Here is a 115,343-nt window from a genome sequence, read left to right on the forward strand (position 1 = left end):
GACCTCGGGCTGGCCGGACAGACCGATATGGCGGATCTTGCCCTGCTCGCGCAGCTCGGCGAGCATGCCGAGCTGGTCCTCGAGCGGTACCAGGGGGTCGATGCGGTGCAGTTGGTAGAGGTCGATGCGCTCCAGGCCGAGGCGGTGCAGGCTGAGCTCGACCTGCTGGCGCAGATACTCGGGTCTGCCCAGGGCGACGATGTAGGGGTTGCGGCCCTCGGCCCGCACCCAGTCGTCGGGGCCGGTGCGCAGCATGCCGCCCTTGGTGGCGATCACCAGATGGTCCGGGTAGGGGTGCAGGGCCTTCCGGATGAGTTCCTCGTTGTAGCCGGGGCCGTAGGAGTCGGCGGTGTCGATGAAGTCGACGCCGAGGTCGTCCACGGCGCGGCGCAGCAGGCGGACGGCCTCGTCCGGGTCCTCGGGCGGGCCCCAGACGCCGGGCCCGGTCAGGTGCATGGCACCGTAGCCGAGCCGGTTGACCGTCAGGTCACCGCCCAGGGAGAGGGTGGCCCCGGTCCTGGGCGCAGGCGGAACGGACGCGGTCACGCGGATCCTCGATTCTTGGGCTTGTGCGGGGATGGGGTTTCACTGTGCAGGTCGGGCTCGGGAGGGGCGGGAAGCTGCACCGGCAAGGCGTCGACGTTGCCCGTTCGGCGGCCGGACCGTACCCGGTCGGAGTGCACCCAGGTGCCGAGGGAGGATTCGGCGGTGATCCCGGGCCCGAACCCGGCGAGCAGGCCGCGGGCCCCCGGGGGCAGCCCCTCGGCGAACTGGCGGCGCAGTGCCTCGAAGACGACGGCCGAGGCGATGTTGCCGTACTCGGTGAGCGTGGCGCGGCTGTGCCTGAAGGCGTTCGGTGGCACCTTCAGATAGCCGCACAGATCGTCCAGGATGCGCGGTCCGCCGGCGTGGATGATGTAGAAGTCCAGGTCCGTGGCGTCCCATCCATGCGCTTCGGCGAGCGTGTCCAGTGCGGGCGCGATCACGTTCATGGTGCCCGGGACCCGTTTGTCCAGCCGGAAGTGGAATCCGGTGGCCTTCACCTCGTACGCGATCCAGTCCTCGGTGCCCGGCACCAGATGCGAGGCGTTGCCCACCAGCTCCATCCCCTCCCCGCCGCTGCCGCGCATGACCGCCGCGGCGATCGCGTCCCCGAACAACCCGTCGGACAGCAGCGAACCGACGTCGAGGTCGTCCGGCTGGTAGCACAGCGAGCAGAACTCACACGCCACGATCAGTACGTTGGATCCCGGGTAGGCGCGGCAGAAGTCATGCGCCCGGTTGACGGCCGCCCCGCCGGCCGCGCAGCCCAGCTGCGCGATGGGGATCTGCCGGGTGTTGGGGCGGAAACCCAGTTCGTTGATCATCCAGGAGGTCAGGGGTGGCATCGTGAAACCGGTGCACGAGACGAACACGATCGTGTCGATGTCCCGCGCCGTCACCTCCGCCGAGGACAGCGCCTCCCTGACCACGTCCGGGACGCGGGCACGGGCCTCGCGCACATAGAAGCGGTTACGGGCCTCGAATCCCGGATGCGTCAGAGTGACGGCCAGCGGCTGGACCAGATGCCGCTTCGCCACCCCGGTGTTCCTGATCATCCGCAGGACCAGCGGAAGCCTCTCGTGTCCGGCGTGCAGCCGGCGCGCCAGCGCCAGCGTCTCCTCCATCGAGATGGTGTTCTCCGGTACCCACACCGCCGGGCGGCACAGCACAGCCATGGCACACTCCCTTGCTCACGAAAGGCAACGACGAAGCGGAACCGACCGTGGACTTCGGGGTGGGCAAGACCGTGCCGCACACGGTGGTGGTTCACTCACACATCACTTCCTCCACTTGCGCCTCGATGCAGCCGGGGCGGGGCAGGAGTCTCCCTGACCCGTCATGTTGACCAGATACGACGCCTCCCGCAACGGCGCGCACACCTCGGTCTGGAGGTACGCCGGACGTACGAAGTGCGATCGTGCTCGGGGATGTGCGCTTCGGAAACACACTATTTCCGGTGGGCCACGGACGTCTCAGATGCTCTGGCGCGCCCTTGCCGATCGGGAGTGCGGCAAACGCGCATCCGAGATGAGGGCCACGTGCGTACCGACCGTGTAAGGTTTGGGACATTTCTCCACACATCGCCCGCTGGCATGCCCACGGCAGCGGCCGTTCCGTCGACCGCGCACGCGTTCCGCGGCAGCGGACCCGCCCGGGAGCCGGCGAATCACAGGGAGCGGCATGCAACTAGCGTGGGACCGGTACAAGGAGAACATGGAGCAGGCCCGCGAGACCCTGCTCCAGCAGCGCACCGAACCGCGGGCCCATCTGCGACAGCAGGAGGTGAACCCGTATACGCACGAGGTGTGCGCGCGCTTCCCCAAGTCCATCCGCCTGGGGCAGCAGGAGAAGCAGGTCCCGCTGCTGGCCGCGCTCTTCCCGGAGGACGAGGCGGAGAACCTCGACGAGAATCTGAAGAGGTACGCCGACGACGCGCGGTCGCGGCTGTACTTCTCGTACACCAACAAGAGCGCCTGCCGCTTCGCTCTGGTCCTGGCGGAGTTCGAGAAGGCCGGTAAGCACGACGTCCATGTGGTGCGGATCTGCCCGGAGTTCTGGAACCCCAAGTTCGCGCTGAACCGGACCTGGCTGGTGGAGGGGCTGACCGAGGAGCCGTTGCGCGGCTACCTCGCCGAGCGCGGGGTGGGCCGTGTGGAGCTGACGGAGTTCCCGGCCGAGAGCCCCATGGTCCGGTTCTCCTTCGAGACCGGTCTGGAGGGCGGTAAGCGGCTGCATCTCGTGTCACCGCCCGCACCGGCCACGCCGACCTGCTGAAGCTGGTCAGGGCCAGTGAGCCAGTGATGATGACGACCGGCAACCAGGGCACGTCGGAGGCGTTGGCGGCGGGCAAGACCATCCTGTACGAGAGCATCGGCATGGAGCAGAGCTGGGCGTTCTGCCGGTCGCTGTACCAGGGGGCCAGGGTCGATCCGCGCGAGATCGCCCGGATCGAGGCGGTCAGCCGCGACTACGACCGGATCAGGGCGGTGCCGCACAGCAAGGAGCTGCCAGGGCTGGAGGAGTTCGCCGAGGCCGGCCAGGCGCTGGCGGTGATCCTGGCCGATCAGTCGTTCCCGAGGTTCAGCGACGTGGCGGCCGCGGGCAAGGACCTCAGCCGCTGGATCGGCGGGCGCTACCTGCGCCGGACGCTGCTGAAGTGCCCGGATATCGAGCAGCAGCTGCGCAAGGCCGAGCAGCGGGTGATGACCGGCTACCAACGGGCGGAGACCTATGAGGAGTTCGTCCAGATGCTGCTGACGCTCCCGGCCGGCTGACCTCACGGGCCACGGCCCTCCGGTGCTCACCCCGCCCGGACAGTCATGAGCCTGGTGGCCTGGCGCCGCTGGGAGGTGCTGAGGATCCGGGCGGCACGGGGGCCAGAAGGCCCGAGTCGCGATACCCCTCGCAGAGGGATGCGGCGGGCTCGGACACATCATGGCTGGCCAGGCATACCCAGTGGCCGCTGGCAAGGTCCAGGGTGCAGGTCGGCGAGCCGTCCCCCTCCTGGCAGCCGTACCAGGCGGGCTCCCGCTCCGGCTCCCGGTTGACGACCCCGGAGGGTGTGCCGCTGAGCACACCTGTGAGCCGGACACTGTCACCGGCGGGCAGAGGCAGGGTGCACCAGGCATTCTCCGGGCTGGGCACCGCATCGAGTTCCTGCGAACACTGCTCCGCATTACGGTCGTTGGTCACGGACACTGCGAACTTGGTCGTCATCATCACTTGTATGTAAACGGTATCGGGGCGCTTCGGTTCCGTGCTGACCGTGGGCGGTGCGGAGGATGCCACCTTCGTGGGCGGTGCCGATGATGCGCCGGTGGGTGCGTCGGGACGCGAGGTCGTCGGGGTCGCGGCGGGAGATGAGCTGCCGCCTGACTTCGTCGCGGCCGCACGGGACGCGGAGCCGTCATTCGACTGCGGCGCGGTCGCGGTGGACGGGCCCGTCGACGACGCGGAGGTCGGTCCGCTGCCCGAGGCGGCGCATCGGGCAAGGATGAGGATCATCACGAAGACGACCACCAGAGCCAGGACGACGAGCAGTCCGCGACGTCCTTCAGGGTGCGGGGGCGGTGCCCCCGCACTGCTGTCTGCCATCTGTTCCTCCGGCTGAGTTGTGCGCCCGGGTACGCGACAGGCCTACGGTTGGCTCCCGGTGACGGCGGGCGGGGCCGGCGGGGCGGGAGGAGCCGGCGGATCGGCCGGGGCGGGTTGCGGCGGGCGGTAGCGGAAGTAGGCCCAAAAGGCCAGCGACAGCGCGCCGAAGCCGATGAACAGCGCGAGTGTGGACGCGAACGCGGGCGCGGTGCCCTGCCTCAGCACGTCCCGCCGGTTCAGTACCAGCAGGTGCACGAAGCAGATCACCGCTACCGCGTAGACGCCCAGCCAGGCGGGACGGCTCCAGGCCAGCAGGCGTCGCCCGTCCATCATGTGCAGCGGTATCAGCCCGAAGACGAGAGTCTGCACGCTCAGCAAGAAGACCGCGGACAGCACGGCGTCCAGCATCCGCACGGGCAGCCAGGTCCCGTCATGCGTACGCTCCAGGGCGACCCAGGCCAGCAGCGCGACAGCGAGCAGGCAGAGCGTTCCCGCGAGCACGCTGCGCCCTTCGTCCGCGTCCGACAGCTGACGCCTGGCCCCGTCGGCCGTGGCGTATCCGGCGATGAGGCCGAAGACATAGCCCGGCACGAATCCGGCCACCACCGACAGCAGTGTGCAGAACGCGGCCAGGGCGAGTCCCAACGGCAGGACGGACAAGGCGCCGGCCACACCGGCCGAGAAGCGCCGTGCGAAGGACTCCACCACCGCCGCGTAGACCAGGGTGGTCACCGGGAAGGCCACCAGGAGGCCGAAGAAGAGCATCATCGTGTCGCCGCGGATGCCGATAGCGGGATCGATCAGGGTGGTCAGCAGTGCGGCGGCCAGTGCGAACCAGCAGAACTGCCGCCTGGGTGACGCCCACAGAGCGCTGAGAGTCCGCCCGCCGATGCGCAGGGCGCCCATCCGCGCTCGTCGGCGGCGCATCCACGCCGTCCAAGGGCGGAACCAGCCTTCGATCTCCTGCCGGTTCTCCTCGATCGTCTTGTTCACGATGTCGGCCGGGAAGCCGATCAGCAGGATCAGTGCGGAGGCCACCACCAGCGTTGTGGCCACGCTGCGCAGCCCCCACGGCACCTCGGAGGGCTTGGGGATCGCCGAGAACACCGGCGACGTGTTGGCGGCGGGCGGTGGAGCATCGGCGGGGACTGCCGTCCTGCTGACGGCGATCGGGTAGCTGATCAACGTGCCCTGCGGGCAGTCGAGCGCGATCTGGTGTCGCCCCTGCCGGGTGTTCGCGGGGACGGTGAACTCGGCTGTGACGTACCCCAGCCCTCCCTCTGAGGTCAGCGTGGTCGCCAGTGCGCGGCCATCCAGCCGGACCTGACCGCCGGGGCATTCATGGGCGGCGTTCTCGACCCGGATCGTCCGACGTCTCTCGGCCTCCGACCCCGCTCCCTCGCTGATCTGGATTCCGGGCCCGCCGCCGAAGTGGTAACTGGGCGCGTCCTGGCCGAGCCTTTCGAGGTCGAGCGTGGTGGTCCCGGCCCTCGTCCAGGACTTGCCGTCGGCAGACCGGCATTCCACGACCACGGTGTGCGATCCGCCCCGGTCGCCGTCCGAGACGTTCGGATACTGAAAACCGACGAGGAACGAGTCGCCACTGACGCGGTACGACGGCCAGGCGTCCCGTGTGCCGCTGCTCCCGCTCGACACGCCCTCCCAGAGCAGGCGGACGGACGCCGGTGCCAGGAACCCGTCTCCGCCTCTCCCGCATGCCTCGGGTGCGTGCGACAGGCTCAGGACCCCGTATGATCCCTCGGCCGCCCGGCGCGGCGTCACGTCCAGCCGCGCGTTTTCGTCCGCTCTCGCCGGAGTGACCAGCAGAAACCCCAGCAGAAACCCCAGCAGAAAGACGAACGCTGACAGCCGTGCGGCCGATGGTCCAGCCCGCCCCATGACGCCCCCGATGACGTGCTCCCTGAACACGGTAGGCGTGACGAAGGGTCACCGGAAGTAGCTCTCCGTACGTCGAGTCGCTAAGTCAGATCATTGACGTAAAGCGCGGTCCGTCGTTCATCCCACGCCGCATCTCAAGACGGTGCGCGCCCCCTGCCGGCGCCCGCGCTCGCGGCATCCGTACCTGCCGCGACGGTGACGGGGCCGTGGCTGTTGCAGGCGCAGGCGAATGCCGTGTCGGCGAGCGCGAAGATGAAACCGCCGTGGGCTGTACCGTGGCCGTTGATCATGACCGCTGTCACGGTCATCCGGACAAGGGCCGAGCCGTCCCCCGTCTCAGCTTGGTCTCGGGATCGTCGCAGGAGTCCGCGATCTCCTGGAACGGGACGGCGGACATCAGTGGAACCTCGCTCACACGAGGCCCCACGACGGGGTCAGACGGTGAGGACGAGCTTGCCCTGGAGGTGACCGCCGTCGAGCAGCCGGTGCGCGTCGGCGACGCGCTCGAACGGGAACGTCTCCTGCACGTGGACCCGGAGCCTGCCCTGTTCGACGAGTTCGACGAGACCTCGAAGGGCGACCGGATCGGGGTCGACCGCGATGCGGCTGAAGTGCATGCCGGCCGCCTCGTACTTGGCGGTGAGCTCCGAATCCTCCTCCGCGACCGCCGTCACCAGGTGACCGCCCGGGCGGAGCACTTCGAGCGACCGCTCGACGGTGTCGCTGCCGATCGTGTCGAGCACGACGTCGATGTCGCGCACCGCCTCGGTGAAGTCGACCGCCGTGTAGTCGATCACCTCGTCGGCGCCGAGCCCCTCGACGAACTTCCGCTTGCTCCCGCCGGCGGTCGCGATCACATGCGCGCCGAGCGCTTTCGCGATCTGGATCGCGACGTGGCCGACCCCGCCACCACCGCCGTGGACCAGGACGCGGTCGCCCTCGGCCACACCGCCGAGGTCGACGAGGCCCTGCCACGCCGTCAGCCCGACGACCGGCAGCGCCGACGCCTCGACGTGCGAGAGCGACGCCGGCTTGCGTGCCAGGTGCAACGCCGGCGCCGACACGACCTCGGCGTACGCGCTCGCCGCCCGCGGGAACAGCGGCATCCCGAACACCTCGTCGCCGGGCCTGAACCGATATGTCAGCGCCCCCTCCTCGACCACGCCGCTGATGTCCCAGCCGAGGATGAACGGCGGCCGGCCGAGCAGCGGGGGAAACGCGCCGGCGCGCAGGAGCGCCTCCAACGGGTTCAGCCCGATCGCCTTGACCCGGACGAGAACCTCGGTCGGAAGGGGCTGGGGCTCGGGCGCGTCCACGATGGTGAGCACCTCGGGACCGCCGAGCGTCTGCTGGGTGATGACTCGCATGACTCTCCTGGTTTTGGAAGGGGAGAGAACCCAGGCTAGGTTTCCGATAGGAACCAGCAGGTACCTTTGGCGCCATGAGCGGTTTCGGTCCCGGTGATCCCTTCCTCTCCGACTGTCCGGCGCGTCTGACGGTCGAGCTCATCGCCGACAAATGGACGGCGGTCGTGCTCTACGGCCTCAGCAAGGGCCCGGTGCGCCATGGCGAGCTGATCGAGATCATCGGCGGCATCTCCCGCAAGGTGCTCACGCAGACGCTCCGACGGCTCCAGGCGCACGGACTCATCCGCCGCCACGCCTACGCCGAGGTGCCGCCCCGCGTCGAGTACGAGCTCACCCCGCTCGGGGCGACGCTGATCGATCCGATCCACATGCTGACCGAGTGGGCGAGGGCGAACGGCGACGCAGTGCTCGATGCGCTCGACGCCGCTCCCGAGCCGGTCACCCACAGCGACTGAGGCCCCCGCCAGGGCGCTGAGGGGACCGGCGGGAGCACCGGAGGTCGTGGTCTCCTTCGTGCGCGTCGGACTCATATCCTGTTGCCGCCTGATCCTGTTGGCACGGTGGAGTTCCGGTCATGTGGCGAGGTCCAGCCATTCCCCGACGGCCAGCACGTGCGCGCGCCGTCCGGCGTGCGCGCGGAACTCGTTCTCCGGGTCGGAGACCTCGACGTAGCCCGCGATCTTGTCCGGCTGTTCCGTCTCGTAGTGGATCGGCACTGCGTACCGGGCGTCGAGGATCTCCGCGGCCGCGGCGGCCTGCCTGGGGTCCATCGCGGCGGGCAGCGGGCTCGGCGGCTGTAGGTGCGGCGCGTCGACCACCGCGCCGTTGGCGGGCAGGAACACCGCGTCGAACGGGCTGAACCGGCGTGCCATGAGCCACCAGTAGCCGTGGAACATCGTGTCGCCGCCGTGGAAGACCCGCTGCCCGTCGGCCTGTACCACCCAGTTCAGCTGCGGGTCGCCCAGCCCGTCGACGGAGGGGACCGCGGTGACGCGGAACGGCCCGACTTCGCGGGTGGACCAGGCATCCACCATCTCGGGGGCCAGCCGGTGCAGGGTCAGCTCGCGCTCGGCCAGCAGCGTCGTCACGTTGTCGACGTCGTCGCCGTGACCGGGCGCCGGCCGCAGCACCGGCGCCCGGGGCGTCAGCGCGTCCGCGAGCGCGGACGCGTCGGTGTGGTCCCGGTGCAAGTGGGTGACGAGTGCGGCGGTGGCCTTCCCGCTCGGCGCCACCAGCCCCTCGCCGGGCTTCCACCCCGTGAACAGCGGTGAGAGGTCCCGCACGTAGTCGATCACCAGCCGCTCGCCGCCTGCCTCGATCTCCACTCCGGCCCAGCCCAGTCGTCGTACCCGCATCTCGCTCTCCTTCGTCCCGGTGGGTGCCTGGTTGCCACGGAATTTAGCGTACGGTCGTTCGCCAAAGCAATAGCGAACGTGCGTACGCTATCCTTGTCGCATGTCACCACGACGCTCAGCGGCCGAAGCGCAGGCCACCAGGGGCCGGATCCTCGGCCGTGCCGCCGAGATCGCCTCCGAGGAGGGGCTGGAGGGCATCACCATCGGCCGGCTCGCCGAGGAGCTGGAGATGAGCAAGTCCGGGGTGCACAAGCACTTCGGCACCAAGGAGACGCTTCAGATCTCCACGCTGGACAAGGCGTTCGTGGACTTCTGGCACCGGGTGGTCGAGCCCGCACTGGCCGAACCGCCGGGCCTGCGGCGGCTGCGCGCGGTGTGCGCCAACTCGGTGGGTTACCTGGAAGCGCCACTGCTGCCGGGCGGCTGCCTGATGACCGCGGCGCTCAGCGAGTACGACGGCCGCCCCGGCCGGGTCCGCGACGCGGTGGCCGAGGTGTGGTCGCGCTGGCGGGAACAGCTGCGGGCGGATTTGGTCGCGGCGGTGGAGAACGGCGAGCTACCCGTCGGGTTCGACATCGACCAGGCGCTGTTCGAGATCCTCGCCGCCGGGCTGGCGCTGAACGCGGCCATGCAGCTCCAGCGCGACCGGGCGGCCGCGGGCCGGGCCCGCCGCGCGATCGAACGGGCCCTGGACCAGTCCTGACCGCACGTCAGACCGGGTACTGGCCGAGCAGGGGCCGTTGACTCGACGTCGGGTGATTCGCCGGCCTTCGGTCGTGCGGGGGAGCCCGTCGTCGTACCTGGGTCCCGATAGCCCACCCCGCATGCGGGGTGGGCTCGCTGAGCTTCAGGGGCTCAGTGGTCGCGGGATTGTAGAAGTTTTCGTATTTCCTCTCTTCGGTCATCTCGGAGTTCCACCGTTAGTGCCTTGCGCCAGCATGCGCGGGCCCAGTTCGATCGCGCTGTCAACGCGACCTGTGGCAGCGTGTACACGGGAGAGGTTGGACAGGGCGCTGGCCGCTCCGGAGAGATTGTTGTCGGCGCGGAAACCCTTAAGTGCCTCACGGAAGTGTGCTTCGGCATCTTCGTGCCGTTTTTCAAAGCTCGCGATAATGTTGCTTATATTCGAGGCACGGCAGGTGGCGAGTGAGTCTTCTGCCGTGGCTGCGAGGACGCTGGCCTGGCGGGCATCGTCGTCGGCTTGTTGCTGTCCTCTGTCATGAGGAAACAAGCCTGCGAGGGCAAGGTACGCCCGGCCTTCCGCTCCGGGCACTCCGGCGATGTGAGCGGCTTTCTGTACCGATTGGCTCGGTGGCAGCCCGCTCTTCGCCGATGATGCAGGTGAACAGGGCCATGGCCTCTGATGGGTCCATGATGTTCAGGTCGACCGAGTGGACGCCGTCGAGGCCGACCATGGAGGTGCGGCTGGTGATCAGGGTGGCGCAACCGGGGGCACCGGGCAGCAGGGGCGTACCTGTGTCGTGTCATGGGCGTTGTCGAGCAGAACCAGGACGCGGCGGTCGGCGAGGACTGAGCGGTACAACGCCGCCCGCTCGTGCAATCCCTCCGGGAGGTCGGCGGAGGGGGTTCCCAGGGCGCGCAAGAACACGCCCAGTACGGCCGCGGGGTCGGCCGGGCGGGAACGTTGGCCGAGGAGATCCACGAACAGCTGCCCGTCGGGGAAGCTTTCCCGTACCGAATGAGCAACGTGTACGGCCAAAGCTGTTTTGCCCGCCCCTCCCAGTCCCCGTACCGCGGAGACTGCCATTGCCGCTGGAAGCTGGGCCGGGCGCGGTACGGAAATGTGCGGGGCTTCCGCATCGGACGGGCGTGCCTGGAGGGTGAGGGTGGGGTCGGCGCGCAGGATGCGCTGATGCATCTGGGCGAGTCCCGAGTCCGGGTCCACACCGAGTTCGTCGGCGAGCAGGCGGCGGGTGTCGGTGTAGACACCCAGCGCTTCGGCCTGCCGGCCGCTGCGACAGAGCGCCAGCATCAGCATGATGCGCAGCCGCTCCCGCAGTCGGCCGGGGACCCCGGCCAGCGCTTGCCCATCCCACAGCACCAGCGCCATGTGCAGCAGTCTCCGCGCTTCAGACGGATCCCCTTCCGCCCGGGCGCGCTTCGCTCGCGCCTCGTACCCCTCGCACACCTCGAGATCCAGCGCCTTCGATCCCGCTCGGAGCGCGTAACCCCCGGCTTCCGAAACCAGCACGCCAGGCCCCAGCTTCCGGCGCAGCCGGAAGGCGTAGGTGCGCAATCCGGCGATCACTTCGGGCGGTGGCACGTCACCCCACACCGCGTCGCTGAGGGCCGCGAGCTTCCGCTCACCACGCCAGATGCGGACTGGACCCAGCACGGCGAACCGCAGCCCTCCGCCCGCGGCGTCGTGCGGTTCGCGCGGGCTCCCGGCGACACCGGCCTGAGCTGACAGCAGCCGACCATCGGCGACGGAGACAGCGGAGACAGCGGAGACGTCGGACACGCGGGCAGGTCCGCCGTCGAGCGGCGGCGGTGCGGGGGAAGGGTGAAGCCGAGCCGTTCCAGTGGCATTCCGAACATCTCTTCCAGCACCCGCTGTCTCGACAGCCCTGGGCACGGTGGGTCAGGCTGCCGCCGCCGGTGAAACTGCCGCGCCGTCACCTGCGCGGACTCTCCGAGGCCGGCGGCGACCCTGGCGTACACCTTGAGAAACACCTCTGGACGAGCCCACTGACGCTCCTCGCACAGCCGTCTGAAGACCGTTTGCTTCACTCGCGCCTCGCCTCCGTGCTCCGTTTTCAACGGATACCCGACCAACCGTAGTCCCCGGGCAGAAGCGGCTTCAGCTCCTGAATTCACTGATCTTTTATACGTGAATGGTTTCCTGCTGTTCGCGCAGCGCATCTGACTAAACACTCTTCTGTTTGGTATTGAACGACTCCGGATGGTCCATGTTGGCCACCAAGCGCCTTGACCGAGCGCTGTGCTGTGGCAAGATTTCACCACTCAGGAGATCGATGCCCATTCGTTCGATGCGTACACTTTGCGCCGTCTCACCTTCGAGGCGACGCCTGCCTGCAGGATACGGGGGCTCCAGTGCAGGAATCCGCCCAGAAAGGCTCTGCGGCGCGCGGCGCGATGCGTTCCACCACCGCGGCACTTCATGACAGCCGGGTCCTTTCAGCCATACCGCATATCGTCACCGCGCTGCGCGACGCCTCTCCCGGTGTAGACGTCGACGTCATCGCACGTCAGGTGCACACGGCGCCGCACTACTTCCGCAAGATCTTCCGGGACACCACCGGGGAATCGGTCCAGCGATATGTGCGCCGGTACCGTCTTGAGATCGCTGTCTACCGGCTGGTGTTCACCGACTGGCCGGTGTACGAGGTGGCGGCGCGCTGCGGGTATTCGGCGCACGCCCCCTTCACGCGGGCCGTCCGGGAGGCGTTCGGCAGTACGCCCGCCGAGTTGCGGCGGCGCGAGCCGACCGGGCCGTGGCTGGAGTCCGGGCCCGGTTGCTCGGAGCTGATGGAGGTGGACAGCCCGGGCCGGCTGGTGGCGTTTCTGCGGCACTTCGGCACGCACGCGTCGTTGGCGGGCAGGTGGCAACAGCTGCGCGACTGGCTGGAGGTGCACGGCTACGAGCCGGACGAACAGCAGCCGCTGGAGATCACCCATGACGACCCGGAGTTCTACCGGGACGGTTCCATCCGCTTCGATGTCGGAACGGCCGTGCCCGAGGCGTTCGTGCCCTCGGACGGCATCGGGCTCCAGGTCATCCCCGCGCAACGGCGGCTGCGGATCACGCATTGCGGGCCGGTGCACCTGATTCCGTACACCTTCATGCACCTTGCCGTGAGTGCGGTGATGCTGGGGCTGTACGACGGGACCCACCCGCCGGTCCCGTATCTGGTGGAGTACGAGCGGATGCCGTGGTTCCTGCCCGAGGCCAGGACCACGGCATGGGTGAGCCTTCCCCTTCGGCCGGTGCCGCCGGGGTCAGGTCCGACGGGCTGAGTCGTCAGCCACCGGCCTCGGCGGCCATGCGCCGCTTCACCGACGGGATGCGGTCGATCATCCGGAAGGTTGCCCGGGTCACGGCCCGGCTCATCCGGTTCTCGGTGAGGGAACGGTCCAGGTTCTTCCTGGACTTCAGCACGGCATCCGCGGCGTAGGCGCGCATCGCCGTCTCGTACCTGCCGATGCCCTCAGCCACGGGGCGGATTCCGCGGGCCGCCTCCACGAGCGCGACGTACAGCAGCTCGGCGTCGCGCAACGCCATGTTGCCCCCCATTCCACCGAGGGGGGTCGCGCAGTGGGCGGCGTCTCCGATCAGGGTCACCCGGGAGGGGGCCCAGTCGGGCACGGCCACGGCGCTGCGGACGGGGAGCCCGGTGAGCGTCTCCGGATCGGCGTCGGCGACGGCGCGCCGGATCACCGGGTGCCAGCCGTCGACCAGGCGCAGCACCGCCTGACCGAGCTGGCGCGGGGTGCTCAGCGAGGTGTCGGCGGGCAGGGCGAAGCGCTCGGGACTGGCCGTGACGGCCCACATCAGGTAGTCGGTGTCCGTGTCGAAGAGCAGCCCGCCGGTACCGGCCGTTCCCAGGTCCAGGGCCTTGCTGGGCCGGTTGCGGTACTCGTGGGTGGCGGCGAACATGCGGGCGCCGTGCGGGCCCATGACGATGTGGGCCGAGGCCAGCAGCGGCGCGTGGATCCAGCTGCGCAGCTCCTCGTCGAGGGGGAGCTTTCCGGCCACGCCGATGGCCCCGGTCTCCATGACCCGCGCCTGCGGCAGGCGCTGGGTGCGCACCCGCGAGCGGCAGCCGTCCGCGCCGACGAGGACGTCGCCGCGGGCCGTGGAGCCGTCGGCGAAGTGGGCGACGACGGACCCGTTGCGGAGTTCCTCGTACCGCTCGTAGTGCCGGCCGAAGTGCACCACGTCGTCCAGACCGCGCAGCAGCAGGTGGCGCAGGGTGACCCGGCACACCGACTGGTGGTTGAGCAGCGGGTCCGCACTGTGCGGTCCGTCGAGGCTGAGCAGTGGGCGCAGCAGGTGGTCGGTGAAGCGCAGGCCTTGGCCACCGCTGCCACTGGTGTCCAGGAACAGCTCGAACAACTCGTCGCTCAGGCAGGCGCGCAGCGCCCTGGTTCCGGTCGGATTGATGTGGATGCGGTACCCCTGGGACCGGTCGGTAGGTGCGGTGTCGCGTTCGTGGACCTCCACGTCCACGCCCCGGGTGCGCAGGGCCTGTGCGAGGGTCAGCCCGGCCAGGCCCGCACCGATGACCACCACCTTGAACGTCTCTTTCGCCATGTCGGATCTCTCCTCGTCGTCGTCCGGTCCGCGAGCCGGTGTTCCAGGCAGCGTCGGCGGACGCGCGCGCGGGCGGCAAGCGTGGGCGGCTGGACTTCGCCGCCACGGTCAACGGGGACGGCGACGCGCGGCAGGTACTTGACCAGGCCCGCGTTCGGGCAGGGAGACAGGGCGGGCCGACGCGGCGCTGCGCTAGCGTCCGGGTGCATGACGACTTCCTCACTCGAACGGTTGAGGTCCGAGCTTCGGCAGCTGGCCGAACCGCAGGTGCGTGCCCAGCAGGAGCGGGTGCTCAGCCCCGCGGACGACGACGAGCTGCTGGGTGTGCGGGTTCCGGTCCTGCGCAAACTCGCGCGGGGATACCGCGAGTTGACGCTTGACGAGGTGGACGCGCTGCTGCGCAGCCGGGTGCACGACGAACGGTTCGCGGGGCTGCTGGTGCTGGCCGAGCAGGTGCGAATCACCCGGGGCGCGGAGCGTACGTCGCTGGTGGACTTCTATCTGGCGCGCACCGACTGCGTGGACAACTGGGATCTGGTGGACGGATCCGCACCGGTCGTGCTGGGGCCGTGGCTCCTGGACGAGTCGCTGGAGGTCCTGGACCGGCTGGCGGGGTCGGCTTCCCTGTGGGAGCGGCGGATCGCCGTGCTGGCCACGCTGGCGCTGATCCGTGCCGACCGTTACGAGCCGACGTTCACCTTGGTGCTCGCGCTCCGCCGGGATCCGGAGCCGCTCATTCACAAGGCGCTGGGATGGATGCTCCGGGAGATCGGCCGCCGTGACGAGCGGGCGATGGTGGGCTTCCTCGACCGGCACGCCCCCGAGTTGCCGCGGATCACCGTGCGCTACGCGACCGAGCGCCTGGAGCCCGATGAGCGGGCACGGTTCGTGCGTCGCCGCTAGACCGTGCCGCACGGCGGTCGTCGCGCCGCCCCATTCGTGGCGTGCGGGGTACGGACGTGCCGGCCCCGCTCCGCGGTGGGAGCGGGGCCGGGGCCGGTCGCTGCGCGGCGTCGGGGGAGCCGTCGCGTCAGTCGATCCCGGCCGGCCGCGGCTCCTGCTGCCCGGCAGGCTGTGCCTGCGGCGGGACGGCGGGCGCGGCGTTCCGCACCGCCAGTGCGCACAGGGCACCGGCGGCGAGGACGCACATCTGAATGGTCAGGCTCGTACGGATGGCGCCCGCGAGGGTGTCGTGAAAGGCGTCCAGTGCCGCCGGGGACCGCTCGCCGCCCTCGACGGGCCGGCCAGTGGCGATGTTCTGCCCCGAACCCAGGCGCAGCTGGAGCACCACGCCGATGGTGGCGCTGGCGAGCAGCCCGCCCAACTCCTGGACCGTGTTGACGGTGCCGGAGGCCACACCGCTGCGCTCGGGCGGCACATCGCGCAGTCCGACGCTGAACATGGGCGCGAAGGTGAAGCCGGTGCCGACGCCGGCCAGTGCCAGCGGTCCGGCGAGCTGCCACACCGAGGCGTCCGGCGTCGCCTGCCAGGCGACCAGTCCGAGGCCCGCCGAGAAGCAGACCATGCCGCAGATGAGGATCCGCTTGGGCCCGGTCGACTCGATGAGGCGTCCGCTCACCCCGGCCGCCAGGACCGACACCAGGGGCATGACGGCGATGACGAGACCCGCCTTCGAAGCGGACAGGCCCTGCACGGACTGAAGGTACAGCGTCAGTGGCAGGAAGGCACCCACCACTCCGAAGCCGACGGTGACGGCGATCAGGTTCATGAGGGTGAAGTTGCGGATGCGGAAGAGTGCGAAGGGCACCAGCGGCACGCCGGACTGACGGCGCCGCTGGTCCGCGAGGAAGACGGCGAACAAGGCCAGTCCGGCCGCCAGGACCGCCCACACCGTGCCCGACCACTTCAGCCGCTCGCCCTCGACGAGCGCGAACACCACACCACCGATGCCGCCGAGCATCAGCAGGACGGAACCGATGCCGAGGGGCTGACGGCGGGCGGGCCGCGGGTCGGGCAGATAGCGCATGACGAGCGCGAAGGTCAGCAGGCCGATGGGCAGGTTGACGTAGAAGATCCAGCGCCAGCCGGCGCCGGTGACCAGCACCCCGCCGACCAGGGGGCCGGCGAGTACCGCGAGCCCGGAGAGCGCTCCCGTGAAGCCGAACGCGGCACCCCACTTCTGCGGCGGGAACAGGGTCGTGATCATCGGCATGAGCTGAGGGACGACCAGCGCGCCGCCCACGCCCTGCACGGCCCGGAGGACGATGAGCTGCCAGGGGGCCTGGGACATGCCGCACAGCACCGAGGCGCCCACGAAGACGGTGAGGCCGATCAGGTAGGTCCGCCGCGGCCCGTACAGGTCACCGAGGCGGCCGGAGAGGATCAGCGTGCTGGCGAAGGCCATGATGTAGGCGCTGAAGACCCACACCGCCTGGTCGATCGAGGCGTCGAACGTCTCGATCAGGCTCGGCGTGGCCGAGCTGACGATCGTCACGTCGAGCAGGGTCATGAAGACACCGAGGCAGAGCATGCCGAGCGCGGCCCACGGGTTGATACCCGCGGCCCTGCTGTTGGTGTCGGTGGGTGAGGTCACGAGTCTTCTCCAGTCGGGGTTTCCGTCATGAACCCGAAGTGCAGTGGCCGGACGGTGCACTGCTCGACGCCGGGCCGGTCACCGCGCTCCTCGGCCAGCGCCGCGGCCTGTCCGTACAGTTCGGCGACGGCGGTGTCGGCGGTGGCCTTCGCCGGGCCCCTCGGGTCGCTCCAGGCGAGGTGCTCGGCGAGGAAGGGGCCGTGCGGGTTCTCTCCCGCGTACAGCCGGGGTTCGGCTCCGGGGGCGAGCAGGCCCGCCGCTCGCAGCGCCGCCCAGCAGCGGGTCAGCAGCTCGGCCAGCCGGCCGGTGTGGCCTTCCCGGACCTGGTAGGCGGTCAGGGTCTGCACGACCGTGCCCCCGGCGGCCGTGTGCGCCGGTCCGCCGGCCAGCTGGGTGACGGCGGGCCAGTCGACGGGAGGCCGGGCGCCGCGGCTCTCGGTGAGAGCGAACATCTCCTGCCAGATCGAGTTGACTTCGGGATCGAGATACGCCCGGTCGACGGCGTCGGGCACGCCCCAGGTGACCAGTTCGACGACGAACGGGCCGTCGTCGCCGCTTCCCTGGGCGATCCAGGAGGGCTCGCCGGTGACCAGGCCCTTGCGCCGCAGCGTCGGCCAGTGCCGTTCCAGCACGTCGGTGGCCTGGTCGAAACTGCCGGGCCGCAGGAGGTACGTGGTCAGCATCTTCTGCTCGTGGCCCCGGTCCTGGACGGTCATCGTGGTCCACTCCTTCGGTTCAGGTGCGGGGAACGGGTTCGGCATCCGGCGGTGACTCAGCGGGGTCGGTGACCCCAGACGCTGAGCACCGCGCTGGCGGGTTCGTCGAGATCGTGGCCGCCCAGCAGGGCCACCGCGGCGTCGAGGTGGTCCTCGGTGAGGTGACCCTGGCCCAGCAGCCGGGGCCGCAGCTGTTGCAGCGTCAGCCGGGAGAACTCGGACGCCGGGCTGCCGGCGTGGAAGGGGTAGACCCGCATCTGGGCTCCGCAGTCCACCAGTCCGTGGCGGATGAGCGGCTCCGGCGGGTCGGCCATGAGGTCGCGCACCCACTGCGGGTCCGCGCCCGCGTCGCGGAGCAGCACCGCGGAGACGGCGTCGAGGGCACCGCCGAGGACGGTGGTGGGGTCGTACGGCGGGAATCCGGCGAGCTCCTCCACGACGATGCAGCCACCGGGCGCGAGCCAGCCGACGAGGCGTTCCAGTACGGCGTGCGGATCGTCGAGGAAGATCATGACGGACCGGCAGTGGATGAGGTCGACGTCTGCCACAGGGGCGGGGTCACTGCCCGCGTCGTGGCGCACGGGGACCAGGTTGGGCAGCCCTTGGGTGTCCAGATGCCGCAGGTCGATGTCGGTCGCCCAGACCCGGGCCTCGGGATGACGGCGCGCCAGTGCGCGGGCGACCGATCCGGAGCCGGCGCCGATCTCCACGATCTCACGGGGGTTCTCCGGGGCGCGGGCCTCGAGGATCTCCCGCGTCGCCGGGTCCGTCATCACCGCCAGCCGGTCCAGCCGCAGGCTCTCGTACTCCCAGGCCGGGTCCAGTGCGGGCGGGCCGCTGTCGTGCCGCGGGGCTGTGTCCACCGTCTCACCTCTCGTCCGGGTGGGCGTGACGGGCCGTGGTGACCCGTGCGGCGGAGTCTTCCAGCGGGCGCGGTCGGGAAGGCCGGGCCGGCGGCAAGGGGATCCGTGGAGGTCACTTACTTCTGCCGGAACCCTGCGGTAGTTGACCGGGATGGTGAACCGGACGGGCGGGCCGTCGGGCGGACGTACGCCGGCGGGCTCCGGGCCGTGGACCCGGAGCCCGCCGTCGTGGTGGAGCCGTCGTCACGCGGGACGGGGCGGGTCAGCCCTCCGCCGCCGGGGACAGCAGGGCGGCCAGCCCGCCGGGGTCGGAGAGCATCGGCCAGTGCCCGGTCGGCAGGTCCCGGAAGGTCCAGTCACCCGCCAGTGGGCTGTGATCGCCGCGGAAGAACTCACGCTGCTGCGGGGGCATCGCGCAGCAGACCAGGGTCTGCGGCAGGCCCGGGTCGTTGCCGTGCTCCAGCACCACACCGCGGGTGTAGCAGGACCAGGGATGCGGGGTCTGGAGGAGCGTCATCAGCTCGCGTTGGGCGTCGCTGATGCCGACGGTGCCGAAGGTGCGGGTGAGCTCGTCCCAGTGCGGTACCGGCAGGGCCCAGCCGTCACCGTCCCGCGCCACGGAGTCGGCGAAGGTCTCGCGCAGGCCGGCGGGCAGGAGCTCCGCGGGCGCCATTCCCGAGGGCAGCGGTGCGGCATCCACGTACACCAGGCCGCGCAGCCGCTCACGGCAGCGGTCGGCGACGCCGGGCAGGACGGCCGCGGCGTAACTGTGCCCGACCAGCACCACGTCCTCCAGACCCTCATAGGTCAGGACACCCGCCACATCCTCGACATGGGTGCCGGGGCCGATGTGCGGGCCGCCGAGGTGAGAGCGTTCACCGAGGCCGGTGAGGGTCGGGGTGTACACGCGGTGCCCCGCGTCGCGCAGCCGGTCGCTCACCGAGCGCCAGATCCAGCCGCCTGCCCAGGCACCGGGGACCAGAACGAACGTTGCCATCTTCGCCTCCGTCAGGGGGGTGGTCACGGACCCGGGTGGGGCACGGGCAGGGCAAAGACTCATCGCGGGCCAGTCGGGAGGGAAGGCGTGCCGGGTCCCCTTCGCCGCGGAGGTCAAGGGCCGGACGTACGGGATCTGGTCCGTTGACCCGGGTGGTCAATGTGTCCGCCGTGTCCTTCGCGGCGCGGGGACGTTCTTCACAGCGTCAGATCTTCGAAGTCGCGAGGAAAAGTACGATGAGCAACCGCGGTCCCGGCCACCCGTTCACGAGGCTGTACGAAGCCACGCCGACACCGGCGCTGGTGGAGGTGCCACCGCTGCACTACCTGGCCGTGGACGGGGAGGGCGACCCGCAGGGGTCCGAGAGGTTCGCGGCGGCCGCCGCCACGCTCTCCATGGCGACGCAGGCCGTGGCCGTGGACACTTCCCCCGCCGACGGCACGGCTTTTGGGCCGTGCCCGCTCGAGGGCCTGTGGTGGAGCACCGACGAGCGGCTGCACCTCGAGAGCGGCGACCCCGAACTGTGGCAGGACCGCACCAGCTGGCGCTGGACCCTGCTGCTGCGGCAGCCGGAGCCGGTGGACGCCGCCCGGCTGGAGGCGGTCCGCGCGCAGCTGGGCACCAAGGCCGACACACCCGAGGCCGAGGCCGCCGCGGCCGGATTGCGCGAGCACGCGCTGGACGAGGGCCTGTGCGTCCAGCTGCTGCACGAGGGCGCGATCGAGAACGAGCCCGCCTCCATTCGGGCCCTTCACCGGCATCTCGACGCCCAGGGTCTGGCGCCGGCGGGCCGGCACCACGAGATCTACCTGGTGCCGGCCTCGACGGCGCCCCCCGGCGAACTGCGCACGATCCTGCGCCAGCCCGTCATCCGTGAGTGACGGCCTCGTCGTCGCGAACGCGTAGCAGCTCCGCCGCACGGGCCACCGCACGCGCCAGTTCGTCCACCCGCGCGGCCACCTCCACGTCCACCGGCTCGCCGTCGATCAGTGCCCGGCGCGCCTGGGGGACCGCCACCTGCTGGGGCACCATCCAGGCGCGCAGCCAGCGGGCGATCAGACGCAGATCGTTGAGGGCGTTGGAGTTGCTGCGCCCGCCGAGTGCGACCAGCGCGCCCAGGGCCTTGCCCTCGATGTGCTCGAAGTCCAGCAGGTCCATGGCGTTCTTCAGCGCCCCGCCGACCGTGCCGTGGTACTCGGGCCCCGCCAGGATCACCCCGTCCGCGGCCCGTACGGCCTCCCGGAGCCGCCGCACGCCGGGGAAGTGCGGCCACGGCTCCTTCTTGTCGCCGTTGCAGAAAGGGAGTTGCAGCGCGCGCAGGTCGAGCAGCTCCGTCTCGCATCCGTCGGCGGCGAGGGTGGCCAGGGCCCGGCGCAGCAGCACCTGGCTGGTCGAGCCGGGGCGCATGCTGCCGCCGATGCCCAGAATCCGGATCACGCTCACTCCTCCTCGCAGATGGCGTCCGCCGGGCAGCAGTCCATGGCTTCGTAGACGGCGTCCTCGTCGTCCTCGGTCAGCGGCTGCACCGCGAGGTAGGTGTATCCGGCGGCGTCGTTGCGGACGAAGAAGTCCGGGGCGATGCACCGGCAGGTGTCGCAGTCGGTGCACTCCTCGTTGACGTAGAACCTGCCCGCGGCGTTGTCGGGCAGTCGCGCGGGCGGCTGGACGGTCACGGCCGCTCACCTCCCCGGGGAGGAGCCGCCGGGGTGCACCAGTTCCAGCACCCGGTCCGTGTCACGGCGCAGCAGATGCCCGTAGGTGTGGCCGAGTTCGTCCTCGGGGGCGAACGCCAGCAGTTCCACGCCGTCGAAGGTCGCCAGGTAGTCGAGCAGCGGCCGGACGTGGTCGGGAGCGTCGACGGCCAGGCCGAAGTGTGACATCAGCGCGTTCTTCTGGCCGGCCGGCCGGTCGGCCCAGCCGCCGCGGGCCCGGCAGGTGAACAGCTCCAGCTCCTGGCCGTGCGCCCGGCAGTTGATCCAGTGGCCGGGGGTGCCGTACTCGCGCGGGGCGATGTGCGAGGGGCCGGTCCGCACGTCCTCGGTGTCGGGAGACTTCTCGACGAGGGCCAGCCACTGGTCGAAGTCCTCCTCCCGGTCGTAGTCACCGACGTAGACCGCCACATGGTGCAAACCGGTGATGCGCAGTGTGCGCAGGTCCACCGGGTGTCCGAGGAAGCCGGTCAGAGCGGTGTCGGGCGTGGTGCGGGCGGCGTCCTCGAACCAGCCGAGGACGGAGTTCAGATACCTCTCCTGCTCCGCCCCGGTGGGGAGGGCGGCGGGAGCCGGGTAGATCATGTGCGTCACCTCCTGGTGAGGTATTCGGTGAGCAGGGACTTCAGGTCCTGATGGCCGCTGTAGGGCTCGCGCAGCCGGCCGTACAACTCGGGGCGCCGCCCGTGCAGACAGAAGTAGAGGCTGCGCCGGAAGGACAGGTCGACCTCGCGAAGGCCGCGCAGATGGTCCATGTCCAGCTCGGCCCGCAGCACCGCCTCCTCCTCTTCGAGGGACCCGAGCAGTTCCTCCGGCGCGGCCACCGTGCTGTGGCCCGCGACCTCGATGGACACCTGACGTCCGGCCCGCTCCCCGGTCACCCCGCCCACGGCGCTGGCCAGCAGCGTGTAACAGACGTTGAAGGAGGAGTTGGCCTGGAGGCAGGGGCGGGTGATCTGGATGTTGCCGCGCAGGGCCGCGCCGGGAACGGCGATGATCTCGGCACCGCGCAGCGCGAGCATGCGCGGCACCTCGGGGATCCAGAAGTCCGAGCAGACGCAGATCCCGACCCGCCCGAAGGGCGTGTCCACCACGGCGAACTCGTCGGACGCGGTCACCGAGACCATCTCGGCCGCGAACCGGTGGGTCTTGCGGGCCTTGACGACCACCTCGCCCCGGTCGTCCAGGAGGACGGCCGTGTTGTAGTACCGGTCGCCCTCGCGCTCGACGACGGTGCCGCACAGGATGTACGCGCCGGTGCGGCGGGCGGCCTCCGCGAGCCGGTCGAAGACGGGTCCGGGCACGGGCTGGTCGATGACGCCCTTCAGGTGGGCCCGGCCGGGGAAGTAGAACGGCGGTCCCAGGAAGAACTCCGGCAGCACGATCAGTTCGGCCTCGTCGACGGTGTCCAGCAGGGCGAGGACCCGGCGCAGGTTCACCTCGGGGTCGAGGTCCCAGAGGGTCTGGAGCAGGGCCACTCGGGGCCGTGTCGTGGGCTTCACCGTGACTCTCCAACTGCCTGGGCGGGGTGGGGCGGGACGGTGTCCGTGACCGACGGATGAGGTGCGGACGTGGCGTCCGCCAGGGCCTCGCTCAGCCCGCAGCGTCGGAAATCGGCCAGGAAGGGGGCCGCGTCGCGCATCCGGCGCAGCTCGTGCAGGTCCAGGTCGGCCGCGACCACGCACTCCTCGCGGTCAGCCTCGGCGAGCACCGGGGTCTGCTTGCGGAAGTCACGCGAGTAGGCGCCGATCGCCATCGGGCTGCGGACGACGGCCGTGCGGCCCATGTAGGTGAGACCGGCCAGGGTGTTCTCGCCGGTCGCCGCGGCGAAGAGCACGTACGCGCAGTTCTCCGCGGCCCGTGCGAGGAGCATCTGCCGCACCGGCTCCGCGAAGGGCCGCAGCAGGATCGACGGGCAGAGGATGATCTCCGCGCCGTCGGCGAACAGCGTGCGCAGCACCTCCGGGAACTGGATGTCGTAGCCGACGACCAGGCCGACGCGGCCGAACGGTGTGTCCACGGCCCGGGCGCCCACCTCCCCGGTGAGGAAGTGGGCTTCCAGGTCGTAGACGACGCTGCGCCGGTAGACGTCCCGGATCCGGCCGGCAGCGTCCACGAGGACGGCGGAACTGTGCACGTGCTCACCCGCCCGCTCCAGTACTCCGGCGGCGAGCCAGACGCCGTGCCGGGCGGCCTGGGAGGCGAGCCACGAGGTGACCGGGCCGGGTACCGGCTCGGCGACCTCGTGGCTCTTGGGCAGGTTCAGCGCGGTGGCGAACGCCTCGGGCAGCACGACCAGTTCGCAGCCGTCGGCGGCCGCCGCGGCGACCAGCCCCTCGGCACGCGCCAGGTTCTCCGTCCGCCGGTTGGTGGCCACGGACAACTGCACCAGGCCGACGCGCACCCTCCTGCTCGGGGTACCGGGGATCATGCCGTGTCGTTGTTGTAGATGCCGGGCTCGCCGACGGTGTAGCCGACGTTCAGCGGACGGGAGGAGGTGATCAGGTTGATGTTCTCCTTGGCCACCGTCCAGCTCTCCAGTCCGCGTTCCGCCAGCAGCCGGCGCATCTCGGGCTCGCTGAACGAGGCACGCAGGGAGTCCATGAACTCGGCGGCGTCGCCGTCGGCGTACTGCAACACGAAGGAGACCATGCCCTCCTCCGCGTCCCGCGCCAGGTCGTACAGGACGACGATGCCTCCCGGCCGGCACACCCGGGCGCACTCGGCGACGATCCGCTCCGGCTTGTCCCAGCGGGCGACGGCGCAGAAGCTGAAGACGACGTCGAAGGAGTCGTCCTCGTAGGGCAGCCTGCTCAGCCTGGCCCACTCGCAGCCGAAGTCGCCGCCGTAGCCGACCAGGTTGGCGAAGATGGTGTTCTCCCGGGCCACCTCCAGGAAGGCGTCGTTGTTGTCGACCCCGGTGAACAGGGAGTCCGGGTGCTGGGCGGCGAGGCGGAGCGAGATCAGGCCGCTGGCGCAGCCCACCTCCAGGACGTCCTTGCCCCCGGTGCAGTAGGGGCCGATGAGCTTCATCATGTGCTGCATCGGGATGATCATCGAGGTGCGGATGTTCCGGTCGTAGGCACGGCACTCGTCGACATCGTCGAAGGTGTCCTTGCGCGGTACCCGCTCGGCGAGGTCGAAGATCTTCTGCCGACGGGCGCGCCGCCGTACGGGCGTCTCGGGTACCTCGGTGGCGGTGGCCGGTGCGGTGGCGGTGGTCTCAGGACTGGACAATGGGAAGTCCTTTCCGTCCGTCGGTGCGGTCGAGCTGCCAGTTGAGGATCTCGGTGCTCGCCGACGTGGGCTGCGGCAGCCGGTAGTTGCGGTCGGAGTAGAAGGTCTTGCAGATGTTGTCGATGTAGTACCAGCCCTTGGGGTAGGTGACCTGGAGCGCCTCGTCGGTGACGACCAGCAGCCCCTTCTCGACGAGCGAGTCGACCTTGTCCTTGAAGTACTCGTAGGGGTCGACGCCGTGCCGCTCGCGGTACACCGAGCGCTTGACCCGCAGCAGCTTCAGTCCGAGGACCAGGCTTCGGCAGCGCTGCTCGTGCTCGTCGGTGTAGGCGCCCATGACCACCGGCAGCCGGCCGGAGTTGCAGGTGTCGATGTAGGCGTTGATGTCGGGCTGGTTGAGGTACATGTGATTGTTGAGGTAGCCGTAGGCGCCGGAGCCGATGGCCACCATGTCTCCGCACCGGCCCCAGACCTGGGAGAGGTGGTCGGTGAGGCGGAAGGTGTCGGTCTCCATGCCCCGGTACGGCTTGGAGCCGTCGAGGAGGACCGGGTAGGTCGTCGCTCCCTCGGCCTCCCACTCGGGGCGCATCGGCTCCAGGAAGTCGTTGTACGTCAGGGCCAGGTAGCCGGCGTCCATGAGCGTGGTGTGCAGGTACTGGTACATCTCGTCCGCTTCCCGCGTGCTCGGGCACGGAGGCGTGGCGCCGGACTGCAGGGCGAAGAAGACCTCGGAACCCGGCAGCACCGCGTAGTTGTAGACGGAGAACGAGGTGACGGGCAGGTCCATCAGGGTGCGGATGTCCTGGGCCCACAGGTCGTGCGTCTGGCCCGGCATGCCGATCATGTAGTCGATGCAGAGGTTCTCCAGGCCGCTGCGGGCGATGAGTTCGATGGTGCGGGTGGCGGACTCACCGGTGTGGGCCCGGGCCCGGCCGAGGTAGCGCAGGATGGGGTCGTGGAAGGTCTGCACACCCAGGCTCATCCGGCTGACGCCGTGCTTGAGCAGCACGTCCAGCTTCTGCTGGTCGACGTCGACGGGGGTGGACTCGATGGTGACGGAGCAGTCGTCGCTGAAGTTCAGCCGCTGCTTCATGAAGCCCAGCAGGTCGTCGAGTTCCTCGGCGCGCAGCGTGGTCGGGGTGCCACCACCGAAGTAGCCGGAGGTGAAGACGACGTCGCGCAGGTACGGCGACTTCGAGTAGAGGTCGATCTCCGCCTTGAGGGCCTTGATGTAGCGCTGGACGAGGGTGTTGCGAGTGTTGAACTTGTTGTACGGGCACGATGTGCACACCTGGTTGCAGAACGGGATGTGCACGTAGAAGGAGGTGGTCCTGGGGAACTTCTCCTGCCTGGCGTACACCTGCTCGGGGCTGAGCGGCCCCACGTCGCACGGGTACCACCGGACGAACTCGATGTCGCGTTCGGGATACTCGCGCCAGAAACTCGGTGTGTCGAGGAAGTTGCGGGTGATCGTCTCCTGGGTCACGGGGACCTCCACGGGTCGGATGGGGCGGTGGAAGCGGTCGGGGCCGGACGCGTCCGTGCGACGGCGCGACGGAAGCGCAGGGTGAGGGCCATCGGGCCGTCGGGTTCGGCCGTCCAGGACGTGAGCCCCGCGTGGCGCAGCAGGTCGTACACCTCGGCGCGGGTGTAGGCGCCCTGGAGGGAGATGAGGTAGGTGCGCAGCCGGTAGCGGCCCTCCTCCGAGGTGTCGTCGGCCATCTCGCGCAGCGAGTACTCGAGGATGAAGGGGTCCGGGTCGCGCCGCAGATCGTTCACGAGCACCCGCCCGCCGGGTGCGGTGAGGGCGGCCAGCCGGCCCAGCGCGCCGGCCGGGTCCGGCCAGGTGTTGAACGCGTTGGCGCTGTAGACGGTCCCGAAGCGCCGCCCGCGCCAGGCGGCGTCGTCCGGGTCGGGGACACCGCCGGGTGCGATGCGGAGCCGCGCCGTGACACCCGCGTCGTGCAGCCGCCGCGCGTACAGCTCGCGCGCCGCCTCCGACTCGCAGACGGCGTGCAGCTCCAGTGGCGTGTCCCGCGCCGCGCGGCGCAGTAGTTCGACGCCGAGCCCCCCGTAGCCGGTGCCGACCTCCAGCACCGGACCGCCGGGGCTGTCACTCGCGGCGGCCACGACCTCGTCCAGCAGCTCCTCCTTGTAGTGGTTGCGGGCGGCCAGGTAGCGGTCGTAGGCGGTGCGCTCGGCGGCGGTGGCCCGCGGGTGGTCCGGCGGCATCCGGTCGGCGAAGAAGGGCGGAGCGGTCGCCGCCATGGCCGTCACACCTCCTTCAGCTCGTCGAACAGTGCCCGTTCGGACGCGACGAGCCGGCGCACGGCCGAGCACAGCGCCGCGCTCAGCTGCTCGCGCATCGGGTCGAGCCCGGCGGCCGCGTCGGCGCGCAGCTCCGGCAGCCGCGCCCCGAGCCGGGCGGCGCGGACCAGCGCCTCCTCGGTTCCGTCGAGCAGCCACTGCTCGCGCTCCCGGTAGGTGTCCCGCAGTTCCGTGAAGGCCGGGGTCCAGGCCGGGACGAGGAGTTCCAGGAAGGAGTCCCAGGCGTCGACGCAGGCCTGGGCGAGGGGTACGGCCCGCCGCAGGTGCGCGTCGTGGGTGCGGGCGGCGGCCTGGCACAGGAAGTCGCGGAACAGGACGCGGAAGGCGCTGCCGCCGGTGCCCGCGAGTTCGAAGTCGACGAAGGCGCCGACGAGTTCGGCCACCACGTCCTCGGCCGGGGCACGGCGCACCAGATGGTCCAGGCCCGCCCCGTAGGCGGTGAGCCCGCGCAGGCCGAAGGTGGGGACGGGGGGCCGGAGCATGGCCTGGCAGGAGGAGCGCACACCGCGCCGTATGTCGTCCTCGGCGGGTTCGCGGGCCGACGCCCAGTCGGCGCTGAGCCGGGCGTGGCGGGGCGGGAAGGGGTGGTGCGTGGAGCCGCGGGCGGCCGCCAGCTCGGCCAGGGTGAGGGTACGCGGCCGGGAGCAGCGGTCGGACACCGAGACCGTGCCGCGTCCTGGGCCGTGTCCGTGGACGATGAACGCGTGACCGCCGAAGTGCCGGGTGGCCTGGAAATACGGCAGGTGGAACAGATCGCCGTAGACGATGACCGGACGCCCCTGGTCGAGCTGTTCGCGCAGCTCCCGCCAGGCTCGATCCGCGTCCTCCGTGACCACGACGTCCAGCCGCAGTCCGACCCCCTCCGCCATGCGGCGGGTGAACTCGGGGAACGGGCCGTTGCGCCCTCCCGTGAACGACCGGCCGCCGCCGGGCGGCGGAGGCATGTGCATGAAGTTGATGCCCCCGGCGACCCCGAACAGCAGTGGTTCGGCGACCTCCACCCCGTGGAAGGCGAGCATCTTGTGGAACGCGGAGGTCTCGCAGTTGGCCCCGCCGTACCGGGTGAACGGCGGCGCCGTGCCGGCGGTCGTCACGCGGCACCCCCGATCGGCTCCGCGTGGCGCTCGGCGGCCAGTTCGTCGAGGATCGAGCGGGTGTATGGATTCCCGGGCTGGGGCGGGTGGTCGAGAGCGGTTCCGGCGAGGACGTTGCGGATCGCGGAGCGGACGAGCACCGGTTCCGTCCCGGCGGTGGACAGGGCGCGGGCCAGGTTCTCGCAGGCGGCCAGCGCGGCCTTGGTGGCCGCGCGGTTGACGGCGCCGACCGAGTCCTCGTCCCCGGCCACCACGGTGCCCAGGTCCCTGGTGATCGCCCGCAGCAGGTCCAGGCGGTGACGGTCGGCGGTGACGAACACCGCCGGTACGCCGTGGGCGAGCGCCGTGTACTGGCAGACCGGCTTCAGTCCGAGCACGTCGGTCCCGGCCGCGGGGCCGGCGGCGACCAGGGCGCGCAGCTCCGCGGTCGCCACCCCCGTGACGAGGCTGATGAAGGTCGGGCGGGTGCCGTGCCCGGCAGCGAGCCGGGCCAGGTGCAGCAGCGCATCCGGTGCGGCGTGTGGTGGCACGCACAGCAGTACGGCGCCGGCGGCACGCACCAGTTCCGGCGCTTGGACGGCCCGGGCCCCGGTGCGCTCGGCCGCTTGGCGGAGGGCGGACGCGTCGCTGTCGTACAGGACCGTACGGAAGCGGTCCCGCAGCCGGGCGGCCAGTACCTCTCCCAGACGTCCCGTCCCGACGATTCCCAGGGTATGCGGGCTGTGCTGACCGGTCATGACACCGCCGCCAGATCGTCCAGGCTGAGACTGCCGGGCTTGAGCATCCGGTCCATGGCCTGCCGGACCTGGGCGCGGTCGATGGGCGAGACGGCGGGCCGCAGTCCGAAGGCGTCCTCCACGCGCCGGGTGACGGCCGCGCACAGTCCGCCCGGATCGCCGTTCTCCGTTTCCACCTTGACCACGAGTCCGTCGTCGGTGATGCCCGCGGCCCAGTACAGCCCCGTTCCCTCGGTCGACAGGACGACCTCCTCCAGGGCCAGCTTGTTGATCCGCCGTCCGCCGTGGACGAGCTGCTCGCCGACCCGGCCGTGGTGGGCGAGCACCCGGTTCGGGCTGCCGCAGACGCAGGGCTCGCCCGATACGGTCACGTAGTCGCCGGTGCGGTAGCGCAGCAACGGCATCGCGCGGCTGACCAGTGTGGTCAGCACCAGTTCGCCGGCGGTACCGTCGGGTACCGGTTCCGTGGTCTCGGGGTCCAGCACCTCGAACAGGTGCCGGTCCTCGGTGAGATGCAGGCTCCCCGCGGCGCAGACCAGGCCCAGGGAGTTGGTCTCGGTGGAGCCGTACGCGTTGGAGAGCCGAACCCCCCACAGGTCAGCGATCTTGGCGAGCTTGGCGGGCGAGCAGGTCTCGCCGACGTACAGGAAGGTGCGCAGGCCCACCTCCGCCGGGTCCCGGCCGCTGTCCGCCAGCATGTCGTACAGCCGCAGTGCGCGGCTCGGGGTGCAGACCAGGCCGGTCGGGCCGACCCGCCACATCATCTCGACCATGCGCTCGAAGGGGCAGACCCGGCTCAGGGTGCCGACGGCGACCACCCCCGCGCCGGCCTGCTCCAGGGCCCGGTCGAGGTCGTACGAGGCGAAGGCGAGCTCATAGGGGATGGCGACGAAGACCAGGTCGCCGGGGCCGAAGACGTGCCCGACCGAGCGCTCCACGGCGACGTTGCCGCGGATCCAGTCCTCGTAGGTGATCACCGAGGAGGTGGGGCTGCCGGTGGTGCCGGTGGACTCCCCGTACCGCACGATCTCCCGCCGGTCGACGGCGACCAGTCCGAAGGGGTAGGCCTCACGGAGGTCCCGCTTGGTGGTGAACGGCAGCTTGCGGATGTCGTCGAGGTGGTCGATCACAGTGCCCCGGTGGGCGGCCCAGCGCTCGCTGTAGTACGGCGATGCGGACAGCGCGTAGGCGACGTGGTCGCGCAGCCGGCCCAGCCGGAGTCGCGCCGCCTGGTCCCGGGTGAGCTTCTCGTAGGCGTCGAGGTCGGCGAGTGCCGAACGGCGGATCTCCTCGTACCTGAGGTACGGCGGTGCGGCGGTCACTGGGTCTCCTCCCCGAAGAGGATCTGCGTCTTGATGCGAGGGGTGGTGCCGTGCGGTGCGGGCGCGAAGGCCTCGCCGGCCCGGCCGGCCGGGAGGCGGTGGGTCACGAGCCGAGCGGCCTCCTCGCGGTGGTCGGCCAGGAACGCCTGGACGCCGCGGAAACTGCCGGTGCCGCCGATTGATCCGCTGAGCGTGAGGCTCTTGGCGACGAGCAGATCGGTCCGCAGGTTCGCGGAGGAGCGCAGGCCGAAGCAGAGGACCCGGCCCAGGGGGAGGGCCAGGGCCAAGGCGGTGTTCATCCCGTGCTCGCTGCCGGAGCACTCGACGACCACCGGATAGCGGGCGTCCTTGGTGAGGGCGGCGTAGTCGGCGGCGCCGTGTCCGCCGACGGGCGGCGGTGTGCGGAGTACGGCGTCCGGGAACAGGCCGGCGACCAGGGCCGCCTTGGCGGGGTCGGCCTCCATGACGCGCACCGAGCGCACCTTGTACTCGTGGGTCAGCAGCAGATGGCTCGCGAGTCCCAGCGCGCCGGCGCCGATGACCAGCACGTCGTCGTCCTCGTGCAGCGGGATGCGGCACAGCCCGTGGTGGGCGACGGCGAAGAACTCGCTGAGGGCCAGCAGCCCCGCGCCGAGGTCGAAGTCGTCCGCGTAGAGGTAGCGGCTGTCGACCGTTCTGTGACGGGTGGAGAATCCGTCCACGGTGATTCCGAACTTCTGGATGTGGTGGCAGACGTTGCGGTCGGCCGCGCACCGCGGGCAGCGCCCGCACCAGCGGGAGCAGTCCCCGGTCACCAGGTGGCCGAGCAGCGGCCTCGCCCCGGCGCCGGCGTCCACGACGCGTCCGGACCACTCGTGGCCGAAGCGGATGGGGTAGCTGCGCGGGCCGCCGTAGGTGCCCTCGTAGAGCCGGTGGTCGCTGCCGCAGAGCGTGACCCGGTCGACCTCGACGACCACGTCGTCGGGGCGCAGCGCGGGCAGCGGGGGAGAGGTGTCGGACGACCGGAGCTCGCCGGGGCCGGTCAGCAGCAGATCGCGTACATGGGTCACGGCCGGTCCTCCCGACGTGGGGTCGCGACGAGAGGGGCCGGCGCGGGACCGCGCCGGGGCAGGTGCGTCATCAGCTCGGCCTCGATGCGACGGCTCTCCTCCCGCGCCATCCGGATGCGTGTTCGAAGGCCGATGGTGCGCAGGCCCCACCACAGGTACCAGTTGTCGTTGGCCAGCACCCGCTCCTCGATCTCGTCGAGGAGGGCGTCGTCGCCGATGACGCCCTTCGAGACGTAGTACTTGGGCACGATGAACCGCTCGTCGCCGGTGAGCTGTCCCTCCGCCACGGCGGTGGTGTGCAGCGCTGTGCCGCGGCACACCCGCAGCCCCAGCGTCCAGTAGGCATGGGCGTCGGGCGCGCCGGAGGGGACCAGTTCGTCCATGACGTCGAAGGTCTCCCGCACCGAGTCGCGGTCGTCGCCGGGGCTGCCGATGAAGAGGCAGTGCTCGACCCTGACGCCGGCCTGTTCGAAGAGCCGGTGGGACTGGACGATCTGGCGTTGGCGGAAGTTCTTCTTCAGCCCGCGCAGGATGCGGTCGCAGCCCGAGTCGGTGCCGAACTCGACGTAGTAGCAGCCGGTCCGGACCATCAGGTCGACCAGTTCGGGCGTGACATTGCCCGGGTTGATCATGCAGGACCAGGGCATCTCGATGCCGCGCCGCACGAACTCCTTGAGGATCTCCAGGGAGTAGTTGAGCGGCAGGTTGAACACCCCGTCGACGATCTCCAGGACCTCCAGGCCCTCGTCGCGCAGCCGCTCGACCTCATCGGCGACCCGGGAGACCTCGTCGAACTTCACCCCGGTGCCGTCCACCAGGAAGTTGCTGCAGAAGACGCACTCCAGCACGCAGCCCTTCTTGGTCTGGATGGTGGCCGGGACCTTCTCACTGCGGTCGTGGGTCTCGTAGGAGTAGGTGAAGTAGCGCCGGTCGTACAGGTCGGGATCGGGGCGGACGGCCTTGCGGTAGTCGATCCGGAAGACGGGCTCCCTGCGGTGGTACGAGCCGTCCGGCCGGCGGTAGATGACGCCGGGGACGTCCTCGGGCTCCGCACCGCGGGCGAGATGGACGAGGAAGGGGACCATGGACTCCTCGGCGAAGCCGGTGATGCCGTACTCGGCCCGGACGAAGCCCATGAGGTCCTCGGGGACGGTGGAGAAGCCGGGACCGCCGAGGACGATGGTCACCCCCGGGTGCTCCGCGCGCGCCCAGTCGGCCACTTCGCGGGCGAGCGGGGTGTAGATGACCGGTTCCAGCATGTTCTGCGAGTCGACGTTGCGGATGGAGATGCCGACGACGTGGGGGCGCAGCCGGGCGACGGCGGCCCGGACGGCCTCCTCGTCCTCCTCCTCCCACATCAGGTCCAGCACCTCGGCCTCGTGTCCGGCGGTACGCACCTGGGTGGCCACGGTGACCATGCCGATGGGCAGCACCGGCCGGAAGGACTTGAGCTTGTTGACGGAGACGAACAGCACTTTCACGCCCTTCCCCCCTCCCACGGGTCGTCCGCGGCGGTCATGGCGTCGACGAGGCCGCGCAGCTGCTCCGCGGTCTGGTGCCAGTGCACGACCAGCCGCAGCAGGCCGTAGCGGCGGGCCACGGAGGCGATGAAACCCCGTCGCTCGAGGGCGTCCACCAGCCGGGCGGGCTCGGGGTGGCGCACCGTCACGACGGTCAGCTGGGGCTCCATCGCGGTCGTGAACCCGGCGTCGCGCAGCATGCCGATGAGCAGGTCGCGGCGGGTGAACACCTCCTTGACCAGCTCCCGGTATCCGGAGCGGCCGAGGGTGCGCAGTACCGCCCACGCCGCGAGCACGGCGGCGCCGGGCCGGGTGCCGAGCAGACCGTGGTGGTCGAAGGTGCCGCGGTAGTGGGAGGCGGTGCGCAGGAGTTCGGCGTCGGCACGGTCGCGCAGCAGCAGATGCCCGGACGGGATGGGCACACCGCCGTACTTGTGCGGGTCGAGGGCCACCGAGGTGACGCCCGGCACGTCGAAGGCGAACGGCGGCAGGTCGTAGCCGAGTTCGCGGGCGAACGGGATCAGGAAGCCGCCGGTCGCGGCGTCCACGTGCAGCGGCACGCCCAGGGCCGCGGTGTGCTCGGCGACCGCGGGGACGTCGTCCACGGCGCCGGCCTCGGAGGTTCCGGCGGTGGTGACGACGAGCGCGGTGTCGGCGGTGACCAGGCGGGTCAGCTCCTCGGGCCGCACCCGCAGCCGGTCGTCCAGCGGCGCGTACACCGGTTCGACCGGCAGCATTCCCACGATCTTGTCGAACGAGAAGTGGGCGCTCTCGGGCAACACGATCCGCGCGGGACCGCTCCCGCCGGCACGGTCGTGGTATCGGCGTACGGCCGCGAGGACCACCAGCAGATTGGCCTCGGTGCCACCGGAGGTGGTCACGCCCACCGCGCCCGGGTGGCCGAGCAGTTCGCCGAGCATGGCGCTCAGGTCGGCCTCGGCGCGGCGCAGCGAGGGGAAGATGCGGTTGTCGCCCATGTTCGCGTCGAGGTGCTGGGCGAAGACCCGGCGCGCGATGTCCAGCGGTGCGGAGCAGATGGAGTTGAAGACGGTACCGCCGGCGTAGTCGTGGTCGTCGCGGCAGAGCTCGCGCAGCTCCTCCAGCACGGTGTCGGGGGCGCGGCCGTGCTCGGGCAGGGACCCGGTCTCAGCCGGGGATGTCGAAGAACCTAGCAGCGTTTCCATGAGCCAGAGCCCTCACGGTCGGTTCCGGGACGCCTCCGAGACGGAGGCGGTGGACGGTCTTGGCCAGCCCGAGCGGGTCGGCGGACCCGAAGTGGAAGCCGGTGTTCAGCATCAGCCGGTCCGGTCCCCAGCGGTCGAGGATCTCCGTCACCTCACGGTGCGTGATCTTCTCCCGCACGGCGAACAGGGCGTCCTGGCGCGGCGAGACCGCCAGTCCGTATCGGCCGCACTCCGCCAGCGGCCCGGCTGCCCTGACCTGACCGAGCTTGTGCTCGTCCAGGTCCATGACCGCGACGAGCGCGGGGTCGACGCCGGAGCGCTCGACGGCCCGGGCCAGTACCGGGAGCATGTCGGTGAACGCCGCGGCCGGCGGCGGGGTCTCCACCATCACCGGGGTGCCGGTCCGCGCGGCCAGCCGGAGCTGGGCCTCCAGCACGGCCGTCTCCTCCCGGGTGAGCCGGCGCAGCGACACCTCGCCGATCGCCTTCACCCGGGGGTGGTCCAGCCGCTTCTCCAGCTCGTCGACTCCTGCCAGGGCACTGTCCAGGTCGGTCATGTCGGCGGCGTGCACGGACAGTCCCACGTACAGGTCCACCCCGTAGGCGGCCGCCCGGCCCGTCTCCGCGTCCAGCAGCCGGTCGAAGCGGGCCGCGAAGGCCTGACCGGTGGTACGGGCCTCGTGCGAGCTGGAGCAGGGGGCCAGCGCGGTGAGCACACCGCTGATCGCCATCAGCTCGTAGTCGTCGGCGTTCCGCATGTCGCTGTGGATGTGGTGGTCGAACAGCGGCAACGGCCGGGCGGACGCGGCGGCGGGGGCGGGCGGCACGGCCTCAGTCCTGCCCGGACGAGGCGGCGGCCGCGGCGGTGAGCACCTCGCGGCTGCGGCGCAGTGCGTGCCGGTAGGTGTCCACATGGTTGTACAGCTCGACGCTGACGTGCCCGTCGAAGCCGCCGCGCCGCAGGATGCGGAAGAATTCCGTGAAGTCGAGGTCTCCGTCGCCGGGGATCTCGTGATAGTGGACCCGGTTCTTGATGTCCTCGACCTGGATCACCCGGGTGAGGGGCAGATGCCGTTCGACGGAGGCGAGGTAGTCGCCCTCGACGACGTTGCAGTGGCCGAGGTCCTGGGCGAGGGCGAACCGTTCGCTGCCCAGCTCCGCGGCGAGCGCCGCCACGCCCGCGTTGGTGTCGATGAAGAACTCCGGCTCCGGTTCCATGCACAGCACGACGTCGCTGTCGGTGCCGTCCAGGACCTGGTGGATGCCGTCGACGAGCAGCCTGTGCGCCTCCTCCGCGGCGACTTCCGGCTTGCGCTTGCCGGTCGCGAAGTTGATCAGGGGCACGCCGAGCTCGTCGGCGATGCGCACGGCGCGCTTGAGGAGGTCGACGCGGCGGGCGCGGCCCTCGCTGGTGGGGTGCACCAGGGACGGCTCGAACCGCTCCTCGCTCAGCAGGTTGTCCGCGCCGGCGGCGAGGCAGCAGGCCTCCAGGCCGGCCCGCTCCAACGCCTTGCGGACGACGGTGGCGTGGTCGCCGGTGAAGTCGAAGGGGTCGATGTGCCGGGGGTGCAGCGAGAGTTCGATCCCGTCGTATCCGGCCTCGGCGACCTCCTCGATCGCCCTCTCGATGGTGAGGTTGCGCAGTCCGTTGGCGTTGTAGCTGAGTCGGAACACGGGAAGCCCCCTTCTGCGCGGCCGTATCACCGCGCGGCTATGGCGTGGGTGTGGAAGTCGTGCCAGGTGCTCAGGTGCGTCTGCTGGAAGCCGGCGGCGCGCAGCATCTCCTCCATGTCGGCGAGGGTGAACCGCAGATGGCGCTCCTCGGGGCCCGCACCGTCCGGCTGTCTGGCGTACCAGGCCTCGATCTCCCGGTTGCGGACGGGGTCGGAGGTCTTGCGGTAGTCGGCGATGACGAGCCGGCCGCCGGGCCGCAGTGCCCGGTACATCTCGGCCACGGCGGCCGGGGCCTGCTCGGCCAGCTCGTGGAGCACGTAGGTGCAGATCACGAGGTCGTAGCCGCGGTCGGCGACGGGCAGCGGGACCAGCGCGCCCACCTGGGTGGTGACCCGGCCGGCAAGCCCTTCTCTGCGCACCCGTTCCTGGAGCACCTCCAGCAGCGGGGCGCTGCCGTCGACACAGTGCACGCCGCCCTCGGCACCGACCGTCCGCGCCGCGGGCACGGTGGCGTACCCGGTGCCCGCACCGACGTCCAGTACCCGCTGCCCGGGGTCCGCCCCCGCCGCTCGCAGCAGGTCCTGCACCTCACCCAGCGCCCAGCGCAGCGGCCCGTCCAGCCGGTAGACGGTCTCGTCGACCTCGGGGGTGCGGGGCGTGCGCGTCGTGGTGTCCATGGTGTTCACCCCTCGCTCAGTACGCTCTTGAGCAGCGTCTCGGGCACCGGCGTCTCCCAGTCCCCGTCCACCACGTGGACGGAGCCGACGGCCGGTACGAGGACGAAGCGGATCGCGGCGCCGGAGCGGCGCTTGTTGTCCCTGCGGATGACCTCGACGATCTGCTCGGACGTCAGCTCGTCCGGCAGCCGCACCGTGCTGCCGAGGCGGTCGCGCAGGACGTACTGCTGACGCTCCAGCACTTCGGGGCCGGCGATGCCGAGCTTCATGGCCACCCGAGCCGCGGCACACATACCGATCCCCACGGCCTCGCCGTGCAGCAGCCGGCCGCCGGTCAGGAACTCCACGGCGTGGCCGACGGTGTGGCCGTACTCGAGGATGATCCCGGCCTGCCGCTCACCGGGGTCGAGGGCGAGGATCCCGAGCTTGCTGCGCACCACCTCGTGGCAGAAGCCGAGCAGGTCCTCCCTGACCGCCTCCAGACCGGGGGTGAGCAGCCTCTCCAGCCGCTCGAACCACGCGGCGTCGTGGACGAGTCCGTTCTTGACGGCCTCGGCGATGGCGCTGCGGTGCTGACGGGGCGGCTCACCGCGCAGGTAGGCCACGTCCGCCCAGATGAACAGCGGGGCGTGGTACATGCCGAACTGGTTCTTTCCCAGCGCCCCGTTGATGGCCTGCTTGTTGCTGAGAGTGCCGTCGGTGAGGTTCAGCATGGTGGTGGGGATCTCGACGAAGCGCACCCCGCGGTAGATGAGTCCGGCGGCCAGGCCCACGACGTTGCTGACCATGCCGCCGCCCAGTGCCGCGATCACCGAGTCCTTGGTGACGCCCGCGGCCACCAGGCGCTCGCACAGGTCGGTGAGCTGGGGCCAGCCCTTGGCCCGCTCACCCTCCGGCACGGTGAGCACGTTGACCGGGATGCCATCGCCGCCCAGGCCGCGGGCGAGATCCTTGCCGTACCGTGTGTACAGCGCGTCGCTGGTGACGAGGTAGAGCTCGTCGAAGTCGTGCCGGCGCAGATGCTCCGGCAGCCAGCCGGCGATGCCGTCCCCCAGGTAGTACGGACAGCTCGGACTGACTCCGCTCGTCAGCTCGATGATGGTGCCACTGGCCACGTTCGTCCTCCGGTGGGTCCGGTGGGTCAAATGGGTTTCCGGCCCAAGCCGGATGGCTGTGCCGCTCAGGCGTGGGCGGCACGACCGCCGAAGCGGGCGGTGTACCCGTCGAGATCGAGTGCGCCGTTGCCGCTGACGCAGGCGACGATGGTCTTCGCCACGCCGGTCTCCCGGGCCTGCACGGCCTGTTCGATGGCGGCCCGCACGGCATGGCAGGACTCGGGGGCGATGAGCATGCCCTCGGTGCGCAGCACCACCCGGCCGGTGTCGAACGCCTCGCCCTCCTCGTAGGCCACCGCGTCCAGCAGGCCTTGCTGCCGCAGTACGCCGACCACGGACGAGCCGCTGTGCTGGCGCAGGCCTCCGACATGCGTATCGGGCAGCTCGTAGTCCCGGCCGAGGGTGTAGGACTTGGTCAGCGGGGTGACGCCCTCGGGGTCGGCGTGGTCGTAGCGCCACTCGCCCCGGGTCAGCCGGGGAGCCGCCGCCGACTCCGCTCCGAGCAGCAGCAGCCCGTCGCCGCGCTCGGCCTTGTCGGCGAGGAAGGGTCCCATGAGACCGCCGAGGTTGCTGCCTCCGCCGACGCAGGCGATCAGGGTGTCGGGTGTCTCGCCCAGCGCGTCGAGCTGGGTCTTGACCTCCTGGCCGATGACGGTCTGGTGGGCGAGTACATGCGGCAGGTTGCTGCCCGAGATGTAGCGGGTCTCGGGGTGGTCGGCGGCGTAGCTGATGGCCTCGCCGATCGCCGTGCCCAGCGACCCGAGCACATGCCGGCCGTCGCGCAGCAGCGCCTTGCCGGGCGCGGTCAGCTCGCTGGGCGACTGGTGCACCTGGGCGCCGAGCATCTCGATCACCGTGTGGCGACCGGGCTTCTGCCGCGCCGAGACACCGGCCCAGAAGACGATCGCGTGCAGCCCGAAGCGCCGGGCGGCCCATGCCACGGCGTGCCCCCACTGGCCGGCACCGGTCTCCGTCACCAGCGTCCCCACCCCCTGTTGCGCCGCGAAGTACGCCTGGGTGACGGCCGAGTTGAGCTTGAAGCTTCCGGTGGGCAGCACGTCCTCGCGCTTGAGGTAGATGCGTGCCGGAGTGTCCAGGTACTCCTCCAGCGCACGGGCGCGCAGCAGCGGGGTGGGGCGGCCGAGCCCGGCGAGCTCCTGGCGGACCCGTTCGGGGATGGGCAGGAACGAGTCCGTGGCAGCGTCCTGTGCGCGCATCGCGTCGAGCCGGATGCGCTGCTGCACCTCCAGCCGCGAGCCCTTGGCGTCCTCCGGATCGCGGGCCGGGGGCAGCGGAGCGGGCAGGTTCGGGACGATGTTGAACCAGGACATCGGCACGTCGTGCAGGTCGGGCCCCGGCGCGACGGGCTCCGGTGACCAGCCAGGTTGCTCCCTGGACTGCATTGCGGTCTCCTCTCGATTGCCCATGGGCACGAACGGAAGCGTCGCCCGCCGGGCGCCGGACGAAAAGGACGATTGGAGAGGTTCACCGCGAGGGTCAAGCGGGGCGAAGGAACGTTCTGTTCAGTTGACCGCCGTACGCTCGCGAGGGTGCGTCGGCCACTCGGCGTTGCCGTACGTGTCCGCGCGATTGACGCTGAGTAGCCCCGAGCCCTTGCGGCCAGGCCTGGTGTGGGCGTCCCCGCGATCCGTTCACCACGCGGCCCACGACGGTGCCGCCCCGGCGGACTCCGTGCCGACAAGGCGCACTGCGGCCTCGCAGCCGCCCTCACCTGCTACAAGTAGCTCGCGAAAAGCACCACCTGGGACATCCTCGGAAACAACGAGCTGGGATATCGTTTCGACTCTTCCGGCAGGGCGGACACGGCCCACGGGTCGCCGAAAGCGAGAGGGACATGGCCGCACACCACAGAACCGGGCAAGTGACGGCCCCCGCCCGGGACACCGTCGTCACATCGGGCCAGCAGCTCTACACCTTCGTCCAGTTCGGCCCGCTCTCCGTCGTCTGCCTCCGGCACTCAGGCTCCTTCCGGACCCTGAACCACACCTGGAACCGCCTCCTGGGCTACACCCACAGCCATGGCCTGGCCGACAGCGCCCAGCTCATCGGCGTCGTCTACGACGACCCGGCCCACGTGCCGCCCGAGCGGCTGCGCTACGACGCCTGCGTCGCCGCCCCGGCCGCCGCCCTCCAGCCGCACACGCAGGACCTCCTCGAAGCCGGCGATCTGCCGCTGCGCTACGAGACACTCGGCGGGCTGTGGGCCTGGCGCACCACCCACCACGGCACGTTCGACACCCTGTCCACCACCTACCGGCGGGCCCTGGACACCACCGCCTTCCGGCAGCGCGGCGTTGTCGCCCCCTGCCCGCGGCCCCCCTTCTACGAGGTCTACCGCTCCGGACCGGGCGCCGCCCCCGACGCCGAGGCGGAGATCGACATCTACCTCCCGGTGCCCCTGAACCGCCCCGCGTGACCATCCCGGTCAACACCGGCCCCCGTCCGGTCCGGCCGAGGTGACCGTTACGCAGACCCGCCCCCCGCTCGTATAGGTCCGCCGCCACCCGCTCTGGAAGACTCCCGGCCGTCAGCGCGGCGACAGGCCACCGGCGGCCGCACGCACGCCGGGAAGGGAGCAGGCATGGCGACGGCCTCGAGCACCGGCAACGCACAGGAACCCGCGCCCGGCACGGACGGCACGGTTCGTCTGTACGGCGGCGACCACTGCGAGACCTCCGCATTCCGCAAGGCCCTGCACGCCCACGGTCTCGGCCTGAGCGAGGAGATGCTGCTCGGGCTCGGCGGCGGCATCGGCTTCATGTACGTCCCCAAGGCCCCCGGCTCACCCCCCTTCCTGGCCACCCGGAACGACCCGTTCCCGGTCTTCACCCGCCGCATGGCCGCGGGCGTCGGCCTGGAGCTGACCATCATGACGACCGCCAGCCCCCAGGAGGGCCGGGACCAGCTCGACCGCGAACTCGCCGAGCACGGGCTCGCCGTCGTCTACGCCGACATGTACTACCTCTCCTACTTCCAGGCCCAGCACCACTTCGGCGGCCACTGCCTGGTGGTCACCGGCACCGACGCGGACACCGGCTGGCTGCGGATCTCCGACCGGCCCGCCGGGCCCCGCACCCTGGCCCCCGAGGAACTGGCCGCCGCTCGCGCCTCCCGGCACCAGCCCTTCCCACCCCGCCACTCCCTGCTGCACGCGCCGTGGCCCACGGCCCGCCCACCCGCCGAGGAGCGGCTGCGTGCCGCGCTCGGCGCCGCCTGCCGCGCGGGTCTTGAGCCGCCGAACGCCTCCCTGGGCATCCAGGGGCTGCGTCTGCTGAACGAACGGCTGGTGGCCACCGTCCGGGACGAGGCGGCACCCGAAGCAGTGGTGGACACCCTCGTCCAGGCCTTCATCGACCTGCGTCTCGCCGGGACCGGAGGGGACGGATTCCGCTCCATGTTCCACACCTTCCTCGACGAGACCGCCCGCCTCCTCGACGACAGCGTGGTCGCGGACGCCGTACCGCTCGCCGCGGCCGACGCCGCCGCCTGGCAGCACCTCGTCGCCGCCCTGCTGCCCGAGGGCACCGCCCTGGGCCGGCTGGGCGAGGCGCACCGCACACGGGAGGAGCACATCCTGGCGGGGACCCCGGAACGCCAGGTCGAGGCGTCCGCCGTAGCCGTGGGCCTGCCGGGCCTGCGCGACGAGGCCGTCGCCGAGATCAAGAACTTGCGCCACGATCTGGCCGCCGCCCTGCACGACGCCGTGGATGACGTCATCCGCCGCGAGAGCGAACTGCTGCGTCATCTGCGGCCCGCGGCCCACGGGAACTGAACGCACGGAACCGGAGACGGCGTCCAACCGCAAAGGAGCACGCTGTGAGCGCAACTCCCGCCGGGACCACCCCGGACATCGACGAGAAGATCGGCGTCCTCACCGACCTCGTGACCCCCTGGGCCGTGCGTGTGGCGGCCACCCTCATGCTCGCCGACCACATCGGCGACGGCACCGCAGCGGTCGAGGACCTCGCCAAGCAGTGCGGCGCCGACCCCGACGCCGTCGGCCGGCTGCTCGAACACCTCGCCTCCCAAGGCATGTTCGCCCCGGACGGCCCCGGAAGGTACCGCAACACCCAGCTCTCCGACCGGCTCCGCCGCGACCACCCGATGACCATGTACCCCTGGCTGGACATCGAAGGCGGCATGGGCCAGTACGACCGCGGGCTGAGCGCCCTCCTCCTCGCCGTCCGCACCGGCAAGGAGGCCTACAGTTCCACCTTCGGCCGGCCCTTCTTCGAAGACCTCAACACCGATGCCCGCCGCGGCGCCGCCTACGACGAGCTGATGGCCACCGTGACCGCCTGGACCCTCCCCGAGATCCTCCAGGCCTACGACTGGAGCCGCGTCCAGCACGTCACCGACGTCGCCGGCGGCAGCGGAGCCCTGCTCACCGGCCTTCTCCAGGCCCATCCGCAGCTGCGCGGCACCCTCGTGGACGACCCCCGCGCCGTCCGCACGGCCACCGGCCGGTTCACCGCCGCCGGTGTCGCCGACCGGGCCACCGTCCACCCCGGCTCCATGTTCGACCCGCTGCCCGGGGGCGCCGACCTCTACATCGTCAAGTCCACCGTCATGGGCTGGGGCGACGGGGGAGGAGCGGCGATCCTGCGCCGCTGCGCGGAGGCCGCGGGCCCCCAAGGGCGCGTCATGGTGGCCGAATTCCTGCGCGGCACACCCCGTCTCGTCCCGTCACTGGACCTCTACATGACCTTGCTGGGAGGCAAGGAACGCACCGAGGAGGAGTTCCGGACGCTCGGCGCGGCCGCCGGTCTCACCCTGCTGGCCACCCACCCGACACCGTCCGGATACTGCCTCCTGGAGTTCACGGTCGACGCATAAGGTGGGTCGGATCGGTCCGACTCACCGGATCTGCCGGTCACACCACCGACGGGACCCCCACGTGCGACACGCGACCACCCCGACAAGCGACAGCCACTTAGCCGCCCGGACCCCGGGCCAGGCAGCCGGCCCCCGCCCGCAGGACTGGACGGCGGCCCGGGCCCGGCCCCTGCCGGTCCTCAGCCTGAGGCACCGCGGCGACCCGGAGACCCGGACGGAGACCTGGCGCAGCCTGACCGCTCTGGTCTTCGAGTGGGGGCTGGCCACCCGTCAGACCCGCGCGATCGAGGTGCACTATGACCCCCCGGGCGGCGACCCGGCCCTGCGCCGCTTCGACGCCTGTCTGTCGCTGCCGCACCTGGAAACCGCGGCACTGGTGACCGCTCAGGACCTGGCCCACGTACCGGGAGTCCGTCTGGAGACCATCATGGGACACGGGCCCTTCCTGCACCGCAGGCCCGCTCCCGCCGAGACCTGGGCGGGGTCGTCGCCGTCCACCGAGGGCGCGCAGCCCTCGGGCAGTGCGCACATGGCGACCCACAGGCCCGTCTGGCCCTGCTACTACGTGTACGAGTGCAGCCCCGCCCTGGCCGCCGGAGTCCCGGTGGTCACCGACGTCTACATGACCCTGAAGCCGGCCGGGTCCTCGGGCCGGCCCCGCTGCTAGCGGACCGGGAACACGGGCGGGAAGACCGAGGAGGCCACCGGCACAGCCGTGCCCGGACCAAGGACGGAAGCCGCCATGACCACCACCACGCTCGACTGGAACCGCACCTACCGCGCGGGTGACCATCACAAGTACTGGGAGCTGAGCCAGCCCTCCGCCGAACTCGTGGGCTTCCTCGCCGCACTCGGGCCCGGCGCGGGGCGGCCGGCCCTGGACATCGGATGCGGTACCGGCTGGGACACCCTGGCCCTGGCCGGCGCCGGATACCGGGTCACGGGCGTGGACATCAGCGAGGAGGCGTTGCACCTCGCCCGCGCACGGGCGGCGGAGAACGCCCCCGAGGAGAGCGGCGACGGCAGCTCGCGCCCCGCCTTCGAGCAGGCCGACGTCCGGCGGCTGCCCTTCGAGGACGCGTCCTTCGACCTGCTGATCGACCGCGGGTGCCTGCACCACCTCGGCGAGGAGGACCGCGAGAGGTACGCCCGGGAGACCGCCCGCGTCCTGCGCCCGCGGGGCATCCTCTACCTCAGGGGAAGCCGCGTGAACACCTTTCCCTTCAAGCCCCTCACCGCCGAGCTGCTGCGTCGCCACTTCGCCCCGAACGGCTTCGAGGCCGGCCCGCTGCTGCCCTTCCAGCTCCAGACGGACGCGATGTCCCTCCCGGCCCACGCCTGCGTCCTCACCCGGACCGACGCCGAACGGTCCGCGACACCATGAGCGCCATCCGTCCCGCCGAGTTCCACGCGCAAGCCCTCCGCACGGCCCTGGACCGGCACGCCGTGCCCGGCCGGGCCGCCGGGGAGAAGCGGTACCTGCGCAGCGACCTCGACCACATCGGCGTACCACTGCCCGCCCTGCGCAAGCTCGCCCGGTCCTTCGTCCGCAGCCACCGGGAGCTCACCCATGACGAACTTATGGCCCTCGTCGTCGAGTTGTGGAAGCGGCCGGTTCACGAAGCCCGGTCCGTCGCTCTGATCCTCCTCGACCACCGCGTGGACCTGCTGCGCACGGAGGACACCGCCTTCCTGGAGAGGCTCCTGCGTGACTGCGGCACGTGGGCGCACGTCGATCTCCTGGCGCCTTTCGTGGTGGGTCGGCTGCTGCTGCGGGAGCCGGGGATGTCGGGGGCTGTGCGCCGCTGGGCGGCCGACGAGCAGCAGTGGGTACGGCGCGGCGGTGTCCTGTCCTTCCTGCCGGCTCTCCGTCAGGAGGCCGAACACCCCCGCTGGTTCCCGGTGTTCGGTGAGGTCGCCGACCCGCTCCTGACCGACGACCGGTTCTTCGTGCGCAAGGCCATCGGCTGGGTGCTGCGCGAGGGCACCGGACACCACCCCCGCCAGGTCGCCGACTGGCTCGAACCCCGGCTCCACCGCGTGTCCGGGCTCACCCTGCGCGAGGCCGTCCGCCGCCTGGACGAGCAGGAACGGCGGCGGCTGCTGGCCGCACACCACGCATGAGCGAAAGGCTGTGACATGCCGTACGCCACCACTGTCGAGGACGGCCGTTACCGCACCGTCTGCCGGATGTGCCACGGTGGCTGTGGCGCGCTCGTGGACGTGGCCGACGGGCGGCTGACCGCCGTCCAGGGCGACCCCGACAACCCCAACAACCGAGGCTTCCTGTGCGCCAAGGGCCGCGCCTCGCTCGCCCAGCTCGACCACCCCGACCGGCTGACCCGGCCCCTGCTGCGCACGGGTGCGCGCGGCAGCGGCTCCTACCGGCCCATCGGCTGGGAGGAGGCTCTGGACCGGGTGGCCGAAGCCCTCGACACCACCCGCCGGGAGCACGGGCCCCAGTCACTGGTCGTCGCCCAGGGCACCGACCGCAACTACCAGGAATGGCTCTTCCGGTTCGCCAACAGCTACGGCACCCCCAACGTGCTCGGCCCGGCGCACGTCTGCTTCTATCCGCGCGTCATGGCCGGCATCCTCACCATGGGCGCCTTCACCTTCTGCGACTACGAGGGTTCCCCCGATCTCGTGCTGCTGTGGGGCTGCAACAAGTCCATGACGCACGGCGACGGGGTCATCGGCACCCGCCTTCTGGACGCCGTACGGTCCGGCACCCGGATGCTGGTGGTCGACCCGCGCCGCACCGCCCTGGCAAGCCGCGCGGAGCACCACCTCCAGGTGCGGCCCGGCGGCGACGCCGCGCTCGCTCTTTCCATGATCCACACCATCATCGAAGCGAACGCCCACGACCACGACTTCGTGGCCCGGCACACCGAAGGCTTCGACGACCTGGCCGAACACGTCACCGCCTACGCGCCGGAGGCCGTGGAACACATCACCGGCGTACCGGCGGGGCAGGTACGCGAGGCGGCCCTCGCCTACGCCGCGGCACCCGCGGCAGCCATCGAACTGGGCACCGGAGCCCAGCAGAACCGCAATTCCTTCCAGCTCTGCCGGGCAGCGCTGATCCTCTCCGCCCTCTGCGGCAACATCGACCGGCCCGGCGGCGATGTCATCTGGGAGCCGCCCGGAATCATCGGCCGCCGCGCCCTCCCCCTGACCGAGGCACTGCCCGAGGAGCAGAACCGCCTCAGGCTCGGCGCCGACCGTCACCGCATCCTGTCCATGGCGGGCTGGGCGCACCCCCGCTCCGTCTGGGACGCGGTCCTCGACCACCGCCCGTACCCCGTGACGAGCATGCTGGTGCACGGCAGCAACCTGCTGGTCAACTACGCCGACTCCGATCGCGTCCACGCCGCCCTCGAACGGCTGGGCTTCCTCGCCGTCGCCGACCTCCACCTGACCCCCACCGCCGCCATGGCCGACATCGTCCTGCCCGTCGGTGGCTGGCTGGAACGCGACCAGATCGTCGAACACGCCCACTACGTCGCCGCGCGCCGCAAGCTGGCACAGGTCGGCGACTGCCGCTCGGACGAGTACATCCTCACCGAGCTGTCCCGGCGGCTCGGCCTGCGGCACCACTTCTGGCCCCACGCCGACGCGTCCCTGGACGCCCGCCTCGCGCCGATCGGATGGGACTGGAAGACCCTGGCCGACCGCTCCTACCGCCCGACCGAGCTGCGTTACCACAAGTACCGCACCGACGGCTTCGCCACCCGCAGCGGCCGCCTGGCGCTGCGCAGCGACGCCCTGCGCGCCTTCGGCTACGATCCGCTGCCCGCCCACAAGCCACCGGCCGACAGCCCCGGCGACGGGCCCTACCTGCTCACCTCCGCCCATTCCCCGTTCTTCTTCAACTCTGAATTCCGCAACATCCCCGCGCTGCGCGGCAAGGAACCGGACCCCGTCGTCGAACTGCACCCGCAGGCCGCGGCCCGCGAGGGCATCGCCGATGGCGAGTGGGCCCTGGTATCCGCCCGTGGCCGCAGTATCCGTCTGCGAGCCCGGGTCACCGACCGCGTCGCTCCCGACGTGATCGTGGCCGCCGCGTGCTGGTGGTATCCGGAGCGCGGGCCGGACGGCGGCTGGCGCGAGAGCAACGTCAACCGTCTCACCGTGAACGACGACGAGAACGAGGAGATGGGCTCGTCCAACTTCCGCGGCATCCGCTGCTCCATCCGTCCCGTGGGGGCGGGAGGGGGCGGCTGACCCGGCAAGCGGTGTGAACTGGCCCCTGGGATGCGGTTGTTGTCGCGGCTGGGCCTGGGCATGATGGATGCCGCATGCCGTGAATCGACGCTGACCATCGCCTCTCCGTGGCGGGGCCCGGCCGGGATGCATATCGCGATATCAGCGTTGGTCTTCAACGCGCGCCGCTGCCTGCGTCGTGCGGAGAGGTCCGACAGGACCAGGACGGAAGCATGTCGGGAGAGATGTCGCCCACCGGGAAGCGCTCCGGCTCCGGCTCGTCGCCGGAGCTGCGGGCCTCTCATGCGGACCGGGACCGGGTGGTGGATGTGCTGCGTATCGCGGCGGGGGACGGTCTGCTGACCGCGGACGAGCTGGACGAGCGCCTGGAAGCCGCCCTGTCGGCGCGGACCGTCAGCGCGCTGACCGCGCTGACCGCTGATCTGCCGACCGTGTCCGCTTCGACCGGGGCGGCCGTGGCGGAGGTCAAGGACGTGCTCCGGATCGAGGGGATTCACAGTGGCGCGGTCGAACGCGTGGGGCGCTGGGTGGTGCCGCGGAGGCTGGAGCTGACCACGGCGTGGTGTGAGGTGACGCTCGACTTCACTCAGGCAGTAATCACGCAGGACACCTTGCGGATCGACATGAACACGGCGGGCAAGAAGCTGACGCTGATCACCAAGCCGGGCATCGTGGTCGATACCGGTGCCTTGAGCCTGGTACACAGCAAGGTCAAGAGTCGTCAGGCTCCGGACCACGGGACGCCGATCACGCTGCGCGTGGAGCTGGCCGGCACGGCGATGCACGGCCGCGTCGTGGTGCGGCCCCCACGTCGGACGTTCGGGCAGTGGTTGCTGCGCAGGCCCACGTCCCTTTCCGCAGGCGTTGCTCGTTGCTCGGGCGATTTCAGTGGGCGGGTGTGCCGAACCAGCGGGAGAGGTGGTCGTCCAGGTCCTGCTGATCGTCGCCGATCCAGGCGACGTGGCCGTCGGGGCGTAGCAGGAGGCAGGGAACATCCAGTGCCGCGGTGGGGTCCGCGAGGTAGTCGACCCGGTCTGTCCAGCCGCCGGTGGTCAGGCGTTGGGTGCGGTCCAGCAGCAGGCCGCGGCCGCGGTGCAGCAGATCGTAGAGGCGGCCGTGCAGCACGTCGATGTCGGGCAGGCGGCGGCCGAGCAGGTCGGGGCCTTCGCCGAAGTCGTAGCGGATGCCGATCCCGGTGATCTTCTCGATGAGACACCGGTTGACCTCGTCGAAGTCCATCAGTTCGGTGAGGAGTCTGCGCAGGGCCTGTGGGCCGGGTTCGGTGGAGTGCAGTTCCATCTGGGCGCGGGTGTTGTCCAGTACGTCCTGGGCGACCGGATGGCGTTCGGTGTGGTAGGTGTCCAGCAGTGTTTCCGGGGCCCAGCCGCGGATGTGTGCGGCCAGTTTCCAGCCGAGGTTGAATGCGTCCTGAACGCCCAGGTTGAGGCCCTGTCCGCCGGTGGGTGGATGGATGTGTGCCGCGTCGCCGGCCAGCAGCACCCGCCCGACCCGGTAGCGTTCGGCCAGCCGGGTGGCGTCCCCGAAGCGGGACAGCCAGCGTGGGGAGTGCACGCCGAAGTCGGTTCCGGCGATGGTGCGCAGCTGTCGTCTGAAATCCTCGAGGGTGGGGGGTTCCGCCGCATCGGTGACTGCCGCGGCGGGGACTACGACGCTGTATGTCCCGTCGCCGGAGGGCCTGAGCCGGAATCGCTGGTGGGTCCCGCTGATGTCGGTCACCTTGGCGGCGATCTCCTCCTGCGGCACACCCACTTCCATCTCGCCCATCAGTGTCTCGGTCCGTGAGGGCTCGCCGGGGAAGCCGACGCCGAGCAGTTTGCGCACCGTACTGCGCCCGCCGTCACAGCCGACGAGATAGCGCGAACGCAGCTGCTCGCCGTCTGCCAGCTTGACGGTCACGCCTTCGTCGTCCTGCTCGAGATCGGCGACCGCGCAACCGCGCCGGACCTGCGCACCCAGTTGGATCGCGTGTTCTTCGAGCAGGTGGACGATGACGGGCTGTGGGATGCCCAGCAGATAGGCGTGTGCGGTATCCAGGCGCTTGGGCGCGGGTTTGTTGATGGCGGCGAAGAATCCGCCGGCCGGACGCTGTCTTCCGTGTTCGCGGATGCGTTCCAGCAGTCCGCGCATGGCCATCAGCTCGATACTGCGAATGTGCAGGCCGACGATGCGGACGGTGGAGACGGGCTCGGTTTCCTTCTCCAGAACGAGTACCCGCACCTCGTGCAGCCGCAGTTCGGCGGCCAGCATGGCGCCGGTCGGCCCGCACCCGGCAATGATCACGTCGAACATCAGGGGCGCGCGGTCGCGGTCGGGCGGAGAGTCCATAGGTGTTGCCTTTCAGGAGTGCCTTGTTCTCGAGGCGCTCCCGGCGACACCTACATCAATCGCCGGCCGTGACGGGAAGGGGGAGCACCCACATCGATACAGCGTTCATGGGTCTCACCTCCTTGGGCGGTGTCACAGTCCACCGCAAGCTACAAGCCCGGGCATCACCCTGTCCAACCCTTTCCCCGGTCACGGTCGGCGCCTGCCTCGACGGCACATGGAAGGCCCGGGGTTTCCCTGTCTCCTGCGGACGACTGCCATAGTGAGCCCATGACCGATGCGTACGAGCGGATGATGCGGGCCAACCAGTCGAACTGGGACGCCCGGACCCCCGTCCATCTCGCCAGCCGGTTCTACGGGATCGATCAGGAGTCCGACCCGTCCCGCTGGTTCGCCTCGTGGGAGTGGGACGACCTCGGCGAGCTGGCCGGTCGCGATGTGCTGCACCTGCAGTGCCACCTCGGTACGGAGACGATCGCCTTCGCGCAGCGCGGGGCGCGGACCGTCGGCCTCGATTTCTCCGCGGCCTCTGTGACGGCGGCGACCGGCATCGCGGCGCATGCCGGCGTCGACGTGACGTACGTACAGGCCAATGTGTACGACGCGGTGGAGGCCCTCGGCGGGCGGCGGTTCGACGTCGTCTACACCGGCAAGGGTGCCCTGTGCTACCTCCCCGACCTGGACCGGTGGGCCGGTGTCGTCGCCGGACTGCTGCGCCCCGGCGGCCGGGTGTACGTCGTGGAGTTCCACCCGCTCCTGAACTCGCTGGGCCCCAAGCCCGCCCCGGGAGAGGGCCCCGAACTTCTGCTGCGGCATGACTACTTGGGTGGCGGCGGCCCCGTACACCGCGACGCGACACACACCTACACCGACGGCCCGGCCGTCGAGGGTGCCACCGACAGCTATGAGTGGATGCACGGGCTGGGCGAGGTCGTCAACGCCCTGATCGGAGCCGGTCTGGACATCCGACGGCTGCGCGAGAGTCCTGAACTGCCCTGGCCGCGCTGGCCCCGTATGGTGCATGGCTCATCCGGCTGGTGGCGGCTGCCGGAGCCGGGGATCCCTCTGCTGTACGGGCTGTTGGCATCCCGCTGAGCGGAGGGCCACGGTGGTGACCGGCTCCGGGCGTCCTCGGCAGCTGTGCCTGTCGGTGAGGAGGCCTGCCCCTGCTCGCCCGGGATAGGTGGTGGGTCTTGTCGGTGCCCTGGCGGTTCACGGCCCTGGCGGCGGCTGACGAGCTACCTTTGGCGGGAGGCTGCCCGTGCCCCGTCGGGCAGCCCGGTTCCGGTCAGTGTTTTCCGGCGCGGTTGAGTGCGTGTTCGGCCTGTGCGGCCAGGGTGGCTACGAGCTCGGCTGCGGATGGCAGGTCGGTGATCAGATCGATGGCTTCGCCGGCCCATGGCGGCAGTGGGGGGATGTTTCCCTGTGCCACGTCGTGCTGGTAGTCCTCTCTGGCCGTGGGGTGTGCGGCGAGTTCGGCTTCTCTGCCCCGCCACTGGTCGAGGTAGGGGTGGCCGAGGGTGCGAGCGGTGTATTTCGGTGGCCACCGGGAGCCTCGGGCGATGTCGAGGACCCTGCTGCGTTCGGCGTTCTCGCCGCGTCCCTGGAGGATCGCCTGGGCGGTCGGGGGATCGACCAGGGCCTCGGCGGTGGCGTGGAAGCGGGTGCCGACGAGTGCTCCCGCGGCGCCGAGTGCCAGGGCTGCCGCGAGACCGCGGCCGTCGGCGATGCCGCCGGCCGCCAGGACCGGCACCGGTGCCGCCAGGTCCACCACGGCGGGCGGGTCCGCTCAGGTGAGGAGTTTCGCCAGCTGGGCCATCTCGGTGGGCGGGTCGATCACCGGCTGGATGAGGAGTTCGTCGATTCCGGCCTGTTCCAGGGCGGTGATGCGGGTGAGGAGGTCGTCGCGGGTGCCGACCAGGGCCAGGGTGTTCATCAGCGAGGGCAGGATCAGGTCGCGGTCCTGCGGTGCGATGCGTCCGAGGTAGTTGGGGTAGAGCTTGGTGTGCCGGTCCGGTGCGGTGGAGGTGGTGCCGCGCCGGTCGAGGAGCCGCCGCACCGCCTCGCCTTCCTCAGGGCCTAGTTGCTCGGCGAAGGCGGGTGTGTCGGCGGCGAAGGCCAGTAGCGACATGACGAGGTGGCCTGTGGCGTCCCGGGCCGGGTCGCCGTGGGGGTCCTCGCCCTCCTCGAGGAGGTGGAGCGAGGTGATCACGTAGGAGTCCGCCCGGGAGTCGGCGTGGGATTCGGGGTCATGGGGTGTGTCTTGGGCGGCGTGGCGGCGGGCGTCGTGCAGCGCGTGCCAGGCGGTGGGGTCCAGCAGGCCGAAGGAGATGAGGCCGGTGCCGCGGCGGCCGGCGACGGCGGCGGCCTTCGGTCCGAGCAGAGCGGCCACGACGAACTCGATCGGGTCGGCGGTGTTCACGTGCGCCCCGGTGTGCAGGAACCGGATGTCGCGGACCCGGTCACCTTCGCGGTACTCGGTCGAGCGTCCGGCGCACAGGTCCTGCAGTGCGGTGGTGAAGTTCTCCAGCCTGGCCGCCGTGGCCGGCCGCATGCCCAGGGTGCGCCGGGCGGTGTTTCCGGTGCCGACACCGCAGATGATCCGGCCCGGTGCCAGGGCGTTGAGGCTGGCCAGCCCGCTCGCGGCGGCCGGGGCCGAGCGCAGCGCCGGTGAGGTCACGCCGATGCCGAGCCTGATGCGGCGGGTGGCCTTCGCACACAGGCTCAAGGCGACGAAGGGGTCACCGTGGACCATCGGGGTGTCGTAGACCCAGAAGCTGTGCAAGCCCAACTCCTCGGCCCGCACCGCGAGGTCCTCCACACCGGGGTGCGCGGCGACAATGACGCCCGTACGCATCAGGACCTCCAAGGTGTGCGGATGGAATGGAACGTGCTCAGCATGGCCATTTCCGGCGCGGGGCCGTTGCGGAGTCGCGTGATCTCCTCCCCTCTCAAGCTGGACGGCCGTGCCTGACGCAACGAAGCTCCGCTGATGCCGATGACCTTCCCAAGTCCTCTGCCTGCGCCGGAGCTTCGATGTGCCGTCAGTCTGCCACGCCGTATCTCGTCAAGACCCCGCCGCCGCACCGGTTGGCGGGCATGTCGCTGACGGAACCGCTGGTCAGGTTGCCGGACGGACCCGCGTCGTAGGCGGGGAGTACGTCATCCGTTCGTGAGTGTGGTGCTGATCGCGGCGTCCTCGGTGGTGGCCGGCGCCCGCTCGTACACGGCGATCGGGCAATGGGCCGCTGCGGCCCCGCGGACCACCCTGGCCCGGCCGGGTACACGGGTCGTCGGCGCCTTCGCGGTGGGTATCGCGCCCAGCGCCGCGACCATACGCCGAGTGCTGGAGCGGGTCTGCCCAGGTGGGCCGGTCGGCGTGGCCGGTGGCGATCCGGCCGGGGCCACCACACTCGCGGCGGGCGGCAAGAGTGCCCGCGGCTCCCGCAACGGCCACGTCCGCACATCCGCCGGCCGCGATGGCCGGCGACGGGCAGACGACCAGTCAGCTACGGGTGCCGGACTGTGCCGGGGTCAGTCGCCCGTCGTGAGGTGGCCGTTGACGAGCGCGAGGCTGCGGACCCGCAGGGCCGCTCTGGCCTGTTCGTCGTAGGCCTGGCCGGTCGCGTGGGCGGGCCGGAGGCGGTCGAAGAACTGGCCGGTGGTGCCTTCCAGGGCAGGATCGAGGGCGAGTCGGCGGGTGGCTTCGGCCCCGGACTCCAGGGTGTCGGCGGTGACGCCGATTTCGGACAGGACGATCTTGGTCGGCATGTAGGTGCCGGGGTGCAGGCAGGTGGCGGTCAGTTCGGTGGGCGCGAACCGTCCGGCGAGGTCGAGGCAGTGCATGATCTGCGCGAGTTTGCTCTGGCCGTAGGCGCGTGTGCCCGAGTATGCGTGCTCGAGCATGAGGTCGTCGAAGTCGAGCGGGTGCTGGCCCAGGGACGAGACGTGGACGACGCGGGCGGCGTGCTGGGTGGTCGCGGAGGCCCGCAGGAGTGGGAGCAGGTTCTCGGTGAGGACGAAGGCGGCGAGGTAGTTCACCGCGAAGCGCAGCTCATGGCCGTCGTGGCTGGTACGGCGCTCGCGTCCGTCGGGCTCGCCGGAGCCGATGCCCGCGTTGTTCACCAGTACGTCGAGACGGTCGACGCTGCCGGCGATGGTGTCGGCCAGCCGGGCCGCCTGGGCGAGGTCGGACAGGTCGGCGGTCGCGGTGAGGGGTGGGGCGGCGCCGGTGCTTTCGATCTCGGTGGCGACCCGTTCGAGTTTGGCGGGGTCGCGGCCGTGCAGGACGAGGCGGACGTCGCGGTCGGCCGCGAGGCGCATGGCGAGGGCGCGGCCGAGGCCGTCGGTGGCGCCGGTGATCGCGATGGTCGTGGTGGTCGTGGTGGTCATGCCGGTTCCTCCGGAGCGGGACTGCGGGTGAGGAGGTCCATGAGGGCGTCGGCGAGGGCCTGGGGGGCCGTGTCGGCGGAGCCGGAATCGAGAGGCGGAGGTGCGGCGAGCACCTCGTACCACAGGAGGCCGAAGACGATGCGGGCGTCGAGTGCTGGTGAACGGCCTGCCGGGAAGTCGCCGCGCTCGACGGCGCGGCCCGCCAGGACCTCGAAGGCGGCACGGCGGCGGGCGAGGAACTGTTCACGGAAGCAGGCGCCGAACTCCGGGTCGATCTGCGCCTGGGCCATCAGCGTGCGCATCACGCGCATCACCGAGGGGTCCAGGCCCAGCGTGAAGGACCGGTCGAGGAACTGGCGCAGGTCTGCCGCGTAGCTGCCGTGGTCGTCGAGCCCGATCTGGACGTCGGCCTTGAGTACCAGCGCGTCGAGCAGTACGTCGGCCTTGGACGGCCACCAGCGATAGACCGTCTGCTTGCCGGTGCCTGCCCGCGCGGCGATCCCCTCCACCGTCAGGCCCTGATAGCCGGACTCGACCGTGAGCTCCCAGGCAGCGGTGAGGATCGCGGTGCGGCTGCTCTGGCTGCGCTTGCGGCCGGGTCGGACCGGCTCGGGTGCGGACGGCATGGTTCCGAGGCTACATGAATCGAACCGAGACGTAACGGTTCGCAATCGAGGCCGTGGGCGGCCGCGTCCCCGATCCGTGCCGCACCAGCCCCTGCCGACGCCTCCGCGCCGCCCATCGCCCGCGCGGTCAGCTCGGTGACGTGTGTGCTGGCGTTGCGCAGGCTGGCCACTTCGGCAAGGGCTGGGTCACCAACGGCGAACTCACCTACCCGGGTGGCGTCAAGGGCCCGCTGCCCATCGTGGTGATGCTGCACGGCAGCGGGCTCAATGACATGAACCAAACCGTGGTGGATCAGTAGCCGTAGATCATCTTGTAGGCGGCCTCGGGGAGGAACTGTCCGGCCGAGGAGCCGGCTCCGACGCCGCAATTGCCGTCGGACTCGCCCGGGACCTTGATCCACAAGAGCATCTCGGCGCCTCCGCCCAGCTGGGTGGGGGCGCCGATACGGCGGCCCGAGGGATTGCACCACTGGCCGTTGGAGCCGTTGCCGTTGCGGCTGGTGTCCACGACGAACGGCTTGGTGTAGCCGTAGCGGGCGTTGAGTTCACTGTTGACGGCGTTGCCGTAGGCGGTGTTCTCGGCCGTGGTGAAGTAGTTGGAGACGTTGAGGGAGAAGCCGTGGGCCTGTCGGAGGCCGGCTTCGTGGAGTCGCCGGGCCATGGTCGCCGGGTCCGCCCAGCCCGGGTTGCCGGCGTCGAGGTAGACCCAGGTGTTGGGGGCCTGACGGTTGAACTGGGCGAGGGCACCGGTGAGCATGCCCTCGCGTTCGTCGATCTGAGCCTGGGTCATGCAACCGTAGTCCCCGAGAGAGTCGGGTTCGAGGATGACGACAGCCGGGCGGTTGGCGATCCCGCCGGCGAACTGGGCGATCCAGGTCGCGTAGGCGGACGGCGAAGCGGCCCCGCCCGCGGAGTGCCCGCCGCAGTAGTCGCGGTTGTATATGTTGTAGGCGACGAGAATGGGTAGTTTGTCACCATTATCCGCGGCGCCCACGTATGCGCCGGTGGCGGTGCCGATGGTGCCGCTCCAGGAGCCGAACCAGCGGGCCGTCGGGGTATTGGCGATGGAGGCGTTGATCGCGGGCGTCCGGCCGTCGCCGGGGTTGGCGGCGACCCACCTCTTCGCGCTGGAGTCGGGGTCCACGTAGAACCCGTTGGTCATGGTGGTCGGGTCGGCCGCGTGGGCGGACGGTGCGATGGCGAGCGCCAGCGGTAGAGCGAAGAGCGCTGCCACCAGGGCGCGGAGCCTGTGGCGCATGACTGTACCTCGGTTTCCTGGCAGGGGTGCGTCGCACGCTCTCGGTCATGAGTGAGCGACGCGCTGAGGAAGTGCGGTGGTACGAGGCCCCGTTGTGCCTGACGACTCTCCGGCTGGGACGACCGGGCGAAGGTCGCTGCGAATATGGGAGCGCTCCCATTTGAAGCGCTCCCCATCGCGCTGAGAGCAATTGGGGTGTGGGGGTATCGTGTTGCGGGCTGGTGAAGCTGTCAAGGGTCGACGTACAACTCGCCCTTCACAGGGCGAGCACGCGGTGCGCCGGCAGCCGACGCTCGACGAGGTGACCGGTCTCCCGCTCCGTGGCTTTGCGCGCGATCAACAACGCACCGCACGTCAGCCGCGCCAAACGCGAGGCGGTCGAGCGGGCCGTCCGGCAACTCGGTTGGGTACCCAACCGCGATCTGCGGGCGTCTGGACACCGAGGCCGGACGCGCCCGGTACCGCGGCTACCGGGACGCCATGCTGGCGGGCGGCCTCGATCCGTCCCGCCGCAGGAGGGGGACTTCGCCGAGCCCAGCGGAGCCGCCGCCGTGGCCGCACTGCTGGCGAACACCCCGACGTGGGCGGGGCGTTCGCCGCCAACGACAACATGGGCGCCGCGTCCCCCGAGCGCCGGCTGCGGCGGGAGCGCCGCGCGAGGCCGGCCGACTGGTGCCCGCCGACATTGCGACGACCAGCGGCGGACCTCACCGTGGTCGTAATGCCGCCCGCCCGGAAGAGCATGCGGCGAATGGAAGACAGTGGGCCGGCAGACCGCCGCTGGCCGAGGTGGATGACCCCGGGCCGCAGCGGCGGTCTGGAACCGCAGGGCGGGCGACGTCGTCTGCTTGACGTGCCGGGGTGTGGGCGTTGGTCAAGTGAGGGGGCGAGAGTGCAGCCTCCGTCGGCGATCTCGGGCCGTGACATGGGATGTGTTCATTCGAGCGCAGTCGAACGACCACACTATGGTTCGGGTGGCAGGACCGCACTTTCGCAGATGAAGGCCGAAGAGCATGGCCATCGAACGAGTGAGGGTTCCCATGAAGGGCTTCCCGTCCCTTTTGGAACATGGGAGGTCCTGTTAGCGTGGCATGGGCGAGCAGGGAGTGTGGAGTCTGCCTATGTCATTGACCGACAAGGCAATCGCCCGCATCAGGGAGCTGATCCAGTCCGGTGAACTGCCGCCGGGCGCCAAGTTGCCGCCCGAGCAGCAGCTGGCCACGGAGCTCGGTCTGTCCAGGAACCTGATGCGTGAGGCGGTCAGAGCGCTTGTTGTCGCGCGGGTCCTGGATGTCAGGCGGGGCGACGGGACCTATGTGACGAGTCTGGAGCCCGCGCTGCTGCTCGAGGGGCTGAGTTCGGCGGTGGAACTGCTCCACGGCGACACCCTGCTGGAACTGACCGAAGTGCGCAGACTCTTCGAGCCCATCGCCACGAGGCTTGCCGCCACCCGGATCTCCGACGACGACCTCGTCGGGGTCAGACACCACCTTGACGCGATGAGGGCCGCCCGCGACGATGTCGAGCTGCTCAACGAGCACGACGCCGCCTTCCACAGCGCGGTTGTCGCAGCCGCCGGGAACAGGACCCTGGCCACGCTGCTGGAGGGCATCTCCAGCCGCACCCTGCGCGGCCGGGTCTGGCGCGGCATGGTCGACGACCATGCCGGTGACCGGACCATCGCCGAGCACGAGGCGATCTACGCCGCCCTGCTGCGCAGGGACTCGGCACTGGCCGAGGCCGCGGCGCTGATGCATGTGAGCACGACGGAGCAGTGGCTGCGTCAGCACCTGGACCACGGCGAGAGTTCAAGCCGACCGGGTCCGGCCGGCGACAAGACGTCGTGGCGGAGTGACGCCGTACGAGAATGACCGGCAGTGCAAAGACGCGCATCACCCGGCTCGTCGATGGTGCTGCGCATCCAGCCGGACGGGATTCAGGAGGTCCGCTGCCTCTTTGCGGCGCCGTTCGACACCGATGCGACATGCCCGGCTTCGGCGCGCAGTCCGGGTTCGATGCCGGCCTGTTCCATGACCTGGCGCGCTGCCGTCGGCCAGTTTGCGCCGCTCACCTTGACGTTACCGCTCAGGACGTTGTTGTGCGGTGCGCCGGTCGCCACCTGGGTCGCGCCGGTGTTGTACCAGTTCTCCGAGAACGTGCTGTCATTGGTGTTATTGGTTCCGCTGGCGTTGGTGAAGGCCCACACGCCGGCGTCCTGGATCACGTTGTGCCGGAGTGCGAGGTAGCGGGAGCCCTCGTCCAGGTAGAGACCGACGGTGTTGTGGTTGTCGTAGATGTAGTTGCCCTCCATGACGGTTCCGGGGCTTGCCGACAGGTTGTACAGGCTCCCGCCGTCGTGGAAGACCTTCTTGGTGCCGTGGATCAGGTTGTAGCGGATGACGTTGTCCGAGAGCGTCGTCGGCGAGGTGTAGACCGGCTGGTAGTCGTACAGGCCGCGGTTCTTGTAGTCCGTGCTGCCGCCGGGGTCGTTGGCGCCCCAGCCCCAGCCGACGTCGATGCCGTCGTAGGCGAGGTCGGAGACCTCGTTGTGCTCGATCGCCGCGTGGGTGACGTAGGTGGACAGGATGCCGGACATGTCCTTGTAGTCCTGGGCGACCTTAGTCACCAGGTTGTCCGTGATGGTGATGTCCTTGTTGGTCATCGCGGGGTTCGAGGGGTGGTGGGCGTCGGGCTGCACGCCGCCGGCCACGATGCCCGCGCCGGAGTCTTCGATGAAGGTGTTGCCGTGGACGGTGATTCCGGATGTGCCGAGGCCGACGCCGGAGGCATGGGCGTTCGCGTCGTTGCCGATGCCCAGGGCCACCTGGCCCAGGTGGGTGAAGGTGTCCCCGGTGAAGGTGATCTCGGTTGCCGCCGAGACCTGCACGGCCGCCGGTATCTGGTGCCAGCCGTTGCGGGCGCCTTCGAACAGCCGGCAGCCGGACTGACAGGACGTGAGAAAGTCGGTGGGCTGGGGGTACGCGGACGGGATGAAGGCGCCGTTCTGCTGGTTGGCGTAGCCGGTCGAGGTGCCCGGCTGGAGCCAGGTGGAGTGCTCGAAGCGGACACCCTCGATGGTCATGTTCCGGACCGGGTTGTCGTAGGTGCCTCCGATCTGGAGCAGCGAGGTGAGCTGCGGCAGTTCGATGTCGCTGTCGTCCGGGTCCTGGCCGGCGGGTGCTTTGTAGTAGAGGAGGCCCGCGTCCGGGTCGAGGTACCACTGGCCCGCGGTCTTGAGGAAGGAGGAGGAGTTCTCCAGCAGGAGGGTGCCACCGGCGAAGGGTTTGGCGATGGTGTCGTAGCCCCAGTTGTTGTTGTTCCAGGCCGGCTGCTGCATGGTGATGGTGGTGCCGCTGATGCTCTGCACGGGCGCGTACCGGTCGGTGAAGGAGTTCTGGCTCTCCACTTCGATGCGGTTCTGCCGGGGCAGTGAGGCGAGGTAGTTCAGGGCGGGGTTGACGATGGTCAGCCCGGCCTGCGTCACCCTGACGTCGTTGCGCGAGATGGTGATCGAGGCGCGGGGTGCGAGGGTGCCGTCCACATAGAGCTGCCGTGAATCCTTGCCTTTCGGCACCTGTGCGACGTAGATGTTCGACGCCGCGTTCTGGAGTTGCCAGCCGGTCACCCGCCGGCCGCCGGACACGACGGGTGCTTCGCCGGGCTGCGCCCTCCAGGTGACGGTGTGGCCGTTGCGGCCCGAGTCGGCGCTGCTGAGCTTCCAGGGTTGTGTCAGGCGGTAGGTGCCGCCGGACAACTCCACGACCACGTCGGACGTGTCCGACAGGCCACGCGCGAGGCGCTGGGCCCGGGCGAGGGTGGCCAGGGGGTGCTCTGCTGTGCCCTGGTTGCGGTCGCTTCCCTCGGGGGCTACGACGATCGTGGCGACGCGGGCGACCGAGGCGTTCGCGGGAGTCGGGGTGAGGGCGGTGAGGGCGGTAGCGGCCGCGGCGAGGGCCGCGAGGGCCATTCCTGGATTTCGACGCATGTCTGGTCCCGGGGTTGAAGTGGTGGAGTCGGTCAGCGACGGCCGGTCCGTGCCGTGTGGTGGGGCAAGTGGATCAGGCGCGTTCATGACGTCACACCGTGGTCGCGCCCGCCGAACGGCGTCCGGTAGGACGGCGGCCGGGTGCGCAGGTCGAGCTGGAGTGTCAGACGGATCCGGGTGGAAGGGGGCAGGTCCACCTGTAGCCAGGGGGCGTCGGCCCGGGTGGTGGCGGACGTGACGGCGGGTCGGCCGTGGCCGTAGTCGTACAGGCCGCCGATCCAGGCAGGGTCCTCGCAGACGGTGTGGTGGACAGCTCGGATGGTGTGTTCGGCGAAGGCTCCGGCCTGCACGATCACCGATCGCGGGGCTCGGGGATCGAGGTTGACCACGTCGACGACGGTGGCCTCCGGATCGATGCGCGAGACCAGGGCCGCCACCGAAGGGGGCAGGCCCGGGCGTACGGCGGTGGCGTCGTAGTACCGCACTCGTGCCTGCTGGAGGCCGCCGTTGTAGACGACTTGTGGCGCGCCCCAGGTCAGCTGTACCAGGGCCTCGGTGACGACCGGGTTCGACTGCTGCCACAGGTGGATGTCGGCTTCGGGCACGTCGGTGCCGCGGAAGCGTTCCATACGGGCCAGCCGGTGGCGGACCTGGGCCTGCGCGGCGGCCAGAATCCGCTCCGGGTAGGAGGGGTCGTCGCCGCTGAGGAAGGCGAACCAGGGCTCCTCGTGTCCGGCCTCCTCCTTGCTCCGGAAGGGGCGTACCGTGCGCCAGTCGTAGCCGCTGGCGGAACGGAGCCGTTCGAGGCGTTCTCTGTCCGCGGCCGAGGCGGAGTGGTGCCACAGGGCCATCGGGACAGCCATCAGCATCGGGTTGTAGTCGAACCAGCCCCGGTCCGCGTGCCGGAACGGCACATGCAGCGTGGGGGTGACCACGTCCTCGCCCAGTTGGACGGTCCATTTGGACCGTAGGCTGGAGTCCGAGTCCATGAAGGCCATGACCTTGCCCTGGGCGATGATCTCGTCCAGGGCGGGACGCACGAGGTCCAGGCAGGAGTCGTCGCCCGTGGCTGCTGCCCCGGCCAGGGCGGCGATGATCGCGGCATGCCCGACGCTGTACCACCCGTGTGGCCAGGACCAGCCGTAGTGACCGCCGTACCAGCGGCCCTCCAGCAGGCCGCCCACCGTGCCGTCCGGGGCGACGTTGTCCGGCAGGACGCCGCCGCGGGCAGCCGCCCGCTCCCGCCAGGCACCCACGTACGTGGCGATCCAATCGCGGTAGCGGTCCTCCCCGGTGAGGATCCAGGCGTTGAGGACCAGTCCGGTCACGGCCAGATTGACCGCGGTGTCCCCCGCGCCCATCCTGCGGCGCATCTCCTCGCCCAGCCGCGGGTCACAGGCCGGTGGTGGGGTGTCGGACCCCGCCTCCGGCGTCCACTCCAGGGGGAAGCCGTACATCCGGGCTTCCTGGGGAAGCCAGGGATACGCGTCGCCGTCGAACAGCCCCTCGCGCCGCGGGTCGCTGCCGTTGTGCGGCCGGCGGATCATGCGGTGTGCGGGGTCGTAATTGCCGTACCCGGGGTCCACGTACAGCTCCGCGAAGCGGCGCGCCCGCCGGGCGAAGCGCTCGGGGGCGGCCATGCACAGGAAGTAGAACAGCAGCATGCTCTCGCCCTGGTGGAACCAGTCGTAGCCCCGTTCGAACTCGTCCTGGAGCATGCCCAGCTCGGTCAGCTGCCGGGTGACTCCTTCCCAGTGCCGTTCGGAGGCCGTGAGGAGATCGCTGTGCCCGCCGAGCAGGTAGAGCTGCGGCCAGTTGAAGAAGGCCTCGTAGAAGTCGTCCGCGCCGTCGCGGGAAGTCAGCCGGCCGCGGTACCTCAGCCGCCCGTCGCCCTCCGTGAAGTCCGTCGCGAACCGGCGCCAGGCGTCGTCGAGCAGGTCGAAGAGCGCCCGCTGCGCGGTGGCCCAGCCCGGTGGCTCCAGCAATGGCACCGAGGCTGTGATGACGGGGCGCATCGGATCTCCATTCAGGCGAGGCGGCACCCGGACACGGCGTGCGCGCGGGCGACGGCGCCAACGCGCTGTTTCCTCCTTCGAGCTGTGCTCCGCCTGCGGCACCCTGCGAGGGAAGATGCCGCTCGGCGTCCGCACCTACGGCGCGAGCCGTAGGAATCCCCCTCGTTCACGAGGGGACCCGCCTGGCCGCCCCGGCAGGGCAGTGGGGGCGCCGGCGGTGAACCGCCACCAGTCCGCGTTGACCAGGTAGCCGCTGCCGCCCGCAAACCGCAGGTACAGGTCCTGGGTGCCCGTGGCACCGCCGACCGGGCAGGACACCGTCGTCCAGGTCTGCCAGCCGCCGGTGTTCGGCACGCCGCACCGGCCCACGACCGTTCCATTGGGGCCGCCCAGACGCAGTTCGATGGCGCTGCCGCCGGTCGCCGAGGCCACGCGTGCGGTGAAGGAGGACGGGCCCGCGCCGAAAGCGACACCCTTGACCTTGATGTAGTCGCCGTTCTCGGTGTACCCGACGTTCATGCCTCCCTCGCTGGACGGCTCGGTCTCGATCCCGGATTCCCAGGCGATCGTTTCGGCCTCCTGACGGATGTACGGGTCGAGCGTGCCGACCTGGGGCGCCCCCGTACTGGTCATGTTGATCGTCGGGATCGTGCCGTCGGGGTTATAGGAGAACTTCTCCACGCCGACCGAGCGGGTGTAGCCGCTCCCGCCCGGAAGCGCGCCGTTGTGGTAGAAGAAATATGAAGTGCCTTTGAAGTCGACGATGCCCGGGTGGTTGGTGAAGCTGGAGCCCTGCGTGGGCATGATCGTTCCGCGGTAGGTCCACGGTCCGGTCGGGCCGGGGGCGGTGGAGTAGGCGATGAACTCCGAGCAGCACTTGGCGGCATACACGATGTAGTACAGGCCGCCTCGTTTGTAGACCCAGGGTCCTTCCTCGAACAGCGTGGGCCGGTTGGGATCACCGGTGCGAGTGCCGAAGCCCGCCGTGGTGAGCGGGATCTTCGCCGGGCTGCCGGAGTAGGAAATCATGTCGGCGTTCAACCTGACGTACCACAGGTTCGGGTTGCCCCAGTACAGATACGCCTGTCCGTCATCGTCGATGAAGACGGTCGGGTCGATCTCGCCGTTTCCCACCAGCGGGTGGCCGAGGGCGTCGCGGAACGGTCCGGTGGGGCTGTCCGACACCGCCACGCCGATGGCCATGCGGCCGGTCGCGCGCTCCGTTGTCGGCACGTACCAGTAGAACTTTCCGTTGCGGTTGACGACCTGGCCCGCCCATGCGTTGGCGGACGCCCAGCTGAAGGAGGCCACGCTGAGCGGAGAGCCGTGGTCGGTCCAGTTGACCATGTCGGCGGAGGACCACACCCGCCACTCTTTCATGGTGTAGTTGGTCGAGTTGTCCTCGTCGTGTCCGGTGTAGAGGTAGACGCGGCCGTCATGGACCAAAGGCGCGGGGTCGGCCGTGTAGACGTGCTGCACGATCGGGTTGTCCGCCCTGGCCTCCGTGGGATACACCGCTGCGGGTGCGAGGACGAAGGCCAGCAGGAGACTCGCCGCCCAGGCGACCGCTCGCGTGAGTCCCGTACGAGTGGGTTGTGGTCGTCTCCTCATGTGCGGGTCCACTTCTGGTTGCCCTGACCGTTGCAGGTCCACAGGATCAGCGGGGTTCCGTTGGCGGTGCCGGCGTTGTCGACGTCCAGGCACAGGTCGGCGTGGACGTTGCGGATGGAACCGTTCGCGTCGAGTGTCCATTTCTGGTTGTCCTGTCCGTTGCAGGGCCAGGTGATGATGCGTGTGCCGTTGGCGGTGCCCTGGTCGTAGGCGTCCAGGCACTTGTCACCGAAGACGCGTATCTCGCCGCCGGCCCAGGTGGTCCACAGCTGGCCGGCGGCCGTGTGGCAGTCCCGGATCAGCACCTTCGCCCCGGCCGCGGTCGAGGCGTTCTCCACGTCCAGGCAACGGCCGGACCCGTCACCACGCAGCCGGGATGTGGTGGCGGCCAGGGGAGTGCCGCCGGTCACCCGGAAGGCGGCGACACCGTGTGCGGGTACACTCGCCGAGACCTGACCGGTCGTGTTCGATGTGCCGCCGGTCCACAGGTCGGTGAGGGTGAACGACCCGCCGGACAGACCGATCTGTGCCGCCGTGGCGGTGACGGTCGCACTACTGTTCCCCCGGTTGAACAGACCCACGGCGACCGAGCCGTCGGACAGGGGCTTGGCGAACACTTCGGTGTCTCCGTCGTCGCGCACCCTGCGTCCGCCCGCGCCCAGCGGGTCCTGGTTCACCGCCAGCAGGCGCGGGTTGCGCAGGACCGCGCTCACATCGGTCGACATGGTGCGGATGTCGTTGCCCGCCATGAGCGGCGCGGCCATCAGCGCCCACAGGGCGAAGTGGGAGCGGGACTCGGTCAGCGACAGCCCGGGGCGGCCGACGACGAGCATGTCGGGGTCGTTCCAGTGGCCCGGACCCGACTGCGCGGCCAGCGGCGCGGTGACGTCCACGACGTTGCCCACGCCCATCGGATAGCTGTTGGTGTTGCCGTTCTGCCAGATGTCGAGCAGGTCCTCGGTCGTCCGCCACAGGTCGGCGACCTCGCCCCAGTTGTAGGTGTCGCCGGTGATGGCGTGGTAGCTGTTCGGGTTGATGCTGTAGACGATCGGGCGCCCGGTCGCGCGCAGTGCGTCGCGCATGAGCGTGAACCGCGCGACCTGCTCGTCCCGGGTGCCGGCGGAGGAGCACCAGTCGTATTTGAGGTAGTCCACACCCCATGAGGCGAACGTGCGAGCGTCCTGGGTCTCATGCCCCTTGCTGCCGGTGGACCCCGGGTAACTGCCCCCGCCCTGCGCACACGTGCGCTCGTTGGGCACCTGGTAGATGCCGAACTTCAGGCCTTTCCCGTGGATGTAGTCCCCGAGCGCCTTCATGCCGCTCGGGAATTTTGTCGGGTTGGCCCGCAAGTTGCCCGTGGTGTCGCGTTGCGGGTCGAACCAGCAGTCGTCGACCACCACGTATCGGTAACCGGCGTCCCGCATCCCCGAGGAGACCATCGCGTCGGCGGCCTGACGGACCTGTGCCTCGGTGACCCCGCACCCGAAGCTGTTCCAGCTGTTCCAGCCCAGCGGCGGGGTGAGCGCCGGACTGCCCGGGGCCGCCTGGGCGGCCGAGTGGGCCGAGGCCGTGGTGAAGACGGTGCCGATCAGCGCGGCAGCCGTGAGGAAGCGGAGTAATCGTCCGCCCGGTTTCAACACGAGATGGTTCCTTCCCGGTCAGCGGTAGCCGGCCGCGGTGATATTGGCCTGCACGGCATCCTCCGTCTGGTCGGAGGGGTAGCCGGAGACCATGGCTCCCTCGTAGAACGTTCCGGCGCTGAGGTTGGTGTTGCCGTTGCAGCAGTCACCGCCGCTGCCCAGGATGATGGCCCCCTGCTTCTTCATGGGGTTGTAGCCACCGGGGAGGGATCCGGCGTACAGCGTGGTCAGGCTCCCGGACTGCGCGTTGCTGCCCTTGATCGCGAACCGGGTCGTCCCGTTGTTCTTCAGCGTGGCGGTGACGAACTTGCTGGTGAAGGCCCTCTGGTTCGGGTTCCAGGACTGGCTGCCCCCGGAGTACAGGCCCCATTCGAGGTCTGCCTGGACCCATGGGCCCCTCCCGGCGCAGCCGCCGAACCAGCACTGCGTGCTGAAGTTGATCGCGTCCATGGCTCCGGGGCCGTCGGCCTTGCGGGTGGTCTCGCTGTTGCCGTAGTCGAAGCAGCAGCCGCTGTTGACGTGCGTGCCGCTGGTCACCATGTACATGCCCTCGGGCGCGCTGCCGGTGGGGACGCCCGTCGTGTGGCCGTCACGCCAGTAGCTGTTCCTGGGGTTGATGTACAGCGAGTAGGCCCTGTTGCCCCCGACCGTCAGCGATTCACTCGTCGCGTTCGCGGCGGTGTCGGAGCCACCGACTCCGCCCGGCCCCTGGTAGCCCAGGTTGTTGCCGTGCCCGGACTGGTCGTAGACCCAGGTGATGACGCATGAGGTACCCGCGCAGAACGAGTCCTGGGCGGCGGCGTCGGCGACCCCGCCTGCCGTCAGGGCGCCGATGTCCCGGGTCGCGTTGTCGGACGAGCGCCTGACTTGGTACAGCTTGCCGGTGTACGAGCCGTAGAGCGCCCGCACCGTGCTGTGCGCGGCCACACAAGGCGTGCCGCCCGACGCGTAGATGTCACAGGGGCCGGTGTCGGCGGCGGACGCCGGTGCCGGTCGGCCGAACACCGCCACCAGTACCGCAATCAACATCAGCGCCGAGCCCGTGGCCAAGGTGGCGGGCGAACGCCGTCTGCGGGACAGGCCGCCCGGCACGGAAACCCATGAAGACTGCACCGTCTCCTCCTGGAGGTCATCGTGGACATGACATATCGCACGGCGTCGTATGTCCACCGGATGTCGCAGGGGCGGAAATTCATGTTCGATATTTCGAATCACTGTCGAAGCATCGGACAGAGATGGATGATAGGGAAGCGCCGAAAACTGTCAATACCCCGCACCGGACCGGCTCAATGATCGCGACGAAACCGCAGTCCGGAGGTGGTCCCGCGAGGCGAAATCGTCGGCGACATGTGATGTTTGACCTCTGCCCGCCGCCATGTCGCAGAGCCGTCGTTCCGAATGTCGCCGCAGGCCCCTGAATCGTTCGACGTCAGGCCTCTTGACAGCCCCCAAGATCCCATGGGACCCCTAGAGAGACATGGGATGTATCGGCGCCCCCTGCTGCCCGTCCCGTATGTGCACTCCCCGCCTCCGCACCGGGTGGCTGGACCCGCTCGCGATCCCGCTTGCGACGCTCCTCCTCCAGATCGACCACGGCAGTACTGGCACCATCCGTACCGGTTAGGCCCCTCATGCGTTGCCGCCGTGCTGTATACCGAGGACACAGGCGACATCCGGTGGCGGACCTCCGGCCGACCACATGGAGCCTTCCATGCATCCAGGATGCCGACCGCGTTCGCGATACGTTCGCGTCGCGGTAACTCTCCTGCTCGGCTTGACAATGGCGCTGTCAGCCGCTCCTGCCGAGGCCGGTCCCACCAGCAGCGACCCGGGCGGCCCGCGCAGCTGGTCCGCACCCAAGGACTACCAGACCAGCACCTTCGGTGGTGCTCACTCAGACCAACAACAGCCGTTGAGCGCCCCGGCCCCTCTCCCGTGGGAGCAGGGACCACACAGAGGGCCCGGCCCCCTGAGCAACTTCCGCGGGATTCCCCTCTCACGCTGGCGCACGGCGCCTGTGTGACCCGCTCGCCCCTACAACAACAAGGAGTCACCCATGTCGATGCGACGGCGTACCTTACTGGGCTTCGGCGCGGCCGCGGCCACGGGTGTGGGCATGTCCCTGCTCGGGAGCAGCGCGGCCGCCGGCACCCTGTCACCACGAATGGCCTCACCGCGGCAGGCACCCACCGCGCAGTTCGCCATCGGCGTACGCCAGTTCTTCTGGTCGCGTGGCAACCGCCAACTGACCACGAAGATCTTCTACCCGGCCGCCGGCACCCCGGGCGGCAACCCCATCCCGAACGCGCCCATCGCGAACGGCGTCTTCCCCATCGCCGAATGGAGCCACGGCATGGGGTGCAACTCCGACTGCTACTCCTCCCAGACCCACGATCTGGCCTCCGCGGGCTTCATCTGCCCCGCCCCCTCGTTCTCCGACAACACCAACATTGGCAGCGTCTACAACGGCAACTGGTCGAAGGACGTCTCCGAAGTCCTCACCCGGACACTGGCGCTCAACAGCACCGCGGGCGACCCGTTCGCCGGGCACATGGACACCCGGGTCGGTGTCGGTGTGTCAGGTCACTCGATGGGCGGGATGACCACCCACGGCCTGCTCACCGCCTGGCCGGACAACCGCATCGTCGCCGCTGTCCCGGTCGCCACCGTGGACATGGGCAACCCCGCCGGCCTCCACGCCAATGTGCTGTTCATCCACGGTGACCATGACCCGACCTGCGACTACAACTCGGCACGCGCCGCGTACGCGGAGCTCCCGTCACCCAAGGCGTTCCTCACTCACGTCGGGGCGGACCACGGCCAGTACCTGACCCCGGACTACCGGTACTACGCCCAGACCAAGAACACCTTCCTGGACTGGTTCCGCTGGAGCCTGTACGGCGACACCGCTGCCCGCGACCGCCTGCGGAGCGACGCCACCAGCAACGGCACTTCCTATCAAGCGGCCCTCTCCTGATGAGTCGGTCTTGAGTTCGCTCGTCGCCATGTGAGTCGTGTTCCGTTTCAGATCATGGCTCTCAGCAACACCGCGGTCGCCGCCCGGCTGGGCGTCGCCGAGCCCGTCCGGCCGGCTGGTCACCGCACCGGCGTCTGCCGCGCCCCGCCGAACAGCCTCAGCGTGCCGGATGTCATGGGGCTCGGACAGTGAACGTCCAGGTCCCGGAGCCGACTCGGTACGAGACCGCTTGGTCGGTGACCTGTGTCCTCCTCGCTCCGGTGGGGGCTTGGACGCGGTGGTCCTTGTCGGTCAGAGGTACCCGTACCACCGCGCGGCTGTTGGCCGGGATGGTGATGGTCAGCCGCAAGGTGCCCCCTGCCTTCTTCCAGCTGCTGGCGACGCGGCCACGCACCGTCTCCTGCGCGGCGGACACCTGGTCGAGGGAGCCGGGGATCCGCGGCTCGACCGCGATGTCGCGGTAGCCGGGCTCGGTGGGCCTGATGCCCGCGAGGACGGTGTAGAACGAGGTGTTGATACCGGCGAACATCGCGTGGTCGTGGGTTTCCATCGAGGAGCGGTAGAGCCACTGCTCCCAGGTGGTAGTGGCCCCGTTGGCGAGCTGGAAGCCGAAGCCGGGATAGGTGCGTTGATGGAGCATGGTCATCGCCAGGTCGATCCTCCCGGTGCGGGCCAGCGCGTCGACCAGGTAGCGGGTGCCGAAGATGCCGGTGTCCAGGTGGCCGTCGTCGTGCTCGACGATGGTTCGGGCGAGTTGGTCGCCGACGTCGTCGACCTTGTCGGCGGGCACCAGCCCGAACGCCAGCGGGAGGACGCTGGTCACCTGGCGTCCGCTGCCGTACGTATCACCGGCTTCGTTGAGGAAGTGCGCGTTGAACGCGTTCTTGATGCGGCTTGCCAGGGACGCGAAGTGGCGCGCGTCCTGCCGGTGCCCGAGCACGTCCGCGGCCTTCGCCGTGGCCCGGGCCTGCTGGTAGGAGAGGGCGGTGTTGACCAGGGAGACTTCACTGAAGCAGTCCCCGGCCGTCGGGCTGCCCATGCCGTCGTTGGCCTGTGGCCCGTGATCGGGCGGGCACCAGTCGCCGAAGCCCTTGTCCGCGGGCCAGATGAGCCCGGGGACCTCGGCGGCGTTGCGGTCCACGAACCGCTTCATGTCCGGATAGGCCGTCTCCAGTGCGTTCCGATCGCGGTACTGCTCGTACAGGGTCCAGGCCAGGGTGACCTGACCGCCGGCCATGTCGGGGTACTGTGCCTTGACGTCGTCGGAGGGCAGCGCCGTGCCCGGCGGCAGGTCGCGCAGATACTTCGCGTAGAAACCCCCCATGCCGAACTCGCGCGTCGCGGCGTCCCGATAGGCCTGGACGTCCATGGCCGGAGGGGTGCGCTCGTCGCGGACCGGGGTATCGGTGGGCGTGCTCATGGAGTTGTTGAGGACGCTCCAGCGGTTGTTGTGCCAGATGCGGTTGAGAACCTCGCTGGAGGAGCTGAAGGTGCCGATCGACGGCACATCCGCGTGGACGACGCGTGCGCGCACGTCCCCGAGGCCCGCTGTCCCGGGGAAGCCGGCGACCTCCAGATAGCGGAAGCCGTGGTAGGTGAAGCGCGGTTCATAGGTCTCGCGACGGCCCGTCCCCGCCAGGGTGAAGGTGTCGGTCGCAGCGGCATCCCGATTGGTGGCGGCGTCCAGCGTGCCGTCGGCGTTGAGCTCCTCGGCCGTACGCAGGGTGATGCGGGTGCCGGCCGCACCCTTGGCGCTCAGGCGCGCCCAGCCGGCGATGTTCTGGCCGAAGTCGTAGACATAGGTGCCAGGTCGGAGCTCGGTCACCTTCCTCGCCCTCAGGGTGTCCGTCACCCGGACCGGCGGCATGGTATTCGACCGCAGAGCACCCTGCGGTGCGTCGACCCTTGACACGGCGTCCCAGGAACGGTCGTCGAAGCCGGACTCGTCCCAGCCGTCCTGCTCCTTCCGGGCGTCGTAGGACTCGCCGTGGTACAGATCATCCGCGGTGATCGGCCCGATGGACCACTTCCAGGACGGGTCGGTGGTGAGGCGACGCCGGCTACCGTCGGTGAAGGTGATGTCCAGCAGAGCGATCGCCTGCCGCTGGCCATTCCAACGGAAGCCGTACCGGCTGAAGTTGTCCCCGTAGCCGTGGCCCAGCCAGAGTCCCATGGTGTTGCCACCCTTGCGCAGCGCCTTCGTCACGTCGTACGTGTCGTACAGCACCCGCCGGTCGTAGGGCGTGTTCGCCGGTGCGAGGACACGGTCGCCGACCTTCGCGCCGTTGAGGCGCAGCTCGTGGAAGCCGAGACCGGCCACGTAGGCCCGCGCTCCGGCCACCTCCTTGTCGAGCGAGAACTCCTTGCGCAGCAGGGGAGCTCCGGCCTGTGGATCAGATGGGCCGATCCACTGCGCACCCTCCCAGTCCTCGGGCGCGCGCAGCGCCGTCTCCCAGGAGGACGGGGCGCTCCACGCCGACGCTCTGCCGTGCTCGTCCCAGACGCGCACCTTCCAGTGGTAGCGCGTGCGTGGGCTGAGCCGCTGACCGCCGTACGGCACCCCTACGGACTCGTCGGAGCGTCGTTTGCCGCTGTCCCAGACGGTGCCCTGGTTGTGCGCCAATCGCTCGGCGGACGTGGAGACCAGGACCTGGTGGGCCGTCTGCATGGCGTTGCGCGACTCGGTGTTCAGCTTCCAACTCAGCAGAGGGCGAGCAGCGTCGACTCCGAGCGGTTCGGCCCGGCCATCGACGGTGGCGCCACTGACGTGGAGTCCGCTGTCGGCGACGGCGGTCGGGCTGCCGCTGACCAGCGCCGTGGCCAGGAGTGCGGCGGCACCAAGAGGCGCGAGCACACGTCGGGCAGATGCGAGTCTGCTGCGTCCGCACACGTTGAGGACCTTTCGCAGGGGGATCGGCCAAGTGGCGCCGGCAGGGCGGCTAAAACGATTCAACCAGTGTGCTGGTTATAGCAGTGCCGGCCCGGCGCGGCTAGTGCTCCCGCTACGGCTCGCCATTGCCGCGTTCGGGGGCGCGTTGGTGCGCTGAACGGTAGGCATGGTGGGCGGCTCATCGAGCGCGTCAATGGCCGGCGCCGTCGGATGCTTCCGGAAATTACCGGCCGCTGTTCGTTCCTGTGTGGATGGCTGGTACTGCATCGCATAGCTGACCTGAGAGCTGTTGGGCCGTGGTGGAAATGGGTATCGACTCGCCGGGGGAGTCGCGGCCAGTGAAAAGGATCTAGGAAGGTTCCGAAAGTTTTCACAAGGTGTTCGGCGCCCCCGGTGGCCAGCGCGTTCGGGTGGCGGGCGGACGGACCTGTGGGGGCCGCCCATCCTCGTGACGTGGGGAATCGCGATGGGCGAGCAGGGGCGAATTTCGGACGCCGAGCGGGATGTGTGCCGGTCTCGGAAGTGCCTGGGAGCGCCTTCGGCCAACATTGGGCGGAATGTTGTCGAGTGTCATGGCCATGCCTAATCTCGTGAGCGAATCTCGTGATCACCAGGAGGTGGTTGCACCATGACCGCAATCAGAACCGTGCTGGCGGCTGTCGCCGGCGTCTTGACACTCCTCGTCTCTGGTCTCGTTTTCGCGCCGCAGGCAACGGCGGCTTCGCTCGTGGAGGTGACCAGCTTCGGCAGCAACCCGGGCAACCTGCGCATGCACGTGTACGTGCCGGACTCCCGCCCGGCCAAGCCGGCGATCGTGGTCGCCATGCACGGCTGTGGCGGCTCGGGGCCGGGGTTCTACCAGAGCAGCGAGTTCGCGTCGCTGGCCGACCAGCGCGGCTTCGTCGTCATCTACCCGACCGCCACGAAGCAGACGGCGATGAGCAACTGCTTCGACGTGTGGTCCGATGCCTCCAAACACCACAACGGTGGCAGCGACCCGGCCTCGGTCATCTCCATGGTGTCTTATGTGGAACAGCACTACAACGGCGACCCGCAGCGGATCTTCGTCACCGGCAGCTCGTCCGGCGGCATGGAGACCACCGCGCTGCTGGCCGACTACCCGGACGTCTTCAAGGCCGGCTCGGCGTTCATGGGTGTCCCCTTTGGCTGCTTCGCGAACGAGGCCGACTTCCCGCCGTGGACGAGCAAGTGCGTGGGTGGGAACATGCACAAGACGGCACAGGAATGGGGCAACCTGGTCCGGCAGGCGTTCCCGGGCTACTCCGGCACCCGTCCTCGCGTGCAGCTGTGGCACGGCACCAACGACACACTCGTGCCTTTCCAGCTCATGCAGGAAGAGACCAAGCAGTGGACGGACGTCTTCGGGCTGAGCCAGACGCCGACCTCGACGGACCAGCCGCAGCCGAGCTGGACGCGACAGCGTTTCGCCGGCGCCGACGGCGCTGTGCGGCTGGAGGCCATCAGCGTCTCCGGGGCCGGGCATCAACTGCCGATGGGTGGCATGGCCGCGGCAGCCGTGCAGTTCTTCGGCCTCTGAGCCTGGTGCGCGACCTCGGCGGTTCGTCTGACCCGCTGTTTTCGAGTCCTTCCTGAGGCAGCCGGGTGACGGCTCCCCGCGCTTCGAGGCGTCGATCGACGTGGTGCGGAGGAACGGCCGCCGGCCGAACCGTCCGACCGCCGCGTCCACGTCCGGGTCCATGGCTTCGGGCACACTTCCGGGCGGCGCGGACCGTCCACACGATCCCGTTGAGGACCGTGCGGTCGTCCAGATCCTCATGGTCCCGCAACGACCGTGGGTGTGGCCCAACGCGCGGATCGGCCGCACCCACGGGCGCCCGGGGCTCCCCGCGCCTGCCGCATCGCCGCGACGAGGCGGAGCACGCGGTGCGGAGGGTCTTAAGCTCCGGTCCGTGATGTGGTGGCGAGATGGCGGAGTTCGTGGGCCTCGATCCGGGGGGCAGGGTCTTGCCGATGTGTCCGGGGAGGTGCTCGCCCAGTGCTATGGGCATCGCGGCCTGGGCCGTGCCGGCGGTCCGGCTCCAGTGGCGGGCCTCATCGGGAAGGTCCAACTCCGCAGCGGTCGCGGCGAGTTCACGGAGCTCCAGCGTTCCAGCCGACGGCAGACCTCGGTGAGTTCCGCGCGGTCCGGCGGTTCGGGCGGCCGTCGGCGCAGCCGGGCCGGAGCCTGACGGCCCAAGACCTCGGCGCCGGACAGCGCGGTGATCCGGTACCGGCGCCCGGTCTGCGGGCCGGGCGTCGTCTCGACACGGGTGACGGCCCGGTTGCCCGTTGCCGGGTCGAAGGGGAGGAGCCGCAGGACGGCCCGCATGCCGTTCGAGCGGCGGTCATGAGGAGGTCACTCGTTTCTTCAGCGGGGATCACGGGCGATCGGCGCGAGGTCAGTCCTTCATCGCGCCGGCGGTCACGCCGGCGGCGATGTAACGCTGGGCGAGGACGAGGATGACCGTCGCCGGCAGCGAAGCCACGACGGCGGTGGCCATGATGGCGTTCCACTCCTGATTGTTGTTCCCGATGTAGTGGTAGATGCCGAGGGTGATCGGCTCGTGGGCGCCGCCGCCTGCGAGGGTGCTGGCGAAGACGAAGTCGGACCAGGACCACAGGAAGGCGAACAGCGACACGGTGACGACGGCGTTGCGGCTCATGGGCAGCACGATCGACCGGAAGGTGCGCAGCGGGCCGGCTCCGTCGGTCTTCGCGGCCTGGAGCAGCTCCTCGGGGATGCCGGACATGAACGCGGTGAGGATCAGGACCGCGAACGGGACGGCCAGGGTCGAGTCCGCGACGATCAGGCCGGGCACCGACTGGAGCAAGCCGAGGCTGAGGTAGATGGCGTAGAAGCCCATCGCCATGACGATGCCGGGGATCATCTGGGCGACCAGGAAGAGGAAGCTGAGCACGCTGCCGCCGCGCGGGCGTAGTTTGGCGAGCGCGTAGCCCGCGGGTGCGGCCAGCGCCACGGTGAGGACGACGGTGCCCAGGCCGATGGCCAGACTGGTGCCGAGGTAGGGCAGCTGCTGGTCCAGGACGGCCCGGTAACCCCTCAGCGTGCCGTGCACGGGGAACAGGTCCGGCGGTCTTTTGCGCATGTCCTGGTCGCGGGTGAAGGACACATTCAGCATCCAGTAGACCGGGAAGAGCATGACGCCGGTGAGGAGGAGGCCCGTGGCCGTCTTCCACCAAGTGGTGCGTATCCGGCGCGGGCGGGGTGGGGTCGTGGTGGTTGTCATGAGGCGTACTGCTTTCGCTGGACCCTCAGGTGCACCAGGCCGAACACGAGAGCGGCGGCGACGAGCAGGTTACCGACGGCCGCGCCGGGACCGAACGTCGGCACCAGGTTGCCGAAGCCGAGTCGGTAGGACCAGGTGGCGAAGGTGGTGGACGAGTCCGCCGGGCCGCCCTTGGACATGATCCAGATGATGTCGAAGACCTTGAGCGTGTAGATCAGGCCCAGCAGGAGGGTGACGGCGGACACCGGGCGCAGTAGCGGGAGGGTGATGCTCCAGAAGCGTCGCCAGGCGCCGGCGCCGTCGAGGGCGGCGGCCTCGTACAGGCTGGAGGGGATCGACTGCAGCCCGCTGTGGAGCACGACGAGGTTGAACGGGACGCCGATCCAGATGTTCGCGATGATCACCGAGGTGAGCGACCAGGACGGAGAGGTCAGCCAGTTCACCGAGTCGACGCCGACGGCGTTCAGGACGGCGTTGACGATGCCCGAGTCGCTGTTGAGCATCCACGACCAGGTGGAGGCCGACACGATCAGCGGCAGCAGCCACGGCACGAGGAACAGGGCACGCAGGGTCGTGGAGAGCCGGAAGTGCTGGTTGAAGAAGACCGCGAGGGCCAGACCGATGGCGTACTGGAAGAACAGGCAGACAGCGGTGAACATCACGGTGTGGGTGAGCGCCGGTGCGAACGTCGGGTCGTCGAATACGGTCTGGTAGTTGGCGAGACCGGTGAAGGGCGCGCCGCCTTGGACGAAGGAACGGACGGTGTAGTCGCGCAGGCTCAGGTCGAGGTTCCGGTAGAGCGGATAGGCGTAGAAGAGGATGAGGTAGAGGGTCACCGGGGCGAGGAAGCCCCAGGCGGTCCAGTGTCGCGAGTGGGCGCGGCGCCGTGGTGTCGTACGGTCCGGCGCGGTGGTGGCCGCCTCGTCCCGGTCGGGCACAGCCCGACGGTCCGGCAGGTGTGTCGTACGGTTCATCAACAACCCCCGGAATTATGGCTGGTTGACCGCGCTCTGCGCGGCGGCGAGCGCGTCCTTCGGGGACTTGGCTCCGCTGAGGGCGGACTGGATCGCCTTCCACATCTGCTCGGAGATCTTGGGGTACTTGGTGCCGAGGTCGCCACTGGTGCGGCCCTTGGCCGCCTTGACCGCCTCCGCCCAGGGCTTGAGCTTGGCGTCGGCCGCCACCTGCTTGTCCTGGATTTCGCTGGTGGGTGCCATGTAGGACAGGGTGGTGTCGGTGGTGTAGAGGTTTTCTGCGCCGGTCAGGCAGGAGGCCAGCTTCCGCGTTGTGGTGTAGCGGCCTGTGTGGCTCTGGACGGGGATGGTGACGAATTCGCCGCCGGTCGGCGCCGCGGCGGTGCCGCCCTCGGCCCCGGGGACGGGCAGGACGCCGTAGTCGAAGCCGGCCTTCTCGGCGTTGGCCAGCTGCCAGGTGCCGTTCTCGGCGAACGCGTAGTCGCCGCTCGCGAACTCTTGCCAGCTGGTGGTCTGGGTGTTGTTGATCACCGAGTTCGGGGCGTGGCCCTTCTCCAGCCAGTCGGTCCACAGGGACAGCGCCGACACGCCCTGGGGAGAGTCGAGGCGGGTCAGCTTCGCGCCCGACCCCCAGAACCAGGGCAAGAACTGGAAGCTGCCCTCCTCGGTGCCGATCGCGGAGAAGGTGATGCCCTTCTTTCCCGCCTTCTTCACCTTCTCGAGCGCCGCCGTCAGCGACGTCCAGTCCTTGACCGAGGTGATGTCCACGCCCGCGACCTTGAGGACGTCCTTGTTGTAGTAGAGGGCGAGGGTGTTGGCACCGACTGGTGTTCCGTAGGTCCTTCCGCCCGACTGGCCGGCCCCGAGCAGGTTCGGGTCGACCTTGGAGGTGTCCAGCTTGTTGTCGTCGGTGGTGGTGAGAACTCCGGCCTCCGCCAAGGTCGGAACCACAGGATTGTCCACGATGAGCACGTCCGGAGAGTTGTCCTGCTGGGCCGCCAGGAGCACCTTGTTCGACAGGTCACTGGTGTCGAAAGCGGTCCGCTTGATCTTCACGCCGGCCTTGTCGCCGCAGCGGTTCAGCAGCTTCGCCCATGCCGAGTCCTTGGCGAATTGTGGGTACGGGTCCCAGATGGTGTAGGTGCCGCTGTCCGCGGTCTTCGTCCCGGTGCCGCCCAAGCCGGAGCCGCAGGCGGTGGCACCGGCGGCGAGAACCAGGGAGGTCAGGGCTGCGACGGTCAGACGGCGCCGTCCGGAGAAGCTGTTCATCGCGGGTTCCTTCGTTTCTGGCATGCGGATACCGAGGGCAAGGCGTGGCCGGCGCGGCCCGAGCGGCGTGGCAGAGCAGGGCGAGGGCCGATCCGGCCTGACCGCCGGCACGGTGGTGCGGCACTCAAGAGACACGATCCCCGGTCCGCCGGGTACGACGACGGCCGCCGCGGCGCGGGCCGCACCGCCTGTGGGGGATGGTTCAGACGCCGGTGATGGTCCATTCGTTGTTGGGGCTGGAGTTCGGAGTCCACATCACCGTGGTCGAGCCGGCCGTGGTGCTGCCATTGCCGTCAAGGGCGGTACCGGTGCCCCGATTGATGATCTGGTAGCGGTTGCCGCCGAGGCTGCCCAGCGACCACTGCTGGTTGTTGCCGCCGTTCCAGGCCTCCTGGCGAGCGGGAGCGCCGTTGGTCGAATCGCCCCAGCTGTCGGCGGCCATGCCGTTGGTGCGGTTCATGATGCGGTAGTAGCCGTTGCCGAGGTCGATCAGCTGCCACTGCAGGTTGGTGCTGCCGTCGTAGTTCCACTGCTTGAGGTTGGAGCCGGAGCCGACGTTGCCCCCGCTGTCGAGCACCAGTCCGCTGGTCACGTTGGCGATCTTCACCCAGGTCGTCGAGCCGCCCGGCGCGCCCAGGACGGGGATCTCACCCGAGAAGGTGAGCTTGACCGTGTACGCCAGCGCGCTGAACGGCGGGGTGGACGAGGGCATGGTGAGGTGCAGGCCCGACGCGTCCTGGGTCGGTGCGGGCAGGTCGATGTAGGTGCCGGCGGTGTTGTTGAGCAGTTGGGCGCCCGTCAGGCTGCTGAGGTTGATCTGGTTCGAGTTCAGTGTCGTGATGGTCATGGTGCCGCCCTGCCAGCCCAGCGCGGTGGCGTAGAGGACCTTGTTGTCCCGGCTGCGGGTGAACCGGACGTCCTGCGGTTTGCCGGCCACCGGTCCGCTGAACGAGCCTCCGCCCATCTTGGTGGGGCCCTCGCCGTAACTGGCCCAGGAGCGGGTGGAGTAGACCGCCTCTCCGAAGCGGCCGAGCCAGTCGCCCATGGCGAGCAGGATGGACCGCTGCCCGGAGGGGACGGTGCCGTCGGCCATCGGGGCGATGTTCAGCAGCATGCTGCCGCCCTTGCTGACCCGGTCGATCAGCGAGTGCAGCAGTGCCTGCGTCGAGTAGTAGCCGATGCCCTCCGTGTAGCACCAGCTGGAGGAGGAGATGCTGTCGTCGGTCAGCCAGTAGGGGGTGAGCAGCCCTGCCGGGCCGCCGCGCTCGAAGTCGAAGACCTCACCCTTGTTGTTGAGGCCGTCCTTGTAGGTCGCGACCACGTCCCTGTTCCACGAGACGGCCTGGTTGTAGTAGTGCGCGAGGAACTCGAGCCGGTAGGACTCCTGCACCAGGTTCAGGTCGAAGTCCTGCCAGACCAGATCCGGCTGGTAGCCGTCGATGATCTCGATCAGCTTGTCGTACCAGAGCTTGTTCTCCGCTGCCGAGCCCTGCTGGGCATAGAGGACGCGGAGTGTCGGGTCCGACTGGGACGGCACGTGGTCGTAGTAGCCGTTGAAGTGGTAGGCGTGGTGCAGCGAAGCCATGAACTTCAGCCCCTGCCCGCGGATGGCCTGCGCCTGAAGACCCACCAAGTCGAGTCTGGGACCGTGCTGGACCGAGTTCCACGGGTTGGAGCGGCTGTTCCACATGGAGAAGCCGTCGTGGTGCTCGGCGACCGGCCCGGCGAACCTGGCGCCCGCGGCCTTGAACAGCTGCGCCCAGGCGTCCGGATCCCACTTGCCGCCCTGGGAGACCGGTTTGGGGGCGAACTGCACGTAGTTGCCGGCCTTGTCGCGGGCGCCGTCGATGAAGTTGTTGTACGGCCAGGCCGAGGGGTCGCCGTAGGTGGCGATGTGGTGTCTGTTCTCGGCCGAGCCGCCGATGTACATGTTGCGCGGGTACCACTCGTTCCCGAACGCGGGAACACTGAAGACGCCCCAGTGGTAGTAGATGCCGAACTTGGCGTCCTGGAACCAGGCCGGGGCCGGGGGGTGCTGGTCCACGGAGGACCAGCTCGCGGTGTAGCTTCCGGGACCGTCGGTCGCGGCGGCCTCGGGGGCGAACCGCAGCAGGCCGAAGGCCGTGGCCGCGCCGGCCGCCGCCAGCAGTCGGCGCCGGCTGAGCGGCAGGGAAGTGGAAGACATGTGGGGCCTCTCGGGGGAATCGACGGAGGTGGTGCGGGAGTCGGTGATCGTCAGCCGGTCACCGGATCACTCGCGCGTCCACTTCTGGTTGCTGCTGCCGTTGCAGGTCCATAGTTGGAGCAAGGTGCCGTTGGCCGTTCCCGCGCCGGTGGCGTCCAGACACAGGCCGGACTGGACACCGGTGATCGTGCCGTCGGCATGGATCGTCCACTTCTGATTGCTTCCGCCGGTGCAATCCCAGATGTCCACCTTGGTGCCGGGGCTGGTGCCTTGGCCCGAGGCATCCAGGCAGTCGCTGCCGTAGACCCGCAGCTCGCCGGCCGGGGTGTCCGTCCACTGCTGGTTGCTGCCGCCGTTGCAGTCCCACAGCTCCACCTGGGTTCCGGGTGTCTGCGACTGGTTCGGCACGTCCACGCAGCGCCCGGAGCCGACCCCGACGATCGCGCCGGTCGTGCCGTCGTTTCCGCCGCTGCCGGGGGTGATGGACAGGTTGTCGAACTGCGCCGTCTCGCCCTGGCTGGTCGCATAGCCGACCTGCCCGCCGGCCCAGGTGCGATCGTTCACGGCACCGACCGTGGCACCGTCGATGACGGCGGTGATGGTGGTGCCGGAGAAGGTGAGGGCCAGGGTGTGCCACCGGTTGGTGCCCAGCGCCGCGGTCGTGCCGCGGGCCAGGGCGGAGACGTTGCCGCCTGTGTTGGAGTTCAGGATCGACCAGGCCCCGGTGTCGCTCACCCGCAGGTGGTAGGCGTTGAGCCCTCCGGTGCTGTTGTAGTCCTGTGCGTTGGCACGGCCGATCAGCTCGGTGTATCCGGGCTGTTCGAGCAGCACGTCGGACGAGACGGTGTAGTTGCTCCAGCCCACGTCACCGAGCAAGGCGTGTGGATCGGACAGTGCGTCCCAGGTGATCGGTTTCTGCGGGCTCATCTGGCGCACGCACTTGCCGCCGCGGCCGCCGCCGCAGCCCACCTCCTCGAAGGCGCCCTGCCAGTCCATGAGGTACTTGGCCTCGGTGCCGGTCGCGTAGCTGTCGAAGGAGTCGCCGTACGGCAGACCCATCGTGGCCTGGGCAGGGCCGGTGGCGGTGCCCTTGCCCTGACCAGTCGTGGTGGTCAGGGTGTAGACGCGACCGGGTTGCACGGTCAGGCTGAAGCCGCCGCCGGACGGTGTGATGTCTGTGGCGTGCACGAGGTAGTCGGCCGGGTTATTGGAGTTGACGTCGGTCGACCAGACGTGGACGGTTCCGGTGGACAGCCCTCCGGTGACGGTGAAGTTCAGCGTCTGGGCACCGCCGGCGTCCATCGTCTCGATGACCGTGGAGTAGTCGGAGTTGTTCTTGGACTTCAGCGAGACGTAGCTGCCGTTGTTCCGGTTGCCGCCGATGTAGCCGCTGGAAGCGTCGAGGTACTTCCACCCCGGGCTGGTGAACTGGCTGGTCTGAGCCATCACCCAGGCGTTCTTGCCGATCCTGTAGTGCCCGGACCACGGCTGCGCGGCCAGGGCGAGCCCCATGGTGGGGTACGGCAGGTTGGGTGTGATCGCGGCGACCACCGGCCAGTTGAGATACGCGGTCATCCGGCCGTCGATGTATCCGCGGTTGATGCCGCGGGCCACGGCTGGGGCGCCCGCGTTGTAGTCGTCCGAGCCGTTCTCGCTGGCCCACAGCGGCTTGCCGGACGATGTGGCGGCCGACGGCACCGAACAGTTGGACTGGGACGAGCGGTAGCCGCAGGGGTAGTGCGTGCCGATGATGTTCACCGCGGCGGCGAACGCGGGGTTGGAGTTGACGTCGTTCGCCACGGCCCAGTCGGAGTCCGCCGCGACGATCTTGATGTTGCCGTATCCGTTGCTGTCGAGCGCGCTGCGCAACTGCTCGTACCAGGAGACGTTGTAGCCTCGCTCGTTCCACCCCCCGAGGTAGTCGATGGTCAGCCCGTGCTGCTTGGCGCAGCCCAGCCACGAGAGCAGGTAGTTGATCATGTCGGTGGACCAGAAGTTCCCGCCGCCGATCCAGCCGGGCGCGCCCCAGGCGAGCCCGTACAGCTTGATGTCGGGGTTGCGCGCTTTGGCCTGCTCCATCAGCCACCATTCGTAGCCCCGGTCGCAGTTCAGGTCGGACCGGGTGTGCTGGTGACTCGGCTCGGCCCCCGAGGTGGAGTTGGTGTCGCCGCCGATCTCCGCTTTGAGGATCTGCAGGGAGGCACCGTAGCCGGGCCGGAACAGGTAGTCGAGGATCTGGCCGCGTTCGGGCTCGGGATAGTCGATCAGGAGTCTGCTGTTGCCGCCCCCGCCGCTGATCGCGCCGACGCCGTCGAAGGTCCGGCCGCCGGATGCGCCGTTGATCGTGATGGAGGTGGCTGCCTGGGCCGGCACGGCAGCCGTGCCGACGAGGCCGCCGGCGGCCAGGACGAGGCCCGTGAGCACGGCAGTCGAGGCGCGCAGACGCCGGAACAGCCGTGTGAATGCTGACACGATGGGTTCCTTTCGCCGGTCTGAGGCGTCCCGTGGCCGCCGGGTCCGGCCACGGGGTGCGGTGACTGTGCTGTGCTCGTGCTGCTCGTGGTGGCCGTGGCTCCACGGTTGCCGGAGGTCGCTCACGGGTCGGCGTCCGTTCAGCCGCGGTCAGCGGAGGATGAAGTCCTGGTTCGTGCCGGGCATGTTCTTGCACTGCCACTGGTCCAGTTGCTGACCCGGGTTGCCGGCCGCGCCGTAGACGTCCAGGCACAGACCGCTGTTTTTGTTCTGGAACTCGTAGGCGCCGTCGGACTGCCGTACGGGCAGCCAGAGGCTGTTGGCCGCCGCTCCGGGTGCCTGCTGGACGATGTCCGGGATGCCCGGAGCCGTGGAGCTGTCGGCCACCGCCACGTCCAGGCCGGAGTTCTGTGCCCGCAGCTCGCCGTAGCCGCCCGAGGCGGCGACGAACCGGAACTGCTGGTTGCCCTGCCCGTTGCAGGTCCACTGGTCGATCGCGGCGCCGGTGCTGCGGGAGTCGCCGTATACGTCCATGCACAAGTTGTTGTCGGCGACGACGAGTTGGTGGTAGCCGTCCGGGAAGCCGCCGCCACTGGACGAGGCGGGTGTCAGATAGACGGCGAACGCATCGTGCGCGCCCTGGAACGTGAACGGCACGGTGATCGAGCCGCCCGAGGTGCTCATATTCTGGTCGTATACGGTCTGTGGCGCACTGAGCGGCGCCTGGTCGGGGATGCGGTGCACGGTGACGTGCACGCCGCCGTCGTTCGCGAGCCAGGGTAGGGACGCCAGCCCGTTGAAGGTCACGGACGCGGCGCCGGTGTACCCGTTGGAGTCGCCGATGACCGCCACCGCTCGCTTGGCGGAGGAGTCCTCGGCGGCCGAGATCGCCGTCGAGCCGACCTGGCCGGAGGTGTCCACGAGGGTGCCGGTCATGTCGGCGTAGTCCCGAAGTGCCCACCAGTTGCCGGTCGGCTGCCAGCTGCCCCCGCTCTGGGTGAGGACTCCGGTCAGGTTCGGGGTGACGCAGCACACCCAGTTGCCGCGCATCGCGTTGGTGTACCCGGACTGCGCGAACCGCGCCAGGTACCAGGCCGTCACCCCGGCGGTCTGCCGGTCGGCCGGCTGGTACTCGTTCGAGGACAGCGGCAGCGGACCGATGCCCGCCGCGGTCAGGGCGCTGTTCAGGGCCCGCGCGACGGTGACCGGGTCGTCGACATCGCCCTCGTTGTGGTTGGCGATCATGTCCGGCACCGTCCCGGCCGCCTTCACGTGCGCGAGCCAGGTCCGCCACTCAGCCGGGTTGCGCTCCGGGGTGAACGCGAAGGACGGCCCTACGATCTGCGCCCCGGGGGCGGTGCGCCGGATCTCCCGGTAGGCGGTGTCCCACATCTGGAAGTACTGGGCGCTGTTGACCCCCCGCGTCCAGAACGCGGAGATGTCCGGCTCGTTCCAGATGTCGTAGGAGAACGTGAGCCCCGAAGCCCGCAGCGCTCCCACCGTGGAGTCGATGAAGCCAACCCAGTTGGAGCAGTCGCCGTTGTCGCACGGGTACCTCGTGTTCGACGGCTGGCCGCCGTTCGCGCCGTAGATGTCGCTCACCAGCACCTGGTACTGCGCGTGGTAGGGCGGCCGGGTGAGCCGTTTCGCCTGCGCGACGATCGAGTCGACGTCGGCCCGGGTGGCCGAGCCGTACTGGTAGCCGTCCCTGATCCAGCCGCCGGAGAACCATCCGCCGCCGCGGAAGGCGTTGATCCCCAGCGGCTGGATGAACTGGTCCGCCGGTCGGCTGCCGTCTTCGCTGAAGCCGTAGAGGAACCCTTCCCCCACGCCGGTCGACGGCCCGCGGGTCGACGCCAGGTTCACGCTCAGCGATGTGGCCGAGGCGGCCTGGCTCGTGTCCGTCGCCAGCAGCGGCAGCACGAGTGCCAGCACGATGCCGGCCACCAGCCCCAGACGGGCCGGTCTCGCTCTCGTCCTCATCCGATCCTCCTGCGGTTCGGCGCCGCTGGGCTGCGGCGCGTGTGCTGGACGGGGGCCGCCTCCCGTGGGTGCGGGGTGCGGAGTGCGGAGTGCGGCGCGGCGACGTGCCGGGGCAGCGGTCGGATGCCGCACCGGAGTCGAGCGCGGGTCGCTCACCGGGTCAGCTCAGCGTCCACTGCTGGTCGCTCTGGCCTATCCGGTGGCGGTGATGCCGGCCTGGACGGCGTTCTCGGTGGCGTAGGAGAGATGCCCGCCGTCGATCAGCGGAGCGGCCGTCTCCGCCCACGTACTGAACTCGCTACGACTCTCGGTGGGGTCATCGCTCGCGCGGTGGACACGGGCATGGTTCATCAACTCCTGGGTCGGTCGCGGGAGGAGGCGCCCACTCCTGGGGCACATCCGCCGCCGAGGGATCCAGCGACGGCCACGGACTGTGCGGTCGCTGCGGGAGCGGGGCATGCCTGGCAGCGGGGCAGGTATTTCGTGGCCGTTCTTCGGGCGTGCCGGGGGCCGCCACCTCCCGCGGAAGTGAAAGGAGTTCAGCGGTAGCCGGCCGCCGTGACATTGGCCTGTACCGCGTTGTCGGTCGCATCGGAGGGGTAGCCGGATACGATGGCTCCTTCGTAGAAGGTGCCGGCGCTCAGGTTGGCCCCGCCGCCGGGCTTGCAGCAGTCGCCGCCGCTGCCCAGGACGATGGCTCCTTGTTTCTTCATTGGGCTGTAACCGCTGGGAAGCCCGCCGTTCCACAAGGTGGTCAGGCCGCCGGATTGCGCGTTGCCGCCCTTGAGGGCGAACCTCGACGTCCCGTTGTCCTTGAGCATCGCGGTGACGAACTTGCTGGTAAAGGCCCGCTGGTTGGTTTCCAGGACTGGCTGCCGCCGGAGTACAGGCCCCATTCGAGATCGGCCTGCACCCAGGGACCGCTGCCGGCACAGCCGCCGAACCAGCACTGGGTGCCGAAGTTGATCGCGTCCATCGCCCCGGCGGCGTCGGCCTTTCTGGTCGTCTCGCTGTTGCCGTAGTCGAAGCAGCAGCCACTGTTGACGTGGGTGCCGCTGGTCACCATGTACGCCCCTTCGGGCGCGGCACCGGTCGGCACGCCCGTCAGGTGACCGTCCCGCCAGTAGCTGTTCCCGGGGTTGATGTACAGCGAGTACGCCTTGGTGCCCCCGGCGGTCAGCGACTCGGAGGTCGCCTTCGCGGGGCTGCTCTGACTCGATCCCGGGACCTGGGCCGATCCCTGGTACCACAGGTCGTTGCCGCGTCCCGACTGGTCGTAAACTGCCGTGATCACGCACGAGGTACCCGCGCAGAACGAGTCCTGTGCCGCCGCGTTGGCGAAGCCGCCGGGCGCCAGCACGCCGATGTCCCTGGTCGCGTTGTCCGAGGAGCGCCTGACCTGGTACAGGGTGCCGTTGTAGGAACCGTAGAGCGCCCGCACCGTGCTGTGCGCGGCCACGCACGGCGTACCACCCTCGGAGTAGATGTCACACGGGCCGGACCCGCCGGACCCAGGCGGAGGTATCGGCTTGCTCCACATCTGGTTGCTTTGGCCATTGCAGGTCCACAGGATGACCGCCGTACCGTTGGTGGTGCCCGCCCCGTTGACGTCCAGGCATAAGCCGGACTGGGCACTGGTGACGGACCCGTCGGAATTCTGTCGCCACATCTGGGTCGACCGCCCGTCGCACGACCAAATGATCACCGGGATCCCCGGAGCCGTCTGGCTGTCGCGGGTGTCCACGCACCGGGTGCCGCTCATCGTCCTCAGCTCACCCGCCGACGTGAACTCGAACGCCTGATTCACCTGGTCGTTGCAGTCCCAGATGTCCAATGCCGTTCCCGGCGTATCGACGTTGCCCTTGACGTCCAGACACCGCCCGGATGCCGGGCTCACCAGGGGGAGCGCCACCGCCGGCGCCGGTGCCGACCATGTCGGCGCGGTCGCCGACAACATGGCCAGCAGCGCCATCACGCATACGGCGGCCACCGCCGGTAAGCGTGGTCCACGAGCCACGGGGCTCCGGAGCGAAACAGATGAAAGCCGCATTCCGTTCCTTGAATATGTGAGGAAGGGGACAGAGAGTGCCGGATCCGTCCCGAGGGAAACGCTCAAGGCCGTTGCCGCCGGTATGGATGCGGGGCCCGGGCGTTCCTGTTGGCGTTGCCGCCAGTGCGTTCGGCTTGCCCTTCCATTCGGCTCCCAGGAAGGCCGGCCGCGCGTAGCCGTCGGCCACTCCCGTCAGGGGCCGGTCGGCGGTGGAGCGCGCGGGCGAGGGTGCGATCCGAATGAGGTCATGGGTGACTCTCCCTTGGAGGCAAGGGCGCCCGAGAGCATCCACAGAGAACCCTCAGACATCCCATGTCCCATAGTGATTCCACCGGTCCCTCACACTGTCAATAGGCATGTCTCCTTCAATCGGAACCCAATCCATCCCATGTTTCTTTTGCGCTGGTCAGCTCGCCATGACCCACGTTGGTGGTGAACGCGGTTTTCTCAGGCGTCGTTTGCGGTGCTGTTCACATGACGGACCAGCCACGTGAGCATGGCGTCGAGGTCGTCGGCGGCCGCGAGGACTTTGCCGACAGCCTCAGGAGTGTGGAGCCACTCGTCGCAGCCGAGGGGTTGGGCAGCGATCAGTGAGCGGTGGCGCAGCAGGTCCGTGCGGGAGTGGTCGGACGGATAACCCCGCGGGGGGCGCTTCATCACGTCCCCGGAGATGTCGTAGCCCTTCGCCTTCAAGTCCTCGACGATGGCAGAGAGTTCGTGGCCGCTTCCCTCGGCGGCGACGGCCTTGCGGAACATGGTGACCTGGCCAGGGTCGGGATACCACCAAGCGCCTTGGACCCGCAGGCCCTCCAGGTCGAACCGCAGACCGATCTCGATCTTGCGGCCGAGCCGGATCACCGCGCCCTGGTGCTGCCACCACCAGGAGTTTGTGCGGTAGTGCCAGACAGAGAAGTCCTCGTACCGGGGATCGACGTCCGCCACATCATTCAGCAGCGCGATCATCGGCTGCCGGACGAGACGTTCGCGATCCGCACGGCACTGCTCGCGCACCGCGCGTGACGGCTCGCCCTCCAGGTGCAGCAACACGTCCATGGCGTGCTCCGGCCAGCCGGTGAACCGTCCGCTCATGCGGGCACCATAACCACCGGGCCACCGGGTATCGAAACCGGCCGGTGCGCGGGTGGCCACGACCTGCCGTGGGAAGCGGCCATCCCGGTCTCACGGATCACCGGGTGATCTCACAACACGGGCCCACGCCGACGGGGCGGGCGGGTCGCAGATGCTGTGCGACCCACTCGGCGACCATCCACAGAAAGTCACGCTGGGCGTCCAGGCGTGGGTGCCGTACCGCAGGCAGGACACGGGGGCCGCGCTGTCCTCCTCCGTGAGAGTCTCCCACCTCGCGGCCAGGGACTCGGGGAGTCCGATACTGGCCACCAGACGGAGCCCGCCGTGGCGTGTGTCGCACAGATGGATCATGCCGCCCAGGGCGCTGAGTTCGGCGACCACATGCCCGAGGACGAGCGTCAGCGGCCCGGTGCCACTCAGATCGTCACCCGCGGAGCCCAGTAGCCGAAGCCGCGTCCACGCTGACCGAGTGATCCGGGTTCCTACGGGTTCTGGTGTTGCCCGTCCACACCCATGTCGTCACCTGTCGTCTCCTTGGGAGTTCGGTGCCGTACGAATAGCAGGCCGCTGACACCGGTTGTGCGGAGTCAGCTCATGCCGTACCTGGTCTTGATCAGGTCTGCCGCCCGTTCGCCGATGACGACACAGGGCGCCATGGTGTTGCCGCTGGTGATCCGGGGCATGACCGAGCCGTCCGCGATGCGCAGGCCCTCGACGCCGTAGACGCGCAGGGAGCCGTCGACCACGGACATCCTGTCGCGTCCCATCCTCGCGGCGCAGGTCTTGTGGTAGTACGAGCCGGCCGCGTTGCGGACGAAATGCCTGAGTTCGTCGCCGCTCAGCGGACCGGGCATGACCTCGCGCTTGACAAACGGTTTCACCTCGGCCGAGTTGCCGATTTCCCGGCAGAGCTCCACGCAGTACTCAAGTGCCTGCACGTCCTCCTCGGCACTCAGGAAATTGGCGTCGATCACCGGGGCCGCCATAGGATCCGCGCTGGTCAGCCGCACGGATCCACGGCTGACGGGCCGGGCGAGCCCGGGGGCAAGTGTCCAGGCGGAATCGACTCCGACGGGAACGTCGTACTGGGTGGCGGTCACCTCGCTCGCGCACGGGAACTCATCCAGGGTCGGCATCAGGTCGGGGCCGGGCAGTGACGGGTCGCTCTTGGCGAAGAGGGCGAATTCGGCGGCGTTGCTCCGGGGGGCCTCGGGGACCTGGTACTCCCAGATGCAGCCGGCGAGCAGGACGTGGTCCTGGAGGTTCTTCCCGACGCCGGGCAGATGCACGACGCCGGGGATGCCGAGCGTGGCGAGTTCTGCCTGGTCGCCGATGCCGGAGAGCATCAGCAGCTTCGGCGTGTTGATGGCTCCGAGAGAGACGATCACCTCCTCGCCCGCCGAGACGCCGTGTGTGCGGCCCCATTGGACGAACTCCACTCCGGTCACCCGGTTCCCGGACAGCTTCAGCCGGGTCACCTCGGCGCACAGCACCATGTGAAGGTTGGGGCGGCCCATGGCCGGATGGAGGTAGGCGGCGGCCATCGACACCCTGACATTGTCCTGGCCGACCAGGAGGTTGGGGCAGCCGCAGCCGCCGTCGGACTCCATGGGGTCGCCGTTGAGGTCGGCGACGGGTGGGATGCCGAGCGCGGATGCCGCCCCGACCAGTGCCGGCGCGAGTGGAACCGGGTTCTCGGGGAGGGTGACCCGCAGGGGGCCGCCGGTGCCGCGGCGGGGGTCGGCCGGGCCGGTCCAGTCCTCGACGCGGCGGTAGATGTCGAGAACGGACGCGTAGGACCAGCCGGGATCGCCGGTCTCCTCGGCCCAGGCGTCGAAGTCGTTGCGGTGGCCCCGGGCCCGGACTGAGGCGTTGATGCTGGAGCCGCCGCCCAGCACCTTGCCCATCGGCAGCGGAGGCGTACGACCGTTGAGAGAGGGCGACGGCTGGGCGCGGTAGCCCCAGTCACGTTCGCTGCCGATGTTGGACATCCACCGGGTGGAGTCGATGACCGACGACACCCGGTCGCTACCGCCGGCCTCCAGCAGCAGAACGCTCACCCCGGGATTCTCGGCCAGTCGCCGGGCGACGACGGACCCTGAGGTTCCTCCGCCGCAGACGATGAAGTCGTAGGCGGGACGCAGAACGTCGCCGACGATCTCCCGGTCCACGGTTACGCGGCTGGTGTGTGCCATGGGTATCGGCCGTCCTTTCCAGAAGGAGAAAGGTCGTCGCGGAGCCCCGCGGGGTGATCCACTGCCATTCGGTGGACTCGTCGGAAGTTCGCGTCGCCGCCGAAGCGCCCACCACTCCCGAGCACCGTTGACGAGCCCGGGCGCCCGCGCGGCCGGACAGCGTCGCCTGGAACACCCCCGTCAGGGCCCGGCCGCACCGTGATCGGCGGCAGCGCGCCGACCGAGACCGGGAGGGCATGGCAACCGCCTCGTGTACTCGCTTCACGGCGCCCACGGCCTCCGCTGTCGCCCTGGCCGGGATCGAGGCCGACTCCCAGACCAGCCAGGGCACAGCTCATCGCGGCGTTGTGCTCATCGAGACCATCAGCGACACGAGACAGCGCATGACGTTCGCTTGCTCTCACATCCTACGTCGCCGCAGGGAGTCCGACTGGGCCACGGCCGCCGCCCGACGGGCCCCTTGCTCTCCGCCGCACGCATCTCCGGACCAGATCACCAGGGCAAACTGGTGGGGCAGCCGAAGCGACGAGCGCCGGAGTCATGGCTTCCTGGTGGCGTCGTTGACGAGCTTCACCAGGACCCGCCGCCGCTCCTGGGGGCTTTCGTTCGCGGCTTCCCCCAGCATGAGTGTCACGGCCGAGGGTACGGCCAGCCACCACGCCGCCAGCGCGCGGGCGGCATAGAGCAGGTGTGCCGGGGCGACGTCGGTCCGCAGGAGTCCGTCGGCCTGGGCCTTGGCGATCGCGCGGACGTTGTCCGCGTAGTGCTCGGACCGTTCCCGGGCCGCGGCGAGCGACGCGCGGTCGGACTGCAGCGGATCCGGGTCGAGGCCCTCCCACAACAGCAGCCGCAGGTAATGCGGGTACGTCCGGTGGTAATCCCACACCCGGCCGGCGAACTCCCCGAGGTCCGCGGCCTGCTCCTCGGTCAGCGGGACGGCGGCGGCAAGCTTGATCATCTCCTGTTCCAGCACCGCACTGAACAATTTCTGCTTGCTGCCGAAGTACTGGTAGATCCGCTCCTTGTTGACCCCGGCACGGGCGGCAACGCGGTCCACCCGTGCGCCCAGCGGGCCGTGCTCGCTGTACTCGAAGACCGCGGCGTCCAGCAGCCGCTGTCTGGTCCGCTCGGTATCCCAGGCCATGACGCGATGGTACCAATCTCCAACTCGTCAGTTGCACTCGTGCGGGCGGCGTGCTTAAACTCCAACTCGCCAGTTGCATTTTCGTCCGCAGTGGAGCATCGATGGACAACGGATCAACCAGAGCGACACTGGACGACGTCTTCCGCTCGGTCTCGGAATCCGGATTCGGCAAGAAACTTCTCGGTGCCGGTCGACGACGGCACCGTGCTGCGAGCCGACGTGTTCCGGCCGGACACCACGGAGCCGGTCCCCCGTCATCATGACCCTGGGTCCTTACGGAAAGGGAGTGCGGTACGAGGACGGCTACGCGCCCCAGTGGAACTGGCTGGCCACGGCCCATCCCGACATCCTCCCCGGCTCGACCCGCGAGTACCTGGCGTGGGAAACCGTGGATCCGGAAACCTGGGCGCCGTGGCATTACGCCGTCGTCCGGGACGACTCGCGCGGGGCGGGCCGATCTCCAGGACGGCTGGACATCATGTCGCCGCGGGAAATCCGCGACTACTACGACGCCATCGAATGGGCCGGGTCCCACGCACGACGAACCAGAGCCCCTCCGAACCCGGCCAGGTGTACCGCGTGGAGGTCGAAATCTGGCCGACCTGCATCGTCCTACCCGCCGGCTACCGGCTGGGACTGCAGATCGGTGGCCATGACTTCGAGCGCGAACCCCCGGACGATCCCAACGAGGCCTGGATCTCGCGGGGCTCAGGCCCGTGGTTGCACACGCATCCGGAAGACCGGCCGTCACCGGTGTTCTCCGGACGCACCACCATCCACACCGGCGGAGACACCGCTTCGTCCCTGCTGCTCCCCGTCATCCCCCCGCGAGTCGGGAACCCGGCACGAACATCGGCCTGAACGGCGCATTGATCCTGATCGCCGGTGTCGGCCGCGGCATCGGTCGCGCCCGCGCCCCCATCCACCGGATCTCCACGCGAGAAAGACTGCCGATGCACGACATCAAGCCCCTGGAAGACCGGCTACGCGTCATCGAAGACCGGCTGGCGATCTACAACCTGCTTGCTTCGCACCCGCTCAGCGCGGACACCGGCGAGCCGGACTTCATCGAATCCATCTACACGGAGGACTTCGTATTCGACCGCGGCGGCGGACTGTCCGGCGCACGCGGCCGCGACAAGATGGTCGACCTCGTCGAAAGTGACGCGCACCGCACCGCGATCGCCGGCGGGCTCGCGCACTTCGGCAGCCTGCCGCTCGTCGAACTGGACGGCGACACCGCCGTCGCCACGTCCTATATCGCCCTCATCACGCCGGACGAGAAGGGTGAAGAGCGCGAACTGGCGAACCACGGAACGTCGACCGGATTCCGCGTCCATCGCATCGTCGCCAACCGTTGGTCCCTCGTCCGCGAAGACGGCCGGTGGTCGATCGCGTCGCGGACCGTCCTGCCCATGGACGGCAGCGGACCCGCACTGGAGATGGCCCGCCAGGCCGCCACCTACTATGCCGGGCGCTGAGGCGACGTCTGATTCATGTAGTTCGCGGCCAATTGGAATTCATGTGTATCGCCAGGTCGGGGACGGTCAAGTCCCGTTGGGTCGGATCCGGCGGGCGGGTGGCGGCCGGAAGAAAGCGTTCGAACGGGATCCAGAGCTGAGGTCTGGTGGGAGCGGACGAGCGGGGCGAAGAGCGTCGCGGCGGCTATTGCCCGCCGCCAGGCGGCCGGGCTGCCCGTTGAGTGAGCCGCGCGGCCAGGAGCCGGGGGCTGGGTCTGGACCGGGCTGATCGCTGACGCTGGACCGTTTGAGCCGCCGCTGGTGGAGGCGCTCTACGACTGCCTGACCGACAACGACGCCTGGCTCCCGTATCCCGACACACTTCCGGTACTCGAGGCGCTCAGTGCCGCAGGCGTGCGCACGGGCGTGCTGAGCAACATCGGTTGGGATATCCGGCCGGTCTTCAAGCGCGCCGGTGTGCTGGATCAGCTCAACGCGGTGGTGCTGTCGTGCGAGGTCGGGCTGGCGAAGCCCGACCCTGCCGTCCTCGGTGTCGCGTGCGAGCGTCTGGGCCTTTCGGCCGGGCGGGTGCTGTTCGGCCGCGCAGTGAGGCGCCTCGGCGCCGTGGCGCCACAACGGTCGGCAGGGGCGACGGGACGCAGCCCGTAGGCGGCCTGCACAGATGCCGCAGCACCCTTGTCCAAGCCATCCTCACCGCCCCCTTGGCCCGATCGAACTGAGGCCGGAAAGGATTCCTTGTCGGCGAGAGAGATTAATCGGCCACCGGAGTGACTTTTTGGTCGAGTTTCCAGCGAGGCAGGTAAAGCAGCCGCAGGCGCGGCTGAAAATCCTCCTTCTGTCTCGTAAGACTCTCTTCACCTGCACCTTTGACCATTCTCTGATTAATCGTGAGATCTCTCACATTGCCATCGCTTTACTCATCCATTGCCTCCCGTGTTTCGTTGGTGTGCATCGCTTCTTGATCGACACGGACACATCGGACGGCGGTCGTCGGCATGCCGCCGACGGGACGGATGGGGACCCTCACTCATATGCCTGACAACCCTGCCGAACTGCCGCTCACCGACGCGCAGCTGGGGGTATGGCTCGCCGAACGCGGAGGGTTCGGCGAGCCGGGCGCGTACCAGTGGGCGGAGTACCTCGAGCTGGACGGCCCGGTCGCCGTCGACCTGCTGGCGACCGCGGTCGGCAGGACGGCCGCCGACTGCGAGGCGGTGAACGTCCGTATCGAAGCGGCCGGTTCGGCGGCCCCCGTGCAGTGGCTCGTCGCCGATGTCGAGCACGTCGTCGAGACGGTCGACCTGCGGGAGACGCCCGACCCGGATGCCGCGGCGCTGGAGTGGATGCGGGCGGCCATGGCCGAGGCGGGAGGCTGCGACGCGGGGCCGTTGTTCTTCGGCGCGGTGCTGCGCGTGAGCGACGACCGCACTCTGCTGTTCCACCGGGTCCATCACATCGCCCTCGACGGGGCGGGCATGGCTCTGTTCGCCGAACGGGTCGCTGAGGTCTACAGCCATCTGTGCGAGGGCAGCCCGGTGCCGCCAAGCGGCTGGAGCGGGCTTCGGGCGCTGGTCGACGCCGAGAAGGCATACCGCGGCTCCGCCGAGCACGACGCGGACGGCGACCGGTGGAGGGAGCGGTTGGCGGGCCGGTCGCACTTCCCGACGCTCGGAGCGGGTCCGGCGGCGGCGTCGGACCGGTCGCTGCGCGCAGGCAGGGACGTGCCGGCGGCGGAGTTCAACGAGCTGAGGGACGGCGCGCGGCGGCTCGGGCACCGCTGGACCCGGCTGTTCACCGCGGCCACCGCGATCCAGTTGCACGCGATGACCGGTGACCGGGACGTCGTCCTGAGCCTGCCGGTCGCCGGCCGGTCCGCCGAACTCGTCCGCCGCGTCCCGGCGATGACGGCCAACGTCCTGCCGCTGCGGCTCCGCGTCGACCCGGCCGCGTCCGTCGGCCGCCTGCTCGACGAAGTGGCCGAAGAACTGCGGGCGGTACGCCGGCACGAGCGCTACCGGGGCGAGCGCCTGCGCCGGGAGGTGGACTGTCCCGACGACGGCCGCAGGTTCTTCGGGCCGGTCCTCAACATCCAGCGGTTCGACCGGCCGCTGCGCTTCGGTTCGGTCACCTCGACCGTCCGCAACCTCCAGGCGCCGCCGTCCGAGGACCTCTCATTCTTCGCGCACGACCGCGGTGACGGCGAACTGCGCCTCGACTTCGACGTCAACCCCGCCAACCACGGCGAGGAACTCCTGCGAGGCGTCGCCGACCGCTTCCCGCACGTGCTGAGGCAGGTGGCGCGGGCCGAACGCGACACACCCCTGGCACGCATCGCGACCACCACCACGGGGGAGCGCCGCCGTCTCGTCGCCCTGGGCACGGGCGCGCCCACCTCGGCCGCGCCCGCCGACACCGCCGTCGGCCGGTTCGCGGACCGGGTACGCCGTACCCCGGACGCCTTCGCGGTGCGCTGCGCCGGAACGGGTGAGCGGCTGACCTACCGCGAACTGGACGGGCGTGCCGCTGTGTTGGCGGGTGCGCTGGTCGCCGCCGGTGCGGGGCCGGAGCGCACTGTCGTCCTGCTTGTGGAACGCTCGGTGGATCTGGTCGTCGCCGCTCTGGCTGTGGTGCGGGCGGGCGCGGCGTACGTACCCCTGCACCGGGACGACGCGTTGCCCCGGCAGGAGGCCGTCCTGTCCGACGCGGACGCGCGGCTGCTGGTCACCGACCGGCACACCGGGGGCGACGCCATCGTGACGTACGCCCGCGACCGCGGTCTGCGCCTGTTGGACGTACGAGCCGGCTCCGACGCGGCCGCCGATGACGCGCCCGCCGGGACCGGGGCGTCACCGGACGCTCTCGCCTGCGTGATGTTCACGTCCGGTTCCACGGGCCGGCCCAAAGGGGTCGGCATCACCCAGGGCGCCCTGGCCGGGCTCGCCGCCGACCGCTGGTGGTCCGAGGGCGGCGCGGACAGGGTCCTGCTGCACTCGCCGCACGCCTTCGACGCGTTCAACCTGGAGCTATGGGTGCCGCTCCTGACCGGCGGCGAGGTGGTCGTCGCCGCGCCGGGACATCTCGGCCCGGCCGAACTGGCTCGGACCGTGGCGGAGACCGGGGTGACCGGGCTGTGGCTGACCGCGGGACTCTTCCACGCCATCGCCGCCGAGGACCCGGCCTGCCTGGCCGGTGTTCGCCAGGTGTGGACCGGAGGGGACGTGGTGTCCCCGGACGCCGTCCGCGCGGTGTCCCAGGCACTGCCGCAACTCACCGTCGTCAACGGCTACGGGCCCACCGAGACCACGGTCTTCGCGACCCGGTACGCGGTCCCGGAACTGCCCGCGGACGCCGTGTCCGTCCCCATCGGCGGCCCGCTGGACGGCAAGCGGGTGCTGCTTCTCGACGACGCGTTGCGGCCCGTGCCGCCGGGGTCGGTGGGGGAGCTGTATCTCGGGGGAACGGGGGTGGCGCGCGGTTACGTCGGGCGCGCGGGCGCGACCGCGGAGCGCTTCGTCCCCGACCCGTCGGGGCCGCCGGGGGCCCGCGTCTACCGCACGGGCGACCTGGCCCGGTGGAGTGCGGACGGTCGGCTGGAATTCGCCGGTCGCGCCGACGGACAGGTCAAGCTGCGCGGTCACCGGATCGAGACGGGCGAGATCGACGCGGTGCTACGCGCCGACCCGCGGGTCCGGCAGGCCGCGACCGTCGCACAGGAGCACCCGGGAGGGCGGCGGCTCGTCTCCTACGTGACCGCGTCCGGCGGTGCGGCGGACGGCCTCGACACGGTGGCACTGCTCGACCGGGCGCGGGACCGGCTGCCCGCTTACATGCTGCCGGCCGCAGTGATGGTCGTGGACCGGCTGCCCCTGACCCGCAACGGCAAGCTGGACCGGGCCGCGCTGCCCGCGCTCGAGTCCGCGGTCGCCGCTCGTAGTGCCGGAGCGGGCTCGGCCCCGCGCACGCCCGCCGAGAAGCTGCTCGCCGGGCTGGTGGGCGAGCTGCTCGGCGTGCAGGACGTCCCGCTCGACCAGGACTTCTTCCGGCTCGGCGGGGACAGCATCCAGGCGATCCAACTCGCGGCGGCGGCGCAGCGCGCCGGTCTGGCGATCACCACCCCGGACGTCTTCCGCACCCCCACTGTCGCCGGACTCGCCGCCGCACTCGCGGACGAGAGGCTCCCCGCACACCGGATCGCCCTGGACGACGCGGACGACTCCGCGTTGCCGCTGACGCCCGTCATGCACTGGCTGCGCGAACGCGGCGGCACACTCCACGGGTTCGTCCAGTCCCTGACCGTACGCACCCCGGTGGGCATTACCGGGGAGCAGGTCCGCGCGGTGGTGCAGGCCCTCGTCGACCACCACCCCATGCTGCGGCTCTCCCTGACCGTCACGGGCCCGATCTGGTCGCTGGAGGTGCTGCCCACCGTGCCGGTCGAGCTGAACCGGCCGGGCCCGCCGACCGACCCGGAGCGCGGCCGGATGGTGCACGCGTGCTGGTCGGACCCCGGACCGGGGGCGGCGGGTGCGCTGACCCTCACGGTGCACCACCTCGCGGTCGACGGGGTCTCCTGGCGCATCCTCCGGGACGACCTCGACACCGCCTGGGACGCGGTACGCCGCGGCCGGACCCCGAGGCTGCAACCGACCGGGACGTCCTTCGCGCAGTGGGCGAAGGCGCTGGTGGGGTACGCCCATCACCCGGCCGTGCTCCACGCGTTCGCCCACCAGCCGCCGGAGCCCGTGGAACCACCGGTCGCCGCGCGCCCCCTGGATCCCGCGTCGGACGCCGAGGACACCCGGCGCCGCCACACCGCCACCCTGCCCGGCGCGCTCACCGCGCGCCTGCTGAGCGACGCGACCGCGGCTTTCGACTGCTCGGTACAGGACCTGCTGCTCACCGCGTTCGCCCTGGCCGCCGCCGACTGGCGGGGCGGGCCGGACGCGCTCCTGGTGGACCTGGAGGGCCACGGACGTGAGGAGTTCGCGGACAACCTCGACCTGTCCCGTACGGTCGGCTGGTTCACCACCCTGTATCCCGTGGTACTCGACCCCGGCTGCTCCTGGGCCGAGGCGCGGACCGACCCGATCGCCCTGGACGGCGCGGTCGCTCAAGTGCGCTCCCGCACCCGTGATTCCGGCCGCGCGGGACTGACCCACGGTCTGCTGCGCTATCTCAACCCGCAGAGCGCTCCCGCTCTCGCCGACCGTCCCACGCCGCAGTTCGCCTTCAACTACCTGGGCCGCTTCGGCGTCGGCGGCGAAGGCCCCTGGTCGGTGCTGGCCGACGTGACCGCCGCCGGGACCGCCTCGGATGACGGCCTGACGACCGCGGCCGGGCCGGCCATGAGCCACGCCGTCGAGCTGGACACGGTGATCACCGACCGCCCGGACGGGCCCGAGCTGGTCGCCCACTGGTCATGGCCCGGCGGCCTGCTCGACGCGACGCGCGTCGCCGGCCTGGCCGAGCGGTGGTTCGACGTCCTGGGCGCGCTGGTCGGCCGGGCCCGGTCCCGTGCCACCGGTGAACTGCCGCTGCCGCCGCTGGCCCAGGGCCTGCTCTTCCACTCGCTCTACGACCACGACGGGGTGGACCCCTACCTCGTCCAGTTCGTCTTCGACCTCGACGGGACACTGGACGCCGCCGCGTTGCGGGACGCGCTGCACCGCCTGCTGCGCCGCCACCCGCAGCTCTCCGCCGGTGTCCGGCCCGGTGCGTCGGGCCGGCCCGTCCAGGCGGTGGTACCGGGCTCCGCCGTGGAGTGGCACGAGAGGCCCGCACCGGAGGACCTGGAGGACTTCCTCGCCGCCGACCGCCGGCGCCGCTTCGACCTCGCCGACCCCCCACTGATGCGCGCCGCGCTGCTGCGCAGGTCCGCCGACCGGCACACCTTCGTCCTGACCACGCACCACCTCCTGGTCGACGGCTGGTCCATGCCAATCCTCGTCCACGAACTGTTCTCGCTCTACGCCGGTCACCCGCTGCCGCCCGCCACGCCGTACCGCGACTTCCTCGACTGGCTGGCCGCAAGGGACGCCCGCGCGGACGAATCGGCCTGGCGCGCGCTGCTGGCGTCCGTGGACGGCCCGACCCTGGTCGGCGGCCCCGGCCGGCGTGGCGCGACCGGGGCACGTCGCCGCACGACCGCCGAGCTGGACCCCGAGTCCACCGCCCGCGTCGAGGCCCTGGCGCGGGAAGGCGGCCTGACGACGAGCGTCGTCGTGCGACTGGCCTGGGCGGTCCTGCTCGGCGCCCTGACCGGCCGGGACGACGTGGTGTTCGGCGCCACGGTCTCCGGCCGGCCCGCCGAACTGCCCGGCGCGGAACGGATCGTCGGCCTGCTGATCAACACGGTCCCGGTCCGGGTCCGCCTCGACCCACACCGGCCGGTCGCCGACTGCCTGGCGGACCTGCGGGCCCAGCAACTGTCCATGCTCGACCACCAGCACGCCGACCTGACGACCCTGCAAACGGTCACCGGGCACGCCGAACTCTTCGACACCGTCGTCGTCTTCGAGAACTATCCGGTCGACGACGAGGAACTGGCCACCCTGGTACCCGGCCTGAAGCTGCGGGAGGTCCAGGGCCGCGACGGCACCCACTACCCGCTGACCCTGATCGCCGTGCCCGGCGACCGACTGCGGCTCCAACTCGACCACAGCACCGACCTGTTCGACGGCGACGCGGCCGGCCGTCTGCTCGACCGCCTGCGCGCCGTCCTCGACCGGATGGCCGACGACCCGGCGGCACCACTGGGACGCGTCGACCTGCTGCTGCCCGACGAGCGCGCCGACCTCGAAGCCCCCGCCCCCGCCCCGGACCGGGACACCGGGCCGGCCACGCTGACCGCCCTGTTCTCCGCGCAGGTGCGCCGCCGGCCGGCAGCCCCGGCCCTCACCCACGGCGGCACCACCCTGTCCTACGCGGAACTCGACGCGCGCGCCAACCGTCTCGCCCACCTTCTGATCGAGCGCGGCGCGGGACCGGAGCGCCTGGTCGGCCTGGTGCTGGAGCGTTCGGCGGACCTCGTCGTCGCGATCCTGGCAGTGCTGAAGTCGGGAGCGGGCTATCTGCCCCTGGACCCGGCGTACCCCGAGGAGCGCATCCGGGGGGTGCTCGCGGAAGCCGGCCCCGTGCTCGTCGTGACGGGTGTCCCGCTGCCGGTCCCGCACCCGCAGATCCTCCTCGACGGCCCCGACACGGCCGCCACCCACCCGGCGCACCCGCCCGCCATGACCGTGGACCCCCAGGCGGTCGCCTACGTCATCTACACCTCCGGTTCCACCGGCCGGCCCAAGGGCGTCCTGGTCACCCACCGCAATGTCGTACGGCTGCTGGCCGCGACCGACGAGCGGTTCCGGTTCGACGCCGACGTACACGCCCTGTTCCACTCCTACGCCTTCGACGTCTCCGTCTGGGAGATGTGGACCGCTCTCGGCCGCGGCGGGCGGCTGGTGGTGGTGTCGGACGACGTGGCCCGCTCGCCCAGGGACCTCCTGGCGCTGCTGCGCCGGGAGCGAGTCACCGCCCTGAACCAGACTCCCTCGGCCTTCTACCAGCTCCTGCGGGCCGAGGAGGAGGCCGGCGCGGACGCCCTGCCCGACCTGCGGGTGATCGTATGCGCGGGGGAGGCGCTGGAACCGTCCCGCGTCCGCTCCTGGCACGGCCCGGGCCGGCCCGCCCTGGTCAACATGTACGGGATCACCGAGACCACCGTCCACGCGACGTACACCGAGCTGACCGACCCCGAAGAGACCGCGAGCGTCGTCGGCACCGCGCTGCCGGACCTCCGCCTGCGGCTGCTGGATCACGCGCTACGACCGGTGCCGCCGGGCTGCCCCGGCGAGATCCACGTATCCGGCCCCGGCGTGACCCGCGGCTATCTGGACCGGCCGGCGCTCACCGCGAGCCGGTTCGTCCCCGATCCGTTCGGCGCGCCCGGTACCCGGATGTACCGCTCCGGGGACCTGGCGCGGCAGCGACCGGACGGCACGCTGGAGTACCTCGGACGGATCGACCAGCAGGTGAAGATCCGCGGTTACCGGATCGAGCCCGGAGAGATCGAGCGCGTCCTCGAACAGCACCCGGCCGTGGAGCGGGCCGTGGTGCTCGCCGACACCGGCACCGACGGCGGCCGCCTGCTCTGCTACGCCGTCCCGGCCACGCGGCCGGCCGGGACCGGCCCGGCCGAGACGCCGTCGGCCGGGGAACTGCGCGCCCACGCCCGCACGGTGCTGCCCGCGCACATGGTGCCCGCCTTCGTCGTCCTTGTCGACGAGATCCCGCTGACCGGGAACGGCAAGCTGGACCGCGCCGCCCTGCCGCGCCCGCAGACCGCCCTGCCGGTGAGCCGCGGGCCGGAGAACCCGCAAGAACGGCTGCTGTGCGACCTGTTCGCCGAGACCCTGGGACTGGCCGAGGTCGGCGCCGAGGACAACTTCTTCGACCTCGGCGGGCACTCGCTGCTCGCCACCCGTCTGATCAACCGGCTGCGCGCGGAGACCGGCCGCGAGCTGAGCATCCGCACCCTGTTCGACGCCCCGGTCGTCGCCGACCTGGCACGCCACCTCCCGGAGGGCGCCGCCGTGGCTCCCGCCCGGGCGGCCACCGCCCCGCGACCGGAGCGTGTACCGCTCTCGCCCGCGCAGCGGCGGCTGTGGTTCTTCGACCGGTTCGCCGGCCCCAACTCCGTGTACAACATGTCCTTCGCCGTCCGGTTCACCGGGCCGCTGCGGGTGGAACCCCTGCGGGCGGCCCTCGGCGACCTGCTGGACAGGCACGAGAGCCTGCGCACCACCGTGGTGGAACACCACGGCGAGCCGTACCAGCGGATCCGCGACGCCGACGGCCTGCCGTTTCAGACGGTGGTCACCTCGGAGGCGGAACTGCCCGGACTGCTCGCCGCCGCGTCCGCGCACGTCTTCGACCTGGAGACAGAACTCCCGGTCCGCGCAGTGCTCCACGAGACCGCGCCCGAGCAGCACGTACTCCTGCTCCTGATGCACCACATCGCCGCCGACGGCTGGTCGCTCGGTCCGCTGGCCCGTGACCTGTCCACCGCCTACCGGGCCCGTGCCGCGGGCGACACCCCGCGGTGGACGAGCGCACCCGTGAGCTACGCGGACCACACGATCCGCCTGCTCGACCGCGACCCGGACACCGGCGTCGACCACTGGAGGCGGATCCTGTACGGCGCCCCGGAGGTGCTGCGGCTGCCGCTGGACCACCCCCGGCCGCCGCTCTCCGCACACCGCGGGGAGACCGTCCCCTTCACACTCGACGCCGCGCTGCACGCCCGCCTGAACCGGCTCGCCGCGACCACCAGGACCAGCCTGTTCATGGTGGTGCACACCGCGGTCGCCGCACTGCTGCACCGGCTCGGGGCGGGTGATGACATCCCCGTCGGCACACCCGTCGCAGGACGGCACGACGCCGCGCTGCACGACACCGTGGGCTGCTTCGTCAACACCGTGGTGCTGCGCACCGACCTGAGCGGCGCGCCGACGTTCGCCGAACTCCTCCAGCGGGTACGCGCCACCGACCTCGACGCCTTCGCACACCAGGAGGTCCCCTTCGAGCGGGTGGTCGAGGCCGTCAACCCGCCGCGCTCCCTCGCCGCCCACCCCCTCTTCCAGGTGATGCTGGCGTTCCAGGACACCCCGGCGGCCGAGTTCGACCTGCCGGGCCTGCGGACGGAACCGGTCGCCGTGCACGGCGGCGCCTCCCGGATGGACCTGCTGTGGAGCATGCGGCAGCACTACACGGACCACGGTGGCGAGGCCGGGATCGAGGGTCTTCTGGAGTACGACACCGAACTGTTCACCCCCGCGTCCGCGCGCCTGATGCTCGCCCGCCTGGAGAGGCTGCTCCGCGCGGCCGTGGCCGATCCTCAGCTCCCCGTCGCCGACTTGCCGGTGCTCGTCGACGGCGAGTACGAGCGGCTGACCGGGCAGGGGAGCGGCACCGACCGCGAGACGCCCGGCACCACCGTGGCGGCGCTCGCCGCGGCCCAGGCACACCGCACCCCGGAGGCACCCGCTGTCCTGCACGGCGACACCGTGCTCAGCCACCGGGACCTGGCCGAGCGGGCGGAACACCTCGCCGGGGCACTCCGCGCGCACGGCGCGGGGCCCGGCGCCCTGGTCGCCGTGGTGCTGCGCCGGGGCCCCGACCTGCCCGCCACCCTCCTCGCCGTCCAGGCGACCGGCGCCGCCTACCTGCCCGTCGACCCCACCCTGCCGACCGAGCGCGTCACGGCGCTCCTGACCGACGCCCGACCCCTCCTCGTGGTGCGCGACGCCACCGGACCCGCCGCCGAACCCGTTGTCACGACCGGGGCGGCCGAGCCGCTGCCGGTGCCACCGGACACCGCGTACGTCACGTACACCTCGGGCTCCACCGGGCGGCCCAAGGGCGTCGTCGTGCCACGGGCCGCGCTGGTGAACCTGCTGCTCGCCCTGCGCGAGCAGCTCGCGGTCGGCCCCGACGACCGGATGCTGGCCTCCGCACCCGTCGGCTTCGACATGTGCAAGCCCGAGTTGTACCTGCCGCTGATCACCGGCGGTGCCATGGTCCTCGCCGACCTGGACGCGCTGCGCGACCCCGACCAGCTGTGCGCGCTGCTCGACCGGCACCGCGTCACCGTGATGCAGGCGACCCCGTCGCTCTGGCGGACGCTCCTGGCACGACGACCGCGACAACTGCGCCACGTGCGCGCCGTGGTCGGCGGCGAGGCGGTCCCCGGGGAACTCGCCGGTGAGCTGGCCGCCGCCACCGCGTCGCTGCTCGCCTGCTACGGCCCGACCGAGACCACCGTCTGGTCCGCCACCCACCCGGTCGGCGCGCGGACCGACGGCACCGTGCCGCTCGGCCGACCGCTGCGCAACACCCGCGCTTACGTCCTCGACGGCCGGCTGCGCCCCGTCCCCCCGGGCACGAGAGGCGAGCTGTACCTGGCCGGCGCGGGCCTGGCGACCGGCTACCTCGGTCGCCCCGGCCTGACGGCCGCCCGCTTCCTGCCGGACCCCTTCGGACCGGCCGGTCGGCGGATGTACCGCACCGGCGACCTCGCGTCATGGAGCCGCGACGGGGTGCTCCGCTTCCACGGCCGGACCGACGACCAGGTGAAGATCCGCGGTCACCGCGTCGAACTCGGCGAGATCGAAGCCGCGCTGGGCGGGCATCCGCAGGTCACGGCCGCCGCAGTCGCCGTGCACGACCGCAGTGCCGATGACCGCCGGCTCGTCGGCTACGTCACCCCCGAAGACGTGGATCTGGGCGCGGTCGGGGCGCACCTGACCCGGCACCTGCCGGACTACATGGTGCCCGGCCGGCTGCTCGCCCTGGACCGGCTGCCCCTCGGCGTCAACGGAAAGCTGCTGCGCGACCAGTTGCCCGAGCCCGACTGGGCGGCCGCCACCGGCGCCGAGCCGCCGCGCGATCTCCGTGAGGATCTGATGTGCCGCCAGTTCGCCGAGGTGCTCGCCGTACCGAGAGTCGGCCCCGAGGACAACTTCTTCGAACTCGGCGGCCACTCGCTGCTCGCCGCCCGGCTGACCGAGCGGGTACGCGCCGTCCTCGGCCTCGCACCCGCCCTCCGGAACGTCTTCGAGGCCCCCACCCCGGCCGCCCTGAGCCGATTGCTCGACGGGCCGCCGACCGCGTCCGCCCCCGCACACCTCGTGCCCTTCCGGGCCACCGGAGCGGCCGCGCCGGTGTTCTGTGTCCACCCGCTGAGCGGGATGAGCTGGAGTTACGCCGGCCTGCTGCGGCACATCGGCCGGCACCACCCGGTCCACGGCATCCAGGCCGAGGGCGCCGGGGGAGTGGCGGACCTGCCCGGCACGATCGAGGAGATGGCCGAGCGCTACCTGCGGCTGCTGCGCACGGTCCGCCCGTCCGGCCCGTACCACCTGGTCGGCTGGTCCTTCGGCGGACTGGTGGCGCACGCCATGGCGGTCCGGCTGCGGGAACTCGGCGAGCCCGAAGGGACGCTGTTCCTGGTCGACGCCGTCGCCGCCACCGGGGCCGGGCCCGCCGAGCCCATCGACGAGCACCGTGTGCACCGGCTGCTGCTGACGGCCGCCGGGTTCGACGACGACCGCCTCGCCCCGGAGACCCTCGACTTCACCACCGTCTCGGCACTGCTGCGCCGCGAGGGCAGCCTCTTCGCCCGCCTCACCGAGGACGACATCGCCCGCGTCATCGCCGTCTCCCGGCACAACGACGCCCTGCTGCGCGCCTACCGCCCCCCACGCTACGCGGGCGCCACCACCTACATCGAGGCCGCCGGCGAACCCCGGCGCGCGGCGCCCACGCACGAACTGTGGCGGCCGTACGCCGGCGGCGAGCTGACCGTAGGGCACGTCGACGCACGACACCACCAAGTGATGCAGCCCCAGCACGTGGACGCCGTCGGCGTCCAGCTCGCCGAAGCCCTCGGGAGGGCCCGTTGACCGCCACCGAGGACGCGATGTACGAGGCGGACAGCGCCGCACTCGACGAACTGCCCGCAGGAGCAAGGGTGGTGATCAGGCTTCCAGGCGGCCACCGCCTCGCGAACGTCCTGATCGGCTGCTTCGACCGGGGACTCGTCGCCGTCCCGCTGCACCCGCGGGCCGGGGACGCGGACCTCGCCGCGGGCGCCGCCCGGGTCGCCGCCACGGCCGTCGTGGACGTCCACGGAGTCCGGCCCACCGGACTGCCCGACGCGCACCCGACGCCCGAAGCCCCAGCGCTCATCATGTTCACCTCCGGCTCCACCGGCCCGCAGAAAGGGGTCGTGCTCAGCCGCCGGGCGGTTCTCGGCAACGCACGCCGCACAGCGGTCCTGCACGGCATCACACCGGACCGCCCGCACGGCACCTGCCTGCCGCTGTACCACTGCAACGCACTGGTCATGTCACTGCTCGGCACCCACCTCACCGGCACGCCGCTCACCCTGCACCCCGCCTTCGACCCGGCCGGCTACTTCGCCGCGCTGGACGCCTCGGGCGCCAGGACGGCCTCCATCGTCCCGGCCCTCCTCGCGGACCTGGTCGAGGCCGCTCCCGCGTGGCCCGACAGGCTGGATTACCTGATCACCGCCGCGGCTCCGCTCACCGCCGACCTGGCCCGCCGCTTCCACTCCCGCTACGGCCCGAGGCTGCGTCAGGGCTATGGCCTGACGGAGGCGGTCAACTTCAGCTTCACCATGCCGCTGCTCGACGACACCGACTTCCGCACCCACTACCTGGAGCGGACACCCCCGGTGGGCGTACCACTGCCCGGTACCGAACTCCACCTGGAATCCGGCGAGGTCTGGATCAGAACGCCTGACCTGATGACCGGCTACTGGCAGGACCCGCGCACCACCGCCGCCACCGTCACCGACGATGGCTGGCTGCGGACCGGCGACCTGGGCGAGCTCCGGGACGGGCTCCTCGTCCTGCGGGGCCGCGCGGGCGAGCGCATCAACCGAGGCGGGGAGAAGCACCACCCCCTCGACATCGAGCACGGCTGGCGCCGGGCGGGCCTCACCGGCCGGTTCGCGGCGGTCGCGGTGGACGAGCCCACGCTCGGCGACGACGTCGCCCTCGTCGCGACGGAACAGCCGGTGCCCGAGGTCCGCACCCTGTACGAGCGATCGCCGCTGCGGCCCGCGGTCGTCCAGTTCGGCGGGTACCGGGCGACCGCCACCGGAAAGCCGCAACGCCGGGCGATGAGCCGGCCGCTGGCCGCCCGCCGCCTGGCGCCCGCACGGTACGACCGACTGCTGCGCCACGCCGCGGCCACCGCACGCCACCTCCTGGACTCCGGGACCGACGACCCGGCCCTGCGGTCCCTCGCCGAACACACCGCCGCCCGGCACGCCGGGACCGGGGACGACACCGTCCTGGCCGCCTACGACTTCCTGCGCGAGCACTGGCACGCCCCCGACGACGCGGAACTCGCCCGCGCCAAGGCGCGGTGGCGCGCGAAGCTGCTCGCCGCGTGGCCGCTCTCGGTGCACGGGGAACTGGCCGCGGAGCTGGCCGCCCGGCACGGCGTCGAGGAGGGGCCGGTGCCGTGGGGCGTCGAGACCCGCCTCGACGGCGGCGCACTGGTCCTCCTCCCGCACGGGCCCGCGCCGGGCGGCCCCGCCCGGCCGCTGGGCCCGCTGCTGTCCTTCCTCGACGTCCCCGGCAGCGGGGGAGCGGACCGCTGGGAGTGGCTGTCCCGGCAGCGGGACGGTGGAACATCCCTGACCGGCTGCTCGGTGCTCCGCGCCGGGCGACACGACGCGGGTGGCGTGCTCTGGGCGCGTCACCCCGGTTCCGGACCGAACGAGCACATGGGAGCGACAGGATGACGCAGCCCACCGAGACCATCGGCCGGATGAAGCGGTCGCCCGACCACGAGGACGAGATCCTCGACATCCGAGGCCACCGGGACCCCGACCGCAACCGGCTCACCCCGGTGGTGCAACTGCCCCCGGAGACCGCCCTGACCGTTGTCGACGCTCTGTCCGGCCTGGTCCGGGCGGCCCACCGGGGGGAGGGGGAGCGCCCCACACCGGCGGGCGAGCTGAAGCGGGCGCAGGTCTTCGAGGAGGGCGATGTCTTCATGCTGGAGCCGCCCTTCCCGGGCTTCTTCGCCGACCGCTACCTCATGGACTTCTACGACACCGCCGCACGCGACATCTGTTCGCGCATGCACCTGCACACCGGGCTGCGGTTCGTGCGGATGATGACCGGCCCGGACACCACGATCCGCGTGTCCAGCCTGTCGCCGATCACCGTCCGCCCCCCGACGGGACGCTTCGCACCGCTGTCCTGCTTCGCCGACGACCTGCCCGGCACCCCCGACGGAGTGCGCCGCGAGCGGCACAACGTGATCGTGCCGCCCAACGCCTGGGTGGACATGCAGATACCACGCGGAGTCTCACACCAGTTCAACGCGGTCGGTCCGAACGCGGTCATCGACTCGGTGCACCCGGAGGAGTCCATCGAGACCCTGCGGGAGGGGATGTCGGGCTACCGGATGATGGCGCAGACCATCTTCCTCGCCAGGGACAGGGGCCCCGCCGCCACCTGCGCCGACACCGGCGCGCCGGAGACGACCCCGCCACGCTGAGCCGTACAGGCCAAGCCCCACGGCCGCCGGACCGGCTTCTCCGCCCCGACCCCGCAGAGATTCTCCGCCCCGACCCCGCAGAGATCGGCAGGAAGACGTGAACCCCTTCGACGACCCGGACGGCACCTTCCTCGTCGTGGTCAACGACCAGAACCAGCACGCCCTGTGGCCCACCTTCGCCCCGGTGCCCGACGGATGGCACGAGGCGCACCCGGCCGCACCCCGGGACGTGTGCCTGGACCACATCGAGCGCACCTGGACGGACCTCGCACCCGGCGGCCCGACCCGGCCCGCGGATCCGGCCACCGGCTGAGCCGACCGAGCGGCCGGTGGAGCTGCTGGTGCGGCGCCTGAACGGCACCCGCACCGGGGATCCGCACCAGCACACCGCTGACTTACCGGTTCGATCCGTAGTACCATTCCGTTAGGTAGATCCGAGAGTGCTACGAGGGCGTCACGACAGGAGGGCCGTCGCATGCCGGCAGCAGGCGAGACGGAACGCGCTCCGAACATCGCCAAGGACGTATGGGACGCCGCAGGCCGCCGTGCCAAGAACGAAGGTCTACCCCTCATCTGGGTGGCCTCCCGAGCACTCACCGACTACGCCGCCGGGACTCTCGCGCTGCCGCGCACCTCTCCGAGCCCTGAGGCGCGCAACCGGCGAGGCCGCACCATCTTCACCACTGATGCCGTTTGGCACGCGGCCAACGAGCGCCGCACCAAGGACACGGTCCGGTCCATGTCCGCCCTCGTCGAGATTCTGCTGGACGCCTACGCCCGAGGCGAGGTCCACACCCACGCCCGCATGGTCACCACCGGCCAGCGCGATGCCCTCGCCGGCACCCCCGACGGCCCCACGGGCGCTGCGCGCTCCACACTGTCCGTAGCCTGACCGCCACCACCAAAGGAATGCCGCTCATGACCGCCGCGCCGCTCGGGTCCGGGGCCGTGCCCCCCATGCCGGACAGGACGCCAAAAGCGCTCCGCGCCGCCATCGCCCAGCACGCTCCGCAACTCCTTGTCGACTTCGACCGGCATTGGCGTCGCGATATCGCCGATGCCTACGACCTCGCGCCGGTCCCTGCCTTCATGGCCCGTTGGTGGGGCGAATACGCCGTCTCCCGCGACCCGCGCCTGGAGGCGAAAGTGCACGCCCTGGAGGACGAGGCCGACCGGGAGCCCGACTACAGCCGCGCCAAAGCCCTCATCGAGGAAGCCGGGAACCTTCGCCGTCAGGCAGCGCAGGCGGAACCCGGCCAGTGACCGACAGTTTCATGGGGCCGCCCTGGCAAGCGGACTGGACCAAGAAGGCCGAGGAAGACCGCGACGCCCTCCCAGAAGCGGCCCGCACCCTGGTACACGCTGCCCGCGCCGAGCTCGTCACGGCCGCCGACCCCTACTTTCGGGGCATCGACACCGACCGGGACCTTCCAGCCGGGATGAGCGTGGAACCGGCCCAGTCCACCCGCCCCGGCGGTCAGCACGTCCTCTATTTCGACCACGGACGTGGCTGGCTGCGGTACCAATTCACCAGGAGAACCACCGACCCTCAGCTCGTGATCGAAGAGTGCTTCTGGCAGTGAGCCGATCACACCGCTCGCTCTGGACCCGCCTGACCGTCCGCACCAAGCGGGCTGCAAACATCAGCATCCCGGTATCCGGTCCCTGCCCAGCTGCGACACGCGCCGCGGTGTGGGCGGCGACGCAGTCGCTGGGTACGACGTCCCAGCCGACCCCGGACATGATCAACACGCCCGCTGCTGCGGCCTTGGTGTGCGGCGGTTTGGTGCCTCGCCTTCAGGTAGGAGCAGTTCCGGACAGCTCCGGTCCTGGTGGTGCTTCGTCAGGTCTGCGGGACCTGCCCGCGCCGCCGCCGTTACGGGACACAATGAGAGGAAGCGGGCTGCTCGGGGCAGGCGGGCCAGCAAGGGGGGCGGAATCGTGGTGTTCAATCTCGTGGCCACCGGACTGTCGGTGGTGGCGCTGCTCGTCACGTTGTATTCGGCCGTCTCGCAAGCCGGTTTGCAGCGCCGGAGCAACCAGTTACCGGCGTACGTCGACTTGCTCGCGGACTTCCGCTCGGTGGAGTTCCACGACCGCTACTGGTTCGTGACGCAGCGGCTGCTCGCTGAGCACGACCCGGCACTGGGCCTTTCCGGGCTGCCGGACGACGCGCGTCGGCAGGTGTACGACATCGTGTACTACTACCAGAACATCGCGGTGCTGCGGCTGGCCGACATCGTGGACGACGAGATGGTGGCGCTGCTGCGGATTCGGGTGATCAAGGTGTGGGATGCGGTCGCGCCCTTCGTGTTCCGCGAGCGCGAGATCATGGGTACCGGCGGGCGGTATCTGCTGCGCGGTCTGGAGGACTTCGCGCACGACGCGCGGCGCATGCCGCATGACATCATCGACCGACTGATGCACGTCAGTCGGACCCAGCGCACCTGGCAGCGCCGAAGGGCCGTGCTGCGCCGCCGGGCCGCGCTGCGGCAGCTGACCGCGGCCCGCGTCCCACCCTCGGCGGCGGAGTAGGGCCAGCGGCCCCGAGAACCCATTCCCGAGTCGCGCCCATTGCGACCGGTTGGGCCCGCCACGTGCTGTCCAAGACATCGTTTCAGCTTGTGAGTCGGCGGTGGCAGATGAGGTCTGCGGCGATGCCGACGAAGGCGAGGACGTTGCCGACCTTGCGCTCGTAGCGGCGGTGCAGGCGCCGGCATCCGGCTAGCCAGGACACCGTCCTCTCGACAACCCGGCGGTGGCGGCCCAGTTGCTGCGAGGACTCGATGCCTTTGCGGGCGATGCGGTGGCGGATGCCCCGCTTGCCCAGCCATCGGCGCAGGTGGTCGTCGTCGTATCCCTTGCGGGCGTGGAACCTGCCCGGTCGCCGGTGACGCGGGCCGCGCAGGGAGCGGATCGCTGAGGTCCCGATGCCGTTGGGCGGGCCGAGTACGTAGGCGAGGAACCGCGGATGGGCCACTGTGGTCGAGTTCGGAAGGATCTTCTGGCTGATCTCGCGGAAGAGTCCCTCCACTCCGATTCCCTTGTCGGGGAACGGTGTGGCCAGCAGGCCGGCGAGGATCTCGCGGTCCACCTCGGGCACGAGGGGTGCTGGGCAATGGACTGCTCGTAGTCGTCGAGGAATGCGGCCAGGAGTCGGCCTGCCGTCTGTCTGTCTTCCTTGGCCTGTCGCCTTCCCCGTGTCTGCGCCGGGTGCGGCAACTCGAGAGCGGCGGTGTGAACGCCGGCTGCCACGCGGCGGCCGACCGGTCCGCCGTAGGCTGCGGGTTCCATGTGCTGCTGCACGTCGAGGTGGCGGCGCAGGACACAGCCACGATCGGGACGTTCGAAAGCGCGGTCACCGAGCTCGATGAGGTGGTGCACTGCTTGCGGCTGTTCGGCCGGCCCGACTACCTGTTCTGGGTCGCCGTGCCCGACCTCCAGACCTACGAGCGCTTCTGCATGGCTGAGCTCACCGGTCTGCCGGGGCGGCACGAACCAACTCGCAGTTCACTATGAAGACGGTCAAGAGCATCCCGGGGCTGCCCATACCCTCATCGTGAACCTTCGCCGACCGCGTCACCGTCCTCGACGGAGGCCGCAGACCTAGTGGCCGTCGGCGATGGTCATGGTCGTGCCGAGTGCGGCCGATGGCGTGTTCGGCATGAGCGACGATGCGCAGCGGGTGGCCGCGGCCTGGGGGCGGATCGAGACGTGGCTGCGTGAGCACGCTGCTGCTTCGGCCGATGTGCTGCGCCCTCCGGCTGGTGAAGCTGACATCGCGGCGGCGGAGGTGGCCATGGGAGTGGAGCTCCCGGCTGCGCTCGCGGCCTGGTATCGGGTCCACGACGGCTTCGACGAGGGCCATGGTGCTGGGATTTTGCCGTCCGGCATGGCGATGTTGCCGCTCGCTGACCTGGTGGATGAGTACCGGATACGTACGCGGGACTGGGAGCGGGAGGCCGGCGTTCTGCCGTTCGCGCGGACGGCCGGGGATATCTGGTCGGGCTGGTATGTGGACGCGCGGAGGGGCGAGCCCTCCTACGGCGATCTGGGGCACTGGTCGGTCGACGGTGGAGACGATCTGTACCCGTGGGGGCGTGGGGGTTGGCCGCTGGTGGACTGGCTGGAGGAGATGGCTGCGGCGCTGGAGGAGGGCCGGTGTCTGCACCGGCCGGATGGAATGGACGACAGGCACGACTGGCCGGTACTGACCGGCCGCCAGGGACTGACCTGGATTGATCCCAGGGATCCGCGGCTGTTCCCCGACGGGAGCGGACCAGGGCTTCGGTGTAGCCCACCGCCCACCCTCCGCCTCCCCCTTGATTGACCTATCGAGATTCGATAGATTTCCATCGCAAGTCGATGGAAGGACGGGGTATGGGACAGCTGGCAGTGCGTGCGCTTCGCGCCGTGCTCGTGGTGGTGCTCGCCGGCACCGTGTTCGTGCAGGCATTGATGGTGTGGGTGTTGGTCAGCGGGAGCGATCCGGAGGACGGGTCGCTCCCGCTGACCCCGCTGCGCGTGATCACGATCCTGGGCATGGGCTCGGCCCAGGTCGCCCTGGTCAGCGTATGGCGACTGGTGACGATGGTGCGACGCGGAACCGTGTTCTCCCATGCCGCCTTCCGGTACGTGGACGCCGTGATCGGCGCGATCGTGGCGGCTGCCCTCCTGTGGTTCGCGGTCACGGCCCTCAATGCGCCGGGCCAGCGGGACGACCCGGGCGTCACCGTCATCATGTGCGGGGTTGGCGTGGCCATCCTGGGGGTCGCACTCATCGTTCTCGTGCTGCGGATGCTGCTCGCTCAGGCCGTCGCGCGCGACGTCGAAGCGGCAGAGATGCGGGCCGAGTTGGACGAGGTGATCTGATGCCGATCGTCGTCGACATCGACGTGATGCTGGCCAGGCGGAAGATGTCCGTGGGCGACCTCGCGGACCGCGTGGGGATCACGCCCGCCAACCTGGCGGTGCTCAAGAACGGCCGTGCCAAGGCGGTGCGTTTCGCGACGCTCGCCGCGCTCTGCGAGGTGCTCAAGTGCCAGCCGGGAGACCTGCTGCGCTGGGAGGCCGAGGACGCCGCGGGCGAATGACGTCCCCCGGGCGGGCGTGAAAACGCCTGACACCACCGGCCCGCGACATGACACGGGGACCGCATGGACGTGGACCGCCGATCACCCGCAGTACCATCCCGACAAGCTCCGCCTGGTCGATGAGATCTGTGGAGGCCGGGGCGGGCTTGGAACTCCTGACGAAATGATTTCCGAGGTGGTTGGATCACTTGAAGACCGGTGATCCGGAGGTGCGGGCTTCCCGCGGCCGAAGCCGCAGGAGCCCCGAACGGTGGGACGCGCTCAGATGCAGACCACGATCTTTCCCCGCGTGTGTCCGCGCTCGGCGTATGCGTGCGCTTCCGCGATCCGTTCGATGGGGTAGGTCCGCTCGATGCGCGGTGTGTAGCGGCCTCGCCGACCGAGTTCGCCCGCTTCGGCGAGGAGCGTGGAGTCGTTCTCCGCGCTGGCCAGACGCACGCCCAGGCGCTGCGCGTTGGTGTAGTCGGCGATCGTCGACACGCGAGCAGGGTCGCCCACGATCGCGATGAGATCGGCCAGGGACCCGGAGGCCGCGGTGTCGAGCACGATGTCGACACCGTCCGGAGCCAGGGTGGCGAGGCGCTCCGCGAGGCCGGTGCCGTAGGTGGTGGGAACGGCTCCGAGAGAGGTGAGGAACTCGTGGTTGCGCTCGCTGGCTGTCCCGATCACGGTGGCGCCCTGAGCCAACGCGATCTCGACCGCGGCACTGCCCACGCCTCCGGCGGCGCCCTCGACGAGCAGGGTGCGCCCCCGCAGGGGACCGAGCGCCTTCAGCCCGCTCATCGCGGTCACCGATGCCAGACCGGCACCGGCGGCCTCCTCGTCGGTCCACCTGGTGGGTGCGTGAGCCCAGGCCGAGAGCACGGCCAGCTCCGCTGTCGCGCCGGTGACGCCGCCCAGCCCGAAGACACGGTCGCCGATGCTCACCCCCTGCACACCCTCACCGGTCTCGTCGACCACGCCGACGGCATCACGCCCAGGAATCGCGGGCAGGTCCACGGGGAGCACCTCGTGCACCGCACCGGAACGCACCTTCCAGTCGACGGGATTGACGCCGGCCGCCGCGACGCGGATGCGGATCTCGCCGGGCCCGGGATGTGGGTCCGGCACCTGCTCGACCACGAGGGTCTCCACACCGCCGTACTCGTGAAATCGGACTGCGCGCATGACGTTTTGCCTTTCCACGCGGCCTGAACCGGCCGTTCGTGAGATCAGTGGGGTGAATCTTTCGGCGAGCGCCGACACCCACCACGCTAAAAGCTGACGTCAGCGTCAGGTGCAAGTCGGGCGGGCCGCCCGAATAGAGGAGGACCGGTGGGCATCGGTGCGGTCGCCGACAAGGCGGGAGTGAGCGTCCGGTTCACCCGCCCACACAAGATCGCCAAATGGCGATGGGTCATGCGGCTCACCGTCCGCAATGGTCACCCCAACGGGTAACAGGGCGCTTCGCACGCAAGTCCTCGGTCTTCGCCAGCTCCTGGTCGCCCTCGCGCACCGCCGTTCCATCCGCCACGCACCCCGACACTCCGGGGCATCACCAGCCTGGGCCGCGGCTCGGAGCGATCACGACGGTGGCGGCCAGGTGGAGGATGCCGCCGTCGAGCCGTTCTCCTGACTCACCCCCGCGCGACGGCAGCCGGGCCGGGGTTCAGCTGCTCCTGGTCGCAGTCGCAGGCGAACGGCCCGCACCCCCCCCCGTCGACGCTCATCGGCTGCGGGGTTGCGGACCTACTACCGGGCCTGAAAGTGCCTTCTGCGAAACCGCGAACGCTTCCGGGAGGACCAATTGGCGGCCACCGGGCACCTGCCGCCGACGGGGCCGGGAGACCGGATGGCCGACGCTATCCAGTACCGCGCCGAGGAGGCGCGAAGGGTGGCCAAGCGGTGATGACGAAGACAACCGTCCTCGCCGCGCTCTGGGACTTCGCTATCCACGACGGAGATCCGGTGGCTCTTGGGCAGCTGGGCCAAAGTCAGCCGCGCGGCTTCGATGTGGTCGGCGGCGGTGTTGCTGCCCGCGTTGCCCGGCCGTAGCAGGCCCGCCACCGGCTCCCGACACCCGTCCCGGCCGTGGTCGACCAGGCCCATCAGCGGGGTGAGCCAGCCCCCGCCCAGTGCGACTGCGAGCGCCGCATCCAGCAGGACCTTCTCCGGATCGCGCACCGCACGTCGCCTTCGCCATGGTGCCAACGGCGCCGATATCGCCTGATCCAGATGGGCCTTGCGGGCCGTCTGGATCAGCAGTACACCGCCGGCCTGGGACACCACCCCACGGCCGTCGCCCTCAACACGGACACGCGGGTATGACCCGACATGCTCGGTCACCTGAGAAGTGCTTCTTTCCTCGCAACCAACAGGACTCTCGACAAGCCTTATCGTTGCAGGTCAGAAGCACTTCTCGTGTTTGTGATCAGGCCTTGGACAGCCCATCCGATGAGAGCGCGAGGTTAACGCTGCAGGGTAAGGACACCCGGCCGCCAGGGCAGTTGGTCATAGGGGCCGCCCGCGGAGGGGGACTTGCCCTGGTAGAGGAACTGCAGGTTGCAGGGGTCGATGGTCATGGTCTGGTCGGGGTTGTTGCGGACCAGGTCACCGTGGCTGATGTCCTTGGTCCAGGTGGCACCGCTGTTGGCCTTGCCCGCGAAGGGGTTGCTTTCGCTGCTGGCCTGCGGGGTCCACGAACCGCTCAGGCTGGAGGCTGTGAACGAGCGGAAGTAGCGCCCATTCGCACCGATCGCCTCAACGATCATGAGGTACTGGTTCTGGTCCTGAAGTTTGTAGACCTGCACCCCCTCGAACAGGTTGTTCGTCGAGTCGCTCATGACCGTCGTGTACGACGAGCCGAAGCTGCTCGGGAAGTTCCCGATCGGCATGCTCGCTCGGTAGATCTTGCCGTTGTCACCGGCGAAGAACAGGTACATGTTCTGGCCGTCACCGATCAGGGTCTGGTCGATCGGGCCGGTGCCGGAGCCGGAGATGCTACCGGTGAACAGCGGCTGCGGCGAGGACCAGCCGTTGGGGTTGGTGGGGTCGCTCGACGTGCGGTAGATGAAGGGCCACGCACCCCACTGGTACGCCAGCACCCAGATGTTCTTGGGCGCGAAGTAGAACAGCGTGGGCGCCACCGCGGCCTGGCTCATCCCGGTCTGGCCGGCCGATGTCATGTCCGACCAGTTCGTGAAGGGACTGAACCTCATCGAGCCGTAAGACGATCCCGACACGTTCGACGCGTAGACTAGGTGCTTGCCGTTGTACACCACATTGGTGAAGTCCTTCAGCGAGACCCACCCGTTCGCCGGCTGCGCCAACACACCCGTCGACGTCCACCGGTACGTCGACGGAAGAGAACACGCGCTGGTGGCCGCCTGAGCCGGGGCGGCGACGAGCGTCGCCGCCAACGAGACCAGGGCCGCGACCGAGGCGCTGAGCATCACAGACAGACGTTTGCGGTTGAAGCTTCCTCTGCGCATGGGGACCTCTTGATTCTTGAGTAAGCGGTTCCGGTTGGCCCCGTCAGAGGCTTTCCGGACTGTCGATGTGGCGCGTGCGGTTCGTGGCGGTCCGTGGGCACCGGGCCGACCCCTTGCGGCTTCCCGCCGGTCCTGCAAGGCCCTCGGCTGCGGATTGCGTTGGTCATGACATTCCTTGAGCGAGACGGAGCTGAGGAGTCGAACGGCTCAACGGCGTGCCGCGCCCCACCTGGAGAGGGCATCGAGCGTCACCGAACCGGGTGGACGGATGGAGCTGTCACACGGCTTTGTCATAGAGGCCCTGACCGTGTTCGCCGTCCTGTCCGGGCCGCTTGGGCGCACAGAGTGGAGGTTTCCCTCGTACGGTCGGTTGCGGGCGGGGGGCGGGGTTGACTCGGTTCGGGGTATGGACAGCTCGAACGGCGTGAGGCGGACCGAGTCGCCGTGCGCCCGGGTGGCGTGGGATACATCAGCGGCGTGCTCCTTGCGGCTCGGCCGTATCGGTGGGCGTGACGGTGGTGCCCTGCTGTGCGCGTGGAGCGGACTTCGTATGTTCGAAATATCGAACAAGGGTCGAAGTGTCGAGCAACCTGGATGGTAGGGGACCGGTGGACGGCGTCAATACCTCTCGCAAGATTCGCGAGCAACGCCGAAATATCTCGCAGGCCCGGCCCCGGCCCGTGGCCTGTCCGCGACACGCGATCCGCGGAGTGATGCGCCGTTACTGATGCCCGATTACGGCCGACATCCGGCCATCCTTGTTGCTCTCTGACGATCGCTCGGCCACGGCCTGGGTCGAACTTACGCCGCCCGTCCAGTGGCGAACACACTCAACTTGATCACCCGGCACACCCATGACATCGGTTTCGACCTTGGGCGTCACCGGCAGATCGCCAGGTTCGTCACCACCAAGGGGCCCACCTGATTCGCTGGATTGGCACAAGAACTCGCGATCTGGTGCCGACTGCAGTGCACCCTGGTCAACGCGGTTCCGGAGCTCCCGGCTGACACCTCGAAGTTTCCTGAGGAGGCCGTCCGGGGCATGTCCGCCACCATCCCGGGCAGCGTCGACGTGCCCTACCCGTCCATGGCGCATCCGGGCACGTCAATGCTGCGGACTGACCAGGAGCGCAAGGAGTGCCTCAAACCGGTGCCCAGGGAGCAGCCCGTGATCGTGTACTGCAACTCCGGTCTGTACGCGCCCCTGGTCGGGCTCAGTCTGCTAGCCGCGGGGTATGGCGAGGTGAAGGTCTACGACGGTGGCCTGGAGGAATGGCTGTCAGATCCCCATGCTCCAGTCGAGCACCGCACCACCCCTGTCTGAAGACCCGGCCCGGCCGCTCTGCGCCGCGAGGAATTGTGCCCACTGCGGACCGACGACGTCGATCCGGCCCACCGCACGCTGCGGATACGGGCGGAAACGACGAAGAACCGGGTGGAGCGGGCGGTGCCCTATTCGGCGTCGACCGGGGTGTTGCTGTCGGACTGCCTCGCCCACCGGGCCACGATCAGTCGGGCCCCGGGGCCACTGTTCCTGTCGGAGTCGTGGCGCAATCACGCCCAGCCGCTGAGTCTGTGGACCTGGTCGAACGTGGTCCCCGGGTTCGCGCTGTTCTCCGGTGCCGAGCGGTTCTCCACGCATTCCCCGGCACCTATGTCTGACCGAACTGGCCGGTATGGGACGGGAGTTGCACGCGATCGCGTCCTTTGCCTGACACCGTCCCGGCCGATCCTCCCGGACCGCTACGACACGACCGTCGCGATCCGCCCCGCTGCGGCACGTGCCATCATCGAGCTCGGCGTGCGCAATCTGCGCCGACCGCAGTCCCACGACCCGGCCGCACTCAGGCCGAGTTCCGGCAGCACGCACCCGCCTGGGCCGGCGGCCGTCTGGCGTTCAGCACGCTGGCGCACTACATCACC

The 115,343-nt window shown here is 70.2% G+C and carries 91 protein-coding genes and 10 pseudogenes (2 of these 101 cut by a window edge); 42 read left to right on the top strand and 59 right to left on the bottom strand.

The features are described from left to right. Both KHP12_RS49790 and KHP12_RS49795 read right to left on the bottom strand, forming a co-directional pair. Window positions 1–546, bottom strand: the 5' portion of a protein-coding gene (locus KHP12_RS49790) for an aldo/keto reductase (RefSeq protein ID WP_372455289.1). It extends 423 nt beyond the left edge of the window; 546 of the gene's 969 nt are visible here — the first part of the coding sequence; it begins with the start codon at window positions 544–546; its stop codon lies off the left edge, out of view. Then, window positions 543–1,718 carry a type III polyketide synthase gene (locus KHP12_RS49795; protein ID WP_086882301.1) on the bottom strand — a complete coding sequence of 392 codons (1,176 nt, stop codon included), beginning with the start codon at window positions 1,716–1,718 and terminating at the stop codon, window positions 543–545. Before KHP12_RS49795 ends, KHP12_RS49790 begins: the two co-directional genes overlap by 4 nt. A gap of 505 nt (window positions 1,719–2,223) precedes the next feature. Between KHP12_RS49795 and KHP12_RS49800 the strand changes: the two genes are divergently transcribed. Next, window positions 2,224–2,817, top strand: coding sequence for a hypothetical protein (locus KHP12_RS49800; protein ID WP_143678034.1), 594 nt, complete (start codon window positions 2,224–2,226; stop codon window positions 2,815–2,817). 26 nt (window positions 2,818–2,843) lie between these two features. After that, window positions 2,844–3,317 (top strand): hypothetical protein, encoded by a 474-nt coding sequence (locus KHP12_RS49805; RefSeq protein ID WP_086882303.1) that lies wholly within the window; start codon window positions 2,844–2,846, stop codon window positions 3,315–3,317. Window positions 3,318–4,179: 862 nt separating this feature from the next. Here the strand turns inward: KHP12_RS49805 and KHP12_RS49810 are convergent. The 3 genes and pseudogenes from KHP12_RS49810 to KHP12_RS49820 all read right to left on the bottom strand — a co-directional run bounded on the left by KHP12_RS49810 (window position 4,180) and on the right by KHP12_RS49820 (window position 7,403). After that, complete coding sequence (locus KHP12_RS49810) at window positions 4,180–6,036, bottom strand: FGLLP motif-containing membrane protein (RefSeq protein WP_211834786.1); 1,857 nt, start codon at window positions 6,034–6,036, stop codon at window positions 4,180–4,182. A gap of 176 nt (window positions 6,037–6,212) precedes the next feature. Next, window positions 6,213–6,374: pseudogene (locus KHP12_RS49815) on the bottom strand (hotdog fold thioesterase); the annotation flags it as partial. Window positions 6,375–6,470: 96 nt separating this feature from the next. Continuing rightward, window positions 6,471–7,403: an NADP-dependent oxidoreductase gene (locus tag KHP12_RS49820; RefSeq protein WP_086883720.1), complete on the bottom strand. Its 933-nt coding sequence runs from the start codon at window positions 7,401–7,403 to the stop codon at window positions 6,471–6,473. Window positions 7,404–7,477: 74 nt separating this feature from the next. Between KHP12_RS49820 and KHP12_RS49825 the strand changes: the two genes are divergently transcribed. Next, window positions 7,478–7,858, top strand: coding sequence for a winged helix-turn-helix transcriptional regulator (locus KHP12_RS49825; protein WP_086883719.1), 381 nt, complete (start codon window positions 7,478–7,480; stop codon window positions 7,856–7,858). A 117-nt stretch (window positions 7,859–7,975) separates the two neighbouring features. Here KHP12_RS49825 and KHP12_RS49830 read toward each other — a convergent pair whose 3' ends face one another. Beyond that, window positions 7,976–8,758: an MBL fold metallo-hydrolase gene (locus KHP12_RS49830; RefSeq protein WP_086883718.1), complete on the bottom strand. Its 783-nt coding sequence runs from the start codon at window positions 8,756–8,758 to the stop codon at window positions 7,976–7,978. A 100-nt stretch (window positions 8,759–8,858) separates the two neighbouring features. Here KHP12_RS49830 and KHP12_RS49835 point away from each other — a divergent pair, with 100 nt between their 5' ends. After that, complete coding sequence (locus tag KHP12_RS49835) at window positions 8,859–9,461, top strand: TetR/AcrR family transcriptional regulator (protein ID WP_086883717.1); 603 nt, start codon at window positions 8,859–8,861, stop codon at window positions 9,459–9,461. A 198-nt stretch (window positions 9,462–9,659) separates the two neighbouring features. Here the strand turns inward: KHP12_RS49835 and KHP12_RS49840 are convergent, their stop codons facing one another. Together KHP12_RS49840 and KHP12_RS49845 are read right to left on the bottom strand one after the other, a co-directional pair. Next, the gene (locus tag KHP12_RS49840) at window positions 9,660–9,989 is read right to left on the bottom strand and encodes a tetratricopeptide repeat protein (RefSeq protein ID WP_211834788.1); all 330 of its coding nucleotides are present in this window, start codon (window positions 9,987–9,989) and stop codon (window positions 9,660–9,662) included. Between the two features lie 76 nt (window positions 9,990–10,065). Further along, a pseudogene (locus KHP12_RS49845) lies at window positions 10,066–11,192 on the bottom strand (AfsR/SARP family transcriptional regulator); the annotation flags it as partial. A 683-nt stretch (window positions 11,193–11,875) separates the two neighbouring features. Between KHP12_RS49845 and KHP12_RS49850 the strand changes: the two are divergent. Beyond that, window positions 11,876–12,757 carry an AraC family transcriptional regulator gene (locus KHP12_RS49850; RefSeq protein WP_086879419.1) on the top strand — a complete coding sequence of 294 codons (882 nt, stop codon included), beginning with the start codon at window positions 11,876–11,878 and terminating at the stop codon, window positions 12,755–12,757. Window positions 12,758–12,761: 4 nt separating this feature from the next. On the opposite strand, the gene KHP12_RS49855 is transcribed toward KHP12_RS49850, so the two are convergent. Next, a complete protein-coding gene (locus tag KHP12_RS49855) occupies window positions 12,762–14,054 on the bottom strand; it encodes an FAD-dependent oxidoreductase (protein WP_086879420.1) in 1,293 nt (430 codons plus the stop codon). Between the two features lie 207 nt (window positions 14,055–14,261). Between KHP12_RS49855 and KHP12_RS49860 the strand changes: the two genes are divergently transcribed. Next, window positions 14,262–14,957, top strand: a complete 696-nt coding sequence (locus KHP12_RS49860) for a DNA alkylation repair protein (RefSeq protein WP_086879421.1) — start codon at window positions 14,262–14,264, stop codon at window positions 14,955–14,957. Between the two features lie 127 nt (window positions 14,958–15,084). On the opposite strand, the gene KHP12_RS49865 is transcribed toward KHP12_RS49860, so the two are convergent. From KHP12_RS49865 to KHP12_RS49880, 4 genes are all read right to left on the bottom strand, one after another. Beyond that, window positions 15,085–16,608 (bottom strand): MFS transporter, encoded by a 1,524-nt coding sequence (locus KHP12_RS49865; RefSeq protein ID WP_308289545.1) that lies wholly within the window; start codon window positions 16,606–16,608, stop codon window positions 15,085–15,087. Then, on the bottom strand, window positions 16,605–17,324 hold the full coding sequence (locus tag KHP12_RS49870) for a hypothetical protein (protein WP_086879422.1): 720 nt from the start codon (window positions 17,322–17,324) through the stop codon (window positions 16,605–16,607). Before KHP12_RS49870 ends, KHP12_RS49865 begins: the two co-directional genes overlap by 4 nt. A 56-nt stretch (window positions 17,325–17,380) precedes the next feature. After that, window positions 17,381–18,187 (bottom strand): class I SAM-dependent methyltransferase, encoded by an 807-nt coding sequence (locus KHP12_RS49875; protein WP_086879423.1) that lies wholly within the window; start codon window positions 18,185–18,187, stop codon window positions 17,381–17,383. Between the two features lie 262 nt (window positions 18,188–18,449). Continuing rightward, window positions 18,450–19,184: an alpha/beta fold hydrolase gene (locus tag KHP12_RS49880; RefSeq protein WP_211834789.1), complete on the bottom strand. Its 735-nt coding sequence runs from the start codon at window positions 19,182–19,184 to the stop codon at window positions 18,450–18,452. A gap of 236 nt (window positions 19,185–19,420) precedes the next feature. Here KHP12_RS49880 and KHP12_RS49885 point away from each other — a divergent pair, with 236 nt between their 5' ends. Further along, window positions 19,421–20,065, top strand: coding sequence for a GyrI-like domain-containing protein (locus KHP12_RS49885; RefSeq protein ID WP_211834791.1), 645 nt, complete (start codon window positions 19,421–19,423; stop codon window positions 20,063–20,065). On the opposite strand, the gene KHP12_RS49890 is transcribed toward KHP12_RS49885, so the two are convergent. From KHP12_RS49890 to KHP12_RS49980, 19 genes are all read right to left on the bottom strand, one after another. Further along, window positions 20,052–20,621 carry an NADPH-dependent FMN reductase gene (locus KHP12_RS49890; protein ID WP_308289546.1) on the bottom strand — a complete coding sequence of 190 codons (570 nt, stop codon included), beginning with the start codon at window positions 20,619–20,621 and terminating at the stop codon, window positions 20,052–20,054. The two genes, KHP12_RS49885 and KHP12_RS49890, sit on opposite strands and share 14 nt — an antisense overlap. A gap of 2 nt (window positions 20,622–20,623) precedes the next feature. Further along, window positions 20,624–20,857 carry a ferredoxin gene (locus KHP12_RS49895; RefSeq protein WP_086879427.1) on the bottom strand — a complete coding sequence of 78 codons (234 nt, stop codon included), beginning with the start codon at window positions 20,855–20,857 and terminating at the stop codon, window positions 20,624–20,626. 6 nt (window positions 20,858–20,863) lie between these two features. After that, window positions 20,864–21,478, bottom strand: coding sequence for a hypothetical protein (locus KHP12_RS49900; RefSeq protein ID WP_086879428.1), 615 nt, complete (start codon window positions 21,476–21,478; stop codon window positions 20,864–20,866). 5 nt (window positions 21,479–21,483) lie between these two features. Further along, window positions 21,484–22,395 carry a carbon-nitrogen hydrolase family protein gene (locus KHP12_RS49905; protein ID WP_086879429.1) on the bottom strand — a complete coding sequence of 304 codons (912 nt, stop codon included), beginning with the start codon at window positions 22,393–22,395 and terminating at the stop codon, window positions 21,484–21,486. After that, window positions 22,392–23,324 carry a carbon-nitrogen hydrolase family protein gene (locus tag KHP12_RS49910; RefSeq protein ID WP_086879430.1) on the bottom strand — a complete coding sequence of 311 codons (933 nt, stop codon included), beginning with the start codon at window positions 23,322–23,324 and terminating at the stop codon, window positions 22,392–22,394. The genes KHP12_RS49905 and KHP12_RS49910 overlap by 4 nt, the downstream gene beginning before the upstream one ends. Next, entirely contained in the window at window positions 23,321–24,130 is an 810-nt protein-coding gene (locus KHP12_RS49915; protein ID WP_086879431.1) for a class I SAM-dependent methyltransferase, read from the bottom strand. The genes KHP12_RS49910 and KHP12_RS49915 overlap by 4 nt, the downstream gene beginning before the upstream one ends. After that, complete coding sequence (locus tag KHP12_RS49920; protein WP_086879432.1) at window positions 24,117–25,616, bottom strand: coproporphyrinogen-III oxidase family protein; 1,500 nt, start codon at window positions 25,614–25,616, stop codon at window positions 24,117–24,119. The genes KHP12_RS49915 and KHP12_RS49920 overlap by 14 nt, the downstream gene beginning before the upstream one ends. Next, window positions 25,613–26,398 carry a class I SAM-dependent methyltransferase gene (locus tag KHP12_RS49925; protein WP_211834792.1) on the bottom strand — a complete coding sequence of 262 codons (786 nt, stop codon included), beginning with the start codon at window positions 26,396–26,398 and terminating at the stop codon, window positions 25,613–25,615. Before KHP12_RS49925 ends, KHP12_RS49920 begins: the two co-directional genes overlap by 4 nt. Before the next feature lie 5 nt (window positions 26,399–26,403). After that, the gene (locus tag KHP12_RS53115) at window positions 26,404–27,552 is read right to left on the bottom strand and encodes a BtrH N-terminal domain-containing protein (protein ID WP_244202476.1); all 1,149 of its coding nucleotides are present in this window, start codon (window positions 27,550–27,552) and stop codon (window positions 26,404–26,406) included. Beyond that, complete coding sequence (locus KHP12_RS49935; protein WP_086879434.1) at window positions 27,549–28,289, bottom strand: NAD(P)-binding domain-containing protein; 741 nt, start codon at window positions 28,287–28,289, stop codon at window positions 27,549–27,551. The genes KHP12_RS53115 and KHP12_RS49935 overlap by 4 nt, the downstream gene beginning before the upstream one ends. Beyond that, complete coding sequence (locus KHP12_RS49940) at window positions 28,286–29,611, bottom strand: phenylacetate--CoA ligase family protein (RefSeq protein WP_211834793.1); 1,326 nt, start codon at window positions 29,609–29,611, stop codon at window positions 28,286–28,288. Before KHP12_RS49940 ends, KHP12_RS49935 begins: the two co-directional genes overlap by 4 nt. Beyond that, entirely contained in the window at window positions 29,608–30,660 is a 1,053-nt protein-coding gene (locus KHP12_RS49945; protein ID WP_211834794.1) for a zinc-dependent alcohol dehydrogenase, read from the bottom strand. The genes KHP12_RS49940 and KHP12_RS49945 overlap by 4 nt, the downstream gene beginning before the upstream one ends. Then, window positions 30,657–32,141, bottom strand: a complete 1,485-nt coding sequence (locus KHP12_RS49950; protein ID WP_308289547.1) for a B12-binding domain-containing radical SAM protein — start codon at window positions 32,139–32,141, stop codon at window positions 30,657–30,659. Before KHP12_RS49950 ends, KHP12_RS49945 begins: the two co-directional genes overlap by 4 nt. Next, window positions 32,138–33,364 (bottom strand): tyrosine decarboxylase MfnA, encoded by a 1,227-nt coding sequence (gene mfnA, locus KHP12_RS49955; RefSeq protein ID WP_211834795.1) that lies wholly within the window; start codon window positions 33,362–33,364, stop codon window positions 32,138–32,140. The genes KHP12_RS49950 and mfnA overlap by 4 nt, the downstream gene beginning before the upstream one ends. Continuing rightward, window positions 33,327–34,190, bottom strand: coding sequence for a TatD family hydrolase (locus KHP12_RS49960; RefSeq protein ID WP_308289548.1), 864 nt, complete (start codon window positions 34,188–34,190; stop codon window positions 33,327–33,329). Before KHP12_RS49960 ends, mfnA begins: the two co-directional genes overlap by 38 nt. A 4-nt stretch (window positions 34,191–34,194) precedes the next feature. Then, window positions 34,195–35,037, bottom strand: coding sequence for a sugar phosphate isomerase/epimerase family protein (locus KHP12_RS49965; RefSeq protein WP_211834797.1), 843 nt, complete (start codon window positions 35,035–35,037; stop codon window positions 34,195–34,197). A gap of 26 nt (window positions 35,038–35,063) precedes the next feature. Further along, a complete protein-coding gene (locus KHP12_RS49970) occupies window positions 35,064–35,714 on the bottom strand; it encodes a class I SAM-dependent methyltransferase (RefSeq protein ID WP_211834798.1) in 651 nt (216 codons plus the stop codon). A gap of 5 nt (window positions 35,715–35,719) precedes the next feature. Beyond that, entirely contained in the window at window positions 35,720–36,829 is a 1,110-nt protein-coding gene (locus tag KHP12_RS49975) for a 2-deoxy-scyllo-inosose synthase (protein ID WP_086879440.1), read from the bottom strand. Window positions 36,830–36,894: 65 nt separating this feature from the next. Then, window positions 36,895–38,232: a TrpB-like pyridoxal phosphate-dependent enzyme gene (locus tag KHP12_RS49980; RefSeq protein ID WP_244202478.1), complete on the bottom strand. Its 1,338-nt coding sequence runs from the start codon at window positions 38,230–38,232 to the stop codon at window positions 36,895–36,897. A 479-nt stretch (window positions 38,233–38,711) separates the two neighbouring features. Here KHP12_RS49980 and KHP12_RS49985 point away from each other — a divergent pair, with 479 nt between their 5' ends. The 8 genes and pseudogenes from KHP12_RS49985 to KHP12_RS53120 all read left to right on the top strand — a co-directional run. Beyond that, window positions 38,712–39,266 carry an AraC family transcriptional regulator gene (locus KHP12_RS49985; protein WP_244202479.1) on the top strand — a complete coding sequence of 185 codons (555 nt, stop codon included), beginning with the start codon at window positions 38,712–38,714 and terminating at the stop codon, window positions 39,264–39,266. 165 nt (window positions 39,267–39,431) lie between these two features. Beyond that, window positions 39,432–40,622: a BtrH N-terminal domain-containing protein gene (locus KHP12_RS49990; protein ID WP_210608857.1), complete on the top strand. Its 1,191-nt coding sequence runs from the start codon at window positions 39,432–39,434 to the stop codon at window positions 40,620–40,622. Window positions 40,623–40,666: 44 nt separating this feature from the next. Continuing rightward, on the top strand, window positions 40,667–41,686 hold the full coding sequence (locus tag KHP12_RS49995; protein ID WP_244203195.1) for a methyltransferase: 1,020 nt from the start codon (window positions 40,667–40,669) through the stop codon (window positions 41,684–41,686). 61 nt (window positions 41,687–41,747) lie between these two features. Continuing rightward, a complete protein-coding gene (locus tag KHP12_RS50000; RefSeq protein WP_244203194.1) occupies window positions 41,748–42,353 on the top strand; it encodes a hypothetical protein in 606 nt (201 codons plus the stop codon). Between the two features lie 75 nt (window positions 42,354–42,428). After that, on the top strand, window positions 42,429–43,070 hold the full coding sequence (locus KHP12_RS50005; RefSeq protein ID WP_086884434.1) for a class I SAM-dependent methyltransferase: 642 nt from the start codon (window positions 42,429–42,431) through the stop codon (window positions 43,068–43,070). Next, the gene (locus KHP12_RS50010; RefSeq protein WP_244203193.1) at window positions 43,067–43,810 is read left to right on the top strand and encodes a DNA alkylation repair protein; all 744 of its coding nucleotides are present in this window, start codon (window positions 43,067–43,069) and stop codon (window positions 43,808–43,810) included. The genes KHP12_RS50005 and KHP12_RS50010 overlap by 4 nt, the downstream gene beginning before the upstream one ends. A gap of 15 nt (window positions 43,811–43,825) precedes the next feature. Further along, window positions 43,826–45,913 (top strand): molybdopterin-containing oxidoreductase family protein, encoded by a 2,088-nt coding sequence (locus tag KHP12_RS50015; RefSeq protein ID WP_211834799.1) that lies wholly within the window; start codon window positions 43,826–43,828, stop codon window positions 45,911–45,913. A gap of 224 nt (window positions 45,914–46,137) precedes the next feature. Next, window positions 46,138–46,329, top strand: a pseudogene (locus KHP12_RS53120) (DUF1707 SHOCT-like domain-containing protein); the annotation flags it as partial. A gap of 469 nt (window positions 46,330–46,798) precedes the next feature. Here the strand turns inward: KHP12_RS53120 and rox are convergent. Further along, a complete protein-coding gene (rox, locus tag KHP12_RS50025) occupies window positions 46,799–48,259 on the bottom strand; it encodes a rifampin monooxygenase (RefSeq protein WP_211834800.1) in 1,461 nt (486 codons plus the stop codon). 270 nt (window positions 48,260–48,529) lie between these two features. On the opposite strand from rox, the gene KHP12_RS50030 reads away from it, so the two are divergent. After that, window positions 48,530–49,354, top strand: coding sequence for a class I SAM-dependent methyltransferase (locus tag KHP12_RS50030; RefSeq protein ID WP_211834801.1), 825 nt, complete (start codon window positions 48,530–48,532; stop codon window positions 49,352–49,354). Between the two features lie 193 nt (window positions 49,355–49,547). Here the strand turns inward: KHP12_RS50030 and KHP12_RS50035 are convergent, their stop codons facing one another. Next, window positions 49,548–50,033: a nitronate monooxygenase gene (locus KHP12_RS50035; RefSeq protein ID WP_211834802.1), complete on the bottom strand. Its 486-nt coding sequence runs from the start codon at window positions 50,031–50,033 to the stop codon at window positions 49,548–49,550. Between the two features lie 15 nt (window positions 50,034–50,048). Then, on the bottom strand, window positions 50,049–51,116 hold the full coding sequence (locus KHP12_RS50040; RefSeq protein WP_086884430.1) for an LLM class flavin-dependent oxidoreductase: 1,068 nt from the start codon (window positions 51,114–51,116) through the stop codon (window positions 50,049–50,051). Window positions 51,117–51,404: 288 nt separating this feature from the next. Between KHP12_RS50040 and KHP12_RS53750 the strand changes: the two are divergent. Continuing rightward, window positions 51,405–51,872 (top strand): annotated as a pseudogene (locus KHP12_RS53750) (transposase family protein); the annotation flags it as partial. On the opposite strand, the gene KHP12_RS50050 reads toward KHP12_RS53750, so the two are convergent. Further along, on the bottom strand, window positions 51,794–52,651 hold the full coding sequence (locus tag KHP12_RS50050) for an SDR family NAD(P)-dependent oxidoreductase (RefSeq protein WP_211834804.1): 858 nt from the start codon (window positions 52,649–52,651) through the stop codon (window positions 51,794–51,796). The pseudogene KHP12_RS53750 and the gene KHP12_RS50050 sit on opposite strands and share 79 nt — an antisense overlap. After that, complete coding sequence (locus KHP12_RS50055; RefSeq protein WP_086884427.1) at window positions 52,648–53,277, bottom strand: TetR/AcrR family transcriptional regulator; 630 nt, start codon at window positions 53,275–53,277, stop codon at window positions 52,648–52,650. The genes KHP12_RS50050 and KHP12_RS50055 overlap by 4 nt, the downstream gene beginning before the upstream one ends. Window positions 53,278–53,417: 140 nt before the next feature. On the opposite strand from KHP12_RS50055, the gene KHP12_RS50060 reads away from it, so the two are divergent. After that, on the top strand, window positions 53,418–53,576 hold the full coding sequence (locus KHP12_RS50060; RefSeq protein WP_211834805.1) for a hypothetical protein: 159 nt from the start codon (window positions 53,418–53,420) through the stop codon (window positions 53,574–53,576). On the opposite strand, the gene KHP12_RS50065 is transcribed toward KHP12_RS50060, so the two are convergent. Beyond that, on the bottom strand, window positions 53,570–54,535 hold the full coding sequence (locus KHP12_RS50065; RefSeq protein WP_211834806.1) for a glycoside hydrolase family 6 protein: 966 nt from the start codon (window positions 54,533–54,535) through the stop codon (window positions 53,570–53,572). The two genes, KHP12_RS50060 and KHP12_RS50065, sit on opposite strands and share 7 nt — an antisense overlap. Before the next feature lie 320 nt (window positions 54,536–54,855). Here KHP12_RS50065 and KHP12_RS50070 point away from each other — a divergent pair, with 320 nt between their 5' ends. Next, window positions 54,856–55,257: a helix-turn-helix domain-containing protein gene (locus KHP12_RS50070; RefSeq protein ID WP_372455290.1), complete on the top strand. Its 402-nt coding sequence runs from the start codon at window positions 54,856–54,858 to the stop codon at window positions 55,255–55,257. Between the two features lie 399 nt (window positions 55,258–55,656). Next, window positions 55,657–56,406 carry a FadR/GntR family transcriptional regulator gene (locus KHP12_RS50075; RefSeq protein ID WP_211834807.1) on the top strand — a complete coding sequence of 250 codons (750 nt, stop codon included), beginning with the start codon at window positions 55,657–55,659 and terminating at the stop codon, window positions 56,404–56,406. A 65-nt stretch (window positions 56,407–56,471) separates the two neighbouring features. Here the strand turns inward: KHP12_RS50075 and KHP12_RS50080 are convergent, their stop codons facing one another. The 5 genes and pseudogenes from KHP12_RS50080 to KHP12_RS50100 form a co-directional block, all read right to left on the bottom strand. Continuing rightward, window positions 56,472–58,502, bottom strand: coding sequence for a right-handed parallel beta-helix repeat-containing protein (locus KHP12_RS50080; protein ID WP_211834808.1), 2,031 nt, complete (start codon window positions 58,500–58,502; stop codon window positions 56,472–56,474). Between the two features lie 101 nt (window positions 58,503–58,603). Continuing rightward, a complete protein-coding gene (locus KHP12_RS50085; RefSeq protein WP_211834809.1) occupies window positions 58,604–60,535 on the bottom strand; it encodes a DUF8034 domain-containing protein in 1,932 nt (643 codons plus the stop codon). Window positions 60,536–60,670: 135 nt separating this feature from the next. Further along, on the bottom strand, window positions 60,671–62,146 hold the full coding sequence (locus tag KHP12_RS50090; protein WP_211834810.1) for a glycoside hydrolase family 43 protein: 1,476 nt from the start codon (window positions 62,144–62,146) through the stop codon (window positions 60,671–60,673). Further along, a complete protein-coding gene (locus KHP12_RS50095; RefSeq protein ID WP_211834811.1) occupies window positions 62,143–63,786 on the bottom strand; it encodes a glycoside hydrolase family 27 protein in 1,644 nt (547 codons plus the stop codon). Before KHP12_RS50095 ends, KHP12_RS50090 begins: the two co-directional genes overlap by 4 nt. 18 nt (window positions 63,787–63,804) lie before the next feature. Continuing rightward, window positions 63,805–64,755 (bottom strand): annotated as a pseudogene (locus KHP12_RS50100) (arabinofuranosidase catalytic domain-containing protein); the annotation flags it as partial. Between the two features lie 1,087 nt (window positions 64,756–65,842). Between KHP12_RS50100 and KHP12_RS50105 the strand changes: the two are divergent. Both KHP12_RS50105 and KHP12_RS50110 read left to right on the top strand, forming a co-directional pair. Next, a complete protein-coding gene (locus tag KHP12_RS50105) occupies window positions 65,843–66,763 on the top strand; it encodes an alpha/beta hydrolase family protein (RefSeq protein WP_086881855.1) in 921 nt (306 codons plus the stop codon). 54 nt (window positions 66,764–66,817) lie between these two features. Beyond that, window positions 66,818–66,955 (top strand): hypothetical protein, encoded by a 138-nt coding sequence (locus tag KHP12_RS50110; protein WP_167442497.1) that lies wholly within the window; start codon window positions 66,818–66,820, stop codon window positions 66,953–66,955. Here KHP12_RS50110 and KHP12_RS50115 read toward each other — a convergent pair. Next, window positions 66,936–69,653, bottom strand: coding sequence for a family 78 glycoside hydrolase catalytic domain (locus KHP12_RS50115; protein ID WP_420878070.1), 2,718 nt, complete (start codon window positions 69,651–69,653; stop codon window positions 66,936–66,938). The two genes, KHP12_RS50110 and KHP12_RS50115, sit on opposite strands and share 20 nt — an antisense overlap. A 628-nt stretch (window positions 69,654–70,281) precedes the next feature. Between KHP12_RS50115 and KHP12_RS50120 the strand changes: the two genes are divergently transcribed. After that, window positions 70,282–71,211 carry an extracellular catalytic domain type 1 short-chain-length polyhydroxyalkanoate depolymerase gene (locus KHP12_RS50120; protein WP_086881856.1) on the top strand — a complete coding sequence of 310 codons (930 nt, stop codon included), beginning with the start codon at window positions 70,282–70,284 and terminating at the stop codon, window positions 71,209–71,211. Window positions 71,212–72,073: 862 nt separating this feature from the next. Here the strand turns inward: KHP12_RS50120 and KHP12_RS50125 are convergent. The 11 genes and pseudogenes from KHP12_RS50125 to KHP12_RS50175 all read right to left on the bottom strand — a co-directional run bounded on the left by KHP12_RS50125 (window position 72,074) and on the right by KHP12_RS50175 (window position 88,283). Beyond that, a complete protein-coding gene (locus tag KHP12_RS50125; protein ID WP_086881857.1) occupies window positions 72,074–72,922 on the bottom strand; it encodes a carbohydrate ABC transporter permease in 849 nt (282 codons plus the stop codon). Next, a complete protein-coding gene (locus KHP12_RS50130) occupies window positions 72,919–73,896 on the bottom strand; it encodes a carbohydrate ABC transporter permease (RefSeq protein ID WP_086881858.1) in 978 nt (325 codons plus the stop codon). Before KHP12_RS50130 ends, KHP12_RS50125 begins: the two co-directional genes overlap by 4 nt. 15 nt (window positions 73,897–73,911) lie before the next feature. Continuing rightward, complete coding sequence (locus KHP12_RS50135; RefSeq protein ID WP_086881859.1) at window positions 73,912–75,165, bottom strand: sugar ABC transporter substrate-binding protein; 1,254 nt, start codon at window positions 75,163–75,165, stop codon at window positions 73,912–73,914. A gap of 202 nt (window positions 75,166–75,367) precedes the next feature. Then, window positions 75,368–77,350, bottom strand: a complete 1,983-nt coding sequence (locus KHP12_RS50140; protein ID WP_086881860.1) for an alpha-L-fucosidase — start codon at window positions 77,348–77,350, stop codon at window positions 75,368–75,370. A gap of 66 nt (window positions 77,351–77,416) precedes the next feature. Further along, on the bottom strand, window positions 77,417–79,822 hold the full coding sequence (locus tag KHP12_RS50145) for a ricin-type beta-trefoil lectin domain protein (protein ID WP_086881861.1): 2,406 nt from the start codon (window positions 79,820–79,822) through the stop codon (window positions 77,417–77,419). Window positions 79,823–79,972: 150 nt separating this feature from the next. Continuing rightward, window positions 79,973–81,805 carry an RICIN domain-containing protein gene (locus KHP12_RS50150; protein ID WP_211834812.1) on the bottom strand — a complete coding sequence of 611 codons (1,833 nt, stop codon included), beginning with the start codon at window positions 81,803–81,805 and terminating at the stop codon, window positions 79,973–79,975. A gap of 192 nt (window positions 81,806–81,997) precedes the next feature. Then, entirely contained in the window at window positions 81,998–82,156 is a 159-nt protein-coding gene (locus tag KHP12_RS50155; protein WP_211834813.1) for a hypothetical protein, read from the bottom strand. 188 nt (window positions 82,157–82,344) lie between these two features. Then, window positions 82,345–83,777, bottom strand: a pseudogene (locus KHP12_RS50160) (arabinofuranosidase catalytic domain-containing protein). A gap of 525 nt (window positions 83,778–84,302) precedes the next feature. Further along, window positions 84,303–84,944 carry a DUF2461 family protein gene (locus tag KHP12_RS50165; protein WP_246648976.1) on the bottom strand — a complete coding sequence of 214 codons (642 nt, stop codon included), beginning with the start codon at window positions 84,942–84,944 and terminating at the stop codon, window positions 84,303–84,305. A gap of 587 nt (window positions 84,945–85,531) precedes the next feature. Then, complete coding sequence (locus KHP12_RS50170; protein WP_211834814.1) at window positions 85,532–87,139, bottom strand: GMC family oxidoreductase; 1,608 nt, start codon at window positions 87,137–87,139, stop codon at window positions 85,532–85,534. A gap of 538 nt (window positions 87,140–87,677) precedes the next feature. Beyond that, window positions 87,678–88,283 (bottom strand): TetR/AcrR family transcriptional regulator, encoded by a 606-nt coding sequence (locus tag KHP12_RS50175; RefSeq protein WP_086881864.1) that lies wholly within the window; start codon window positions 88,281–88,283, stop codon window positions 87,678–87,680. A 73-nt stretch (window positions 88,284–88,356) separates the two neighbouring features. On the opposite strand from KHP12_RS50175, the pseudogene KHP12_RS53755 reads away from it, so the two are divergent. The 12 genes and pseudogenes from KHP12_RS53755 to KHP12_RS50235 all read left to right on the top strand — a co-directional run. Continuing rightward, a pseudogene (locus KHP12_RS53755) lies at window positions 88,357–88,806 on the top strand (CocE/NonD family hydrolase); the annotation flags it as partial. Further along, window positions 88,803–89,144, top strand: a complete 342-nt coding sequence (locus KHP12_RS50185; protein ID WP_245009936.1) for a CocE/NonD family hydrolase C-terminal non-catalytic domain-containing protein — start codon at window positions 88,803–88,805, stop codon at window positions 89,142–89,144. The pseudogene KHP12_RS53755 and the gene KHP12_RS50185, both read left to right, overlap by 4 nt. A gap of 8 nt (window positions 89,145–89,152) precedes the next feature. Then, the gene (locus KHP12_RS50190; protein WP_208652996.1) at window positions 89,153–89,764 is read left to right on the top strand and encodes a nuclear transport factor 2 family protein; all 612 of its coding nucleotides are present in this window, start codon (window positions 89,153–89,155) and stop codon (window positions 89,762–89,764) included. Window positions 89,765–90,064: 300 nt separating this feature from the next. Beyond that, the gene (locus tag KHP12_RS50195) at window positions 90,065–90,412 is read left to right on the top strand and encodes an HAD family hydrolase (RefSeq protein ID WP_211834815.1); all 348 of its coding nucleotides are present in this window, start codon (window positions 90,065–90,067) and stop codon (window positions 90,410–90,412) included. Between the two features lie 383 nt (window positions 90,413–90,795). Next, complete coding sequence (locus KHP12_RS50200) at window positions 90,796–102,219, top strand: non-ribosomal peptide synthetase (RefSeq protein WP_211834816.1); 11,424 nt, start codon at window positions 90,796–90,798, stop codon at window positions 102,217–102,219. After that, window positions 102,216–104,093, top strand: a complete 1,878-nt coding sequence (locus KHP12_RS50205; RefSeq protein ID WP_244203081.1) for a class I adenylate-forming enzyme family protein — start codon at window positions 102,216–102,218, stop codon at window positions 104,091–104,093. The genes KHP12_RS50200 and KHP12_RS50205 overlap by 4 nt, the downstream gene beginning before the upstream one ends. Next, window positions 104,090–104,857 carry a hypothetical protein gene (locus KHP12_RS50210; protein WP_244203082.1) on the top strand — a complete coding sequence of 256 codons (768 nt, stop codon included), beginning with the start codon at window positions 104,090–104,092 and terminating at the stop codon, window positions 104,855–104,857. The genes KHP12_RS50205 and KHP12_RS50210 overlap by 4 nt, the downstream gene beginning before the upstream one ends. A gap of 97 nt (window positions 104,858–104,954) precedes the next feature. Continuing rightward, complete coding sequence (locus tag KHP12_RS50215; RefSeq protein WP_086883781.1) at window positions 104,955–105,170, top strand: MbtH family protein; 216 nt, start codon at window positions 104,955–104,957, stop codon at window positions 105,168–105,170. Between the two features lie 162 nt (window positions 105,171–105,332). After that, window positions 105,333–105,749, top strand: a complete 417-nt coding sequence (locus KHP12_RS50220; RefSeq protein ID WP_086883782.1) for a hypothetical protein — start codon at window positions 105,333–105,335, stop codon at window positions 105,747–105,749. 26 nt (window positions 105,750–105,775) lie between these two features. Continuing rightward, complete coding sequence (locus KHP12_RS50225; protein ID WP_037952010.1) at window positions 105,776–106,120, top strand: DUF6247 family protein; 345 nt, start codon at window positions 105,776–105,778, stop codon at window positions 106,118–106,120. Continuing rightward, window positions 106,117–106,440 carry a hypothetical protein gene (locus KHP12_RS50230; protein WP_244203083.1) on the top strand — a complete coding sequence of 108 codons (324 nt, stop codon included), beginning with the start codon at window positions 106,117–106,119 and terminating at the stop codon, window positions 106,438–106,440. The genes KHP12_RS50225 and KHP12_RS50230 overlap by 4 nt, the downstream gene beginning before the upstream one ends. 358 nt (window positions 106,441–106,798) lie before the next feature. Beyond that, a complete protein-coding gene (locus tag KHP12_RS50235) occupies window positions 106,799–107,392 on the top strand; it encodes a DUF4760 domain-containing protein (RefSeq protein ID WP_143678211.1) in 594 nt (197 codons plus the stop codon). Between the two features lie 82 nt (window positions 107,393–107,474). On the opposite strand, the pseudogene KHP12_RS50240 reads toward KHP12_RS50235, so the two are convergent. Beyond that, window positions 107,475–107,780: pseudogene (locus tag KHP12_RS50240) on the bottom strand (transposase family protein); the annotation flags it as partial. A 185-nt stretch (window positions 107,781–107,965) separates the two neighbouring features. On the opposite strand from KHP12_RS50240, the gene KHP12_RS50245 reads away from it, so the two are divergent. The 4 genes from KHP12_RS50245 to KHP12_RS50260 all read left to right on the top strand — a co-directional run bounded on the left by KHP12_RS50245 (window position 107,966) and on the right by KHP12_RS50260 (window position 109,950). Continuing rightward, window positions 107,966–108,376 (top strand): Lrp/AsnC family transcriptional regulator, encoded by a 411-nt coding sequence (locus KHP12_RS50245; RefSeq protein ID WP_211834817.1) that lies wholly within the window; start codon window positions 107,966–107,968, stop codon window positions 108,374–108,376. A 145-nt stretch (window positions 108,377–108,521) separates the two neighbouring features. Further along, window positions 108,522–109,187 (top strand): SMI1/KNR4 family protein, encoded by a 666-nt coding sequence (locus tag KHP12_RS50250; protein ID WP_211834818.1) that lies wholly within the window; start codon window positions 108,522–108,524, stop codon window positions 109,185–109,187. Between the two features lie 50 nt (window positions 109,188–109,237). After that, on the top strand, window positions 109,238–109,729 hold the full coding sequence (locus KHP12_RS50255; RefSeq protein WP_086881644.1) for a DUF2975 domain-containing protein: 492 nt from the start codon (window positions 109,238–109,240) through the stop codon (window positions 109,727–109,729). Continuing rightward, window positions 109,729–109,950, top strand: coding sequence for a helix-turn-helix domain-containing protein (locus tag KHP12_RS50260; protein ID WP_037952025.1), 222 nt, complete (start codon window positions 109,729–109,731; stop codon window positions 109,948–109,950). The genes KHP12_RS50255 and KHP12_RS50260 overlap by 1 nt, the downstream gene beginning before the upstream one ends. Window positions 109,951–110,211: 261 nt before the next feature. Here KHP12_RS50260 and KHP12_RS50265 read toward each other — a convergent pair whose 3' ends face one another. After that, window positions 110,212–111,117: an NADP-dependent oxidoreductase gene (locus KHP12_RS50265; RefSeq protein WP_086881643.1), complete on the bottom strand. Its 906-nt coding sequence runs from the start codon at window positions 111,115–111,117 to the stop codon at window positions 110,212–110,214. A gap of 147 nt (window positions 111,118–111,264) precedes the next feature. On the opposite strand from KHP12_RS50265, the gene KHP12_RS52685 reads away from it, so the two are divergent. Continuing rightward, window positions 111,265–111,387 (top strand): hypothetical protein, encoded by a 123-nt coding sequence (locus tag KHP12_RS52685; protein ID WP_276328635.1) that lies wholly within the window; start codon window positions 111,265–111,267, stop codon window positions 111,385–111,387. Window positions 111,388–111,894: 507 nt separating this feature from the next. On the opposite strand, the pseudogene KHP12_RS50270 reads toward KHP12_RS52685, so the two are convergent. Together KHP12_RS50270 and KHP12_RS50275 are read right to left on the bottom strand one after the other, a co-directional pair. Further along, window positions 111,895–112,275 (bottom strand): annotated as a pseudogene (locus KHP12_RS50270) (IS1380 family transposase); the annotation flags it as partial. 122 nt (window positions 112,276–112,397) lie between these two features. Then, window positions 112,398–113,300 (bottom strand): annotated as a pseudogene (locus KHP12_RS50275) (non-reducing end alpha-L-arabinofuranosidase family hydrolase); the annotation flags it as partial. Between the two features lie 1,162 nt (window positions 113,301–114,462). Here KHP12_RS50275 and KHP12_RS50280 point away from each other — a divergent pair. Together KHP12_RS50280 and KHP12_RS52200 are read left to right on the top strand one after the other, a co-directional pair. Beyond that, a complete protein-coding gene (locus tag KHP12_RS50280) occupies window positions 114,463–114,744 on the top strand; it encodes a rhodanese-like domain-containing protein (RefSeq protein WP_086881641.1) in 282 nt (93 codons plus the stop codon). Window positions 114,745–114,777: 33 nt separating this feature from the next. After that, window positions 114,778–115,343 carry the 5' portion of a site-specific integrase gene (locus KHP12_RS52200; RefSeq protein WP_244202764.1) on the top strand. Its footprint extends 151 nt past the window's final position, so 566 of the gene's 717 nt are visible here — the first part of the coding sequence; it begins with the start codon at window positions 114,778–114,780; the stop codon falls past the right edge of the window.

It is taken from the genome of Streptomyces asiaticus (assembly GCF_018138715.1).
GTDB classification, from domain to species: domain Bacteria; phylum Actinomycetota; class Actinomycetes; order Streptomycetales; family Streptomycetaceae; genus Streptomyces; species Streptomyces asiaticus.

Excerpts from the sequence above, each read along its gene's own strand:
- KHP12_RS49795 (WP_086882301.1), bottom strand. The coding sequence starts at position 1,718 with ATGGCTGTGCTGTGCCGCCCGGCGGTGTGGGTACCGGAGAACACCATC.
- KHP12_RS49800 (WP_143678034.1), top strand. The coding sequence starts at position 2,224 with ATGCAACTAGCGTGGGACCGGTACAAGGAGAACATGGAGCAGGCCCGC.
- KHP12_RS49805 (WP_086882303.1), top strand. The coding sequence starts at position 2,844 with ATGATGACGACCGGCAACCAGGGCACGTCGGAGGCGTTGGCGGCGGGC.
- KHP12_RS49810 (WP_211834786.1), bottom strand. The coding sequence starts at position 6,036 with ATGGGGCGGGCTGGACCATCGGCCGCACGGCTGTCAGCGTTCGTCTTT.
- KHP12_RS49820 (WP_086883720.1), bottom strand. The coding sequence starts at position 7,403 with ATGCGAGTCATCACCCAGCAGACGCTCGGCGGTCCCGAGGTGCTCACC.
- KHP12_RS49825 (WP_086883719.1), top strand. The coding sequence starts at position 7,478 with ATGAGCGGTTTCGGTCCCGGTGATCCCTTCCTCTCCGACTGTCCGGCG.
- KHP12_RS49830 (WP_086883718.1), bottom strand. The coding sequence starts at position 8,758 with ATGCGGGTACGACGACTGGGCTGGGCCGGAGTGGAGATCGAGGCAGGC.
- KHP12_RS49835 (WP_086883717.1), top strand. The coding sequence starts at position 8,859 with ATGTCACCACGACGCTCAGCGGCCGAAGCGCAGGCCACCAGGGGCCGG.
- KHP12_RS49850 (WP_086879419.1), top strand. The coding sequence starts at position 11,876 with ATGCGTTCCACCACCGCGGCACTTCATGACAGCCGGGTCCTTTCAGCC.
- KHP12_RS49855 (WP_086879420.1), bottom strand. The coding sequence starts at position 14,054 with ATGGCGAAAGAGACGTTCAAGGTGGTGGTCATCGGTGCGGGCCTGGCC.
- KHP12_RS49860 (WP_086879421.1), top strand. The coding sequence starts at position 14,262 with ATGACGACTTCCTCACTCGAACGGTTGAGGTCCGAGCTTCGGCAGCTG.
- KHP12_RS49870 (WP_086879422.1), bottom strand. The coding sequence starts at position 17,324 with ATGACCGTCCAGGACCGGGGCCACGAGCAGAAGATGCTGACCACGTAC.
- KHP12_RS49880 (WP_211834789.1), bottom strand. The coding sequence starts at position 19,184 with ATGGCAACGTTCGTTCTGGTCCCCGGTGCCTGGGCAGGCGGCTGGATC.
- KHP12_RS49885 (WP_211834791.1), top strand. The coding sequence starts at position 19,421 with ATGAGCAACCGCGGTCCCGGCCACCCGTTCACGAGGCTGTACGAAGCC.
- KHP12_RS49900 (WP_086879428.1), bottom strand. The coding sequence starts at position 21,478 with ATGATCTACCCGGCTCCCGCCGCCCTCCCCACCGGGGCGGAGCAGGAG.
- KHP12_RS49910 (WP_086879430.1), bottom strand. The coding sequence starts at position 23,324 with ATGATCCCCGGTACCCCGAGCAGGAGGGTGCGCGTCGGCCTGGTGCAG.
- KHP12_RS49925 (WP_211834792.1), bottom strand. The coding sequence starts at position 26,398 with ATGGCGGCGACCGCTCCGCCCTTCTTCGCCGACCGGATGCCGCCGGAC.
- KHP12_RS49935 (WP_086879434.1), bottom strand. The coding sequence starts at position 28,289 with ATGACCGGTCAGCACAGCCCGCATACCCTGGGAATCGTCGGGACGGGA.
- mfnA (WP_211834795.1), bottom strand. The coding sequence starts at position 33,364 with ATGGAAACGCTGCTAGGTTCTTCGACATCCCCGGCTGAGACCGGGTCC.
- KHP12_RS49970 (WP_211834798.1), bottom strand. The coding sequence starts at position 35,714 with ATGGACACCACGACGCGCACGCCCCGCACCCCCGAGGTCGACGAGACC.
- KHP12_RS49980 (WP_244202478.1), bottom strand. The coding sequence starts at position 38,232 with ATGCAGTCCAGGGAGCAACCTGGCTGGTCACCGGAGCCCGTCGCGCCG.
- KHP12_RS49990 (WP_210608857.1), top strand. The coding sequence starts at position 39,432 with ATGGCGACGGCCTCGAGCACCGGCAACGCACAGGAACCCGCGCCCGGC.
- KHP12_RS50005 (WP_086884434.1), top strand. The coding sequence starts at position 42,429 with ATGACCACCACCACGCTCGACTGGAACCGCACCTACCGCGCGGGTGAC.
- KHP12_RS50010 (WP_244203193.1), top strand. The coding sequence starts at position 43,067 with ATGAGCGCCATCCGTCCCGCCGAGTTCCACGCGCAAGCCCTCCGCACG.
- KHP12_RS50015 (WP_211834799.1), top strand. The coding sequence starts at position 43,826 with ATGCCGTACGCCACCACTGTCGAGGACGGCCGTTACCGCACCGTCTGC.
- rox (WP_211834800.1), bottom strand. The coding sequence starts at position 48,259 with ATGGACTCTCCGCCCGACCGCGACCGCGCGCCCCTGATGTTCGACGTG.
- KHP12_RS50030 (WP_211834801.1), top strand. The coding sequence starts at position 48,530 with ATGACCGATGCGTACGAGCGGATGATGCGGGCCAACCAGTCGAACTGG.
- KHP12_RS50040 (WP_086884430.1), bottom strand. The coding sequence starts at position 51,116 with ATGCGTACGGGCGTCATTGTCGCCGCGCACCCCGGTGTGGAGGACCTC.
- KHP12_RS50050 (WP_211834804.1), bottom strand. The coding sequence starts at position 52,651 with ATGACCACCACGACCACCACGACCATCGCGATCACCGGCGCCACCGAC.
- KHP12_RS50055 (WP_086884427.1), bottom strand. The coding sequence starts at position 53,277 with ATGCCGTCCGCACCCGAGCCGGTCCGACCCGGCCGCAAGCGCAGCCAG.
- KHP12_RS50065 (WP_211834806.1), bottom strand. The coding sequence starts at position 54,535 with ATGCGCCACAGGCTCCGCGCCCTGGTGGCAGCGCTCTTCGCTCTACCG.
- KHP12_RS50075 (WP_211834807.1), top strand. The coding sequence starts at position 55,657 with ATGTCATTGACCGACAAGGCAATCGCCCGCATCAGGGAGCTGATCCAG.
- KHP12_RS50080 (WP_211834808.1), bottom strand. The coding sequence starts at position 58,502 with ATGGCCCTCGCGGCCCTCGCCGCGGCCGCTACCGCCCTCACCGCCCTC.
- KHP12_RS50085 (WP_211834809.1), bottom strand. The coding sequence starts at position 60,535 with ATGCGCCCCGTCATCACAGCCTCGGTGCCATTGCTGGAGCCACCGGGC.
- KHP12_RS50090 (WP_211834810.1), bottom strand. The coding sequence starts at position 62,146 with ATGAGGAGACGACCACAACCCACTCGTACGGGACTCACGCGAGCGGTC.
- KHP12_RS50105 (WP_086881855.1), top strand. The coding sequence starts at position 65,843 with ATGTCGATGCGACGGCGTACCTTACTGGGCTTCGGCGCGGCCGCGGCC.
- KHP12_RS50110 (WP_167442497.1), top strand. The coding sequence starts at position 66,818 with ATGGCTCTCAGCAACACCGCGGTCGCCGCCCGGCTGGGCGTCGCCGAG.
- KHP12_RS50120 (WP_086881856.1), top strand. The coding sequence starts at position 70,282 with ATGACCGCAATCAGAACCGTGCTGGCGGCTGTCGCCGGCGTCTTGACA.
- KHP12_RS50125 (WP_086881857.1), bottom strand. The coding sequence starts at position 72,922 with ATGACAACCACCACGACCCCACCCCGCCCGCGCCGGATACGCACCACT.
- KHP12_RS50130 (WP_086881858.1), bottom strand. The coding sequence starts at position 73,896 with ATGAACCGTACGACACACCTGCCGGACCGTCGGGCTGTGCCCGACCGG.
- KHP12_RS50135 (WP_086881859.1), bottom strand. The coding sequence starts at position 75,165 with ATGAACAGCTTCTCCGGACGGCGCCGTCTGACCGTCGCAGCCCTGACC.
- KHP12_RS50140 (WP_086881860.1), bottom strand. The coding sequence starts at position 77,350 with ATGTCTTCCACTTCCCTGCCGCTCAGCCGGCGCCGACTGCTGGCGGCG.
- KHP12_RS50150 (WP_211834812.1), bottom strand. The coding sequence starts at position 81,805 with ATGAGGACGAGAGCGAGACCGGCCCGTCTGGGGCTGGTGGCCGGCATC.
- KHP12_RS50155 (WP_211834813.1), bottom strand. The coding sequence starts at position 82,156 with ATGAACCATGCCCGTGTCCACCGCGCGAGCGATGACCCCACCGAGAGT.
- KHP12_RS50165 (WP_246648976.1), bottom strand. The coding sequence starts at position 84,944 with ATGAGCGGACGGTTCACCGGCTGGCCGGAGCACGCCATGGACGTGTTG.
- KHP12_RS50170 (WP_211834814.1), bottom strand. The coding sequence starts at position 87,139 with ATGGCACACACCAGCCGCGTAACCGTGGACCGGGAGATCGTCGGCGAC.
- KHP12_RS50175 (WP_086881864.1), bottom strand. The coding sequence starts at position 88,283 with ATGGCCTGGGATACCGAGCGGACCAGACAGCGGCTGCTGGACGCCGCG.
- KHP12_RS50185 (WP_245009936.1), top strand. The coding sequence starts at position 88,803 with ATGGGCCGGGTCCCACGCACGACGAACCAGAGCCCCTCCGAACCCGGC.
- KHP12_RS50200 (WP_211834816.1), top strand. The coding sequence starts at position 90,796 with ATGCCTGACAACCCTGCCGAACTGCCGCTCACCGACGCGCAGCTGGGG.
- KHP12_RS50210 (WP_244203082.1), top strand. The coding sequence starts at position 104,090 with ATGACGCAGCCCACCGAGACCATCGGCCGGATGAAGCGGTCGCCCGAC.
- KHP12_RS50220 (WP_086883782.1), top strand. The coding sequence starts at position 105,333 with ATGCCGGCAGCAGGCGAGACGGAACGCGCTCCGAACATCGCCAAGGAC.
- KHP12_RS50225 (WP_037952010.1), top strand. The coding sequence starts at position 105,776 with ATGACCGCCGCGCCGCTCGGGTCCGGGGCCGTGCCCCCCATGCCGGAC.
- KHP12_RS50250 (WP_211834818.1), top strand. The coding sequence starts at position 108,522 with ATGAGCGACGATGCGCAGCGGGTGGCCGCGGCCTGGGGGCGGATCGAG.
- KHP12_RS50255 (WP_086881644.1), top strand. The coding sequence starts at position 109,238 with ATGGGACAGCTGGCAGTGCGTGCGCTTCGCGCCGTGCTCGTGGTGGTG.
- KHP12_RS50260 (WP_037952025.1), top strand. The coding sequence starts at position 109,729 with ATGCCGATCGTCGTCGACATCGACGTGATGCTGGCCAGGCGGAAGATG.
- KHP12_RS50265 (WP_086881643.1), bottom strand. The coding sequence starts at position 111,117 with ATGCGCGCAGTCCGATTTCACGAGTACGGCGGTGTGGAGACCCTCGTG.
- KHP12_RS50280 (WP_086881641.1), top strand. The coding sequence starts at position 114,463 with ATGTCCGCCACCATCCCGGGCAGCGTCGACGTGCCCTACCCGTCCATG.